At 59.5% G+C, this 115343-nt stretch carries 89 protein-coding genes, 1 tRNA gene and 2 pseudogenes; 59 read left to right on the top strand and 33 right to left on the bottom strand.

Translation table 11 applies throughout. The features are described 5' to 3' along the window. Positions 1 to 342: 342 nt before the first annotated feature. The 3 genes from AC1D2Q_RS05665 to pgm all read left to right on the top strand — a co-directional run bounded on the left by AC1D2Q_RS05665 (position 343) and on the right by pgm (position 5058). The gene (locus AC1D2Q_RS05665) at positions 343 to 1833 is read left to right on the top strand and encodes a hypothetical protein (protein ID WP_477812537.1); all 1491 of its coding nucleotides are present in this window, start codon (positions 343 to 345) and stop codon (positions 1831 to 1833) included. A 67-nt stretch (positions 1834 to 1900) separates the two neighbouring features. Next, entirely contained in the window at positions 1901 to 3301 is a 1401-nt protein-coding gene (locus AC1D2Q_RS05660; RefSeq protein WP_477812536.1) for an aminotransferase-like domain-containing protein, read from the top strand. Positions 3302 to 3411: 110 nt separating this feature from the next. Then, the gene (gene pgm / locus AC1D2Q_RS05655; RefSeq protein WP_477812535.1) at positions 3412 to 5058 is read left to right on the top strand and encodes a phosphoglucomutase (alpha-D-glucose-1,6-bisphosphate-dependent); all 1647 of its coding nucleotides are present in this window, start codon (positions 3412 to 3414) and stop codon (positions 5056 to 5058) included. Between the two features lie 202 nt (positions 5059 to 5260). On the opposite strand, the gene AC1D2Q_RS05650 is transcribed toward pgm, so the two are convergent. Beyond that, positions 5261 to 5956, bottom strand: coding sequence for a pirin family protein (locus AC1D2Q_RS05650; RefSeq protein ID WP_258668486.1), 696 nt, complete (start codon positions 5954 to 5956; stop codon positions 5261 to 5263). Between the two features lie 279 nt (positions 5957 to 6235). On the opposite strand from AC1D2Q_RS05650, the gene AC1D2Q_RS05645 reads away from it, so the two are divergent. From AC1D2Q_RS05645 to AC1D2Q_RS05635, 3 genes are all read left to right on the top strand, one after another. Next, positions 6236 to 8710, top strand: coding sequence for a UvrD-helicase domain-containing protein (locus AC1D2Q_RS05645; protein WP_477812534.1), 2475 nt, complete (start codon positions 6236 to 6238; stop codon positions 8708 to 8710). Positions 8711 to 8888: 178 nt separating this feature from the next. Next, positions 8889 to 10265 carry a pyridoxal-phosphate dependent enzyme gene (locus AC1D2Q_RS05640; protein ID WP_477812533.1) on the top strand — a complete coding sequence of 459 codons (1377 nt, stop codon included), beginning with the start codon at positions 8889 to 8891 and terminating at the stop codon, positions 10263 to 10265. Continuing rightward, positions 10262 to 11458, top strand: coding sequence for a cystathionine gamma-synthase (locus AC1D2Q_RS05635; protein ID WP_477812532.1), 1197 nt, complete (start codon positions 10262 to 10264; stop codon positions 11456 to 11458). Before AC1D2Q_RS05640 ends, AC1D2Q_RS05635 begins: the two co-directional genes overlap by 4 nt. Positions 11459 to 11531: 73 nt before the next feature. On the opposite strand, the gene AC1D2Q_RS05630 is transcribed toward AC1D2Q_RS05635, so the two are convergent. Together AC1D2Q_RS05630 and ahr are read right to left on the bottom strand one after the other, a co-directional pair. Then, a complete protein-coding gene (locus AC1D2Q_RS05630; RefSeq protein WP_018926009.1) occupies positions 11532 to 11807 on the bottom strand; it encodes a DUF1652 domain-containing protein in 276 nt (91 codons plus the stop codon). 461 nt (positions 11808 to 12268) lie between these two features. Beyond that, entirely contained in the window at positions 12269 to 13300 is a 1032-nt protein-coding gene (gene ahr / locus AC1D2Q_RS05625; protein ID WP_477812531.1) for an NADPH-dependent aldehyde reductase Ahr, read from the bottom strand. A gap of 514 nt (positions 13301 to 13814) precedes the next feature. Here ahr and AC1D2Q_RS05620 point away from each other — a divergent pair. The 9 genes from AC1D2Q_RS05620 to AC1D2Q_RS05580 all read left to right on the top strand — a co-directional run bounded on the left by AC1D2Q_RS05620 (position 13815) and on the right by AC1D2Q_RS05580 (position 27849). Further along, complete coding sequence (locus tag AC1D2Q_RS05620; protein ID WP_477812530.1) at positions 13815 to 15263, top strand: serralysin family metalloprotease; 1449 nt, start codon at positions 13815 to 13817, stop codon at positions 15261 to 15263. 67 nt (positions 15264 to 15330) lie between these two features. Beyond that, positions 15331 to 15753, top strand: coding sequence for an AprI/Inh family metalloprotease inhibitor (locus AC1D2Q_RS05615; RefSeq protein ID WP_477812529.1), 423 nt, complete (start codon positions 15331 to 15333; stop codon positions 15751 to 15753). 213 nt (positions 15754 to 15966) lie between these two features. Further along, complete coding sequence (locus AC1D2Q_RS05610; RefSeq protein ID WP_477812528.1) at positions 15967 to 17754, top strand: type I secretion system permease/ATPase; 1788 nt, start codon at positions 15967 to 15969, stop codon at positions 17752 to 17754. Continuing rightward, the gene (locus AC1D2Q_RS05605) at positions 17751 to 19100 is read left to right on the top strand and encodes an HlyD family type I secretion periplasmic adaptor subunit (RefSeq protein ID WP_477812527.1); all 1350 of its coding nucleotides are present in this window, start codon (positions 17751 to 17753) and stop codon (positions 19098 to 19100) included. The genes AC1D2Q_RS05610 and AC1D2Q_RS05605 overlap by 4 nt, the downstream gene beginning before the upstream one ends. A gap of 2 nt (positions 19101 to 19102) precedes the next feature. Further along, positions 19103 to 20467, top strand: a complete 1365-nt coding sequence (locus AC1D2Q_RS05600; protein WP_477812526.1) for a TolC family outer membrane protein — start codon at positions 19103 to 19105, stop codon at positions 20465 to 20467. A 139-nt stretch (positions 20468 to 20606) separates the two neighbouring features. After that, complete coding sequence (eprS, locus tag AC1D2Q_RS05595; RefSeq protein ID WP_477812711.1) at positions 20607 to 23564, top strand: autotransporter serine peptidase EprS; 2958 nt, start codon at positions 20607 to 20609, stop codon at positions 23562 to 23564. Positions 23565 to 23587: 23 nt separating this feature from the next. Beyond that, positions 23588 to 25285: a polyurethane esterase gene (locus AC1D2Q_RS05590; protein WP_477812525.1), complete on the top strand. Its 1698-nt coding sequence runs from the start codon at positions 23588 to 23590 to the stop codon at positions 25283 to 25285. A 97-nt stretch (positions 25286 to 25382) separates the two neighbouring features. After that, positions 25383 to 27236, top strand: a complete 1854-nt coding sequence (locus AC1D2Q_RS05585; RefSeq protein ID WP_477812524.1) for a polyurethane esterase — start codon at positions 25383 to 25385, stop codon at positions 27234 to 27236. A 247-nt stretch (positions 27237 to 27483) separates the two neighbouring features. Next, a complete protein-coding gene (locus AC1D2Q_RS05580) occupies positions 27484 to 27849 on the top strand; it encodes a hypothetical protein (protein WP_477812523.1) in 366 nt (121 codons plus the stop codon). 29 nt (positions 27850 to 27878) lie between these two features. Here the strand turns inward: AC1D2Q_RS05580 and AC1D2Q_RS05575 are convergent, their stop codons facing one another. Continuing rightward, positions 27879 to 28805 (bottom strand): 2-hydroxyacid dehydrogenase, encoded by a 927-nt coding sequence (locus AC1D2Q_RS05575; RefSeq protein WP_477812522.1) that lies wholly within the window; start codon positions 28803 to 28805, stop codon positions 27879 to 27881. 272 nt (positions 28806 to 29077) lie between these two features. On the opposite strand from AC1D2Q_RS05575, the gene gabT reads away from it, so the two are divergent. The 6 genes from gabT (at position 29078) to AC1D2Q_RS05545 (ending at position 34706) form a co-directional block, all read left to right on the top strand. Next, positions 29078 to 30370 carry a 4-aminobutyrate--2-oxoglutarate transaminase gene (gabT, locus tag AC1D2Q_RS05570; RefSeq protein ID WP_477812521.1) on the top strand — a complete coding sequence of 431 codons (1293 nt, stop codon included), beginning with the start codon at positions 29078 to 29080 and terminating at the stop codon, positions 30368 to 30370. 96 nt (positions 30371 to 30466) lie between these two features. Beyond that, on the top strand, positions 30467 to 31123 hold the full coding sequence (locus AC1D2Q_RS05565) for an HAD family hydrolase (RefSeq protein ID WP_477812520.1): 657 nt from the start codon (positions 30467 to 30469) through the stop codon (positions 31121 to 31123). 45 nt (positions 31124 to 31168) lie between these two features. After that, entirely contained in the window at positions 31169 to 31657 is a 489-nt protein-coding gene (locus AC1D2Q_RS05560; protein WP_003174918.1) for an Lrp/AsnC family transcriptional regulator, read from the top strand. Between the two features lie 178 nt (positions 31658 to 31835). After that, a complete protein-coding gene (locus AC1D2Q_RS05555; RefSeq protein ID WP_477812519.1) occupies positions 31836 to 33041 on the top strand; it encodes an acetyltransferase domain-containing protein in 1206 nt (401 codons plus the stop codon). Between the two features lie 78 nt (positions 33042 to 33119). Beyond that, complete coding sequence (locus AC1D2Q_RS05550) at positions 33120 to 33308, top strand: OprD family porin (RefSeq protein WP_258614387.1); 189 nt, start codon at positions 33120 to 33122, stop codon at positions 33306 to 33308. Between the two features lie 87 nt (positions 33309 to 33395). After that, positions 33396 to 34706, top strand: coding sequence for a hypothetical protein (locus AC1D2Q_RS05545; RefSeq protein WP_258614386.1), 1311 nt, complete (start codon positions 33396 to 33398; stop codon positions 34704 to 34706). A gap of 104 nt (positions 34707 to 34810) precedes the next feature. Here AC1D2Q_RS05545 and AC1D2Q_RS05540 read toward each other — a convergent pair whose 3' ends face one another. The 3 genes from AC1D2Q_RS05540 to AC1D2Q_RS05530 all read right to left on the bottom strand — a co-directional run bounded on the left by AC1D2Q_RS05540 (position 34811) and on the right by AC1D2Q_RS05530 (position 38079). Beyond that, positions 34811 to 36325, bottom strand: coding sequence for an amidohydrolase family protein (locus tag AC1D2Q_RS05540; RefSeq protein WP_477812518.1), 1515 nt, complete (start codon positions 36323 to 36325; stop codon positions 34811 to 34813). Positions 36326 to 36438: 113 nt separating this feature from the next. Further along, complete coding sequence (locus tag AC1D2Q_RS05535; RefSeq protein ID WP_477812517.1) at positions 36439 to 37152, bottom strand: cupin domain-containing protein; 714 nt, start codon at positions 37150 to 37152, stop codon at positions 36439 to 36441. Positions 37153 to 37221: 69 nt separating this feature from the next. Beyond that, a complete protein-coding gene (locus tag AC1D2Q_RS05530; protein ID WP_477812516.1) occupies positions 37222 to 38079 on the bottom strand; it encodes a GNAT family N-acetyltransferase in 858 nt (285 codons plus the stop codon). A 241-nt stretch (positions 38080 to 38320) separates the two neighbouring features. Here AC1D2Q_RS05530 and AC1D2Q_RS05525 point away from each other — a divergent pair, with 241 nt between their 5' ends. From AC1D2Q_RS05525 to AC1D2Q_RS05465, 13 genes are all read left to right on the top strand, one after another. Continuing rightward, positions 38321 to 39793: an aldehyde dehydrogenase family protein gene (locus AC1D2Q_RS05525; RefSeq protein ID WP_477812515.1), complete on the top strand. Its 1473-nt coding sequence runs from the start codon at positions 38321 to 38323 to the stop codon at positions 39791 to 39793. Between the two features lie 394 nt (positions 39794 to 40187). Continuing rightward, positions 40188 to 40856, top strand: a complete 669-nt coding sequence (locus AC1D2Q_RS05520) for a haloacid dehalogenase type II (RefSeq protein ID WP_477812514.1) — start codon at positions 40188 to 40190, stop codon at positions 40854 to 40856. Positions 40857 to 40898: 42 nt separating this feature from the next. Then, the gene (locus AC1D2Q_RS05515) at positions 40899 to 42173 is read left to right on the top strand and encodes an NAD(P)/FAD-dependent oxidoreductase (RefSeq protein WP_477812513.1); all 1275 of its coding nucleotides are present in this window, start codon (positions 40899 to 40901) and stop codon (positions 42171 to 42173) included. 94 nt (positions 42174 to 42267) lie between these two features. Then, positions 42268 to 43905, top strand: coding sequence for an ABC transporter substrate-binding protein (locus tag AC1D2Q_RS05510; RefSeq protein WP_477812512.1), 1638 nt, complete (start codon positions 42268 to 42270; stop codon positions 43903 to 43905). A 47-nt stretch (positions 43906 to 43952) separates the two neighbouring features. Beyond that, positions 43953 to 44909 (top strand): ABC transporter permease, encoded by a 957-nt coding sequence (locus AC1D2Q_RS05505; RefSeq protein WP_477812511.1) that lies wholly within the window; start codon positions 43953 to 43955, stop codon positions 44907 to 44909. Further along, positions 44906 to 45781, top strand: coding sequence for an ABC transporter permease (locus AC1D2Q_RS05500; RefSeq protein ID WP_018925983.1), 876 nt, complete (start codon positions 44906 to 44908; stop codon positions 45779 to 45781). Before AC1D2Q_RS05505 ends, AC1D2Q_RS05500 begins: the two co-directional genes overlap by 4 nt. A 1-nt stretch (position 45782) precedes the next feature. Then, on the top strand, positions 45783 to 47624 hold the full coding sequence (locus AC1D2Q_RS05495) for an ABC transporter ATP-binding protein (protein WP_477812510.1): 1842 nt from the start codon (positions 45783 to 45785) through the stop codon (positions 47622 to 47624). After that, positions 47621 to 47929 carry a (2Fe-2S)-binding protein gene (locus AC1D2Q_RS05490; RefSeq protein WP_477812509.1) on the top strand — a complete coding sequence of 103 codons (309 nt, stop codon included), beginning with the start codon at positions 47621 to 47623 and terminating at the stop codon, positions 47927 to 47929. The genes AC1D2Q_RS05495 and AC1D2Q_RS05490 overlap by 4 nt, the downstream gene beginning before the upstream one ends. Beyond that, positions 47911 to 49302 carry an FAD/NAD(P)-dependent oxidoreductase gene (locus AC1D2Q_RS05485; protein WP_477812508.1) on the top strand — a complete coding sequence of 464 codons (1392 nt, stop codon included), beginning with the start codon at positions 47911 to 47913 and terminating at the stop codon, positions 49300 to 49302. The genes AC1D2Q_RS05490 and AC1D2Q_RS05485 overlap by 19 nt, the downstream gene beginning before the upstream one ends. After that, positions 49299 to 50468 carry an NAD(P)/FAD-dependent oxidoreductase gene (locus AC1D2Q_RS05480; RefSeq protein WP_477812507.1) on the top strand — a complete coding sequence of 390 codons (1170 nt, stop codon included), beginning with the start codon at positions 49299 to 49301 and terminating at the stop codon, positions 50466 to 50468. Before AC1D2Q_RS05485 ends, AC1D2Q_RS05480 begins: the two co-directional genes overlap by 4 nt. Next, on the top strand, positions 50465 to 51622 hold the full coding sequence (gene argE, locus AC1D2Q_RS05475) for an acetylornithine deacetylase (RefSeq protein ID WP_477812506.1): 1158 nt from the start codon (positions 50465 to 50467) through the stop codon (positions 51620 to 51622). Before AC1D2Q_RS05480 ends, argE begins: the two co-directional genes overlap by 4 nt. A 241-nt stretch (positions 51623 to 51863) precedes the next feature. Further along, complete coding sequence (locus AC1D2Q_RS05470) at positions 51864 to 53321, top strand: NAD-dependent succinate-semialdehyde dehydrogenase (protein WP_477812505.1); 1458 nt, start codon at positions 51864 to 51866, stop codon at positions 53319 to 53321. Between the two features lie 24 nt (positions 53322 to 53345). Next, entirely contained in the window at positions 53346 to 54425 is a 1080-nt protein-coding gene (locus AC1D2Q_RS05465; RefSeq protein ID WP_477812504.1) for a tartrate dehydrogenase, read from the top strand. Positions 54426 to 54493: 68 nt separating this feature from the next. Here AC1D2Q_RS05465 and AC1D2Q_RS05460 read toward each other — a convergent pair whose 3' ends face one another. Continuing rightward, positions 54494 to 54718 carry a YgdI/YgdR family lipoprotein gene (locus AC1D2Q_RS05460; RefSeq protein ID WP_428631884.1) on the bottom strand — a complete coding sequence of 75 codons (225 nt, stop codon included), beginning with the start codon at positions 54716 to 54718 and terminating at the stop codon, positions 54494 to 54496. Positions 54719 to 54925: 207 nt separating this feature from the next. On the opposite strand from AC1D2Q_RS05460, the gene AC1D2Q_RS05455 reads away from it, so the two are divergent. The 4 genes from AC1D2Q_RS05455 to AC1D2Q_RS05440 all read left to right on the top strand — a co-directional run bounded on the left by AC1D2Q_RS05455 (position 54926) and on the right by AC1D2Q_RS05440 (position 61956). Then, on the top strand, positions 54926 to 56593 hold the full coding sequence (locus AC1D2Q_RS05455; RefSeq protein ID WP_477812503.1) for a VRR-NUC domain-containing protein: 1668 nt from the start codon (positions 54926 to 54928) through the stop codon (positions 56591 to 56593). Continuing rightward, entirely contained in the window at positions 56590 to 58869 is a 2280-nt protein-coding gene (locus tag AC1D2Q_RS05450; RefSeq protein WP_477812502.1) for an ATP-dependent DNA helicase, read from the top strand. The genes AC1D2Q_RS05455 and AC1D2Q_RS05450 overlap by 4 nt, the downstream gene beginning before the upstream one ends. Before the next feature lie 128 nt (positions 58870 to 58997). Further along, the gene (locus tag AC1D2Q_RS05445; protein WP_477812501.1) at positions 58998 to 59900 is read left to right on the top strand and encodes a zeta toxin family protein; all 903 of its coding nucleotides are present in this window, start codon (positions 58998 to 59000) and stop codon (positions 59898 to 59900) included. Positions 59901 to 60036: 136 nt separating this feature from the next. Continuing rightward, the gene (locus AC1D2Q_RS05440) at positions 60037 to 61956 is read left to right on the top strand and encodes a hybrid sensor histidine kinase/response regulator (protein ID WP_477812500.1); all 1920 of its coding nucleotides are present in this window, start codon (positions 60037 to 60039) and stop codon (positions 61954 to 61956) included. Positions 61957 to 62026: 70 nt separating this feature from the next. Here the strand turns inward: AC1D2Q_RS05440 and AC1D2Q_RS05435 are convergent, their stop codons facing one another. The 3 genes from AC1D2Q_RS05435 to AC1D2Q_RS05425 all read right to left on the bottom strand — a co-directional run bounded on the left by AC1D2Q_RS05435 (position 62027) and on the right by AC1D2Q_RS05425 (position 65400). Beyond that, positions 62027 to 62503 carry a hemerythrin domain-containing protein gene (locus AC1D2Q_RS05435; protein ID WP_477812499.1) on the bottom strand — a complete coding sequence of 159 codons (477 nt, stop codon included), beginning with the start codon at positions 62501 to 62503 and terminating at the stop codon, positions 62027 to 62029. 219 nt (positions 62504 to 62722) lie between these two features. Further along, positions 62723 to 64069: a cation:proton antiporter gene (locus AC1D2Q_RS05430; protein WP_477812498.1), complete on the bottom strand. Its 1347-nt coding sequence runs from the start codon at positions 64067 to 64069 to the stop codon at positions 62723 to 62725. A gap of 176 nt (positions 64070 to 64245) precedes the next feature. Beyond that, complete coding sequence (locus tag AC1D2Q_RS05425; RefSeq protein ID WP_477812497.1) at positions 64246 to 65400, bottom strand: MalY/PatB family protein; 1155 nt, start codon at positions 65398 to 65400, stop codon at positions 64246 to 64248. 235 nt (positions 65401 to 65635) lie between these two features. Here AC1D2Q_RS05425 and fdnG point away from each other — a divergent pair, with 235 nt between their 5' ends. The 7 genes from fdnG (at position 65636) to AC1D2Q_RS05390 (ending at position 74766) form a co-directional block, all read left to right on the top strand. Further along, positions 65636 to 68701, top strand: a complete 3066-nt coding sequence (gene fdnG, locus AC1D2Q_RS05420; RefSeq protein ID WP_477812496.1) for a formate dehydrogenase-N subunit alpha — start codon at positions 65636 to 65638, stop codon at positions 68699 to 68701. Beyond that, positions 68702 to 69646, top strand: coding sequence for a formate dehydrogenase subunit beta (gene fdxH, locus AC1D2Q_RS05415; RefSeq protein WP_064617966.1), 945 nt, complete (start codon positions 68702 to 68704; stop codon positions 69644 to 69646). Further along, positions 69643 to 70296 carry a formate dehydrogenase subunit gamma gene (locus AC1D2Q_RS05410; RefSeq protein ID WP_477812495.1) on the top strand — a complete coding sequence of 218 codons (654 nt, stop codon included), beginning with the start codon at positions 69643 to 69645 and terminating at the stop codon, positions 70294 to 70296. Before fdxH ends, AC1D2Q_RS05410 begins: the two co-directional genes overlap by 4 nt. Positions 70297 to 70300: 4 nt before the next feature. Then, positions 70301 to 71239, top strand: a complete 939-nt coding sequence (gene fdhE, locus AC1D2Q_RS05405; protein WP_477812494.1) for a formate dehydrogenase accessory protein FdhE — start codon at positions 70301 to 70303, stop codon at positions 71237 to 71239. A gap of 60 nt (positions 71240 to 71299) precedes the next feature. Next, positions 71300 to 72748, top strand: a complete 1449-nt coding sequence (gene selA, locus AC1D2Q_RS05400) for an L-seryl-tRNA(Sec) selenium transferase (protein WP_477812493.1) — start codon at positions 71300 to 71302, stop codon at positions 72746 to 72748. Further along, entirely contained in the window at positions 72745 to 74664 is a 1920-nt protein-coding gene (gene selB, locus AC1D2Q_RS05395) for a selenocysteine-specific translation elongation factor (protein ID WP_477812492.1), read from the top strand. The genes selA and selB overlap by 4 nt, the downstream gene beginning before the upstream one ends. A 6-nt stretch (positions 74665 to 74670) precedes the next feature. Continuing rightward, a tRNA-Sec gene (locus AC1D2Q_RS05390) sits at positions 74671 to 74766 on the top strand. Positions 74767 to 74784: 18 nt separating this feature from the next. Here AC1D2Q_RS05390 and AC1D2Q_RS05385 read toward each other — a convergent pair. Continuing rightward, a complete protein-coding gene (locus tag AC1D2Q_RS05385) occupies positions 74785 to 76137 on the bottom strand; it encodes an OprD family porin (RefSeq protein ID WP_477812491.1) in 1353 nt (450 codons plus the stop codon). Between the two features lie 49 nt (positions 76138 to 76186). After that, complete coding sequence (locus AC1D2Q_RS05380) at positions 76187 to 76840, bottom strand: hydrolase (RefSeq protein WP_028940578.1); 654 nt, start codon at positions 76838 to 76840, stop codon at positions 76187 to 76189. A 223-nt stretch (positions 76841 to 77063) separates the two neighbouring features. On the opposite strand from AC1D2Q_RS05380, the gene AC1D2Q_RS05375 reads away from it, so the two are divergent. From AC1D2Q_RS05375 to AC1D2Q_RS05365, 3 genes are read left to right on the top strand one after another with little or no spacing between them, the layout of a single operon-like run. Further along, the gene (locus tag AC1D2Q_RS05375; protein ID WP_477812490.1) at positions 77064 to 78029 is read left to right on the top strand and encodes a tripartite tricarboxylate transporter substrate binding protein; all 966 of its coding nucleotides are present in this window, start codon (positions 77064 to 77066) and stop codon (positions 78027 to 78029) included. Between the two features lies 1 nt (position 78030). Then, positions 78031 to 78522, top strand: a complete 492-nt coding sequence (locus AC1D2Q_RS05370) for a tripartite tricarboxylate transporter TctB family protein (RefSeq protein ID WP_111453354.1) — start codon at positions 78031 to 78033, stop codon at positions 78520 to 78522. A 24-nt stretch (positions 78523 to 78546) separates the two neighbouring features. Then, entirely contained in the window at positions 78547 to 80055 is a 1509-nt protein-coding gene (locus AC1D2Q_RS05365; RefSeq protein ID WP_477812489.1) for a tripartite tricarboxylate transporter permease, read from the top strand. A 236-nt stretch (positions 80056 to 80291) separates the two neighbouring features. On the opposite strand, the gene AC1D2Q_RS05360 is transcribed toward AC1D2Q_RS05365, so the two are convergent. Next, positions 80292 to 80723, bottom strand: a complete 432-nt coding sequence (locus tag AC1D2Q_RS05360) for a nuclear transport factor 2 family protein (RefSeq protein WP_253423330.1) — start codon at positions 80721 to 80723, stop codon at positions 80292 to 80294. Between the two features lie 226 nt (positions 80724 to 80949). On the opposite strand from AC1D2Q_RS05360, the gene AC1D2Q_RS05355 reads away from it, so the two are divergent. From AC1D2Q_RS05355 to AC1D2Q_RS05345, 3 genes are all read left to right on the top strand, one after another. Further along, positions 80950 to 82452, top strand: coding sequence for a sensor domain-containing diguanylate cyclase (locus tag AC1D2Q_RS05355; RefSeq protein ID WP_477812488.1), 1503 nt, complete (start codon positions 80950 to 80952; stop codon positions 82450 to 82452). A gap of 153 nt (positions 82453 to 82605) precedes the next feature. Beyond that, positions 82606 to 83250 (top strand): ATPase, encoded by a 645-nt coding sequence (locus tag AC1D2Q_RS05350; RefSeq protein WP_477812487.1) that lies wholly within the window; start codon positions 82606 to 82608, stop codon positions 83248 to 83250. A 74-nt stretch (positions 83251 to 83324) separates the two neighbouring features. Further along, positions 83325 to 83666: a hypothetical protein gene (locus AC1D2Q_RS05345; RefSeq protein ID WP_477812486.1), complete on the top strand. Its 342-nt coding sequence runs from the start codon at positions 83325 to 83327 to the stop codon at positions 83664 to 83666. A 97-nt stretch (positions 83667 to 83763) separates the two neighbouring features. Here AC1D2Q_RS05345 and AC1D2Q_RS05340 read toward each other — a convergent pair. The 6 genes and pseudogenes from AC1D2Q_RS05340 to AC1D2Q_RS05315 form a co-directional block, all read right to left on the bottom strand. After that, positions 83764 to 84969 (bottom strand): annotated as a pseudogene (locus AC1D2Q_RS05340) (ISL3 family transposase). A gap of 170 nt (positions 84970 to 85139) precedes the next feature. After that, a complete protein-coding gene (locus AC1D2Q_RS05335) occupies positions 85140 to 85703 on the bottom strand; it encodes a hypothetical protein (RefSeq protein WP_477812485.1) in 564 nt (187 codons plus the stop codon). A gap of 320 nt (positions 85704 to 86023) precedes the next feature. Beyond that, a complete protein-coding gene (locus tag AC1D2Q_RS05330) occupies positions 86024 to 86674 on the bottom strand; it encodes an MliC family protein (protein ID WP_477812484.1) in 651 nt (216 codons plus the stop codon). A gap of 255 nt (positions 86675 to 86929) precedes the next feature. Then, on the bottom strand, positions 86930 to 88345 hold the full coding sequence (locus AC1D2Q_RS05325) for an amino acid permease (RefSeq protein ID WP_477812483.1): 1416 nt from the start codon (positions 88343 to 88345) through the stop codon (positions 86930 to 86932). Between the two features lie 175 nt (positions 88346 to 88520). Next, positions 88521 to 89573, bottom strand: coding sequence for an ornithine cyclodeaminase (locus tag AC1D2Q_RS05320; RefSeq protein ID WP_477812482.1), 1053 nt, complete (start codon positions 89571 to 89573; stop codon positions 88521 to 88523). A 50-nt stretch (positions 89574 to 89623) separates the two neighbouring features. After that, positions 89624 to 90658 (bottom strand): histone deacetylase family protein, encoded by a 1035-nt coding sequence (locus AC1D2Q_RS05315; RefSeq protein ID WP_477812481.1) that lies wholly within the window; start codon positions 90656 to 90658, stop codon positions 89624 to 89626. Positions 90659 to 90777: 119 nt separating this feature from the next. Between AC1D2Q_RS05315 and AC1D2Q_RS05310 the strand changes: the two genes are divergently transcribed. Then, positions 90778 to 91278: an Lrp/AsnC family transcriptional regulator gene (locus AC1D2Q_RS05310; RefSeq protein ID WP_477812480.1), complete on the top strand. Its 501-nt coding sequence runs from the start codon at positions 90778 to 90780 to the stop codon at positions 91276 to 91278. 112 nt (positions 91279 to 91390) lie between these two features. Here the strand turns inward: AC1D2Q_RS05310 and AC1D2Q_RS05305 are convergent, their stop codons facing one another. Together AC1D2Q_RS05305 and wrbA are read right to left on the bottom strand one after the other, a co-directional pair. After that, positions 91391 to 96217 carry a M10 family metallopeptidase C-terminal domain-containing protein gene (locus tag AC1D2Q_RS05305; RefSeq protein WP_477812479.1) on the bottom strand — a complete coding sequence of 1609 codons (4827 nt, stop codon included), beginning with the start codon at positions 96215 to 96217 and terminating at the stop codon, positions 91391 to 91393. A gap of 373 nt (positions 96218 to 96590) precedes the next feature. Further along, entirely contained in the window at positions 96591 to 97193 is a 603-nt protein-coding gene (gene wrbA, locus AC1D2Q_RS05300) for an NAD(P)H:quinone oxidoreductase (protein ID WP_008010452.1), read from the bottom strand. A 453-nt stretch (positions 97194 to 97646) separates the two neighbouring features. On the opposite strand from wrbA, the gene AC1D2Q_RS05295 reads away from it, so the two are divergent. The 6 genes from AC1D2Q_RS05295 to AC1D2Q_RS05270 all read left to right on the top strand — a co-directional run bounded on the left by AC1D2Q_RS05295 (position 97647) and on the right by AC1D2Q_RS05270 (position 102581). After that, positions 97647 to 98297 (top strand): hypothetical protein, encoded by a 651-nt coding sequence (locus AC1D2Q_RS05295; RefSeq protein ID WP_477812478.1) that lies wholly within the window; start codon positions 97647 to 97649, stop codon positions 98295 to 98297. Then, positions 98297 to 98728: a phage holin family protein gene (locus AC1D2Q_RS05290; RefSeq protein WP_477812477.1), complete on the top strand. Its 432-nt coding sequence runs from the start codon at positions 98297 to 98299 to the stop codon at positions 98726 to 98728. Before AC1D2Q_RS05295 ends, AC1D2Q_RS05290 begins: the two co-directional genes overlap by 1 nt. After that, positions 98725 to 99549, top strand: coding sequence for a DUF3618 domain-containing protein (locus tag AC1D2Q_RS05285; protein WP_477812476.1), 825 nt, complete (start codon positions 98725 to 98727; stop codon positions 99547 to 99549). The genes AC1D2Q_RS05290 and AC1D2Q_RS05285 overlap by 4 nt, the downstream gene beginning before the upstream one ends. A 149-nt stretch (positions 99550 to 99698) precedes the next feature. Beyond that, positions 99699 to 101075 carry a cytochrome ubiquinol oxidase subunit I gene (locus AC1D2Q_RS05280; RefSeq protein ID WP_477812475.1) on the top strand — a complete coding sequence of 459 codons (1377 nt, stop codon included), beginning with the start codon at positions 99699 to 99701 and terminating at the stop codon, positions 101073 to 101075. Positions 101076 to 101087: 12 nt separating this feature from the next. After that, entirely contained in the window at positions 101088 to 102089 is a 1002-nt protein-coding gene (gene cydB / locus AC1D2Q_RS05275; RefSeq protein ID WP_477812474.1) for a cytochrome d ubiquinol oxidase subunit II, read from the top strand. Between the two features lie 255 nt (positions 102090 to 102344). Next, on the top strand, positions 102345 to 102581 hold the full coding sequence (locus tag AC1D2Q_RS05270) for a hypothetical protein (protein WP_477812473.1): 237 nt from the start codon (positions 102345 to 102347) through the stop codon (positions 102579 to 102581). 488 nt (positions 102582 to 103069) lie between these two features. Here AC1D2Q_RS05270 and AC1D2Q_RS05265 read toward each other — a convergent pair whose 3' ends face one another. The 9 genes and pseudogenes from AC1D2Q_RS05265 to AC1D2Q_RS05225 all read right to left on the bottom strand — a co-directional run bounded on the left by AC1D2Q_RS05265 (position 103070) and on the right by AC1D2Q_RS05225 (position 112423). Then, positions 103070 to 103819, bottom strand: a complete 750-nt coding sequence (locus AC1D2Q_RS05265; RefSeq protein WP_477812472.1) for a proteasome-type protease — start codon at positions 103817 to 103819, stop codon at positions 103070 to 103072. Positions 103820 to 103899: 80 nt separating this feature from the next. Beyond that, positions 103900 to 104697: a transglutaminase family protein gene (locus AC1D2Q_RS05260; protein WP_477812471.1), complete on the bottom strand. Its 798-nt coding sequence runs from the start codon at positions 104695 to 104697 to the stop codon at positions 103900 to 103902. Then, the gene (locus AC1D2Q_RS05255; RefSeq protein WP_019578892.1) at positions 104694 to 105644 is read right to left on the bottom strand and encodes an alpha-E domain-containing protein; all 951 of its coding nucleotides are present in this window, start codon (positions 105642 to 105644) and stop codon (positions 104694 to 104696) included. The genes AC1D2Q_RS05260 and AC1D2Q_RS05255 overlap by 4 nt, the downstream gene beginning before the upstream one ends. 3 nt (positions 105645 to 105647) lie before the next feature. Beyond that, entirely contained in the window at positions 105648 to 107057 is a 1410-nt protein-coding gene (locus tag AC1D2Q_RS05250) for a circularly permuted type 2 ATP-grasp protein (protein WP_477812470.1), read from the bottom strand. An 821-nt stretch (positions 107058 to 107878) separates the two neighbouring features. Next, positions 107879 to 109183, bottom strand: coding sequence for an MFS transporter (locus AC1D2Q_RS05245; RefSeq protein ID WP_477812469.1), 1305 nt, complete (start codon positions 109181 to 109183; stop codon positions 107879 to 107881). Between the two features lie 194 nt (positions 109184 to 109377). After that, a complete protein-coding gene (locus AC1D2Q_RS05240) occupies positions 109378 to 110625 on the bottom strand; it encodes an MFS transporter (protein WP_477812468.1) in 1248 nt (415 codons plus the stop codon). A 64-nt stretch (positions 110626 to 110689) separates the two neighbouring features. After that, positions 110690 to 110923: a hypothetical protein gene (locus AC1D2Q_RS05235; protein WP_156043939.1), complete on the bottom strand. Its 234-nt coding sequence runs from the start codon at positions 110921 to 110923 to the stop codon at positions 110690 to 110692. Positions 110924 to 110940: 17 nt separating this feature from the next. Next, positions 110941 to 111177, bottom strand: a pseudogene (locus AC1D2Q_RS05230) (hypothetical protein); the annotation flags it as partial. 34 nt (positions 111178 to 111211) lie between these two features. Next, positions 111212 to 112423 (bottom strand): MFS transporter, encoded by a 1212-nt coding sequence (locus AC1D2Q_RS05225; RefSeq protein ID WP_477812467.1) that lies wholly within the window; start codon positions 112421 to 112423, stop codon positions 111212 to 111214. A gap of 95 nt (positions 112424 to 112518) precedes the next feature. Between AC1D2Q_RS05225 and AC1D2Q_RS05220 the strand changes: the two genes are divergently transcribed. Further along, the gene (locus AC1D2Q_RS05220; protein WP_477812466.1) at positions 112519 to 113418 is read left to right on the top strand and encodes a LysR family transcriptional regulator; all 900 of its coding nucleotides are present in this window, start codon (positions 112519 to 112521) and stop codon (positions 113416 to 113418) included. A 129-nt stretch (positions 113419 to 113547) separates the two neighbouring features. Here AC1D2Q_RS05220 and AC1D2Q_RS05215 read toward each other — a convergent pair whose 3' ends face one another. Beyond that, entirely contained in the window at positions 113548 to 113745 is a 198-nt protein-coding gene (locus AC1D2Q_RS05215) for a YbdD/YjiX family protein (RefSeq protein ID WP_007938220.1), read from the bottom strand. Positions 113746 to 113759: 14 nt separating this feature from the next. Further along, positions 113760 to 115343 (bottom strand): carbon starvation CstA family protein (locus tag AC1D2Q_RS05210; RefSeq protein WP_477812465.1); only part of this gene is annotated, 1584 nt, incomplete at its 5' end.

Here is a 115343-nt window from a genome sequence, read left to right as displayed (position 1 = left end):
GCACTGGCAATACATGCTCAACAAATAATTCGACGCCGCTCGGCGGTCATGCATTTATTGGCAACTTCTTTCTTTATTTCTTGTATTACACGTCTGTGGGATGTTGTCGGAAATTTCCTAGGAAATCGCTCGGGACCGAAAAGCCCCCGTCCTGCCGGGCGTTGCGGCGGTCTTGCCCTGTTTGGGGTTCTCGAGACATGCAACCATTTCAAATAATTACACAATGCTTAAGTGCTAGCATTTGATAACAACCCCGGCACCCCATTCATGACAGGCAATCCGTCGCGCAGTGCATGTAATTGTTTGCGTGGCGTCGAACTTATGAGTAACAGGTAAACAATGATGACCCATACCCATGAACAGGCAATGAATTATGTTTATCAACAAGTACTGCAGCGCTTGCTGAGCTTTTTCTCTCGCGCCGAGCGCACGGCATTGCAACTGATGATTCAGCGCTTGGTGGTGTCGGCCGGAGGTATGGAGCGTATCGGCGATTACAAGGTGTTGGCGGTCCAGTCCGGGTCCCGCGACAGCTGTTACACACTGGCGCTGCTGCGCGCCGCGCAACTGAGTATCGCCGGTCGGGCACCGGCGACGTTTCAGCTGCGAGTGGCCACTTTGCGCTTGAATGGTACGGCTGCGACAGCACTGGAAAACATCCATCGCAGCAGCAGTGCATTGTTTCTCTACGACGATCCCCGGGTCGAAATATTGATGGTCGATAATCGTGAGGTCCTGCCGTTCAATCACTTGGCGCCAATCTCCGACGCCGGCCGCGAGTCGAATCGGCTCAACCTGCTGATGGTCGGGCACCGTCGCGCCTGGAACGGGCCGCTCGAGTTGTGGGACGACGGGTACCTGGCCACAGGGGAGTTTTATGGGCAAATCGCCCGCTGGGACAATGGCGTCGATGTCATGGTCAGCAGCGATTCACCCCGTCGGCAGGCGCAGTTCATCGAGGGTTTGAACCGTGCCGCAGCCAAGGCCGGGCTTGTGCCGACGAGCCGCCATGAAACGGGCTACGAGGGATTGTTTGCGCGGCTCGATGAACTGGGCAGCGACTGCTATCGCGAGTTTTATCCCGACTCTGCTCAGGCTGCGTGGCGTCCTGCCGAGCACTTTGAGGCCTGCCGCCGCACGACCTTCATCGACATTCACGACATGCTGGTCAGCAATCTGGAAGAGCGCTGGCCGCTGCTCACTGACTTCCTCGGTTTTCAACCTGATGAACTGACGGCTCAACTCAGTGATAACGACTATGTCAGCCTGTCGATATCCGCGCACCTTCGCGGCTTGCAAGCGCGCTTTGTACACAGTCGCACCTACGAAGAGGGGGTCAGCGAATACCTGCAGCGCGCGTTGGTGATGATGCGCCGTAAACAATTGCCCGAGCGTTTTTGCGAGCAGGCAGTGGAGACCTTCGGCAATCCGCTGACCATGGCCGATCAGCGCGGATTGGCGACGGCCGAGGCACAAAAAAATCTCGGTTTGAGTGAAGCCCAACTGGTGTGCCTGCTGTTCGCCCCGTTTGTCGATAACGGCGCGGCCCTGGAGCATTTTCTTCGTCAATGCCATCCCGGCATGCTGGTGGCGCTGCCGGAATTGCACCGGGCGATGCAGGGCGGTCCGGCACCCGAGCAGGTTTTGCAGTGGATGGTTGATGTCAGCGGGTTGTCGGTCAGCCTGATCGGTACGCTTTACCGCATGGGGCCGGTGGTTCGGGACGAGGGCAGGGTGCCAGGCACGGAAAGCGGTGACGCGGGCGTGCAAGTCGAAGGCATGGACCCCGAGAATGAAGCAGCAGTGACTGGCGAATGGTCGATGGGCCAGTGAACGTTCCTGGTTTGGCGGATTCATCGAGAGTGCGTCATGACGTTCGTAGCGTGTTCGGTCATCACCCATGAAAGGATCACGAGATTCCGATTTCGCGTACCAGGCGGTGTACCGCTACCTGAACAATCTGATCAATGAGCCGGGCAGTGACGTGCGAGTGCGCCTGCCTTCATTGCGGCAGTTGGCGGATCGTTTGAGTGTGTCGATCTCGACCATTCAATACGCCTATTCGCTGCTGGAGAAGGAAGGACGCATCTATTCGGTTGCCAAGTCAGGCTATTACGCTCTGCCGGTGTCCTCTGTCGGCCTGCCCGGCAACGGTAAAGACCTGCTCGAAACGGTCTATGTCAACGCCAGGCGCCCCGGCATGCTGGTGTTGAGCGCCGATGAACCGGCGTTGTTACAACCCCTGGACAGCCCGTTGTTGTTGCTGGAGAGAGAATTGCTGCGCCAGTATCCGCGCCAGCCGCAACCGTCTTCACAACCCTGCGGCGAGCTGGAACTGCGCACGGCCCTTGCGGCACGCTACACCACTTCACCGACACGCTGCTGGCATGCCGATGATGTCTATATCGGCGCAGATATGCGCGGCGTACTTGAAATATTGATCGCCGTTCTTGACCTCAAAGATTCGGTGGTGGTGGTCGAGTCGCCGTGCGACTGGGTGATTCTGCGTTTGTTCCAGGACGCAGCCGTGCAGGTTGTCGAGCTGCCGCTGCAAGCCTGTGGTGGCCTGGATCTCGAACAGCTTAGAGAGCTGCTCGAGACCGGGCGGGTGCGACTGATGATGCTTTCATCGGGACTGAACATGCCGCGCGGGAGCGTGGCGCCTGACGACAACCGGCAGTCCACTGCGCAACTGCTGGAACGGCATGGCTGTTGGGTATTGGAAAACGATTGTTACGGCGAGCTCGAATTCGAACCGAACGGCTTGCGGTTTCGCGACCTGGTGGACCCTGATCGGCTGATCGTGTTTTCCACTTTCGAGAAAATCATCGGCTCGGAGGCACCCTTTGGTTACCTGCTCTCGCGACAACTGCGTGCCGAACTGCAACGGCACTTTCTGCTGCGGGCATTCCGTTTGTCGCTGATTCGTCAGAAAGCCATCGCGCGGCTGTACAGCAACGGACGCATCGATCAACACCTGCTGGTGTTGCGTCGACTGCTCAAGGAACGCATGGTGCTGATGACCCAACTGCTCCAGGAGCGTCTGCCGGAATCGCTGCATTTCGTCGAGCCCCGGGGCGGGGCGACGGTCTGGATTCGCTCGTTGCGCCAAGTCAATGTACATCGAGTGTTCCAGAGACTGCTCAAGCAACAAGTGGTCATCGCACCGGGGGAGTTGTTCAGTCTGCAGGGCCTGCACACGCAGCACTTGCGCCTGAGTCATACGTTCGGTGGCGACCACGAGCTCGTCGCTGCACTGGGGCTGCTGGGGGATGCCTTGCGTCTGGAGTCGATCGATTGAGCCAAGGCTCCAGAGCTCCTCGGAACCTGACATTCGATAACGTCGCGCAACGGCCAAACTGTCAGTAAACTGCGTTCCTATCCCGAACCACTCTCTCTCAGAGGTTTTGCATGACACTCAGTCCTTTTGCGGGCAAACCGGCACCGGCAGAACTGTTGGTCGACATCCCGCGACTGGTAACGGCCTATTACACCGGCCAGCCCGATGCAGCCATTTCTACCCAGCGCGTCGCCTTCGGCACGTCTGGACACCGAGGTAGCTCGTTCGACTTGAGTTTCAACGAATGGCACGTGCTGGCCATCAGCCAGGCGATCTGCCTGTATCGCGAAGCCCAGGGCATCGATGGCCCGCTGTTCGTCGGGATCGACACTCACGCGCTGTCCACGCCGGCCGGTGCCAGCGCCCTGGAAGTGCTGGCAGCGAACGGTGTGACGGTGATGATCGCCGAAGGCGATGAGTACACTCCGACGCCGGCCATTTCCCATGCGATTCTTTGCTACAACCGCGGGCGCACTTCAGGCCTGGCGGACGGCATCGTCATCACGCCGTCCCACAACCCGCCGCAAAGCGGTGGCTACAAGTACAACCCAACCAACGGCGGCCCGGCCGATACCCACATCACCAAGTGGATCGAAGCCAAGGCCAACGAGTTGCTGGCAGCCAGGCTCGCCGGCGTCAAACGCATCAGCTACGAGCAGGCCCTGAAGGCCAGCACTACCCATCGTCATGATTACCTCAACACCTATGTCGCTGACCTGATCAACGTGATCGACTTCGACGCTATCCGCGATGCGAAGCTGCGTCTGGGTGTCGATCCGCTGGGCGGAGCAGGGGTGCGCTACTGGTCGGCGATTGCCGAGCACTACCGCCTGGACCTGGAAGTGGTGAATAAACAGGTTGATGCAACGTTCCGTTTCATGACCGTCGACTGGGACGGGCAGATCCGCATGGACCCATCGTCCAGCTATGCCATGCAAGGCCTGATCGGCCTGAAAGAGCGTTTCGACGTGGCGTTTGCCTGCGACCCGGACCACGACCGTCATGGCATCGTGACTCCGTCCGGTGGTTTGCTGGCGCCGAACAACTACCTCGCGGTGTCGATCGACTACCTGTTCCAGAACCGTCCACAGTGGCGCGCCGATGCGGCCGTGGGTAAAACCGTGGTCAGCAGCGGCTTGATCGATCGCGTCGCCAAACGTCTGGGCCGTCGTCTGTATGAAGTGCCGGTCGGTTTCAAATGGTTTGCCGACGGTCTGTTCGACGGCTCCCTGGGTTTTGGCGGTGAAGAAAGTGCCGGTGCATCGTTTCTGCGCAAGGACGGCGGTGTCTGGAGTACCGACAAGGACGGTTTGATTCCGGCGCTGCTGGCCGCTGAAATGACCGCTCGCACGGGCCGTGATCCAAGCCAGGCCTATCGCGCGTTGACCGATGAACTGGGTGAGCCGTTCTCGGTACGCGTTGACGCCAAGGCCAACCCTGAACAGAAAGCTCTGCTGAGCAAATTGTCGCCGGAGCAGGTCACCTCGACTCAACTGGCGGGCGAAGCGATCCAGAGCATCCTCAGCCATGCACCGGGCAACGACCAGGCCATCGGCGGTCTGAAAGTCATGACCGAGAACGGCTGGTTCGCGGCGCGGCCGTCGGGCACCGAGGACATCTACAAGATTTACGCAGAAAGCTTTGTCAGTGACGACCACCTGAAACAACTGGTGGCCGAGGCTCAGACACTGGTGGATGGCGCAATTTCTGCGAAGTGATTGAAAGCCCTGTGGCGAGGGAGCTTGCTCCCGCAGGGGCGCGAAGCGGCCCCAAATTGGTTGGCGAGGTGTAACAGGTACACCGCGCCGGCTGGATTACGACTGCTTCGCAGCTGAGCGGGAGCAAGCTCCCTCGCCACAAATGAATAGAAAAGGGGCGACCATCTACGGTCGCCCCTTTTTTTGCCGCGCATTTACCTGATCAAGCCAGGTCCACCAACACGATTTCACTGTCCTCAATCGCAGTCACCCGCAACACTTGCTCATCGGCAACCGCAACCCCGTCTCGAGCTTGTGCGCGCAAGCCATTGACTTCAATCGCTCCTGTCGCTGGCACCAGATAAGCGCGACGGCCACTGTCCAGACGATATTCAGCCGTTTCCCCGGCTTTCAGGTTGGCCGCCACCAGACGCGCATCGGCGCGAATCCGCAGGCTTTGATCGTCGCCGGCCTTGCCGCTGGCCAGGGTCACGAAGCCTTCGCGCTGGCCTTTGGGGAAGGGCTTGGCGCCCCACGACGGTGCCAGACCGGTTTCGTTGGGGATGATCCAGATCTGAAAGATCCGGGTCTCGGTCGCTTCCAGGTTGTATTCACTGTGGGCGATCCCGGTGCCGGCGCTCATGACCTGCACATCACCTGCTTCAGTGCGGCCCTTGTTGCCCAGGTTGTCCTGGTGGGTAATCGCGCCTTCACGAACGTAGGTGATGATTTCCATGTCCCGGTGCGGGTGTTGCGGGAACCCGGTGCCGGGGGCAATCACATCATCGTTCCACACCCGCAGGTTGCCCCAGTTCATGCGTTTGGGGTCATAGTACTCGGCGAACGAAAAGTGGTGATGGGCATCCAGCCAGCCATGGTGCGCGCCGCCCAGGGAGTTGAAAGGTCTGAGTTCAAGCATGATCGTCTCCTGAAAAGGTTCGTCATGGGGCAGAACGTCTGAGCCACAAACGAGAACCGGTGGTTGATGGGGAGCATCATCTATCAGGCACTGATCGATAAAAAGCGTAAAAAATGCCTCAATACAATCGAATTATTTGATATCGAATTATCTCGAATTTTTCTCATCCAGCCTTCACTTCATCGCATAAGYCAATGACCTGTAAGCATTTCACTAGAACTCAACGGCAAATGCAGACACCATAGCCCTCGACAGCCTCACACACTGGAGTCCGCCTGCGTGCCGCAACACACACCCGATCTTCCGCCCGAACTTCGTCCCCTGGCCGAGATGCCTTTGCTCAAACGTCTGGCTGCCCGGTTCTTTGGCCACGGCCTGACCCGCCTGCGCGCGCAACACCGTGCGTCCTGGCTGCACGGGCAAGCTGACGGTTTTCGCAGCGGTCACAGCGCCGGTGTGGAATACGGCTATAAGGAAGGCAAGCTCGAGGGCCTGGAAGAAGGCCGGCAAGTGCTGCTGATCCGTGACTCGCGCTCGACCGAGCATCGACCGCCCAACGTCGATGACAACCTGTTCGACGATTGGCGCCTGCCATTGAGCGCTGAACTGAAGAAGCGCATGAAGGCCGACGTGGCGCGACTGCTGCCTGCGCATGCCCAGCCGAGCGCTGCCCAGTGGAAGATGATTTTCAGCGACACGCCGTCGACCTCGGTGATTGCCGGGGCGGGCGCGGGCAAGTCGACCACCCTGGTGCTGCGAATTCTGCTGCTCAGCCATTACCTGGGGTTTGAGCTGAGTTCGATGACTGTGGTGACCTTCACCCGCGAGTCGCGCAAGGATTTCATCAATAAGCTGATCGAACTGTTTGCCGTGTGGGGCCGGGCACTCAGCTTCAAAGAAGCGCGGGACCTGGTGCGCACTTTTCATTCGCGGATCCTGCCAATGGTGCGCAGCCTGCCGGGTTTCGAACGGCTGCAAGCCTTCGAAAACCTCAGCTTTCGCGTGCAGGGCGCCGATGAGGAGGTCGACAGCAACCCCTTCGACCTGCGAATCAACGACGCCCAGCGCCAGCAGCTCAACGCCTGCTATCACAGCCTGCACACTCGCGATGAGCGTTTCCGCGAATTGATCAAGCCGTTGTCTCGTCACGCCTTGCAGCTCAAGGAACTGGAACGCGACCACCCGGACGTGCAAAAGCGCATGGCGGTGACTGAACTGGCCGCCAAGCGTGATGAAGAGCTGTGCGACACCATCGAGGACCTGTGGTTTCGCGCCGGCGCCTGGCCGATCAAGGGCATCGAGCCGAATCGCCAGACCTTCGACATCAACGGTTCGACCTTCCATTGCCACGGTTACATTCCGGCGCTGGATGCCTGGGTGGTGCTGGGTTTCGACCCTCGGGAAAATCCGCAGGTCAGCCGCCCGAAGGCCAAGCTTACCGTGCGTGCGGAATGGGCTGTAAAGCGCACTCTGTTTCAAGCTTTCTGTCGTAAGCCATTGATATGGCTGGATAGTTACGAATCTTCAAAACGTGTTTTGGCGTCTCTTGCCGGTGACGCCAGCGCCGGGCCGGGCTTCGATTACAGGGTCAAGGGCGAGCTTGCTTCCGCGCCGTTGCTGGACTGTTTTGTCGCGGCAGCCGGGTTTATCGAAAACCTCGGCCTGGATGTGCCCAATGCCGTGGGCCAGATGAGTTTCGCCAAGGATGACCCGGACCGATTCTTTTTCGAGGCCTTGAGCCTGTTCTGGCGAGCGCTGGAAGATCATCTGCTGGATCAATCGCCACCCGTGATGACCTACAACCGGATGTTTGCCCTGTTCAGCGAGCATTCACCGGAGAATCTCAAGTTGCTCAGCGATGAACTGCTCAGGCCAATGTCGCACCTGATGATCGATGAGTTCCAGGACGTGTCGCCGCAGATCGTTTCCTGGATTCGCGCCAGCCTGGCCGAGATCCGCAGTCGTGGCCCGGCCATGCACGTAGGGCGAGGGGCGCAACGTTCGTCATTGCTGTGTGTGGGGGACGACTGGCAATCGATCTACGGCTGGCGTGGCAGCTCGCCGAGCTACTTCATGGAGTTCAACAAGGAGTTCCCGTCGCCGAGCACGACCAAGGTGATGCTCAGCGACAATTACCGCAGCCATCAGCACATCATCGACGCGGCGGAGCACATCGTCCGCGCCGCACCGGCAATCGCCGGCAAGAAGGCCAAGGCCAGCGGAGAACCCAAGGCGTTGCTGCCGGTGAATGTCCTCGATCGGGATGACCAGGGCATGGCCCAGCGACTGATCGAGCACTACAGAAAAGGCGATTCAATCTTGATGCTTTATCGAAAAAGTAGCGATAAGTCATTGATAGAAGAGCATATTCAGTCTGTAGTTAACGTGGATTCTAGCTTGCCGTACGACGCGCGACGGCTCAAGCAACTGACCTATCACAGCGCCAAGGGCCTGCAAGCTGATGCGGTGTTCCTGCTGGGAGATTGCCAGCATCTGACCAGTTCGCCTTACAAGAACCAGGTCTATCGCATGGCCGGGCTAGGCAAGGCCGGCGACAGCGAGCCCTACGACAGCGCACAGAAAGACGAGATCCTGCGTCTGGCCTACGTGGGCATCACCCGGGCGGTGAGTCATTGCTACTGGTATGTCGATGGCCAGGATACCCAGGCGGCGAATATGCCCAAGGCCTCCGACCGGATCGGTAAGGGCAAGGCGTTTTTTGCCGATCATCGTCAGGGAAAAGTTTCTGCCTGAAACCGATAAGCCGTCGGTAGTGGCGTTCAGGCAACGACGCTACCGACGGGCTGCGAAAAGTTGCGAGAGGCGCAATCCCGGCCTAAGGTCCAAGCGAAGGTTTGCTTGCAACTGGCGCATTTGACTGGCCGCCGGTTGCTGTCCATCCAAATGCGGATTACCGCAGCGAGGTGACGACATGCCGAACAATTCCCGTCCCGCCGTGCTCGAACTGATCGGCAATACGCCGCTGGTGCGTATCAGCCGCTTCGATACCGGCCCATGCACGCTGTTTCTCAAACTCGAATCGCAGAACCCCGGCGGTTCGATCAAAGATCGCATCGGCTTGGCGATGATCGACGCCGCCGAGCGCGATGGCCGCCTGCGCCCCGGCGGCACTATCGTCGAGGCCACCGCCGGCAACACCGGTCTGGGGCTGGCACTGGTTGGCCGCGCCAAGGGTTACCGGGTGGTGCTGGTGGTGCCGGACAAAATGTCCACCGAGAAGGTCCTGCACCTCAAGGCGATGGGTGCCGAAGTGCACATCACCCGCTCCGACGTGGGTAAGGGCCATCCTGATTATTACCAGGACGTCGCTGCGCGGCTGGCCAAGGACATTCCCGACGCCTTCTTCGCCGATCAGTTCAACAACCCGGCCAATCCTCTGGCCCACGAGTGCAGCACCGCGCCCGAGATCTGGGCGCAGACTCAGCATGATGTGGATGCCATCGTGGTCGGTGTCGGTTCAGCCGGCACGCTGACCGGGCTGACCCGTTTCTTTCAGCGCGTACAACCGAATCTGGAAATGGTGCTGGCTGATCCGGTCGGCTCGGTGATGGCCGAATACAGCCGCAGCGGCACCCTCGGTACGCCCGGTTCCTGGGCGGTGGAGGGCATCGGCGAGGACTTCATTCCGTCGATTGCCGACCTTTCCAGCGTGCGCAAGGCCTATTCGATCAGCGACGAGGAAAGCTTCGATCATGCCCGCCAACTGCTGCGCGCCGAAGGCATTCTCGGCGGCTCTTCGACTGGCACCTTGCTGGCGGCGGCGCTGCGTTACTGCCGCGAACAAACCCAGCCGAAGCGGGTGGTCAGTTTCGTTTGCGACACCGGCACCCGTTATCTGTCGAAGATCTATAACGACCAGTGGATGAACGATCAGGGCTTGCTTGCGCGCAAACGCTACGGCGATTTGCGTGACCTGATCGCGCGGCGTTTCGAGGATGGCCGTGTGGTCAGCGTCGGCCCGGACGACACCTTGCTCACCGCCTTCCAGCGCATGCGCCTGGCGGATGTGTCGCAACTGCCGGTGTTGGTAGATGGGCAGCGGCTGGTCGGGGTCATCGACGAGTCCGATATTCTGTTTGGCGTGCATGAAGACGCCACGCATTTTCGCATGACCGTGACCAGCGCGATGACTGACAAACTCGAAACCCTGCCTCCCGGCGCCAGTCTTGCTGAACTGGAGGCGGTGCTCGACCGTGGGCTGGTGGCGATCATCGCCGATACCTCGGGCTTCCATGGCCTGATTACCCGCGTCGACATGCTCAATCACTTGCGGAGATCACTGACATGAGTCAGCACGATGAAAGCACCGCGCCACGGGGCTTTGCCACCCGTGTGATCCATGCCGGACAAACACCGGACCCGACCACCGGGGCGCTGATGCCGCCGATTTACGCCAACTCCACCTATGCCCAGCAGAGCCCCGGTGTGCACAAGGGCTTCGATTACGGGCGTTCGCACAACCCGACGCGCTTCGCCCTGGAGCGTTGCGTGGCGGACCTTGAGGGCGGCACCCAGGCGTTCGCCTTCGCTTCAGGGCTGGCGGCGATCGCCACCGTGCTCGAATTGCTCGACGCGGGTGCGCACATCGTTTCTGGCAATGATTTGTACGGTGGGACTTTCCGCTTGTTCGAACGGGTGCGCCGACGCAGCGCGGGGCATCGCTTCAGCTTCGTCGATATGACGAACCTGGCGGCCTTCGAAGCGGCGCTGCAGCATGACACGCGGATGGTCTGGGTCGAGACGCCGAGCAATCCTTTGTTAAGCCTGACTGACCTATCCGCCGTCGCGCGGATCTGTCGCGAGCGAGGCATCATCTGCGTGGCGGACAACACCTTCGCCAGTCCGTGGATCCAGCGTCCTCTGGAATTGGGATTCGATATCGTGCTGCACTCGACCACCAAGTACCTGAACGGTCACTCCGACGTGATCGGCGGCATCGCAGTGGTCGGGCAGAATGCAGAACTGGCCGAGCGACTGGGCTTTCTGCAGAACGCAGTGGGGGCGATCGCCGGGCCGTTCGACGCGTTCCTCACCTTGCGCGGGGTGAAGACCCTGGCGCTACGCATGGAGCGCCATTGCAGCAACGCGCTGGAGCTGGCGCAATGGCTGGAACGTCAGCCGCAAGTGGCACGCGTGTATTATCCGGGCCTGGCATCGCACCCGCAGCACGAATTGGCGCGGCGGCAGATGCGCGGGTTCGGCGGGATGATTTCCGTCGAGCTGAACAGCGACCTGACGGGCGCCAGACGTTTTCTCGAGAGTGTGCGGATCTTTGCCTTGGCCGAGAGCCTGGGCGGGGTGGAAAGCCTGATCGAGCACCCGGCGATCATGACTCACGCCACCATTCCGGCAGCAACACGCGCACAGCTCGGCATTAGCGATGCGCTGGTGCGTTTGTCTGTGGGGGTGGAGGATGTCGAAGACCTGCGCGCCGATCTGGGCCAGGCCCTGATGCAAGTTGCGGCGATGCATTCCTTGTAGCCTCGCGTTACTCGGCAGCTGCTACAAAAAGCCCGCTAAATCGATAAGCGGGCTTTTTGTCGGGTGTTGGCTGTCAGGCATAACTCCTGAGCGTCTGCGGAGGAATGAACGCTTCCAGCTCATCCTCGACCGCTTCGATAATCCGCTCTACATCGGCGGCATTCATGACCGTTGCACAAGGAATACCGGCAATGGCGATCATGGTTTCGCCGCTGGCTCGGTCGAATAGACGAGCAACCATGCTGCCCGGTGCATCCATGGTCGCTTCGAAACCCATGGGATGAAAATGCCAGCGCATCAGCTGGCAGGCATTTGGAAAAGTGACCTTGCTGAATGAACCTTGATTCATGTGTTGCCCGCCTTCTTCATCGAGCGCTTCCTTTAGCTCATGTTAGGAGGGAAGAGCCTTCAATGGCTCAACCGGTGACTGTCTTTAAAAGTAGCACCCGGATGTGAAAATCATGTGGATTTTTTCAGACCGTTCAGCGATTGGTTCAGTTTTTTTTGACCCAGGTCATGAGAGGCCGGCATTTTGGCCAAAGGCCAGCATTGCCGGGCATCCCATTGGTCATTGACGCCCGGACAGAACTTCGATTCTTCAGCGCGATACCGAGTGGGTCCGTCAACCGTGGGTGATGCTCGGGGTGGTCTCGACGCGCTCAAGGCGTGGGAGCCAGAGCCCTACCGCCGACTGGGACATCCTGGAAGCAAGCGATGCTGACCTGGTCGCTTTTGGGGGCGCCAGTTGCCCCTTGTTCTTTCCAAAGAGGCGCAAAAGGCGCGTACGGTGTTACCCGACGCGCCAATCTGTCATTTGCTGACATCCAGCACGACGCGGTAGCGCGCCTTGCCACTGCGCAGGTGATCAATGGCGTCGTTGACCCGACTCATGGGAAAGTGCTCGACCTGCGGCAAGATCTGATGCCGGGCGCAGAACTCCAGCATGGTTGCCGTGGTACTGGGCGAGCCGACCGGCGAGGCGGACAAGCCCTTTTGTTGGGGAAGCAGTTCGAACACATGCACTGGAATAGCGCCGGGCACCGCGCCAACAAAATGCAGGCGCCCCTTGCCGTGCAAGGTTCCAAGCATGGCTGACCAGTCGAGATTGGCGTTGGCGGTGACCAGGAGAAAATCCAGTGTGCCGGCAATGGATTTCAGCGCGTTACTGTCGGTAGAGGCGAGCACGTTGTGTGCCCCCAGGCGCTTGGCTTCGTCCTGCTTGCTCAACGACGAGGTAAAGGCCGTGACTTCGCAGCCCCAGGCATTAAGGAAACGCAGCGCCAGATGACCGAGGCCGCCGATCCCCACGACACCGACCCGGTCAGTAGGTTTGACGTTGAATTCCACGAGCGGGTTGAACACTGTCGAACCGGCGCAGAACAGCGGGCCGGCCATGGCCGGGTCGAGTCCGTCCGGCATCGCAAGTGCCCAGGCCCAGTGCGAACGCAGGCGATCGGCGAAGCCGCCGTTGCTGCCAACAATGGTGGGTTGGACTGTGCTACACAGGTTGTGGGAGCCTCCGATACACGAGGCGCAATGCATGCAACTGCCCTTGTACCAGCCAATGCCCACCCGTTGTCCCACTTCGAGACCGCGTACCTGTGCGCCCACTCGCACGATACTGCCGACCACTTCGTGGCCAGGGATAAACGGGTAGTGGCTCAGACCCCATTCGTTATCGATCATCGACTGGTCGGAGTGGCAGACGCCGCAATACTCCACGGCGACTTCCACCTCCTCGTCCCCCAATGGACCGGGGTCGTAGCTATAGCGCTCCAGTGGAGCGCCTGCCGATGTTGCGGCCCAGCCGGTAAAAGTAGTGAGTTCGGTGCTGTTGCTCATGGGATACCTCCAGATCAGGAGACAGGGACTTTGGCCGTTCGGATGCGGTGGCCTGGCAAGCCAGAGCGTAATCAGTCTAGCAGGCCGCAATCACGAGCATGGTCTGAGGGCGGTGCCGGGATTAACGGGTCGTGGGAGCTCTGCCGTCGTCCACTGCGGCAACTAACTGGATGTTTAATTTAGTTGATATCAATACACTGGTACTGATACTAAAAAGTCCAAAAAAGAGAGCCATCCAACAAAAAGAACAACTTATCAATATTTAATATTTAAATACGAAATTGTCGGACAATCCGGCTGAAACCCTGCACTAAAAACAATCTTTCGACAGCACAAGCAATGTTTGCGGGAATTCTGCGAAACAGTTCAATTTGACGTCAAAAAAAATGTAGACGTTTGATTTCGAATTGTGTCAGTTTTCATACGCCTTCATTGGGCGAGTGATAGGACGATCTCGCCAGAGATTGTCGTATCGGACAAAAACTGTTCCATTGCTAAACAAGGAAGTGTGTTTATGTCGAAAGTAAAAGACAACTCTATTGATCTTGCCGAACAGGCCTTTGCACCATTGGCTGCCGCCAGTTCTGCCTACAACCAGGTCGATAGTTTCAGCCATCAGTATGATCGGGGTGGCAATCTCACGGTCAATGGCAAACCCTCCTTCTCCGTCGACCAGGCCGCTACCCAGCTGCTGCGTGACGGCGCTGCCTACCAGGACAAGGACGGCAGTGGCAAAATCGAACTTACCTACACGTTCCTGACCTCGGCCTCGTCGAGCACCATGAACAAGCACGGCATTACCGGATTCAGCCAGTTCAATACGCAACAGAAAGCCCAGGCCGTGCTCGCCATGCAATCCTGGGCCGACGTGGCCAACGTCACCTTCACCGAGAAGTCCTCCGGCGGTGACGGTCACATGACCTTCGGCAACTACAGCGGCGGTCAGGATGGCGCAGCGGCATTCGCTTATCTGCCTGGCACAGGCGCAGGTTATGACGGTACTTCTTGGTACCTGACCAACAGCAGCTACACGCCGAACAAGACGCCGGACCTGAACAACTACGGCCGTCAGACCCTGACCCACGAAATCGGTCATACCCTGGGCCTGGCCCACCCTGGCGATTACAACGCCGGTGAAGGTGCACCGACCTACGATGACGCGACTTACGGGCAAGACACCCGCGGTTACAGCGTCATGAGTTACTGGAGTGAAAGCAATACCGATCAAAACTTCAGCAAGGGCGGCGTGGAAGCGTATTCTTCCGGCCCGCTGATGGACGATATCGCGGCCATCCAGAAACTCTACGGTGCCAACACCACCACCCGTACCGGTGATACCACCTACGGCTTCAACTCCAACGCCGGTCGCGATTTCCTGAGCGCGTCTTCGTCGTCGGACAAAGTCGTGTTCTCGGTGTGGGATGCGGGCGGCAAGGACACCCTGGATTTTTCCGGTTTTACCCAGAACCAGAAGATCAACCTCAATGAAGCCTCGTTCTCCGACGTTGGTGGCCTGGTGGGCAACGTGTCCATCGCCAAAGGCGTCACGATCGAGAACGCGATTGGCGGTTCGGGTAGCGACCTGTTGATCGGAAACAGTGTGTCCAACGAACTGAAGGGCGGTGCCGGCAACGACATCCTCTTCGGCGCGGGTGGTGCAGATAAACTGTGGGGCGGCTCGGGTTCGGACACCTTCGTGTTCGCGGCCAGCAGCGACTCCAAGCCAGGCGCGGTCGACCAGATCCTCGATTTTGTCAGCGGCCTGGACAAGATCGACCTGACCGGCATCACCAAGGGCACGGGCCTGCATTTCGTGAACTCGTTCACCGGTGCGGCAGGCGATGCAGTGTTGACCACTTCGGGCGGAAACAGCCTGTTGTCGGTGGACTTCTCCGGGCACGGCGTGGCTGATTTCCTGGTCAGCACCGTTGGCCAGGCGGCGTTCTCGGACATCGTGGCCTGATTCAAGGCATAAAGGAGGGCGGCGCTTTACGCGTCGCTCTCTGCATCGATCCAGAGTAAAACGCCCTATGACCCAGAACGCTTTTACCTGCAAAACAACCGCGTGGCTGTTAGCGACGCTGATGATGTTTCTTGGAGAAGTAGCCATGGCAAGCAGTCTGAAATTAGCCGACCCGTCGGAGCTGGCCGGGAAATGGCAGGCCACCCTGAACACTGCGCAAGACTCGCCCGAGTCCCAGGCGCTGCAGGACAAACCGTCGAATGTCTGCACGATAGAGCTTAAGTCGGACCAGACCCTGGGGGAGGGAGCCGATTGCCTCAGTGGCTGGCTGAACAAATCGGCGATGGGCTGGTTTCCGGAGCCGGACGGCATTGCGGTGACTGGTGAAGAAGGCTCAAGAATTATGTTCTTCAGCCGACAGCATGAGGGGCTTTATAAAAGTACCTTGAAGTCGGGGCTGATTATTACGCTCACGCGCGCAGCGCAATAAGCGAAAAGCGTCGGACCGACGGCAGGTACTGAATATAAAGACCGTTAGTGCAGTTATAAGCAGCAGATCAATAACCGGGACTCTTTAAAGTCCACAAAGAGTTGTTATTAATTTGTAAGCGATGACCGGCAAAAAGAATGTCTCGACCTGTGTGCGGACAGTTAATTGGAACTTCGCCAAGTATGGCGAGGAATGACACCTCAGGAAAAACCAATGAAGATGGCGAAGAGCCCAGCCACCGCACCGTTATTCAAGGCACTGGGCGACTATAAGAGCATCTTGATCAGCGTCGGCTGTTTTACCGCATTGATCAACATGCTGATGTTGGTCCCGTCGATATATATGCTCCAGGTTTATGACCGGGTGCTGTCGTCGCAAAACGAAACCACACTGGCGATGTTGTCGCTGATGGTGGTCGGGTTCTTCGCCTTCATCGGGTTGCTGGAGACCGTACGCAGTTTCATCGTCATCCGTATCGGCAGCCAACTGGAGCGCCGTTTCAACCTGCGGGTGTATCAAGCCGCCTTCGAGCGCAACCTGTTCAAGGGCGAGGGCAATGCCGGGCAATCCCTGGGCGACTTGACCCATATTCGCCAGTTCGTCACCGGCCCGGCGCTGTTTGCCTTCTTCGATGCGCCGTGGTTTCCGGTCTATCTGTTTGTGATTTTCCTGTTTAACGTCTGGCTCGGCGTATTGGCCACCGCCGGTGCAGTGCTGTTGATCGGGCTGGCCTGCCTGAACGAGGCCATGACCAAAAAGCCTTTGGGCGAAGCCGCGGGGTTTTCCCAGAAGTCCAGCCAACTGGCCACCAGTCATTTGCATAACGCCGAAACCATTCAGGCCATGGGCATGCTCGGCGCCTTGCGCAAACGCTGGTTTGGGGTGCATTCGCGTTTTCTTGGCTTGCAGAATCAGGCCAGCGATACCGGCGCGGTCATCAGCTCCCTGAGCAAAACCCTGCGCCTGTGCCTGCAATCCCTGGTCCTGGGGTTGGGCGCCTTGCTGGTGATCAAGGGCGACATGACCGCCGGGATGATGATCGCCGGCTCCATTTTGATGGGCCGGGTGCTGAGCCCCATCGATCAGTTGATCGCCGTGTGGAAACAGTGGAGCGGCGCCAAACTCGCTTACCGCCGCCTCGACGCCTTGCTGCAAGCCTTTCCTGCGAGTGACGAGGCCATGGCGCTGCCGGCACCGAAAGGCCAGATCACGTTCGAGCAAGTCAGCGCCGGCCCGCCAGGGCAACGGGCAGCGACCCTGCACATGGTCAATTTCCACCTGGGCGCCGGCGAAGTGCTGGGTGTGCTCGGGGCTTCCGGCTCCGGTAAATCGACCCTGGCCCGGGTGCTGGTCGGCGTCTGGCCGACATTGGGCGGCACGGTGCGCCTCGATGGCGCGGACATTCATCGCTGGAATCGCGACGACCTCGGTCCTTACATTGGTTATCTGCCTCAGGACATCGAACTGTTCAGCGGCAGCATCGCCGAAAACATCGCTCGATTCCGTGAAGCGGATCCGCAAAAAGTCGTCGAAGCCGCGCAACAGGCTGGCGTCCATGAATTGATTCTGCGCATGCCCCAGGGCTACGACACCGTGCTCGGCGAAGACGGCAGCGGTTTGTCCGGCGGCCAGAAGCAACGCGTAGCCCTGGCTCGCGCGTTGTACGGCCATCCGAGCCTGGTGGTGCTGGATGAACCGAACTCCAACCTCGATACCGTCGGCGAAGCGGCGCTGGCCGGCGCCATCGCACACATGAAGGCCCGGGGCACCAGCGTGATTCTGGTTACCCATCGCTCTTCGGCCCTGGCCCAGGCCGACAAGTTACTGGTGCTCAACGAAGGGCGCTTGCAAGTCTTCGGCCCAAGCCAGGACGTGCTCAAGGCACTTGCCGGCAACCCGTCGGCTACCCAGGAACAATCACGTGAAAAAGCCGCGCAGGCACCGGGCGGGCTCAGCATGAGCCGGCAGTATCAGCCCACGACCAGGAATTCGGGTGTATGAGCAGCACACGCATGAACAACGACAGCGAAGCGACGCTGGAACACGACTACATTGCCGAACGCCCTGAGCGCGACGCCCGTTTCTTCGCCCGCATGGGCTGGATTCTGGCGATTGTCGGCGCCGGCAGTTTTTTCACTTGGGCGAGCCTCGCGCCGCTCGATCAAGGCATCCCGGTGCAGGGCACCGTGGTGGTCTCGGGCAAGCGCAAAGCCGTGCAATCGATGAGCAACGGCGTGATCAGCCAGATTCTGGTGCGTGAAGGCCAAGTGGTGAAACAAGGCCAGCCGCTGTTCCGCCTCGACCAGACCCAGGTCGCGGCCGACGTGCAATCGCTGCAAGCGCAATACCGCATGGCGTGGGCCAGCCTGGCGCGCTGGCAGAGTGAACGGGACAACCTCAAACAGGTGAATTTCCCCGCCGAACTGAGTAACGATCCCGACCCGCGCCTGGCGCTGGTGCTCGAAGGTCAACGGCAATTGTTCAGCAGCCGCCGCGAAGCGTTTTCCCGTGAGCAAGCCGCGTTGCGCGCGAACATCGAAGGCGCCGGCGCGCAACTGGCCGGCATGCGCCGAGCGCGCACGGACCTGACGGCCCAGGCCAGTTCCCTGCAACAACAGTTGAGCAATCTGCAGCCCCTGGCAGACAACGGTTACATCCCGCGCAACCGCTTGATGGAGTACCAGCGTCAGCTGTCGCAAGTGCAGCAACAACTGGCAGAGAACACCGGCGAAAGCGGCCGGGTGGAGCAGGGCATCCTCGAATCCCGGCTGAAGCTGCAACAGCACAGCGAGGAATACCAGAAGGAAGTCCGCAGCCAACTGGCCGATGCACAGCTCAAAAGCGTGACCCTGGAAGAGCAGCTGACTTCCGCCGGCTTCGACCTGCAACACAGCGAAATCGTCGCCACCGCCGACGGCATTGCGGTCAACCTTGGGGTTCATACCGAAGGCGCGGTGGTGCGCCAGGGCGAAAACCTGCTGGAGATTGTCCCGCAAGGCACCAGCCTGGAAGTGGAAGGGCACTTGCCGATCAACTTGATCGACAAGGTCGGCACGCACTTGCCGGTGGACATTCTGTTCACCGCGTTCAACCAGAGCCGTACCCCGCGAGTGCCGGGCGAAGTCAGCCTGATCTCCGCCGACCAGATGGTCGATGAGAAAACCGGTGCGCCGTATTACGTGCTGCGCAGCAGCGTCAGTGATCAGGCCATGGAAAAACTCAACGGCCTGGTGATCAAGCCCGGCATGCCGGCAGAAATGTTCGTGCGTACCGGTGAACGTTCACTCCTCAACTATCTGTTTAAACCGCTGCTCGACCGGGCAGGCTCCGCGTTGACCGAGGAATAAGGATGTTCGGTTGTATGAATAAGCTTTCCCTGCTCGCAGCGACCCTGGCGTTGCTGACGTGCAACAGCGCAATGGCCCTGGGGCCGTTTGAAATCTACGAGCAAGCGTTGCGCAATGATCCGGTGTTCCTCGGTGCGATCAAGGAGCGCGATGCCGGCCTTGAAAACCGCGCCATCGGCCGCGCCGGGCTATTGCCGAAGCTGGGTTACAACTACAACAAGGGGCGTAACGCCTCCAAGGTCACGCAACTGAATGACCGCGGTAACAGCCAGAGTGAAGATCGCAACTACAGCAGCTACGGCTCGACCTTGACCCTGCAACAGCCATTGCTCGACTACGAGGCTTACGCGGCGTACCGCAAAGGCGTGGCGCAATCGCTGTTCGCCGATGAAAACTTCCGGGGCAAGAGCCAGGAACTGCTGGTTCGCGTGCTGGAGAATTACACCAAGGCGCTGTTCGCTCAGGACCAGATCGACATCGCGCGCGCGAAGAAAAAAGCCTTCGAGGAGCAGTTTCAACAGAACGAGCAGATGTTCCGCCAAGGGGAAGGCACGCGCACCGACATCCTCGAAGCCGAGTCACGTTACGAGCTGGCGACCGCCGAGGAAATTGAAGCGCGTGACGAACAGGATGCGGCTCTGCGGGAACTGGGCGCGCTGGTGGGTGTAGCCGCCATCGACATTGGCGACCTGACGCCGCTGGATCAGAACTTCCAGACCTTCACCCTGCAACCGGCCAATTACGACACCTGGCACGAGATGGCGGTGGCCAATAACCCGAACCTGGCCTCCCAGCGCCAGGCGGTGGAAGTGGCGCGCTACGAGGTTGAACGCAACCGCGCCGGGCACCTGCCGAAAGTCAGCGCCTACGCCTCGATGCGCCAAAACGAATCGGAAAGCGGCAACACCTACAACCAGCGCTACGACACCAACACCATCGGTATTGAAGTCAATGTGCCGCTGTATGCCGGTGGCGGGGTTTCCGCCTCGACCCGGCAGGCCAGCCGCACCATGGAACAGGCTGAGTACGAGCTGGACGGCAAGACCCGGGAAACCTTGATCCAGCTGCGCCGCCAGTTCAGCGCCTGCCTGTCGGGGGTCAACAAGCTGCGCGCTTATCAGAAGGCCCTGACGTCGGCTGAAGCGCTGGTGGTCTCGACCAAACAAAGCATTCTGGGTGGTGAACGGGTCAACCTCGACGCATTGAATGCCGAACAACAACTATTTACCACCCGCCGGGATCTGGCACAGGCACGCTACGACTATCTGATGGCCTGGACCAAGTTGCACTACTACGCCGGCACCTTGAACGAACAGGACTTGGCCAAGGTGGATGAGGCGTTCGGCCAGGGCCCAAGAACCCAGTAATACCAAGGAAGATGGCATATCCCCTGTAGGAGCTGCCGAAGGCTGCGACCCTTTAACGATCTGCAAGATCGCTGAAAAATCAAAAGATCGCAGCCTGCGGCAGCTCCTACCAAAACAAAAAAAGCGAGATGTCATGCACATGGACGTACAGATCAAGCCGATGTCGGTCGGCACGCTGCTGCTCTTGATTTCATCAGCGCCGGGACCGGCCCAGGCGCAGTACCTGGAAACCGGCACCCTCGGCGACCCGGCCAGTTGGCGTTCGGCGGAGTTCCAGCGCGATTGGGGCCTGGGGCGGATGCAGGCCGATCAAGCCTATGCCGCCGGCATCACCGGCAAAGGCGTGAAAATCGGCGCGCTGGATTCCGGTTTCGATTCCAGCCATCCCGAATTCGCCGCCGACCGCTATCACGCCGTGACGACCAGCGGCAGCTATGTCGATGGTTCAGTGTTCAATGTCGACGGTACGCTCAACGCCAACAACGACTCCCACGGCACCCACGTCACCGGCACCATGGGCGCTTCCCGGGATGGCAGCGGCACGCACGGTGTGGCGTTCAACGCGCAAATCTACGTCGGCAACACCAACAAGAACGACAGTTTCCTGTTCGGTCCCAACCCTGACCCGCACTACTTCAAAGCGGTCTATGACGCCCTGGCGGATGCCGGCGTACGGGTGATCAACAACAGCTGGGGCAGCCAGCCACCGGACGTCAGCTACCGGACCCTCGACGATCTGCACGCTGCTTACGCCCAGCACTGGAACCAAGGCACCTGGCTCGACGCCGCCGCCGACGTTTCGCGCCGCGGTGTGATCAACGTATTCAGCGCTGGCAACAGCGGTTACCCGAATGCCAGCGTCCGCTCGGCCTTGCCGTATTTTCAGCCGGACCTGGAAGGTCACTGGCTGGCGGTGTCGGGGCTGGATCAAGGCAACCAGCAGAAATACAACCAGTGCGGGATCGCCAAGTATTGGTGCATCACCACGCCGGGGGCGAAGATCGACAGCACCATTCCCGGTGGCGGTTACGCGATCAAATCCGGCACCTCCATGGCCGCGCCGCATGCCACAGGAGCGCTGGCGCTGGTGATGGAGCGCTATCCGTACATGAACAACCAGCAGGCGCTGGAGGTGTTGCTGACCACCGCGACCCAGCTCGACGGCTCGATCACCGACGCGCCGTCCACGCGCGTCGGTTGGGGGGTGGCCAACCTCGACCGGGCGATGCGCGGGCCGGGGCAATTGCTCGGGGCGTTCGACGCCAATCTGGGGGCAGGGCAGAGCGATGTCTGGAGCAATGACATTTCGGACAAGGCACTGATTCAGCGCCAGGCCGAAGACGCCGCCGAACACAGCGCCTGGCACCAGACGTTGCAGGACAAAGGCTGGGCAAACGGTATTCCGGCCGGCGCCAGTCAGCAGGATCAGACCGACTATGCAGTAGGTATGGCGAGAGATTCCGCCGCCGCCAGCCGGGTCTACGAAGGCAGCCTGATCAAGTCCGGCGCCGGACGCTTGATGCTCACTGGCAACAACACTTATCGCGGCCCGACCACGGTCAACGGCGGCTTACTGGCGGTGAACGGTTCGCTGACATCGGCGGTGACGGTCAATGCCAGCGGCACCCTCGGCGGTAACGGACGAATCGCTGCCTTGACTACCAATGCCGGCGGCACCGTGGCGCCCGGTAATTCCATCGGTACGTTGCAAGTCAGTGGCGATGTGACGTTTGCGCCGGGGTCGACCTATGCCGTCGAACTCTCGCCGAGCAGCAGCGACCAGATTATTGCCGGTGGCCCGGCCACGGTCAGCGGCGCCACCGTCAGCCTGTCGCTGGAAAACAGCCCGACCTTGCTCAGCACCCATCAAGTGCAAAGCCTGCTGGGGCATCAGTACAACATCTTGCAAGCGGTGGGCGGGATTCAAGGCCAGTTCGGCGCGGTGCTGCCCAACTACCTGTTCATTGGCGGCAGCCTCGATTACGCCGCGACCGGCATTCAACTGAGCGTTCAACGCAATGCCACGACCTTCGCCAGCGTCGGCCAGACCCCGAATCAGCGTTCCGTCGCGACTGCGGTGGAAGGGCTTGGCGCGGGTAATGCGGTGTACGAAAGCCTGCTGCTGTCGCCGACCGCGAGCTCGGCGCAACAGGCATTCCGGCAATTGTCGGGGGAAATCTACCCGGCGCTGGGCTCGGTGTTGATCAATGACAGTCGCTATCTGCGCGATGCGGTGGGTGAGCGTCTCAATGAAGCCAACGGTTCGCGCAGCAATGGCTGGATCAAAGCCTTGGGCGCCTGGGGCAAGACCGATGAACGCCACGACACCGCCGGCTACACCTCGTCGATTGGTGGTTTGCTCGCCGGTGTCGATGGCGCTGTGGATGACGAAACCCGTGTCGGCCTGGTCGCCGGCTATAGCGACAGCTCGGTCAACATGGGCTCCGGAACTCATTCATCGGCGCAGGTCGACAGTTATCACCTGGGCGCCTATGCCGGGCACGAAATGGGTGCCTGGCGCCTGAGCGTCGGCGGTGCTTACAGCTGGCATCGCATCGACGTCAAACGCGACCTGCAATTCGGTGATGTCAGCGGCAAGCAGAAATCCAAACGCGATGCGACCACTGCGCAACTGTTCACCGAAGCGGCCTATCGCCTTGACCTGCAACCGCTGGCACTGGAGCCGTTCGCCAACCTGGCCTACGTGCATTTGAACAGCGACAGCTTCAGCGAAAAAGGTGACGCCGCCGCACTCAAGGGCGGTGAAAACAACCGCGATGCGGTGCTCTCGACCCTCGGCCTGCGGGCGAGCAAAGCCATTGCGTTGTCCGACCAGCAACAGCTGGAACTGTCCGGCACGCTCGGCTGGCAACACAACCTGAGCAACACCCGTTCCGAAGACCACCTGGCCTTCGTCAACGGCAACACCGCGTTCAGCGTGCAAAGCGTGTCGATGGACCGCGATGCCGCGGTGGTCGGTGCCCGTGCCGGACTGGCGCTGGGCCGCGATACCCATTTGAACCTGGATTACAACGGGCTGCTCGGCTCCCGGGAAAAAGACCACGGTGTGGGCCTGACCCTGGACTGGCAGTTCTGATTTGACGCAAAGGAAGCCACAACATGGGACTGTTTGATTACAAAAATGCCGGCAGCGAGGCCGGCAAAGCGTTGTACTCCGACGCGATCGCGCTGACGCTCTACGCGTACACGCCCACCGGCCAGCCACTGCCAGCGACCGCTTGGGCGCCGATTGGCGCGGCAGCCTTGGGCTATCAGGGCAAGGTCGGGCCTCAAGGCACCTTCTATGGCGAGAAGGACGGTTTCACCAGCGCCGAAGCCGAAATCCTCGGTAAATACGACGGGGCAGGGCAGCTGATCGGCCTCGGCATTGCTTTCCGAGGCACCGGCGGCCTGGGCTACAGCGACACCTTCGGCGACATGAAAAACAACCTGCTGGCCGCAGTCGGCCCGGTGGATTACGCGACGAACTACGCAAAAAACGCCTTCGACACCTTGCTCAAAAATGTCGCTGCGTTTGCCATTGCCCACGGCCTGAGCGCCAAGGACGTGCTGGTCAGCGGGCACAGTCTCGGCGGGTTGGGGGTCAACAGCCTGGCGGAGTTGAGCGGCAATAACTGGGGCGGTTTCTTCAAGGACGCCAACTACATCGCCTTCGCCTCGCCGACCCAAAGCGCCACCGGCAACAATGTGCTGAACATCGGTTACGAGAACGACCCGGTGTTTCGTGTGCTCGATGGCACCACTTTCAGCAGTGGCTCGCTGGGCAAGCACGACGGTCATCAGGATTCGGCGACCAACAACATCGTCAACTTCAATGACCAGTACGCGTCCACCGCGCAGAACCTGGTGCCGTTCAGCATCCTCAACCCGCTGAACTGGTCGGCCCATGGCTCGTTGGGCTATGCCGACGGCTTGAACCGGGTGATCGACTCGCGCTTCTACGACCTCACCGACAAGGACTCGACGCTGATCGTGTCCAACCTGTCGGAGTCGTCCCGAGGCAGCACCTGGGTCGAAGACCTGGGCCGCAGCGGCGAGCCACACACCGGCAGCACCTTCATCATCGGCACCGACAGCAATGACTGGCTCAAGGGCGGCGCCGGCAATGACTTCATCGAAGGTCGAGACGGTAACGATCGGTTCCGCGATGACGGCGGCTATAACCTGCTGCTGGGCGGCAAGGGCAGCAACACCTTCGAGCTACAGAAGCCGTTGCAGAACTTCAGCTTTGCCAATGACGGCGACGGCACCCTGTATGTGCGCGATGCCTACGGCGGCATCAGTATGACGCGCGACATCGGCGCGCTGGTGAGCAAGGAGTCGGGTTCATGGTGGGGCAGCAAGGAGGTGACCTACAACGTCACCGCCAATGGCTTGCTCAATGGTTCGGAACTGACCCACTACAACCATTCGCTCAACGGCGACGCCTACGGCAACACGCTGGTGGCCAGCGTCGACGGTGACTGGCTGTTCGGCAATGCCGGCGACGACCTGCTGCGCAGCGATAAAAGCCATGTGACCTTCGTCGGCGGCACGGGCAATGACGTGATGCATGCCTCGGGCGGCGGCAACACCTTCCTGTTCAGCGGTGCCTTCGGCTTTGACGCGATCAATGGCTACCAGGGCAGCGACAAACTGGTGTTCATGGGCGTCCAGGGCGCGGGGCAGGGCTATGACTACACCCAGCACGCGACCCAGGCCGGCAACGACACGGTGCTGAAGATTGGCGATTACGCCGTGACGCTGGTGGGGGTGGGACTGGATAACCTGTCGGCTTCGGGAATTACGTTTGCGTAAAGGCGGCATGCACTAGAGGCTCCGGGGCGCCTCGTGATCGAGGCGTCCTGGCTGTGAGCTATCTCTGACAATTCCAACAAAGAGAGAGGCAATAGCAATGGGTGTGTATGACTACAAGAACTTCGGCGCAGCAGACTCCAAGGCGTTGTTCAGCGATGCCATGGCGATCACGCTGTATTCCTATCACAACCTCGACAACGGTTTCGCCACCGGTTACCAGCAAAACGGCTTCGGCCTGGGCTTGCCGGCTACCCTGGTGACCGCGCTGATCGGCGGCACCGACTCCCAGGGCGTGATTCCCGGCATTCCCTGGAACCCCGATTCGGAAAAGGCCGCGCTCGACGCCGTGCAAAAGGCCGGCTGGACCCCGATCACGGCCACGCAACTGGGCTATGACGGCAAGACCGACGCTCGCGGAACCTTCTTCGGCGAGAAGGCCGGTTACACCAGCGCGCAAGTGGAGATCCTCGGCAAGTACGACGCCCAGGGTCATCTCACGGAAATCGGCATTGCCTTTCGTGGCACCAGCGGCCCAAGGGAAATCCAGATCGGCGATTCCATCGGTGATGTGATCAACGATTTACTGGCGGCGCTCGGCCCCAAGGATTACGCGAAAAACTACGCGGGCGAAGCCTTCGGCAATTTGCTCGGCAAAGTCGCGGCGTTTGCCCAGGCCAACGGGCTGTCAGGCAGCGATGTGTTGGTCAGCGGTCACAGCCTCGGCGGGTTGGCGGTCAACAGCCTGGCGGATTTGAGCAGCGAAAAATGGTCCGGGTTCTATCGGGATTCCAACTACATCGCCTACGCCTCACCGACCCAAAGCAGCAGCGATAAAGTGCTGAACATCGGTTATGAAAACGACCCGGTGTTCCGCGCCCTCGATGGCTCGTCGGCCAACCTGGCCACGGTAGGCGTGCACGACGCTCCCAAGGATTCGGCGACCGATAACATCGTCAGCTTCAACGACCATTACGCTTCGACGGCGTGGAATATGCTGCCGTATTCCATCCTCAACATCCCCACCTGGATCTCGCACTTGCCCACCGGTTACGGCGACGGCATGACCCGGGTGCTGGAGTCCAAGTTCTACGACCTGACCAGCAAAGACTCGACGATCATCGTCGCCAACCTCTCGGACCCGGCGCGAGCCAACACCTGGGTCCAGGACTTGAACCGCAACGCCGAAACCCACAAAGGCAGCACCTTCATCATCGGCAGCGACGGCAATGACCTGATCCAGGGCGGCAAGGGCAACGACTACATCGAAGGCCGCGACGGTAACGACACCTTCCGCGACAGTGGTGGCTACAACATCCTGTTGGGCGGCAAGGGCAGTAACGTGCTGGACTTGCAGCAGTCGGTGAAGAACTTCGTCTTTGCCAATGACGGTGCCGGCAACCTGTATGTGCGCGACGCCAATGGTGGCATCAGCATCACCCGCGACATCGGCAGCATCGTCACCAAGGAGCCGGGGTTTCTCTGGGGCGTGTTCAAGGACGACGTGACCCACAGCGTCACCGCCAATGGCCTCACCGTCGGCAGCAACCTGACTCAGTACGCTTCAAGCGTGAAGGGCACCAGCGGCGCCGATACCCTCAAGGCCCATGCAACGGGCGACTGGTTGTTTGGCCTGGACGGCAACGACCACTTGATCGGCAGCGCCGGCAACGATGTGTTTGTCGGCGGGGCGGGTAATGACCTGATCGAGTCGGGCGGCGGGCTTGATACTTTCCTGTTCAGCGGCGCGTTTGGCCAGGACCGGGTGGTGGGTTATCAGGCCAACGACAAACTGGTGTTCCTCGGGGTTCAGGGTGTTGCGCCAAACGACGACTTCCGCGCCCATGCCACGGCGGTTGGGCAGGATACGCTGCTGACGTTTGGCAGTGATTCGGTGACCCTGGTGGGTGTCGGGTTGGACAGTTTGTCCGGTAGTGCGATTGTGATCGCCTGAGGGTAGCGGGGCGCCTGTCAGGGCCCTATCGCGAGCAGGCTCGCTCCCACACTGGATCTTCATTATTCACAAAATTCCTGTGGGAGCGAGCTTGCTCGCGATGAACGATAACGCGGTAATTCAATGACTCACCGTACACACCCGGACTCCAATACCTGCACCAACAGGAACTGGCACTAAAGCATCAGCCCTCTCATGCGTTACGCTATAGCTGCATGCCACCATTGAGTACAGGAGATTTAGTAACGTGAGTAACAGCAAGAGGTACATCTTCGGTCTGGCGCTGGCCTTGTTATCGGCAGCCGCCGCCGCAGAACTGCCTCAGAGCTCGATTCTGACCCGTTACGGGGTCACCTCCGATCAACTGCCGGAACCGGCAGCCACCGAAACCGCCAAGCCCATCGAAGAAAAAAGCCGCTTCCAGCTCCAGCCGGAACAGCCTTGGGTGACGTTGCGCCTGGGCGATGGCAAACAACCGGAGAAGACCGGCAACATCAGCATTGACCGTTCGATGCAGCAGGAACGGGAGCGCTGCCAGCGGATGCAGGAACAACTGCTCCGGCGTGGCGGGCAATACATTTCCTGCGATAACAGCATTCCGGGCACCCACTAAACACCGAGCGCCCGTTATGGCATGGGTGCTCAATAACCCTGCGCGCGATCGATCTCGCCGAGCATCGGCTCCCCCCGTTGATGCCGGCGGATGTTCTCCAGCAACACCCCGAACGCGCTCTCCGGCTGAGTCATCGCCGCGATGTGCGGTGTCAGCAGAATCTGCGGATGGTGCCAGAACGGATGATCCGCCGGTGCCGGTTCCTGCTGCAGCACATCAAGCACCGCGCCGCTCAAATGCCCGCTGTCCAGCGCCTCCAACAGATCCTCTTCAATCAAATGCCCGCCACGGCCCATGTTGATCAGCGCCGCGCCCTTGGGCAGTTGTTGAAACAGGCTGCGATCAAGAATGCCCTGGGTCTGTTCGGTCAGCGGCAACACACACAACAGAATGTCGCACTGGCTGAGGAACGCCGGCAGTTGCGCGTCTCCTGCATAGCAATCGACACCCGGAATCTGATGGGCACTGCGCGCCCAGCCGGACAAGGCAAAGCCCAGCGGTTGCAAGGTCGCCAGAATCTGCTGCGCCTGGGCGCCGAGCCCCATGACCCCGACCCGACGCCTGGCCGCCGGTTGCAGCAAGTGCGCCTGCCAGCAGCGGGCCATTTGTTGCTGGCGGTAGCGCAGCATGTCCCGGTGCAGGCTGAGTACGGCAAAAGTCGCGTATTCGCACATGCCACGGGTGATGCCGGGGTCCAGCAGGCGCACCACCGGCAAGCTCGCCGGCAGGCGTCCGAGGTCGAGTTGATCGACGCCGGCGGACAGGGCAAACAGCACTTGCAGATTAGGCAGCACAACGTCGAGATCGTCAGGTGCCTGCCACGCGGCCAGGTATTGAATGTCCTTCGGGTCGCCGATGTCCGGCCAGGCACGCCATTCGATATCCGGGGCGTGTTCGGCAAACAGCGCTTGCCACTGTTTGCCGCGCACAGGGTCAGCTTTATACAGCAGGGCCATGGGCATTTCCTGAAAGGTGAAGGGGCTGCCCATCATCGCGCAATACCAGCGCAGGATCTGTCGAAAGCAGCGGCTTTAACGGGTTGTGTGATCTTGTATCGACCCGGCATCGGCAGATTCGGCGGGCTGAAGGAATCTGCCGTTTGGCGGGGTGAAAACAGTCGATCCGAATTTCTCAGGGGGCAAGTTCGGCGTAGTTCGTTTCGCGCAAGCCTTAACCTGAACACCATCGCAACCACTTCCCGGTTGCCGGACTCACGATGGGAAATGCCATGAATAGCAAAGTCGACGAAACCCCTCATTTGCTCCGTCAGCGCGATCAATTCGTGCCACGTGGCCTGGTTACCGCGCATCCGTTGGTGATCGATCGGGCCCAGGGTTCAGAATTGTGGGACGTGGACGGCAAGCGCTACCTGGACTTTGTCGGCGGTATCGGTGTGCTTAACATCGGTCACAATCACCCGAAGGTGGTCGCGGCGGTGCAGGCGCAGTTGCAGAAAGTCTCCCACGCCTGCTTCCAGGTGGTGGCTTACAAGCCTTATCTCGACCTGGCCCAGCGCCTGTGCGAAATGATCGGCGGGCAGGCGGCGTATAAAGCGGCGTTCTTCACCTCCGGCGCCGAAGCGGTGGAAAACGCGGTGAAGATCGCCCGCGCCCACACCAACCGCTCAGCGGTGATCGCCTTTCGTGGCGGGTTCCATGGCCGGACCTTGCTCGGCACCACGCTGACCGGCATGAGCCAGCCGTATAAACAGAACTTCGGGCCGTTCGCGCCGGAGGTCTTCCACACCCCGTATCCGAATGCCTATCGCGGCGTCACCAGCGACATGGCGCTCAAGGCGCTGGACGAATTGTTGGCCACCCAAGTGGCGCCTGAGCGGGTCGCGGCGATCATCATCGAACCGGTGCAGGGCGATGGCGGTTTCCTTGCGGCACCGGCGGAGTTTCTTCAGGCCCTGCGTGCCCTGACTGAAAAGCACGGCATCGTGCTGATCCTCGATGAGATCCAGACCGGTTTCGGGCGTACCGGCAAATGGTTCGGTTTCCAGCACGCCGGGATTCAGCCGGACCTGGTCACCGTGGCCAAGAGCCTGGCCGGAGGTTTGCCGCTGTCCGGTGTGGTCGGCAAAGCCGAGATCATGGACGCGCCATTGCCCGGCGGCCTCGGCGGCACTTACGGCGGTAACGCACTGTCGTGCGCGGCGGCGCTGGCGGTGATCGAGGCCTACGAGCAAGAGCAGTTGCTGGCCCGTGGCGAAGCGTTGGGCGAGCGTCTGCGTCAGGGACTGTTGCGCTTGCAGGCCCGTTACCCGCGGATCGGCGACGTGCGCGGCAGCGGCTTCATGCTGGCGATCGAGCTGATCAAGGATGACGAGGCGCGCACCCCGGATGCCGACCTCAACCAACGACTGATCGATGAAGCCCGGGCCGGTGGCCTGTTGGTAATCAAGTGCGGCGTGCAACGCAATGTGTTGCGCTTCCTCGCGCCACTGGTGACCAGCGAAGCACAGATCGATGAAGCGTTGCAGATTCTCGACGCGGCACTGGCACGAGTCTTGAACTGAGCTCACGCCAGCTCACGGGCGCTGCCACACGGCATCGCCCGTGAGCATTTATGGAGCATGGATTGATGGAATGCATCATCGGAGGCTTTACACACCATGGGGCTGACTGATTATCGAGCGTTGCTGATCGATTGCGATGAAGTGCTGGTGGATCGCGATTCCGGAGTCTGGGCGGCGTTGCAGCCGCTGCTCGACAGCCGTGGCGGTCACCCGGACAAGGCACAGGTGCTGGCCGAATTCAGCGAGGTGGTGCAGGCGCTGTACCCGCGTTTCGGCGAGTTGGGCTTCAGTGGTTTGCTGTGTTTCGCCCACCGTCAATTGGCCGAGCGCTGGGTGTTGAAAGCCAGTTGGGAGGAGGGCATGAGCTTCGCCCGGTCCGTCGTCGGCTGGTCGTTGTTCGAGGATGCACCCGGCGCCATGCTGTACTTGCGCAAGTTCTATCGCCTGCTGGTGCATGGCGACCGTGACGCCGAAGATCGCGGTCTGCTGTGCGAACGCCTGGGGATCCTGCCCGACGATTTTATTTCCCTGGCCAGCGACCCATTGCAGGATCATGACTGGCTGGCGGCCAATGACCTTGATGCCAACACCATCCTTCAGGTAACCCGACCTGGCGCCCGGCAACCGGGGGCGGGCGCGGTCTGCCTGATCTGTCGCGGCCGGGGCAGACACCCGACGCCGTGCGCGGCGGACTACTGCATCAACAGCATGGCGGATCTGGTGGCTCAGCATCAGCTGTCATTACGGCGCTGATTTTGCTAGAAGATTGTCTTACAAACGGCAGTCAAGAGGTACGCAATGGAAGGTTTAGTAAAACTGGACCGAATCGACATCAGCATCCTGGTTGAGCTGCAAAAGGACGGGCGCATGACCAACGTCAGCCTGGCCGATGCCGTCGGCCTGTCGGCTAGCCCCTGCCTGCAACGGGTCAAGCGGCTGGAGTCGGCCGGCTATATTTCCAGCTACAAGGCTCACCTGAACCTGGCCAAGATCACCGACTCGGTCACGGTGTTCACCGAGATCACCTTGAGCGACCACAAGCGCGAAGACTTCGCCAAGTTCGAGTCCAATATCCGTTTGGTCGATGAAGTGCTCGAATGCCACCTGATCAGCGGTGGCTACGATTACCTGGTGCGCTTCATGACCCGCAGCATCCAGCATTATCAGGAAGTGGTCGAAAGCCTGCTGGACAAGAACATTGGCATCTCCAAGTACTTCAGCTACATCGTCATCAAGTCACCCGTACTGAAGGACGGCGTGCCGCTGCGCAAATTGTTGCGGCACTGAAGGGGCAGGTCGGGGCAGGTCGTTGCACGGCTTCAGCTCAACACTGTCGCTTTATCGAAAGGAAGGTCAGGTACCCTTGCCGAGGGCGCCGTCGCAGCTGCCGGCATCGGAAGTTGCCAGGCTGAAGAAACAGGGCTGAGCCAGCGGTAGTCCACAGACCAAGACATGAGTGACTGATATGACCCTATCCACAAGCGTGGCAGGGCAGGCGGGAAGTGTTTCCCCTGCGCTTGCCACCAGCGTTGCCAAAACCAACACCCGGATGCTCGCCATCGATGCCCTGCGCGGCTTCGTCATGCTGCTGATGCTGATCGACCATGTGCGGGAAACCTTTCTGCTGCACCGCCAGGTCAGCGACCCGATCGATGCGCTGAGCGTGACCCCGGACCTGTTCTTCACCCGCCTGCTGAGCACCCTGTGCGCCCCGGTGTTCATCTTCCTCACCGGGTTGTCGGCCTGGCTCTACAGCCAGAAACACACGGCCAATGAAACGTCGGTGTTCCTGCTCAAGCGCGGGCTGTTCCTGGTGTTTCTGGAACTGACGTTCGTGTGCTTTGCCTGGAACGCCGAGTTCCCGCCCAAGACGCTGTGGCTGCAAGTGATCTGGTGCATCGGCATCTGCATGATCGTGCTCGCCGGGTTGCTGCACTTCAAGCGCGGCTGGCTGATCGTACTCGGGGTAGCGATTGTCGCCGGGCACAACCTGCTCGATGGCGTGACCGTGGGGCCGGAGTCGCCGGTCTTCGTGCCGTGGTCGATCCTGCATCAGCGGGTATTCATCGACATCACCGAGTTCACTCGGGCTCGCACCACGTACCCGGTGTTGCCGTGGATCGGCGTAATCCTGCTGGGTTGGGCCATCGGACCATGGTTCGGCAAGGACATGGAACCGGCCGCGCGGATTTCCCGCTTGCTCAAGGTTGGCGTCGGCCTGCTGCTGGCGTTCGTATTCATTCGATACCTGAACGTTTACGGCGAGAAACCCTGGGTGCAGACCGGTGATTCGCTGCGCACCTTCATGAGCTTCATGAGCGCGAAGAAGTACCCGCCGTCACTGATGTTCCTGATGCCGACCCTCGGCCTGGGGCTGATCCTTCTGGCGCTGTTCGAGAAGGCCCAGGATCGCTGGTCCACCGCGACCCTGGCGGTCTACGGCGGTGCGCCGATGTTCTTCTATTTGCTGCACCTGTATGTGCTGAAGGCCATGTACCTGGTGGCCGTCGCCATCTGGGGCACCAATCAGGGCACCTATTACGGCTTCGATAACCTGCCCATGGTCTGGCTGTGGAGCGCGATTCTCGGGGTGCTGCTGTTCTTCCCGACGCGCTGGTTCGCCAACCTCAAGCAGCGCCGTCGCGACATCGCGATTCTCAAATACCTCTGAGCCGCTCTTCGGTGTCCCCCCATTGGGCGGGACGCCTTACAGACCCGCTACGCACGACCGATTTTCCAGGAGAAAACTGTGAAGACGTTAACCACGCACGCCCTGCTTTTGGCCTTGGGAGGGGAAACCCTGCTCGCTCAGGCATCGGAACAAGACAACGCCAACGGTTTTTTGCAGGACAGCCAATGGAGCCTGCTCAATCGCAGCCTCTATGACCGCCGCGACTATGAACACGGCGCGCTCAGCAACGGTGCGCGCATCGCCTGATGCACCCGGCGCTGCTGCGCTCTATACCTCCGCATGACTGAACATCTTGTATGATTGGTCTTTGGAATAAGCTAGCAGAGGCTTGTAGTGCGAACGGATTTTAAACGACCTAAGGATAAGGCCAAGGATATCTACTGGGCGCTAGACTTTGCTAAAGAGCATTATGGCTGGATCACTGCACTGTGTGCCTTCTTGGCATCTTTTGCCGGAGTTGCAAGCTTAAGTTCATATTCGTTGTACATAGGCCGCCCGGATGTTTTCTTGCGATCGCTGGAGTTCGGTCCCTCTTTGGCCATTCTGTTTGTTGCGTGTTTTCTTTTGTTTGTCGGTCTAGTAGGCAGCATGCTGGTGACTTCTTATGTTTTTTCGTCGACAATCTCCTTCCTAAAGCCAGAGATTGAGCAGGCAAAAACGGTCGTTCGCTGGTTGTTTGGAATGACGGCAGCCGCCATGGCGGTCCTTATATTGGTCGTGCTGGCGGGTACGCTACTTGACTATTCGACTGCCCATTTAGGATGGGCATTTCTTTCATTAATCCCACTGGTCGGCACCGCCTGGAAATTTTTTAAGGTTAACGCCGGCAAGCTAGGTTGTTTACCTCTAGAGGCTGGTACGTCAAGGAAAATCTTGGCGTGTGCATTACTGGTCGCGGCGTTGGAGTTGATTGCTTTTCTGGGTATTTTCCCGGCATCGGTGGTCGCCAAGTCGTTCGTCGGCCCCGATACAATTCTCGGACTATCCCAAGCGCTTATATTCAGTTTTATAACGATGCTGGGGTCATTGTTTCCAGCAGTCGTTTTTCACATGAGCATGGCTGAAAGCAGACTGATTCGCTTTAGGTTAGTGCTGGCCAGTGTATTCGGTTTTATCGGTGTCTTGACGATTACCGCGCCGGCAATGTTTGGCTTCGTTTCTGTGGGCGGCGCTCATACCATCGGTCTGAGCGATCTGGAACAACGGCACTATCTTATTTCAAGTGACAAGTACCCGATCGGAAAATTTGACAAGACACGTTGGAATACGGTGGAGGATCAAGAGAAAAAGTTCATCATTGATGCTATCTCCCTGTACTCATTTGGCTCGGTCGAATTGCTTTGCCCGGCTAACCTTAGACTGGTCAAAGCACCTGAACGGCGCAAGTACACCCAGCGCTGTGTTCGCTTTACGCGAAGCGCCATTACCGTGCTGGATGCCGTTGACGAGGCCGACAGGCTCAACCAGGGACAAAAGGCGTGTCTGGCGTCTATCCCGTTTTACCCGGTGAGCGCCGCTGCATGGCTGAACGCAATCGCCAGCGAGTTTGCCCACCGCACCAGGATCGTCATTCCCTTGCGCCTGAACGATGGGCAAAAGTATCTGCTTAATGTCAGAAAACCTTTGTTTCGACGGTGTAATTAAAGGCAATTGATCTGATTGCTGGTGTGTTTCAGGTGCTGGTCAGATGTCCGGAGCGATTGCTCCGGACATGAGGTTGGCCGAGGTACGGGGGGCTTCGTACGCAATTATGTTCGGCCGAGGAATTCATAACCCGTTTCTGAAAAGAATCGCTCCCTGTAGGGCGCGTACTCAGGCTTGTTGAAAATGCTCAGGAAGACTTCAAGGTACGGTAACGTGTGATCCACCATGGACGGCATGTCCCAGTCTGAGCCATAGGCTATTTTCTTCATCAGGTCATATTGCCCGTTATTCTTTCTTGCTGTTTCCAGGTTAGCTATAAAACAATTAACCCAGTCTTCCCCCAGAAGTAATTCCGTAATGTAAGCAACTTCGCAGTAAACGTTTTTGTATTGGGTGCACAGTTTTGCAATGATCCTTGCAAAATTATCTGGGTCATCCCATTGCTCGGCTGTTTTGGCGGTCCATCCGTAGTATTTCTTTTTCCCTGCTCCGTCATCTCTTTCGGCTTGACCTCCCCCCGCATGCCCAAAGCACAGGCGCAGACCAGGGAATTTTAAAAGTACATTGGCCCAATGTTTCGGGTGGGTATTCAGACCATAATGCTCCTTGGTTTCAAAACCGATGGGGGTGCAGTGGACGAATATTGGCCTGTCGCGTTCTACGCAATATGCAAAAAATTGATCGATTCGGTCGCGTACAGTTAAATCACTATCTTCAAAAGGTAAGTAACCCATGGCCGGGTAGAATTTATATCCTGAGAATGATTTTATGGAGGCGTCTGCAATTTCCTTCCAGTTATCTCGACGAGGATCGAATGCCGAGAACCCAATGATTTTTTTTGGGTATTTTAGCTGTAGCTCCTCCATGTTATTAAGCTGCTTAGGGAAGAACGGATAGTAGACGTCGGCGGGTTGTTTGTAAGCTTTTTCCATGTCCATCATGAAGTGTACGAAAAGCATTTTATCTTTGTATATTCCATAGCTGTCGTTCAGTTTTTCAACCAAAACCTCTTCAGCGTGAAGCATGGTCCATAAAAATTCGATAAAGTCGCCTCCGTCCTCAACATTTTTACAGAGCCTTGAAACTGCACGAAGCGCTTTTTTAACTGCCTTTTCCCATGTGTAGAATTTGATGCCCATGGTACTGGGGGAAAGGTTTATCGGCGCTAATGAATTGTCATGGATGAGTATCAGCGCGTCTGTGCCGAGGCCTTCATCTTCATAGACGATATCATTTAACTGGTCGATGATTTTGGCCAGGTCTGAATCAAGAATTACTTTTGAGCGCCCATCCTCTAGTGAGAAATTTTTGGTGTGCTGCGGTTCGATGGACTCTATAGGAATCGCAGTCAGTTCAAAATCCGCCACGGCCCAAATCAAATCGACAAACGGTTCATTACTTTTAATAGTCAATGGGTTGATGTCGACATCTTTGGCAAGAAGGCTGCTTTCTGATCCCGTCAAACGCCATAACAGTTCAGCAGTTACGTCCGCTAATTTGCTTTTATTTTTTCCCATCTTGTCGGCAATGACCCGCCCCAAAGGCATATAGCGCGCATTGAACAGATGGGTGTGCAAATCTAATATTTTCGCCGGAATCGCATTATTCTCTTCACTCATGGTTCGGCTCCTTATTTGTTTAAATAAGGTTGCCGAGACTATGAATGTGAGTTCTCTGCCACCTTAACGTCTTCTGACGTATTCGCAGCTTAGTCAACATTTAAAAGATTAGGTTATTTAACTGCGTAAACCTTGCGCACATACCGCGCACTGTTCCAGGCACAAGGTGCCCCTTGCGGCACGAACACGGTGTCACCGGGGGTGACCGTTACGCTGGTTCCATCCGGCGCCTGCAAAGTCACGCTGCCTTCGAGCAGGTGCATCAGCTCGTTGAGTTTGTGCGCTCGGCCATGGCGGGTGTAAGGCGTCGAATCCCACACGCCGACGCGCAGATCAGTGGCGTCATCTTCGAAGGCATTGCGCGAGCGACACTGCGGCGTAGGTCCGATCAGTATTTGCGGTTCCGGTGCCGCCGAAGGGGACAGCATCGCCAGCGGGTCGAGCGCTATCAGCCCCGGTTTCTTTTCGGCGCTGGGGCTGGTGACGGCGCAGAAGGCCCAGCACGTATCGGGTTGTGCCTGAAGCCTGAGCGCTGTGCCGCGACCGATCACCGCGCTGGCACCGATGCCCAGTTCCAGCACCTGTTCTCCAGATTGCAGTACGACGTGCCCCGCATGGATCACGATCACTTCGGTGTGCGGGAAGTCATCGACATTGAGGGTTTGGCTCGTGTGAACGATGCCCGCCGAGACGCCGTCGGGCCCGGTGTAGGCAACCTGACGACCGTCCATGAACGGATCGATGGAACTCAAGGGCGCTGCTTTGAAGGACGTAGAAACGCGGCTGCCGTCGGCGCGAGCCAACAGCAGAACGGTAGGTTGAGACATACGGGTGACGCTCCCTGCAAATGGGGGATAGAAGGTGTTGGAGGGCGCTTGTTTCATCGCGCGCCGGGATCAGCCGATGGCTTGGGTGACGAGGGCAAATTGGCGGACGCCGTTGGCCGCTTGCGGCGGTGTGCCCCGTGCCATTTGCGCCACGGTGTCGACCTGTTTGAGACCGGCCAGCTCCAGCCACTCGCTCAAACCACTGTCCGCTGGAATGTCGATTCGCACGAAAGCGTCCGGCACCTGGGCCAGCAGCACGGCGATCAAGTGTTTGGCCTGTTCAAGATTTTCGGCGATGACCGGGCCGAGGCAACGACCGCGACCGAACGGGCGCAGCAGGGCGAAGGCACGCAATTGACCGTCGCGCTCGATGCCCACCGAATGCTCGGCCACCGCAAACAGATCCGTGAGCACCGATTGCCGGTCCAGCCCGCTGCCGGCGTTGGCCAATGTCAGTTGACGAGCCTGATCGGCCACATGCAGCGGACGACATTCCTCACCGTCCGCCAGTGGTTCAAGCGCGGGCGCCTGGGCCAGGCCTTGATGCTGCTGAATCCGTCCGAACTCGACAAACCCCTGGCTGGCGTAAAGCGGCGCACCGGCGAGGGTGGCATTGAGCATCGGCGTGCGCGACTGGCAGGCCTCCAGTGCGTGCTCCATCAATCGACGACCGATGCCCTTGCCCTGATAGTCGTCACTGACAATCACCAGGCCGATGGTGGCGAAGTCGCCTTGCCGGCAGGCGAATGCGGTGCCGACTAAACGCTGACCATCGAGCACCACGAACCCTTCGCTGACCCGCTGCAGCATCGCCCAGTCTTCCAGGCGATGAGGCCACTTCAACTCAACAGACAAGGCGTGGGCCGAAGGCAGGTCGGCGGCGGTCATCGCCCGATAGGTATAGGCGGAAGGGTGCGAGGCGGACATGGCGAGTCTCCGTTTTACAGTGTGCGCGATCAACCGGTTTTCCGGCGCGAGGATGCCTGTATCCCATCTGCGTGAAGGCCTGACAAGGGGGGCGGAAAGATTCGGCAGATTCCTCACATCAAAGGCCCATAGACCACACTTACTACTTAATTGCCCCATAAGGTCGGCAGCAAATGCTTGGGCTTTTTTTCTACGATGGAGGCCTGAGTAAACGCCTCGCCGTCCCTTTTTGGAGTGCTCCATGGATAGCTTCGATCCTCGCCTTATCGCTGTGCGCAGCGCTCACTTTATTGCCGGCAAATACCGCGACGCCCAACCGGGGCTGGAAGTGGTTCGCCCTTCAGACGGTCAGGCCTATGCCCAGTTGCCGATCGCCGATGCCGATCTGGTGGATGAGGCGGTCAACGATGCCTGGCAGGCGTTTAACCGCAGCGATTGGGCCAGTCGTCCGCCCCGGGAACGGGCGCGGGTCATGCGTCGCTGGGCCGATCTGATCGAAGCCGATGTCGCCGTGCTGGCGCCGTTGGAAGCAGTGGGTTCGACCCGTCCGCATAAAGATGTGATCGCCTGGGACATTCCTTATGTCGCCGAGGGCATTCGCTTCTTTGCCGAGCTGGCGGACAAACACGGCGGCCATGTTGCCGCGACCCAGACCGATCGCCTGGGCATGCAGATCGCCGAACCCTACGGCGTGATTGCTGCCATCGCGCCGTGGAATTTCCCCTTGAGCATGGCGTCGTGGAAAGTCGCGCCGGCGCTGGCTGCCGGCAATGCCGTGGTGCTCAAACCGTCGGAGCTGACGCCGTTTTCCAGCCTGCGCTTTGCCGAACTGGCGCTGCAGGCGGGCATTCCTGCCGGGATTTTCAACGTGGTTCAGGGCGATGGCCGGGTCACTGGCGACGCCTTGTGCCGTCATCCACGGGTGGGCAAGGTAACCTTTACCGGCTCCACGGCGACCGGCTCGAGCATCATGTCCACTTGTGCATTGGTGGGGCCGAAACCGGTAACGCTGGAGCTGGGCGGCAAGAGCCCGCAACTGGTGTTCGCCGACGTGCCGGACATCGCGAAAACCGCGCGCACCGTGGCGCTGGCCATCACCGGCAATGCCGGGCAGGTGTGCGTGTCTGGTTCGCGGTTGTTGATCGAGCGCTCGATCATGGAACCGTTCGTTGCGCACTTGCAGGCGTATTTCGAGGAATTGCGCCCGGGGCCGACCTGGTCGTCCGAGAGCACGCTGTCGCCGATTATTTCCCGGTTGCAGGCCAGCCGTATCGACGGCATCGTCCAGCGTTCGCGCCAGGCCGGGGCCGAAGTGCTGACTGGCGGTGGTTTGTTCGAAGGGCTGGGCGGTGCCTATTACCAGCCGACCTTGCTGGCCGGCCTGGACAATCAGAACCCGGCGATCTGTGAAGAAATCTTCGGCCCGGTGCTGACGGTGCAGGCGTTCGATGACGAAGAGCAGGCGTTGAACCTGGCCGCACACGCCACCTACGGCCTGGCGGCGGGCGTGCACACCGCCGACATCAACCGCGCCCTGCGACTGGTCCGGCGCCTGGAGGCGGGCACGGTGTGGGTCAACCGCTACGGACGCAGCAACGACTACATTCTGCCGACCGGCGGCTACAAGCGCTCCGGCATCGGCAAGGACCTGGGCCGCGAAGCCTTCGAAGCCAACTTGCGCTTCAAGAGCGTGCTGATCGATATCGCTGGCTAATGTCCGACCCCTCGCCACAGGTGATCCGTTAACCGCAGATCGTCGACAGGTTTCAAACCGCACCCAAACGGGCGCTTCCTCACCGAAGCGCCCGTTTTGCGTTCAGCCCGGCGCAGGTTCTGCCGTGAATGGGGGCGTTCGTCAGCCTCGCATAGTCATGAAGGTCCATAAGAGCGCATAAATACGGGGTTTGCCCAAGGCTGGAGCGAGCCGCAAAGTCTGCTGAGGGGGCAGGCTAAAACGGTGGTTTGTATCAAGCAGAGGTCGCTTTTAACGCCATCTGCTGATTTCACGGTGTTGTAATGACGGTGTGCTGCAGCGTTGCATCGCCGCTCCCGAAACGCAGCGAATACCTGTCGCGCCATGACCTCAACGAACTTCAGGACCGCACTCAATGAGCTTTCTACGCCCCAAATTCATTACGTTCGACTGCTACGGTACGCTGACCAATTTCCACATGGGCACGATGACTCGCGAACTGTTCGCCGACCGCGTGGCGCCCGAGCAGATGGATCAGTTCGTCAAGGACTTCTCGGCCTATCGCCTGGACCAGGTCATGGGTGACTGGAGGCCGTATGACGAAATCCTCAAGACCTCCCTGGCGCGAGTCTGCAAGCGTTGGGGCATCGAGTACCGTGGCGAAGGTCAGCTGTATTACGACGCCGTGCCGACCTGGGGCCCGCACCCGGACGTACCGGCCGGCCTGTCGAAAATTGCCGACAAAATCCCCCTGGTGATTTTCTCCAACGCCAGCGACAGCCAGATCATGTCCAACGTCGACAAGCTCGGCGCACCGTTTCACAAAGTCTTCACCGCCGAACAGGCCCAGGCCTACAAGCCGCGTCTGGCCGCGTTCGAGTACATGCTCGACAACCTCAACTGTGGCCCGGAAGACATCTTGCATGTGTCTTCCAGTTTCCGTTACGACCTGATGCCGGCCCACGACATGAAGATCAAGAACAAGGCCTTCGTCGCCCGCGGTCACGAGGTTCCGGGCAATGCGTTCTACGGCTACCAGCAGATCACCGACATCGGTGGGTTGGCGGCGTTGGTCGGTCTCTGAGTCGAACGGTAACGGCGCTCTTCACGGAATAAGGGGTTGGATATGGGCAGTGAATCCTACTGGCTCGACACCGCACCGGCGTTTACCGGTGCTCAGCTCGGTGCTTTGCCCGGGCAGGTCGACGTGGCCATCGTCGGTGGCGGTTTCACCGGCCTGGCGGCGGCTCGCGCGCTGGCCCTCAAGGGCGCCAGTGTGGTGGTGCTGGAAGCCGGGAGGGTGATCGGCGAAGCCTCCGGGCGCAACGGCGGCCAATGCAACACCGGCGTTGCCCAGGACTACGCCGGGCTGAGCGCCAGCCTCGGTGCCGACAAGGCGCGGGCTTATTACCAAGCGTATGAAAGCGCGGTGCAGAGCGTTGTGTCGCTGGTGGAGCAGGAGCAGATCGCCTGCGACCTCAAGCGCAACGGCAAGCTCAAACTGGCGGCCAAACCGTTGCACTACGAAGGCCTGGCGCGCACCTGCGAATTGATTCGCAAGGAGGTCGATGCCGAGGTCGAGTTGCTGAACGCCGAACAGACCCGCGCCGAAGTGAATTCGGCCCAGTTCCATGGCGGCTTGTTGCAGCGCAACGGCGTGCAGATGCACGTCGGACGCTTCGGCGTCGGTTTGGCCGAGGCCGCTGCTCGTCATGGCGCGCTGATCTATCAAGGTACGTCGGTGACAGACTGGAAGGCCCAGGCCGGCGGTTATCGGGTCAACACCGCCAAGGGTTCTTTGCACGCCGGGCAAGTATTGCTGGCGACCGGCGCTTGTCAGCACGGTGGCCTGGGTTGGTATCGGCGGCGGATCGTGCCGGTCGGCAGTTTCGTGATCGCTACTGAGGTGCTGCCGCAGTGGCTGATCGATCAACTGCTGCCCGGTCGGCGTGCCTATGTCACCAGCCGCATGATCGGTAACTACTTTCGCCTGACCCCGGACAACCGCTTGCTGTTCGGCGGCCGTGCGCGGTTTGCGATGTCCGACAGCGTGAACGACGCCAAGAGCGGCAAGGTGCTGCAAGCGGCGATGGTGCAGATGTTCCCGCAGTTGGCCAAGGTGAAAATCGATTACTGCTGGGGCGGGCTGGTGGACATGACCTCCGACCGTTTGCCTCGCGCCGGTCAGCATGGCGGGGTTTATCACTCCATGGGCTACAGCGGCCATGGGGTGCAGATGTCGGTGCACATGGGCCAGGTGATGGCCGAGGTGATGGCCGGCAAAGTCGAGGCCAATCCCTGGCGCGAACTCGACTGGCCGGCAATTCCCGGGCATTTCGGCAAGCCGTGGTTCTTGCCGTTCGTTGGCGCTTACTACCGCCTCCAGGACTATTTGCATTGAGTTGATGTTGTGGCGTCACCGTCGTTTGCGTTTCCAGGACGCTCCGGTTAACCGCGAGCACTCGAGCCTCATTTTTTCGACAGGTACAACTGATATGACTGACAACAAGATCGACTCGAAACTGATTTCCGGCCAGGACAGCCTGCGGGTATTCGAAGGCCTCAATCGTGGCATGTCACGCCGTCACGCCTTGCAGATGCTCGGCGTGGCGGGTGTTGCCGCAGCGGGTGCCGGTAGCCTGTTCGGCGCCGCCGGCAAACTGTTCGCCGAAGAAGCGGCGACCCCGGGCAAAGGCAAACCGGGCGGGCGGATTCGCGTCGCCGGCATGTCCAGCTCCACCGCCGACACCCTGGACCCGGCCAAGGGCGCGTTGTCTACCGACTACGTGCGCCACTTCATGTTCTATAACGGCCTGACCCGTTTCGACAGCCATCTGGTGCCGCAACTGGAACTGGCCGAGCGCATCGATAACACCGACGCGACGCTGTGGATCATCACCCTGCGCAAGGATGTGACCTTCCACAATGGCAAGACCCTGAGCGCCGCCGACGTGGTGTTCTCGCTGTCGCGCCACAAGGACCCGCTGACCGGTTCCAAGGTCATGCCGCTGATGGCGCAGTTCGAAGAGGTCAAGGCCACCGGCACCCACGAAGTGCAGATCCGCCTCAGCGCGCCGAACGCCGAGCTGCCGTCGATCCTCGCCGTGTCGCACTTGCTGATCGTTCCCGAGGGCACCACCGACTTCAACCAGGGCATCGGCACCGGGCCGTTCACGGTCAAGGAATTCAAACCGGGGGTGCGCTCGATTGCCGCGCGCAACACCGGCTACTGGAAACCGGGCCTGCCGTACCTCGACGAGATCGAATTCATCGCGATTGCCGACGAGCCGTCACGGGTCAACGCGCTGCTGTCGGGCGACGTGCACATGATCAACGAGGTCAACCCGCGCTCGACCACACGGATCAAGGCCAGTGCCAAACACCGGGTCGTCGATGCGCCGTCGGGCAACTACACCGACTTGATCATCCGTCAGGACCAAATGCCGGGTAAAAGCGCTGAATTCACTCAGGCGATGAAGTACCTGCTGGACCGTGAACAGGTCAAATCCGCGGTGTTCCGTGGCTTTGCCGTGGTCGGTAACGACCATCCGATTTCCCCGGGTTCGCGCTACTACAACGCCGACCTGCCACAGCGGGTCTACGACCCGGAAAAAGCCAAATTCCTGCTCAAGAAAGCCGGCATGGAAAGCATCAGCATGCCGCTGGTGGCATCGCCTGCCGCGACCGGTTCGGTGGACATCGCCGTGCTGTTGCAACAATCGGCGAAACAGGCGGGGCTCAAACTCGACGTCAACCGCCTGCCCAGCGATGGCTACTGGTCCAACCACTGGATGAAGCACCCACTGAGCTTCGGCAACATCAACCCACGGCCGAACGCCGACGTGATGTTCTCGCAGTTCTTCCAGTCCAGCGCGCCCTGGAACGAATCGGGCTGGAAGAACGATCAGTTCGACCAGTTGTTGATGCTCGCCCGTGGTGAAACCGACGACGCCAAACGCAGCAAGATGTACGCCGACATGCAGGCCCTGGTGCATGAACACAGCGGCATCGGCGTGCCGGTGTTCATCAGCAACATCGACGGTGTCGACCAGCGTATCAAGGGCTACGGCAGCAACCCCCTCGGCGGCTTCATGGGCTACATGTTCGCCGAGCAGGTCTGGCTCGATGCCTGATCGGCCGCACACGGGTGTCAGCGGGGCTATTGCATGAGGGTAGGGCGATGAATAGCAACACACTGTGGTTGATCGGCCGGCGCCTGGGCGCGGCGATCGTGACTTTGTTGATCGTGTCCATGGTCGTGTTTGCGATCACGGCGGTATTGCCGGGGGACGCGGCGCAACAGGCACTCGGGCAATTCGCCACGCCGGAACAGGTGGCGGCCTTGCGCCTGAAACTGGGGCTGGATCAACCCGGTGTGGTGCGTTACCTGCATTGGTTGATGAACCTGCTGAGCGGCGACATGGGGCAATCGGTGTCCAATGCCTTGCCGGTCAGCGAGCTGATGGCCGGGCGGGTGCCCAACACACTGATGCTGGCGGCCGTCACGGCGCTGGTGTCGGTGCCGGTGGCGCTGATCATCGGCATCGGCTCGGCCATGGGCCGGGGCGGGCGCATCGACAGCTTCCTCAGCTTCATCACCCTGGCCCTGGTTGCCGTGCCGGAGTTTCTGGTGGCGACCCTGGCGGTGCTGATTTTTGCGGTGAACCTGGGCTGGCTGTCGGCGTTGTCCTATGCCAGCGACATCACCTCACCGCTGCAATTTCTGCGTACCTACGCCTTGCCGGTGATGACGTTGTGCTGCGTGATCGTCGCGCAGATGGCGCGCATGACCCGGGCGGCGGTGATCGATCAACTCGACAGCGCCTATGTGGAAATGGCCCGGCTCAAGGGCGTGAGCCCGGTGCGGATTGTCCTGCGCCATGCCTTGCCCAACGCCATCGGGCCGATTGCCAATGCCATCGCCCTGAGCCTGTCGTACCTGCTGGGCGGGGTGGTGATCGTCGAGACGATCTTCAACTACCCCGGTATTGCCAGCCTGATGGTCGATGCGGTGACCAACCGCGACATGGCGCTGGTTCAGGCCTGCACCATGCTGTTTTGTACGGCGTACCTGGGGTTGGTGCTGATTGCCGACCTGTGCGCGATTCTTTCCAATCCGAGGCTGAGAAACCAATGAACGATCTCATGGCGAAATCAGCGCCTGCCGGACCGGAGCTGGCATTGGGCAAGGTCGCCCATGGGCCGTCGTGGCTCGGCCTGGTCGGGGCGGCGATGTGTGTGATCTGGCTGCTGGTGGCCATCTTCGGCCCTTGGCTGGCGCCGCACCCGGTGGGTGAAGTGGTCTCCGACAATGTGTTCGACAGCCTCAGCGCCGCTTACCCGTTGGGCACCGACTACCTGGGCCGCGACATGCTCAGCCGCATTCTCGTCGGCGCGCGGTTCACCGTGGGGCTGGCGCTGATTTCAGCGGTGTTGGCCAGCACGCTGGGGACCGGATGTGCGCTGCTGTCGGTGGTGTCGCCGAAATGGCTGGACGAAGTGATCAGCCGTTTGATGGATGCCTTTATATCCATCCCGAGCAAGATGCTGGCGTTGATCATGGTCTCGGCGTTCGGCTCTTCGGTGCTGTTGCTGATCTGCACCGCAGTCTTGAGTTTCACCCCAGGCGCGTTCCGCATCGCCCGCAGCATGGCGGTGAACATCGAAGCGTTGGAATACGTGCAAGTGGCCCGCACCCGTGGCGAGCGCCGGTTGTACATCGCCTGCGTGGAAATCCTGCCGAACATGCTCAACCCGGTGCTGACCGATCTGGGGCTGCGCTTCGGCTTCATCGTGCTGCTGCTCAGTGGCATGAGCTTCCTTGGTCTCGGCGTGCAGCCACCGGACGCCGACCTGGGCTCCCTGGTGCGCGAGAACATCGGCGGCCTCAATCAGGGCGCGCCAGCCATCGTGATTCCGGCGCTGGCCATCGGCACCCTGACCATTGGCGTGAATCTGTTCATCGACCGACTGTCGTCACGGCGTAGTCGACGTACGGGAGGTCATTGAAATGAGTGATTTGATTCGAGTCGAAGACCTGCGCGTGGTCGCTTGCGGCGAGCGTGGCGAGGTGGAGATCGTCAAAGGCGTGAGCTTCTCCCTGGCCAAAGGTGAAGTGCTGGCGTTGATCGGTGAGTCCGGCTCCGGCAAGACCACCATAGCGCTGGCGTTGCTCGGCTATGCCCGACGCGGTTGTCGATTGGCGTCCGGCGTGGTGCAAGTCGGCGAACACGACATGCTGGCGTTGAGCGAAAGCGAACTGCAAGGCCTGCGCGGCAATCAGGTGTCGTACATCGCCCAGAGCGCCGCCGCTGCGTTCAACCCGGCGAAAAAACTGATCGATCAAGTGGTGGAGGGCGCATTGATTCATGGCCTGGGCAGCCGGGCCGTGCTGGAAGCCAAGGCCATCGAGTTGTTCCGTGACCTGGCCCTGCCGGATCCCGATCACATTGGCCAGCGTTACCCGCACCAAGTATCCGGCGGGCAGTTGCAACGGGTGATGGCGGCCATGGCGCTGATCAGCGATCCGCTGCTGGTGGTGCTCGACGAGCCGACCACCGCCCTCGACGTGACGACGCAGATCGACGTGCTGCGCGCCTTTAAGCGGGTGGTCCGCGAACGTGGGGCGACGGCGGTCTATGTGTCCCATGATTTGGCGGTCGTCGCGCAAATGGCCGATCAGATCGTCGTGCTCAACGGCGGACAGATTTTCGAGCAGAGCGCCACCGCGCCGCTGCTCAAGGCCCCGGCCCACGAATACACCCGCAGCCTGCTGCTGGCGGCCCGCCCGGACACGACGATCCGCCCACCTTGCGGCATCGCTGAAGAAACACCGCTGCTGACCATCCAGGGGCTGACCGCCGGTTACGGCAACAAGAACCTGCAAGGCATGCCGTCGATTCGCGTGCTGGAAGATATCGACCTGACCGTGCGCCGGGGCCAGGCCATTGGCGTGATCGGTGAGTCGGGTTCCGGCAAGTCGACCCTGGCGAGGGTGGTGGCCGGGTTGCTGACGCCGGCCTTGGGCGGCCTGACCTTCGATGGCCAGCCACTGGGCGGCAGCCTGTCCGAGCGCACCGATGAGCAGTTCCGCCGGATTCAGATGGTGTTCCAGAATGCCGACACCGCGCTCAACCCGATGCACAGCGTCGGCACCATCCTGAGCCGTCCGCTGAAAATGTACTTCGGCCTCAAGGGCGCCGCGCTGCGCGAGCGCATCGGCGAACTGCTGGACCTGGTGCGTTTGCCGCGCGCCATGGCCGAACGTCGCCCGAATGAACTCTCCGGCGGGCAAAAACAGCGGGTCAACCTGGCCCGTGCCCTGGCGGCCAAACCGGACCTGATCCTCTGCGACGAGGTGACCTCGGCGCTGGACACCGTGGTCGGCGCGGCGATTCTCGAACTGCTGCGCGACCTGCGTCAGCAACTGGGCGTGTCATATCTGTTCATCAGCCATGACATTTCCACGGTACGCGCGCTGTGCGACGACATTGTGGTGATGTACAGCGGCCACAAGGTTCAGGCCGGCAGCCGGCAGGCGTTTGCCCAGGCACCGTTCCATCCCTACACCGACCTGTTGATCCATTCGGTGCCGGAACTGCGTCAGGGCTGGCTGGAAAACTGCGGCACTACCTGCGGCACGCTGCCCCCAATAGGCGCCAAGGCCAATGTGCCAGAGCTGTGCACCTTTCTCAGTCGCTGCCCGGTGCGGGTCGACGGCCTGTGCAATCGCACCGCGCCGAACCGACGGATCATCGACGGCGGTAGCGAAATTCTTTGTCATCACGACAGTGCCGAGTTGCTGAAAACACAGCAGGGGTTATCCACCATGAGCCTGGGAGCTTATGCATGAAAGGGCGTTTTGTGAGGATGGCCGAGCAGGGCCGGCCGACCGTCAAGCTGACGGTGGACGGTTCGCCCATTGAGGCGTTGCAGGGCGACACATTAATGGTCGCGTTGCTGACCCAGGGCTCGGCGCTGCGCCAATCGGAATTCGACTCGGGCCGCCGCGCCGGTTTCTGCCTGATGGGCGCTTGCCAGGATTGCTGGGTCTGGACCCGCAACGGCGAGCGCCTGCGCGCCTGTTCCAACGAAGTCCGCGAAGGGCTGGACATCGTCACCACACAACCGGAGGCAATATGGCCACTGCACGGCTGAGCGCTCAACGAGTGGTTATTGTCGGCGCCGGACCGGCCGGCATCCGCTGTGCCGAAACGCTGCTGGCGGCTGGCTTGAAACCGATCCTGATCGATGAGAATCGCCGGGATGGCGGGCAGATCTACCGGCGCCAGCCCGAAGGTTTTACCCGGGACTACGCCACCCTGTATGGCACCGAAGCGGCCAAGGCCAAGAATCTGCACCAGAGTTTCGACCGATTGCGCGGGCAAATCGACTACCGCCCCGACACGCTGGTGTGGAACCTGACGCCGGGGCAATTGTGCTGCGTCAGCCAGGGCAAGCACTCGACAGTGGATTACGACGCGCTGATCCTATGCACTGGCGCCACCGACCGCTTGATGCCGATCGAAGGCTGGCAGTTGGCAGGCACCTACAGCCTTGGCGGGGCGCAAATCGCGCTCAAGTCCCAGGCGGTTTCCATCGGCCACCGCGTGGTGTTCATGGGCAGCGGGCCGTTGCTGTATCTGGTCGCCAGCCAATACGTCAAAGCAGGCGCGAATGTGGCGGCGGTGCTCGACACTTCGCCCCTCAGCAAGCGTATCGCGGCAGTGCCGAAGCTGATGGCGCGTCCGGGATTGCTGTTCACCGGAATGAAGTTACTGGCGCAGTTGTATCGGGCGAAAATCCCGGTGCATCTGGGGATTTCGCCGCTTCAGGTGCAAGGCGACGCGGCCAGTGGCGTCAGCGGTGTGCGGGTGCGTACCGCTCGCGGTGAGACGTTAACGGTGGATTGTGATGCTGTGGCGTTGGGTTATCACTTGCGCCCGGAAACCCAATTGGCCGATCTGGCCGGTTGCCGCATGCGTTTTGACGAAGCGTCCAGCCAGTGGTGGCTGGCCGTCGATGAAGAGGGCCGCACCTCGGTCAACGGTGTGTATGCCGCCGGGGACGGTTCGAAGATTCGCGGCGCCGATGCCGCCGAGCACGCCGGGCGCCTGGTGGCGATGGCGTTGCTGGAAGATCTGCAGCAACCGGTGAACGCCGGTTTGCGTGACGAACAACGCCACGCGCTGGCGGTGATGGATGAGTTTCGCCTCGGCCTGGCCCAGGCGTTTCCCTGGCCGGCGGCGCAAGCCAAAGCCTTGCCGGACTCAGCCATCGTCTGTCGCTGCGAGATGATCAGCGCCGGCGAGTTGCGCCGCACCGTCAGTGAGAAGGGTGCCTGTGAAGTCAATCGGGCCAAGGCCTTCAGCCGGGTCGGCATGGGCCGCTGCCAGGGGCGTTATTGCTCCCAGGCCGGGGCCGAAGTGATTGCCGCGGCGGCGGGCGTCAGTGTGCAACAGGTCGGCCGGCAGCGTGGACAGGCGCCGGTCAAACCCCTTTCGATGCTCACCGAGGAGGTGTCGCCATGACGCTACACAAAGCCGATGTGGTGATTGTCGGCGGCGGCCTGATGGGCTCGGCGGCGGCGTTTTTCCTGCGCCAGCGCGGGCAGTCGGTGATTCTGCTGGAGCGCGACCAGATTGGTCAGTACGCCAGCGGCGTCAATTTCGGCAACGTCCGGCGTCAGGGACGCTTCCTCGGTCAACTGGAGTTGGCCAACCGTTCCTGGGCGCTGTGGAAACGCTTGCCTGAGCTGATCGACGACGACCTCGAATTCATCGCCAGCGGGCACATGCGCGTGTGTTACCGCGAGGATGAAATCCCTGAACTGGAAGCCTATGCGGCAGCGCCCGAGGCGGCGCAGCTGGATTTGAAAATCTATCGTGGCGCCGAGCTGCACCAGCGCTTTCCGTTCCTCGGGCCGGACGTGAAGGGCGGTTCTTACGCGCCCCACGATGGCCACGCCAACCCGCGTCTGGCAGCCCCGGCATTTGCCCGGGCTGCCCGCCGCCTCGGGGCGCGGATCGAGGAACAGACTGAAGTCGCTGAAGTGCAGAAAATTGCCGGCGAGTTCACGGTGACCACCACCGACGGTCGCCAGTTCGGCGCCGAGCGCTTGCTGATCACCGCCGGCGCCTGGGGCCAGAAACTCTCGGCGCAGTTCGGCGAACCGGTGCCGCTGGATACCAACGGCCCACAAATGGCCGTGACCGAACCGGTGCCGTACGCCTTGCCGACAGTGATCGGCGTGTACACCAAGATCCCCGAAGAAGTGATCTACTTCCGCCAGATCCCGCGCGGCAACATCATCATCGGTGGCGGTTACCGCAGCAAACCGGACATGCTCAACCGCCGCGCCTATGTCGAGCCGCGCAGCATTCTCAATCAGATGGACCAGATGCGTCGCCTGCTGCCGGGTGTCGGCAACCTGAACATCATCCGCGTGTGGAGCGGCATCGAAGGCTATCTGCCGGATTCCCTGCCGGTGATGGGACCGAGCGGCAACGTTGACGGCTTGTACTATGCGTTCGGCTTCTGCGGTCATGGCTTCCAGCTCGGTCCCGGTGTCGGCGACGTCATGGCTGAATTGATCAGCACCGGCAGCACCAGCACTTCGATTGAACCGTTCTCCATCCGCCGGTTCGCCCCTTCAGCCGAACAACGGACAACTGAGCAAAGGAGCAGAGCCTCATGAAACCCCGCGTACTGGATATTCTCAAACGCTTGATGGCCTTCGACACCGTGTCTTCGGAGTCGAACATGGCCCTGATCGAGTACGTACGCGACTTGCTGCTGACCAAGGGCATCGAGTCACTGATCGTCAAGGACGAAACGGGTAAAAAGGCCAACCTGTTCGCCAGCACCGGCCCTAAAGAGTTACCAGGCATTCTGTTGTCCGGCCACACCGACGTAGTGCCGGCGGCAGGCCAGGTCTGGACCTTGCCGGCGTTTCAGGCAACGATTCAGGACGGGCGGATTTACGGCCGGGGCAGTTGCGACATGAAGGGGTTTATTGCGTTGGCCATCGACGCCATGCTCGATGCCGCCGACCATTCGTTGAGCCGACCGCTGCAAATCGCCTTGTCCCATGACGAAGAAACCGGCTGCGTCGGTGTACGACGTTTACTCGACGTGCTGCACCTGGCGCCAGTGCGGCCGTTTTTGTGCCTGATTGGTGAGCCGACCAACATGCAGTTCGTGCTGGGGCACAAGGGCAAGGGGTCTTACCGCACTTACTGCCGTGGCCTGGAAGCGCATTCCTCGTTGGCGCCGCGTTCGGTCAATGCAATTCACGTGGCCTGCGATTTCATCGCGGCTCTGCGTCAGAGCCAGCAGCAACTGCAAGAGCAGGGCGCACAGGATGCCGATTACGACGTGCCTTACAGCACCGTGCACGTCGGGCAGATTGTCGGCGGCAAGGCGCTGAACATCGTGCCGAACCTGTGCACCCTGGATTTCGAGGTACGTAACTTGCCGGCGGACGATCTGGATCAGTTCCTGGAGCAGATGCGCGAGCGTGCCGAAGTGATCGTGCGCGAGGCGAAAAAGCTGTCCAGCGTGGCAGACATCGAGATCGAAACCCTCAACGTCTATCCGGGCCTCGATACCCACCCGAGCGTTGAAGCGGTGCGCTTCCTGAAAAACTTCGCCGCCCCGGACACCGGCACCGCCAAAGTCTCGTTCGGCACCGAGGGCGGGCTGTTCAAGCAGCGTCTGGATGTACCGGTGGTGGTCTGCGGCCCGGGCTCGATCGAACAGGCGCACAAGCCGGACGAGTTCATCGAGATCAGCCAGATGCAGGCTGGGGAGCGGTTTTTGGATGGCCTGCTCGGTTCTCTGAAGCTGTGAAAGATCGTTCCCACGCTCTGCGTGGGAATGCAGCCCGGGACGCACCGCGTCCCTTTCGAAGCGGACGCAGAGCGGCCATTGAGGCATTTCCACGCAGAGCGTGGGAACGATCATTGGGCCCTCGGTAGAGCCTGCCGTCCCACCGCGAATTTCAGCATCCAACACTGCCCATCAAACGCTTTCAGCATCCTTATCCGTGGCACCTCCCTAGACTGGAAATGTCTCGGATCAGGACTCGACCATGCTCAAGAATCGTTTGAAAGACCCCAGCCTTCTGGCAGAACTCGCTTATGTGGACGGGCAGTGGATCGGCGCCGATAACGCCGCGACCCTGGACGTCATCGACCCGGCCACCGGCCAGTTGCTTGCCCGGGTGCCGGCCATGCAGGGCGCAGAAACCCGACGCGCCATCGAAGCCGCCGAGCGGGCCTGGCCCGCGTGGCGCACACGCCCGGCAGCAGAACGGGCGGCGCTGCTGGAGCGCTGGTATCAGGCGATGATCGATAACCTCGACGACCTCGCCTTGATCATGACCTGCGAGCAGGGCAAACCTCTGAACGAAGCCAAGGGTGAAATCCGCTACGGTGCCGGGTTCGTCAAATGGTTCGCCGAAGAGGCCCGCCGGGTTTATGGCGAAACCATGCCGGCCCCCAGCGGCGACCGCCGCCTGTTGACCCTCAAGCAACCGGTCGGCGTGTGTGCCGCGATCACCCCATGGAATTTCCCCAACGCGATGATCACCCGCAAGTGCGCGCCGGCCCTGGCCGCCGGGTGCCCGATCATCGTCAAACCCTCGGACTTGACCCCGCTGTCGGCCCTGGCCCTGGCAGTACTCGCCGAACGCGTCGGCATTCCGGCCGGGGTGTTCAACGTGCTGACCGGGATGCCCGCCGGCATCGGCGAAGAACTGACCGGCAATCCGACGGTGCGCAAGATCTCCTTCACCGGCTCCACTGCGGTCGGTCGGCTGCTGATGCGTCAGAGCGCTGAGCACATCAAGCGCTTGAGCCTGGAACTGGGCGGCAACGCGCCGTTCATTGTGTTCGACGACGCCGACCTGGAGCAGGCGGTAACCGGGATCATGCTCAGCAAATTTCGCAACGCCGGGCAGACCTGCGTCTGTGCCAACCGCATTCTGGTGCAGGATGGCATCTACGAACGTTTCGCCCAGCGACTGGTGGAGGAGGTGGGCAAACTCAAGGTCGGCAATGGCCTGGACGCCGACGTGACCATTGGCCCGCTGATCAACCCGGCGGCGGTGAGCAAGGTCGCCCGGCATATCGACGATGCCCTGAGCCAGGGCGCGCGTTTGCTCTGCGGCGGCATTCCTGAAGGCGACAACCAGTTCGTTCAGCCGACCGTCCTTGGCGACACCCACGCCGGCATGTTGCTGGCCAACGAAGAAACCTTCGGCCCGGTGGCGCCGTTGATGCGGTTTACCTCTGAGGCCGAAGCGCTTGCGTTGGCCAATGCCACGCCTTTTGGTCTGGGGGCCTACTATTTCACTCAGGATTTACGCCGTTCCTGGCGGTTCGGCGAGGCGCTGGAGTTCGGCATGGTCGGCCTCAACACCGGGATCATCTCCATGGAAGTCGCGCCGTTCGGCGGCATCAAGCAATCAGGCCTGGGCCGTGAAGGCAGCAAGTACGGCCTGGATGAATACCTTGAAGTCAAAGCCTTTCATATTGGCGGGCTGTAATTCACAGACACGGGGGCACGATTGATGAGTAAGGCATTCAGAATCGCCGCGATTGCTGGCGATGGCATCGGCAAGGAAGTCCTGCCGGAAGGGTTGCGGGTACTGGAGCAAGCCGCGAAGAAGTGGCAGTTGGAGCTGAGCATCGAAGTGCTCGACTGGGCTCACTGCGATTACTACCTGGAACACGGGCAAATGATGCCCGACGATTGGTTCGACCAGCTCAAGGGGTTCGATGCGATCTACTTTGGCGCCGTCGGCTGGCCAGACAAGGTGCCGGACCACATTTCCTTGTGGGGCTCGCTGCTGAAGTTTCGTCGCGACTTCGACCAATACGTGAACATTCGGCCGGTGCGCCTGTTTCCCGGCGTGCCGTGCCCGCTGGCCGGGCGCAAACCGGGGGACATCGATTTCGTGGTGATTCGCGAGAACACCGAGGGCGAGTATTCCTCGGTCGGCGGCAAGATGTTCGAAGGCACCGAACATGAGTTCGTGCTGCAAGAGTCGGTGTTCACCCGGCGCGGCGTAGACCGGATTCTCAAGTTCGCCTTCGATCTGGCCCAGACCCGACCGCGCAAACGCCTGACGGCGGCGACCAAGTCCAACGGGATTTCCATCAGCATGCCGTACTGGGATGAACGCACGGCATTGATGGCCGCGCAGTACCCGGACATCACTTGGGACAAACAGCACATCGACATCCTGTGTGCGCGTTTTGTACTGCAACCGGACCGGTTCGACGTGGTGGTGGCGTCGAACCTGTTCGGCGACATCCTGTCCGACCTGGGACCTGCCTGCGCCGGCACCATCGGCATTGCGCCATCAGCCAACCTCGATCCCGAGCGGCGTTTTCCGTCGTTGTTCGAACCGGTGCACGGCTCGGCCCCGGACATCTACGGGCGCAACATCGCCAACCCGATCGCGATGATCTGGTCTGGTGCGTTGATGCTGGATTTTCTGGGCAATGGCGATGAGCGCTATCGCGCCGCACACGACGGGATTCTGCGGGCGATTGAACGGGTGATTGCAGAAGGGCCAATCACCCCGGATCTGGGCGGACAGGGCTCGACTCAGGAGGTCGGCAAGGCGATTGCGCAAGCGCTTTAAAGCCTGCGACGCACTCCTTGTGTAGCAGCTGTCGAGCTTGCGAGGCTGCTACGGCCGAACGCAGGGGATCAGTCCTCCTTGCGAATCGTGGCCACGTCATCGGCGCGGACTTTCACTTTCGCCCCGGAAATATCTTCGAACTCGAAGAAGCCATCCTTGCCCTTGGTGTTCGGCATGTCCTTGGTCAAATACTGGGTACCGTTCTGCAGGGTCACGACCGTTGGCGTCGAGCATCCGGTCAGGGCCAGAAGGGCCGCTACCATCAGGGGCAAACCCAGAGTCTTGATATTCATACACACCTCCATCACTCAATAAAAACAGCGCGAACGCCTCATTCGAGATCAATCCTCACTGCGCTTCTAACGCGGTTTGTGCGATGGAATTGCAGAAAGTTCGATGGTCACCCGAAAATTGCCCGATAGCGTCGCCACTTATCCTTTTCCGTTTGCACCGGGTGGGGCATAGCTGGTATCTGTACGCATAACCAGTATTCGCTTGCCATGGCCCGATTGCCCGTGATTGTAAATCCGCTCGATGATCCGTTCTATTACTTGAACAACTTCATGCAAGTGCTTGATTGGCTTGAGCATCGTTATGCCGATGTACTCAGCATCGAAGAGCAGGACTTCATCCGCGACTTCAATCGCCTGCCCCGCGAGTCCCAGGCTTTGTTGGTCAGATTGGTGATGCGCAAGGGCGTGCATTTCAGGTCCGGCAAACTGAGTTACGTCGAAATCGGCGACATCGCCAGTGCCGCGGCCCCGCTCCTGGCCCTGGGCTGGATCGACGAGCAGTTGCCGCTGCCTGTCGAGGAGGTATTCGAGGTGCTGCTCAAGGCCGAGATTCTCCAGTGTTTTGGCGACGCCATCGATCAACCGAAAGGCAAAAAGAGCGATTGGTTGCCGGCCCTGAGCGAGCAGTTTCCTGAAGAGCAAAGTTTTGCCCAGTGGTGCCCGGCACTGGAAGACCGGCTGTTCAGCCTGACCGTCATGGGCCTGTGCGATCGGTTGCGCCTGATGTTCTTCGGCAATCTTTACCAGGACTGGTCGGAGTTCGTTCTGGCTGACCTGGGCATCTACACCTACGAAAAAGTCGAGTTCTGTGCCGAATCCCGAGGTTTGCGCAGTCGCGACGACGTCGACGCCTGCCTGTTCCTGCACAGATGTCAACAGCGTTTCGAGGCGGGTGAAGAGGTGGCGACGGTTGTCGAACAGATCAATGGGCTGGAACTCGCCAATCCCTGGCTGCAAAGACGTCGGGCCAAGCTGCTGTTCCAGATCGCTCAGCACTGCGAACGCATGGCGGATTTTTCCACCGCCCTAGGCCTCTACCGCGATTGCGCCTACCCCGGCGCACGCCTGCGGCTGATTCGCGTGCTGGAGCGCTGTGGTGAATTTCAACTGGCCATGGATTTGGCGAGCCATGCCGAGCAAACCCCGGAAAGCGCCACCGAACATCAGCATTTATTGCGTGTGCTACCCAGGCTGCGGCGCAAACTGGGCGGGCCGCCGATCAAGCGGCCAGCCCCTCGGGCCATGCAGCGTCTGGACCTGCAATTGCCCAGGCACGACCCGGCGTTATCGGTGGAGTATTACGTTCAGGCGCATCTGGCGGACGAGTCGGCACCGGTGCATTACGTCGAGAACAGCCTGATCAACTCGCTGTTCGGGTTGCTGTGCTGGCCGGCGATCTTCGCCCCGTTGCCGGGGGCGTTTTTTCACCCATTCCAGCGCGGGCCGGTGGACCTGCACAACGAAGACTTTCATGCGCGACGCGCGGATCTGTTCCAGGCCTGCCTCGCCGAACTCGATGACGGGCGTTACGCCCAGACCATCCGTGAGCGTTACACCGCCAAGTGGGGCGTGCAGTCGCCGTTCGTATTCTGGGGCGCGCTGAGTGAGGAACTGCTGGAGCAGGCGCTCGACTGTCTGCCCGCCGAACACCTCAAGCACTGGTTCAATCGACTGCTGCTCGACATCAAGGCCAACCGCGCCGGCATGCCGGACTTGATCCAGTTCTGGCCGCAACACAAAACCTACCGAATGATCGAAGTCAAAGGCCCCGGCGATCGCCTGCAGGACAACCAATTGCGCTGGCTGGAGTTCTGTCACGAGCACCAGATGCCCATTGCCGTTTGCTACGTGCAATGGGTGGAGCAGGGCGCTTGAGCTACAGCATCGCGGTGCGGGCGTTGTGTGAATTCACCGCCAAGGTCGGCGACCTCGACCTGCGTTTCACCCCGTCGCCAACCGCGCTGGAAGGCATTGTCGGCCATCGCACCGTGGCGTCACGACGCAGCGAGGGTTACCAGAACGAGGTCGCACTTGAGGGCCAGTATCGAACCTTGAGCGTGAAAGGCCGGGCGGACGGCTACGATCCGGGGCAAAACTGCCTCGAAGAAATCAAAACCTACCGGGGCGACCTGAGCAAGCAACCGGCCAATCACCGGCAACTGCACTGGGCGCAGGCGAAAGTCTATGGCTGGTTGATGTGTCAGAAACTGGATTTGGCGCAGATCGACCTGGCCCTGGTGTACTTCGACATCATCAGCGAGAAGGAAACCCGTCTGGTCGAGACCTTCAGCGCCGCCGACTTGCAGCTGTTCTTCGAGCACCACTGCGGGTTGTTCCTGCACTGGGCCGAGCAGGAAATGGCCCATCGCGAAGCGCGCAATCTGGCGGCTCGACAGCTGGGCTTTCCCCATGCCGATTTTCGCCCCGGCCAACGGCATCTGGCCGAATCGGTGTTCAAGGCGGTCAGCACCGGCCGCTGCCTGATGGCCCAGGCGCCGACCGGTATCGGCAAGACGATTGGCACGCTGTTCCCGATGCTCAAGGCCCTGGCGCCGCAGCAATTGGACAAGGTGTTTTTCCTCACGGCGAAAACCCCGGGGCGCAAATTGGCGCTGGACGCGGCTCAGGTCATCCTCGACAGCGCCGATGCGCAGCCGTTGCGAGTCCTCGAAATGATCGCCCGGGACAAGGCTTGCGAGCACCCGGACAAGGCCTGTCATGGCGAATCCTGCCCGTTGGCCCAGGGTTTTTATGATCGTCTGCCGGACGCGCGTCAGGCCGCCAGTCAATTGAGCCTGTTGAACCAGAGTGCCTTGCGCGAGGTGGCCCTGCAGCATGAGGTTTGCCCCTACTACCTGAGCCAGGAAATGGCCCGCTGGGCGGACGTGGTGGTCGCTGACTACAACTACTATTTCGACTTCAGCGCGTTGTTGTTCGGGCTGGCCCAGGCCAATAACTGGAACGTCGCGGTGCTGGTGGATGAGGCCCACAACCTGGTGGAGCGCGGCCGGCAGATGTACAGCGCCAGCCTCGATCAGGCGACCTTGAACGGCGTGCGAAAAACCGCGCCCGAGGCGCTGAAGAAATCCTTGCAGCGGGTCAACCGTGAATGGAATGCCCTGCATGATCAGCAATTCGCTCCGTATCAGGCCTATGACAAAGCCCCGGAAAAACTGTTTCAGGCGCTGTCTTCGTGCTGTGGGAGCATCGGCGATTACCTGAATGATCACCCCCAGGGGCTGGACAGCGGCTTGCAGAACTTTTACTTCGACATGCTGCAATTCGGCCGCGTGGCTGAACTGTTCGATGAGCATTTTCTGTTCGACATCAGCAAACGCGACCTCGAGCGCAAGCGCAACCTGTCGCAGCTGTGCCTGCGCAATTTGGTGCCCGCCGGTTTCATCCGCCCACGCCTGACCGCGGCACGCAGTACGGTGCTGTTTTCCGCGACCCTGAGCCCCCGGCATTACTACGCCGACTTGCTGGGGACCCCGGCGAACACGGTATGGATTGATGTGGAATCGCCATTTCACGCCGCTCAGCTGCAAGTGCATATCGTCAGCCAGATATCCACGCGGTTCGTCCACCGTCAGGCCTCCCTTGCGCCCATCGTCGAGCTGATGGCCAAACAGTTCAGCCAACGCCCCGGCAACTACCTGGCGTTTTTCAGCAGCTTTGATTATTTGCAACAAGTGGCGCAGTTGCTGGCCGAGCGCTATCCGCACATCACGCTGTGGTCGCAGTCCCGTGGGATGGGAGAAGCGCAGCGTCAGGACTTTCTCGATCAATTCACCGCCGACAGCCAAGGCATCGGTTTTGCGGTGTTGGGTGGCGCTTTCGGCGAAGGTATCGATTTGCCCGGCGCACGCTTGATTGGCGCCTTCATTGCCACCCTGGGGCTGGCGCAACTCAATCCGGTCAACGAACAGCTGAAACAGCGCATGGCGGCGATTTTCGGTGCCGGTTACGACTACACCTACCTGTTTCCAGGTGTGCAGAAAGTGGTGCAGGCGGCGGGGCGGGTGATCCGTACACGGGAGGATCAAGGGGTGGTGATGCTGATCGACGACCGGTTTGGGGAGAGTAAGGTCAAGCAATTGCTGCCGCGTTGGTGGTCCGTTGAGCTGACGCAATTTCCTTCTGGTTTGTAGGAGTTTTTACCTTGTAAAACAGTGACATATCTTGAAAGACACGCTCATTTGAACAAACAACGAAACACCGCTTTATTCAAAGGGCAGGCAATCACTTTCAAGCGAATCTTTGATAAGGAAATCAAGGTATGTCAGTAGCACCGAAATACCCGCACACCACTCAGGATGTCACCGCGGCGTTCGAGGAAATAAAAAAGAAGCTATTTTGCGGTATCACCGCCGAGGCCATCCCAAAAATGCTGGTCGTTGCCGGGCTGCAAGGATCAGGTAAAACCTACCTACTGGAAAACACTCTTCTACCCACCAAACGCTATGACAACTACGTTCGTCTGTACCTGCCCGAATACCGAAAAAAACACCCTGAATACGCAGAAATGATCAAACAAGGTGTTTTATATGCGTATGAACATACCGAGGGATTTGTCCGAGAGGTCAGCGAAAAGATCTTCACCGAAGCCTTCAAGCTCAAGTACAACATCATCATGGAGTGTGCATTCGACAGTATCAAGTTTGCTGCCTTTCCACCGTCGGCAACCGCCCTCGGATATCAGTTCGAGACCCACATCGTGGGTTGCGCTCAAGTATTTGCACACCTGTCCAGCATCAAGAGAGCGTTGAAAAGCCTGACTCAAAAGGAAATGGAAAGGTTCCTGACGGTACCCGATCTGAATGCCAGCATGGGTAATGCACAAGCGATACTCGGGGCCTTCGAGACGGCTGCAAAGGCGATCAGCGGCTCGCAAATCACCTTGTACGAGCGCGGATTCGGCGCGTTGAAAGAGCGTGTCTTGCGCGCTCAAAGCACCTACACACTAGCTGACGACGGCTCTGTCACCGTTGCGACATCCAAGACAGTTTTTGCCTACAGCGTCTATGCCAGCATTATTAATAACGTCATCGCGGTGAACGACCGGGAGCAAATGATCAAAGAGTGCCATATGACGTTGCACAAGGCCCGGACTCACGCCAAGTATGTGCCGAACTTCGTCTACAACGATTTGTACGCCTATATCTCCAAAAACCTGCATTGATAATAATTCACACCCATTCGGCGGCGAAGTACCACGAGGCTGAGACCGGGGCGCTTCGCCGCGCATCCATTTTTTGAATTTCCCAATGAGCGGTTTGTCGCATACTCCAGAAGAACAACAATAAGGGCAGGGTTCCATGAACGATGACCGGACCAAGAATGCCATTGAAGAGATGCGCTTTCGGCTGCTGATAGATGCGGTGGTCGATTACGCGATCTACATGATTGACCCCGATGGCATCATTACCAGCTGGAACGCTGGCGCCAAGCGATTCAAAGGGTATGAAGAAGCGGAGATTCTCGGCCAGCACTTCTCGCGTTTTTATACCCCGGAAGATCGCAAGGCCGGCTTGCCTCAGCGCGCCCTTGATACCGCCATTAACGAAGGGCGTTTCGAGGGCGAAGGCTGGCGGGTTCGCAAGGACGGCACGCATTTCTGGTCCCACGTCGTGATCGATCCCATTTTCGATCCGGCGGGCAAGTTGCTGGGTTTTGCCAAGATCACCCGGGATTTGACCGATCGCAAGATGGCCGAGGAAACCCTCAAGCAAAGCGAGCAGCAGTTCCGGCTGCTGGTTCAAAGCGTTACGGACTATGCCATCTACATGCTCGCCCCCGATGGACGCCTGACCAACTGGAATCCGGGGGCGCAGCGCATCAAGGGTTACCGGCCAGAAGAAGTCATCGGTCAACATTTTTCGATTTTCTACACGCCTGAAGACCGTGAAGCCGGCGAACCGCAGCGGACGCTGGACATTGCGACTCGCGAGGGCCGATTCGAAAACAAGGCCTGGCGCGTTCGCAAGGACGGTACGCGCTTTTTCGCGCATGTCGTGGTCGATCCGATCTGGGGCGACACCGGTACATTGCTGGGATTTGCCAAGATCACCCGGGACATCACCGAGGTGACACAAGCCCAGCAGGCGCTTGAACAAACCCGCGAAGCGTTGTTTCAGGCGCAGAAAATGCAGGCCATCGGCCAACTCACCGGGGGCATTGCCCACGATTTCAATAATTTGCTGACCGTTATTCTCGGCAATCTGGAAATCGTGCGCAAACGCGCAGCGGACGATCCGAGAATTACCCGCCTGCTCGACAACGCGACCCAGGGTGCCTTGCGTGGCGTTTCCCTGACCCAGCGCATGCTGGCGTTTGCCCGGCGCCAGGAGCTCAAGACCGAACCGGTCGAGATACCGACGCTGGTGCAGGGAATTACCGGGTTGCTGCGCAGCTCCCTAGGGCCTTCGGTGAGCATAGAAACCCGCTTTGCGCCCGAACTCGAACCCGTGATGGCCGACGTCAATCAGCTCGAACTGGCGGTACTGAACCTGGCGACCAACGCCCGCGATGCAATGCCCGACGGTGGAAAACTTCTCATCAGTGCCCGGATGGAGGAGGTCTGCGATCAGACGAAGTTATCCCTTGCGGCCGGTCGTTACGTCTGCCTGAGTGTCACGGACACGGGGGAGGGTATGGATGACGCTACCCTGGCGTTGGCCATGGACCCGTTCTTCACCACTAAAGGCGTCGGCAAAGGCACAGGCCTGGGACTGTCGATGGTTCATGGGTTTACCGAACAACTGGGCGGGCGCTTCATCCTGAAAAGCCAGCAGGATGCCGGCACCACTGCCGAACTCTGGCTGCCCGTCGCAGTCGCAGGCTCAACCACCGAACCCGCTACCGAGCAGACCGCTGCGTCGCGGGTGCCCAGTTTGTGTGTGTTGGTCGTTGACGATGACAGCCTGGTGTTGACCAGTACCAGTTTGTTGCTTGAGGACCTTGGCCATCGGGTGATCAGTGCCGCGTCCGGTGCCCAGGCACTGGAGCTGTTCGACAACGGACATGACATTGACCTGGTGATTACGGACATGGTCATGCCCAGAATGAGTGGCGCGCAACTGGCGCAGGCGATCCGGACCTTGAAGCCACACCTGCCGATCATCCTCGCCACCGGTTACGCCGAGCGACTGGAAGGCTTCGCGGCCAGACTGCCGCGCCTGTCCAAGCCTTTTACCCAACTCAACCTGGTGGAAGTCATTGCTCTGGTCATGAAGTGACAGCCACCGCATTCAGTGGAAAAGCCAAAGGCCCGCATTCACCGGGCCTCTGCTGGTTACTCAACCGCTATCAAGCGGCGAGGTTGGATGCGCCAAGTTCTTTTTTGTACCGGGCCTTCAGGCTTTCCATCTCTGCGCCCAACTCCTCAAGCGTCGTTTTGCTCAGCAGTTTTTTGGCCTGAGGAAACATTTCCTTTTCCTCTTCTTCGATGTGATGTTCCAGCAACTCCTTGACCACTTTTACTCGGCCGGCGAATTGCGGAGTAGAGGGATCGGTGGTTTTCAGGTCGGGAAGCACCAGCGAATCGACAGTGCGATGTTCTTCCTTGGCTTCGTAATACATCACATCCTGCTCCTTGCCCCCGGCCTTTTTATAGGCCGGGTACAAGACTTCTTCTTCCAGGCGGGTATGGATCGAGATCTCCATTTCCAGTTTGGCCAGTAGCTCGGTGCGTTTTTTCACGCCACGCTCGGTGGATTCGCTCAATTGGCTCAGGATGTCTTTTACACGTTCATGGTCGGCTTTCAACAGGTCAATGGCGTTCATGGTCGAACCTCTTGTTTAGTCACGGGTCAAGCGCAAAACGGTGTTCTCCCCGTCAGTCGCTCCTATGGTTGGAGCATTTCCCGTGCCTGTTTTTGTACTAAAGATAAACTCATTGAAAACAGTCGGTTACGGTTAACCGCGGGTGGCCGTCGTCGTGCAGCCTGCATGAATCGGCGTAGCTGTTCAGTGCAGGTTGACCGAAGCCATGACGAGACCGCCTCAGACATCCGGCCGGTTGCGCCGCTCATAACGGGCAAGCATCGGTTGAGTGCTGACGCCATGGGCGAGAATGCTGAGCGCCACCACCGACAACGTCAGGTCGGTGCACAGCGTCGCTGCCGATGGACCCAGGTCATGATTCAAGGCGTAGAACAGATAGTAAAAGCTACCGATGCCGCGAATCCCGAACCAGCCGATCAACAGGCGTTGTCGGCCATCCAGCAAACGCCCCCACGGCATAAGCCATACGCTCAAGGGACGAATGGCACAGAACAGTACCAGCGCAATGACCAAGGCGCGCCAGTCCCAGTGGCCCACCAGCACCACGCCCAGCAGCGTCACCAGAAACACCTCCATGGCGCGCTCCACCAGACCGCCGAACGCCAGCATGTCGCCCATCATGATGCCGGCTGCGACCTGGGTGTCCGCCAAGTTCGTCACATCGCCATGCACGGCGGCCTCGGGTTCGACGTTCTGGTGACCGACCACCGGTTGCACTAGATGCTCGGCGGGCATCTGGGCGTCTCCGGTGGATTTGACTTCGGCTTGCCGCAAACCGAGGCCAGCGGCGAATACCGACAGAAAGCCATAGCCATGGATCTGTTCGGCGACGACGTAAGCCAGGGCGATCAAAGCCAGGGTCAGGTAATCGTTGGGGGAAAGGGTGCTATCGGCATTGCGGATGCGCATCGACAAGGTCAGGCGCCCGATGCCGTGGCCCATCCAGTAGCCGATGAGTAAGCCCGCCGGTACGGCCCACAACACGCGTTTCAAGGCCCATTCACCGAGCCAGGCATCGCTGGCGCCGTTCTGCTGCACAAACAACAAACCAAGGATCACGAAAGGAAAAGCGATGCCGTCGTTGAAGCCCGCCTCACCGGAGAGCCCGAAACGCACCGAATCGTCATCCCTGGCGTCGTTGACTTGTACCAGCGAGGCCAGCACCGGATCTGTGGGTGCCAGAATCGCTCCGATCAGCAGCGACGGCCCCCAGGCCAGATCAAATCCATAGTGGAGCAACAGGCAGACGCCAATGATGGTCAAGACCATCACCGGTCCCGCCAGGCCGAACGCCACCCGCCATTGGCGATCCTTGAGCGGCAGGCGCAATTTGAGTCCGCAGACAAACAGCGAAAAGAGCACCGCGACTTCCGTCAGGTGCTCCATCCAGACCGCAGCGTCCTTGATGTCCAGTTTCAGCAAGCCCAGGCCCGCCGGGCCGATCGCCACGCCCAGCGCAAGGCACACCGCCGAGGTGGTCACCGGCATCCAGCGCAGATAGGAAGAGGTCAGCGCCAGGGTCAGCAGCACCGCCCCCAACACCGCCATCCAAACGATGAAACTCATGCCTGGTTCCCGGATACGTGCGGCCGACCGCCGAGGGATGGCTGGCCCAAGGCACTTAACCTTGGGCTCCTAAGGTATCGAGGTGCTTCAATCGTCAGGGTTCATTTTTTTTGCCGGGACAGCATCACGCGAGCAGTGCGGGAGCGAGCAAGCCCTACATTGGATCTTCGTTGCTATCAGGCCTTGCGGCTACGTAAACCATGCTCCATCCGCGCAATTCCGTCTTCCAGCAACGCCCGTGGGCAGCCGAAGTTCAGGCGCACGAATTGCTGGGCGTGATCGCCGAAATCCAGCCCGGCGCTCAGCCCGACTTTGGCCTGTTCGAGGAAGAATTGCTGCGGGTTGTCCAGCCCCAGTGCCGTGCAATCGAGCCACGCCAGATAAGTGCCCTGAGGAACGTTCATGGTCACGCCCGGCAACCGCGTGCGAACGGCCTCCACCAGATAGTCCCGATTGCTTTGCAGGTAGGCCATGAGTTCGGTCAGCCATGGGCGGCCTTCGCTGTAGGCGACGCGGGTGGCTTCCAGGCCCAGCGGGTTGACGCTGTCGACCATGCCGCAGCGGGCATGGTTGACGCGATGGAGCAGCGCTGCATCCTGAATGATCATGAACGCAGTCTTCAGGCCAGCGATGTTGTAGGCCTTGCTGGCCGACATCAAGGTGATGGTGCGCTTGGCGATCTGCGGGCTGAGCGAGGCGGTCGGAATATGCACGCGCCCATCGAAGCACAGCTCGGAATGGATCTCGTCGGAGATGATCCAGGCATCCTGTTCCAGGCAGATGTCGGCAACCGCTTGCAGTTCTTCCCGAGGGAAGACCTTGCCCAGCGGGTTATGCGGGTTGCTCAGCAACAGCGCACCGCCCCCTTGCAGTGCCTGGCGCAAGGCATCGAGTGGCGTGGCGTACGTGCCATCGGCCAGCACGTTGAAGTCCAGTTCGACCTTGTTCAGCTGCCAGTGGCCCGGCGCATGGCGCAGTGGTGGGTAGTTGGGCGTCTGCACGACCACGTTCTGTTGCGGCTGAACCAGTGCATGCAGGGCCATGTTGAAGCCTGATTCGATACCCGGCAGGAACACCAGTTCCTGGGGCTGCACACGCCAGGCGTACTTGTCCCACAGGTCGGCGACGATGGCGTCACGCAAGTCATCCTGGGCCACGCTGTAACCGAGCATCGGGTGTTCCAGGCGTTTTTGCAGGGCCTGAATGATCGCCGGCGGTGCGGCGAAGTCCATGTCGGCGACCCACATCGGCAACACGTCGGCCGGGTAACGGCTCCACTTGGTGCTGCCGGTGCCATGGCGGTCGAACACCTGATCAAAATCGAAAGTCATGCTCAGTCTCATAAAAGGCAGAGGGGGTAATCCGGCGGCCATGATAAGCGCCAACCTTCACCGCTGGCGAGTTGTGCAACAGGGCATGACCGGCAAGCCGCCGACGGTCGGTTTTCAGACCGCGCACAGCAACATTGTCTAAAGTTCTAATTGGCGGTAGTTCCGTTGCCGTCACCGTGATCGTCCAGAAAAACCCGGCCAACGCACCGGGTTTCCACCTGATCAGGAGTGCACGATGGACCTCAACCGTCGTCAGTTCTTCAAGGTCGCTGGTCTCGGCCTTGCAGGATCCACCCTTGGCGCGCTGGGCATGGCCCCGACGCCAGCCTTCGCCGAACAAGTGCGTCATTTCAAGCTCGCCCATACCCATGAAACCCGCAACACCTGCCCGTACTGCTCGGTCGGCTGCGGCTTGATCATGTACAGCCAGGGCGACAATGCGAAGAATGTCGCCCAGAGCATCATTCACATCGAAGGCGATGCCGACCACCCGGTCAATCGCGGCACCCTCTGCCCCAAAGGCGCAGGCCTGCTCGACTTCATTCACAGCCCCAGCCGTCTGCAATACCCGCAGGTGCGCAAGCCCGGCACCAAGGAGTGGACACGCATCTCCTGGGATGAAGCGCTGGACCGTATCGCCGACCTGATGAAGGCCGACCGTGACGCCAACTTCATCGAGAAGAACGCCCAGGGGCAAACGGTGAACCGCTGGCTGACCACCGGTTTCCTCGCGGCCTCGGCCTCGTCCAACGAAGCGGGTTACATCACCCACAAGGTCATTCGCAGTCTGGGCATGCTGGGGTTCGATAACCAGGCACGTGTCTGACATGGCCCGACGGTGGCAAGTCTTGCCCCGACGTATGGCCGTGGTGCCATGACCAACCACTGGACCGATATCGCCAACGCGAATCTGGTTCTGGTGATGGGCGGCAACGCAGCAGAAGCACACCCTTGCGGTTTCAAATGGGTGACCGAAGCCAAAGCCCACAACAAGGCGCGGCTGATTGTGGTCGACCCGCGTTTCACCCGTACGGCCTCGGTAGCGGACTATTACGCACCAATCCGCACCGGCACCGACATCGCCTTCATGGGCGGGCTGATCAATTACCTGTTGACCGAAGACAAGATCCAGCACGAATACGTGCGGGCCTATACGGACGTGTCGTTCATCGTCAAGGCCGGCTACGGTTTCGAGGACGGCTTGTTCAGCGGTTACGACGCGAGCAAGCGCAGCTACACCGACAAATCCGGCTGGGGGTATGAGATCGGCGAGGACGGCTTTGCCAAAGTCGACCCGACCTTGCAGGACCCACACTGCGTCTATCAATTGATGAAGCAGCATTACAGCCGCTACACACTGGAGCTGGCCAGTCAGGTCTGTGGCATGCCCACCGACGCGATGAAGAAAATCTGGGAAGAGATTGCCACGTGTGCGCAACCGGGCAAGACCATGACGATTCTCTATGCCCTGGGCTGGACCCAGCACTCGATCGGCTCGCAGATGATCCGCAGCGCGGCCATGGTGCAACTGCTGCTGGGCAACATCGGCATGCCGGGCGGAGGTGTCAACGCCCTGCGCGGGCACTCCAACATCCAGGGCCTGACCGACCTCGGCTTGCTGTCCAACCTGCTGCCCGGTTACCTGACCCTGCCGGCCGAAGCCGAACAGGACTACAACGCCTACATCGCCAAGCGCGCACTCAAACCGCTGCGTCCCGGGCAGATGTCCTACTGGCAGAACTACGGCAAGTTCCACGTCAGCCTGATGAAAGCCTGGTACGGCGCCAATGCCACCGCCGAGAATAACTGGGGCTACGACTGGCTGCCGAAACTGGACATTCCCGGCTACGACATCCTGAAAATGTTCGACATGATGGGCAAGGGCCAGGTCAACGGCTACATGTGCCAGGGCTTCAACCCGATTGCCGCCTTGCCGGACAAGAACCGGGTGATGAAGGCTCTGGCCAAACTCAAGTGGCTGGTGGTGATGGACCCGCTGGCCACCGAAACCTCGGAGTTCTGGCGCAACGTCGGGCCTTACAACGATGTGCAGACGGCCGACATCCAGACCGAAGTCATCCGTCTGCCCACCACCTGTTTCGCCGAAGAAAACGGCTCGCTGGTCAACAGCGGTCGCTGGCTGCAATGGCACTGGAAGGGCGCCGATGGCCCTGGGCAGGCGCGCACTGACGTGAAAATCATGGCCGAGCTGTTCATGCGCCTGCGCCAGCGCTATCAGGCCAATGCTGGCGCCTGGGCCGAGCCGATCCTCAAACTCGACTGGCCCTACAAAGTGCCGGATGACCCGACGCCAGAAGAACTGGCCCGGGAATTCAACGGCTACGCCATCGCCGATGTCACCGACGCCTCGGGTGCGGTGGTCAAGGCCGGTCAGCAACTGTCCGGCTTCGGCCAGCTCAAGGACGATGGCAGCACGGCGTCCGGGTGCTGGATCTTCTGCGGCAGCTGGACCGAGCAGGGCAACAACATGGCCCGGCGTGACAACAGCGATCCTTTCGGCATGAAGCAGAACCTGGGCTGGGCCTGGGCCTGGCCGGCGAACCGACGGATTCTCTACAACCGCGCCTCGTGCGACCCTCAGGGCAAACCGTGGGATGCGAAAAAACGGCTGGTGTGGTGGAACGGCAAGGTCTGGACCGGCACCGACGTGCCCGACTACAAGGTCGATGTGCCGCCGGAAGCCGGGATGAACCCGTTCATCATGAACCCCGAAGGCGTGGCGCGGTTCTTCGCCCTCGACAAGATGAACGAAGGGCCATTCCCCGAACACTATGAACCGTTCGAGACGCCCATCGGCATCAACCCGATGCACCCCAACAACAAACAGGCGACCAGCAACCCGGCCGGGCGGATCTTCGATTCGGTCTGGGACACCCTGGGCCAGGCCAAGGACTTCCCTTATGCGGCGACCAGCTACCGGCTGACCGAACACTTCCACTTTTGGACCAAGCATTGCCCGATCAACGCCGTGACCCAGCCCGAGCAGTTCGTCGAAATCGGCGAGGCGCTGGCCAAGGAGAAGGGGATTGCCGCTGGCGACCGGGTTAGGGTCAGTTCCAAGCGCGGACATATCGAAGCGGTGGCGGTGGTGACCAAGCGGATTCGTCCGCTGCAGGTCAACAATCAGGTGGTGCACCAGATCGGTATCCCGTTGCACTGGGGTTTCACCGGCGCCACCCGCCACGGTTACCTGACCAACACCCTGGTGCCGTTCCTCGGCGATGGCAACACTCAGACCCCGGAATCCAAGTCATTCCTGGTCAACGTGGAGAAAGTCTAAATGGCCAGCCAAGACATCATCGCCCGTTCGGCCACCACCACCGTGCCGCCCTCGGTGCGCACCCAGGAGGAAGTGGCCAAGCTGATCGACACCACCAAGTGCATCGGCTGCAAGGCTTGCCAAGTCGCCTGCTCGGAATGGAACGAGCTGCGCGACGACGTCGGTCACAACCTCGGCACCTACGATAACCCCCACGACCTCAGCGCAGACACCTGGACCCTGATGCGCTTCACCGAGCATGAAACCGACGCCGGCAACCTCGAATGGCTGATCCGCAAGGACGGCTGCATGCACTGCGCCGAGCCCGGCTGCCTGGCGGCGTGCCCGAGCCCCGGCGCGATCATCAAGCACGCCAACGGTATCGTCGACTTCGATCAGGACCACTGCATCGGCTGCGGTTATTGCATCACCGGTTGCCCGTTCAACATTCCGCGCATCTCGCAAAAGGACCACAAGGCCTACAAATGCACGCTGTGTTCGGACCGGGTGGCGGTGGGGCTGGAGCCGGCCTGTGTGAAAACCTGCCCGACCGGGGCCATCGTGTTCGGCAGCAAGGAAGACATGAAGGAACACGCCGCCGAACGCATCGTCGACCTCAAGAGCCGCGGCTTCGACAACGCCGGTTTGTACGACCCCGCGGGCGTCGGCGGCACCCACGTCATGTACGTGCTGCACCATGCCGACACGCCGAGGTTGTACGCCGGACTGCCGGATCACCCGGCGATCAGTCCGCTGGTGGACCTGTGGAAAGGCCTGAGCAAACCCTTGGCGCTATTGGCCATGGGCGCGGCGGTGCTGGCCGGATTCTTCCACTACGTGCGCGTCGGGCCACAACTGGTCGAGGAGGACGAACATCCGACCACCGTCGACCCCGCCGTGCATGAGTTCGATCCGTCGGTGCACACCTTCGATCCGAGCAAACCGGGCGGGGAGGACAGGCCATGAACGACAAACCGATCCTGCGCTACACCGTCAACCAGCGCACCAATCACTGGCTGGTGGCAATTCTGTTTCTCATGGCGGCGCTGTCGGGGCTGGCCTTGTTCCATCCGGGGCTGTTCTGGCTCAGCAACCTGTTTGGCGGCGGTTCCTGGACGCGCATTCTGCATCCGTACCTGGGCGTGACGATGTTTGTGCTGTTCCTTGGTCTGGTGTGCAGTTTCTGGCGGGCGAACTACTTCATCACCAACGACCGGCTGTGGCTCAGGCGTGTCGGGCGTGTGATCCGTAACGAAGAGGAGGGCGTACCGCCAATCGGCAAATACAATCCGGGGCAGAAGCTGCTGTTCTGGGTGTTGCTGATCTGCATGCTGGTGCTGCTGTTCAGCGGGCTGGTGATCTGGCGTGCCTGGTTCAGCGCGTACTTCGGCATTACCAGCATTCGCTGGGCGATGCTGTTGCATGCGTTGGCGGGGTTCATCCTGGTGCTGAGCATCATTGTCCACGTCTACGCGGGTATCTGGATTCGCGGTTCGGTCCACGCCATGGTGCGTGGCCGGGTCAGCCGCGCCTGGGCGAGAAAACACCATGAGCTCTGGTACCGGGAAGTGACCGGTGACGAAACGCCTGAGCGACCGATCAGCAAAAAAGGATGACCCCTTGGCCACGATCCTCGAGCCCGGGCAGATAGAAGCGGCGGCGAGCTCACCGCCGTTTCTGTACCTGCCGCCGAACAACCTGTTCACCTTGCGCGCGTTGCGCCTGGAACGTTTGGTGGACGGCCATCCCATGGCGGACTATCTGCGTTTGATCGCGGGGTTGTGTCATGTCCAGCAGCACCTGATGGACAATCCACCCGTGGCCGCCATGCCCGACCCCGAACGCCTGCGGTTGTGCATAGAACATGGCTTACCGCCGTTCGCCGCCGACAGCCTGGTGCGCGAAAACGTTTGGCTGCCATACCTCGAGGCCTTGTTGCAGCGCTATCAGCCATTGCCACACTCGGCGGTAGAAAACGCCGTGGCGACGTTGCGCAGCGCGAACCCTGGGTTGCTCAAGGCGTGGGCGATTGCCCTGGTCAGCGGTCAGTACTCGATGCTGCCGGCAGCGCTGGTGCCGTTTCTCGGTGCAGCGCTGCAAGCGGCCTGGAGTTATTGGCTGCTGAACACGCCCAACCTTGAACTCCATCTACAGCAACAGCATGGCGACAGCCTCAGCCAATGCCCGGCCTGCGGTTCGCCAGCGATGGCCGGGGTGATTCGTCATCGCGGCAAATACAACGGTTTGCGTTATCTGGTGTGCTCGCTGTGCGCCTGTGAATGGCATGTGGTGCGGGTCAAATGCGTGTATTGCGAACAGAGCAAGGGCTTGGAATACGTCAGCTTCGAGGATGATCGCCACGCCGCCAATCAGGCGCCGTTGCGGGCGGAGGTCTGTCCCGGCTGCAACAGCTACCTGAAACTGATCTACCTGGAAAACGACGCCGAAGCCGAAGCCCTGTCGGCGGACCTGTCCAGCCTGATGCTGGACATGCGTCTGGAGCAGGAAGGTTACCAGCGGCCAGCGCCCAATCTGCTGCTGGCGCCCGGAGGCGACTGAGCTTATCGATCCCAGAGGCTACACTCAGACGCGACGGTCACTCGCTTCCGGGAGCCTCTGATGCCCGCAACACTCGCCGGCCAAACCTTGCGGCTGCCTTCCATCGACAGCCTGCTACGCCATCCCGCCTGCCAACCGTTGGCCGAACGTTACGGACACGACGCACTGTTGGCCGGCCTGCGGCAATTGCTCGATGACTTACGCGAGCCGGTGCACAACGGTGAACTGGCTGCCATTGAAATTGCCCCCGACGTATTGGCGGGCAGGGCAGGTGAGCGTCTGGCGATTCAGCATCGCAGCCAGATCCGCCGGGTGTTCAACCTCACCGGCACCGTGTTGCATACCAACCTCGGCCGCGCACTGTTGCCGGAACAAGCCATTGAAGCGGTGCAACGGGCTGCGCGCTATCCGCTCAATCTGGAATTCGACCTGCACAGCGGCAAGCGCGGCGACCGGGACGACTTGATCGAGGGCTTGATCCGCGAACTGACCGGCGCCGAAGCCGTCACCGTGGTCAACAACAACGCCGCTGCCGTGTTGCTGACGCTCAACAGCCTGGGCGCGCGCAAGGAAGGGATCATCTCCCGAGGGGAGCTGATCGAAATCGGCGGCGCGTTTCGCATTCCCGACATCATGGCCCGCGCCGGGGTCAAGCTGCACGAAGTGGGCACCACCAACCGCACCCATGCCCACGATTACGAGGCCGCCATCGGCCCGCGCAGTGGTTTGCTGATGCGCGTACACGCGAGCAATTACAGCATCGAAGGCTTCACCGCCCGGGTGCCGACGGTGGAGTTGGCGCAGCTGGCTCACCGCCATGGACTGCCGTTGCTCGAAGACCTCGGCAGCGGCAGCCTGCTGGACCTGACCCGCTGGGGCCTGCCCGCCGAACCGACGGTGCGCCAGGCGCTGCTCGATGGCGCAGACATCGTCACCTTCAGCGGCGACAAATTGCTTGGCGGGCCTCAGGCCGGATTGATCGTCGGCCGCAAAGAGCTGATCGCCAGGATCAAGAAAAATCCGCTCAAGCGTGCCTTGCGAGTCGACAAACTGACCATGGCCGCTCTCGAAGCAGTGTTGGCGCTGTACCGCGATCCCGATCGTCTGGCCGAACGCTTGCCGAGTTTGCGCCTGCTGACCCGGCCCCAAATCGACATCCTCGCCCAGGCCGAACGCCTGCAACCGTCACTGGCGCAGGTGTTGGGCGATGGCTGGAGCGTCAGCGCGGGGCCGGCACTGGGCATGATCGGCAGTGGCAGCCAACCGGTGGCGCGTCTACCCAGCGCGGCGTTATGCCTGCGGCCCAACGTTTCGAAACGGCTACGAGGGCGACGATTGCTAGGGCTGGAGGTGGCGTTTCGGCGGTTGCCGATTCCGGTGCTCGGGCGTATCGACGATGACGCCTTGTGGCTCGACGTGCGCCAACTCGACGACGAAGCCGCGTGGCTGGCGCAGCTCAATCAGCTGGCGCAAGTCGATCAACTGCAGGAGGAGGGCCGGGACGGGTGATTGTCGGCACGGCGGGGCATATCGATCACGGCAAGACTTCCTTGCTCCAGGCACTGACCGGGCAGGCCGGTGATCGTCGCCGCGAAGAACGCGAACGTGGCATGACCATCGACCTGGGCTATATCTATGCGGCGCTGGAACCGGGCGCCGCCCTGACCGGTTTTATCGACGTGCCCGGCCATGAGCGCTTCACCCACAACATGTTGGCCGGCGCTCAGGGCATTGATCTGGTGTTGCTGGTGGTGGCGGCCGATGACGGCGTCATGCCGCAAACCCGTGAACACTTGGCGATTGTCGAGTTGCTGGGCATTCCTCGGGCATTGATTGCAATCAGCAAGTGCGACCGGGTCGATCCGGCTCGGGTGCAGGCTGTTCGTGAGCAGATCGAAACATTACTGGCGCCCGGACCGTATGCCGGCGCGCCGCAAATCCCGCTGTCGAGTGTCACTGGCGAGGGCATCGAGACTCTGCGTCAGGCTTTGCTGGATGCGCAGCATGAGGTTGTTCAACGCAGCGCCTGCGGCGGTTTTCGCCTGGCGATTGATCGGGCCTTCAGCGTAGCCGGCGCCGGCATCGTGGTGACCGGTACGGCGTTGTCCGGCCAGGTGGCGGTGGGCGATACGCTGATGTTGAGCCCGCTGGGCAAACCGGTGCGGGTGCGTGGCCTGCATGCACAAAATCAGACCGCTGACAGTGCAACAGCCGGGCAGCGGGTCGCGCTGAACCTGAGTGCTGAGCGTTTGGCCCTGGAGCAGATCCACCGTGGCCACTGGCTGGTGGCCGAATGGCTGCATGCGCCAACTCAGCGGCTGGATGTCCAGATGAGCGTGTTGGCCAGCGAAGCGCGAAGCTTCGAACACTTTCAACCGGTGCATGTGCATCTTGGAACTCAGGACGTAACGGGGCGGGTGGCCTTGCTGGAAGGTTCCAGCCTGGCCCCGGGGGAGCAGATGTTCGCGCAACTGCTGGTCAATGTGCCGGTGTTGGCAGTGAAGGGCGACCGCTTGATCCTGCGCGACCAAAGCGCCCAACGCACCCTTGGCGGCGGACAGGTGCTGGACCCGTTCGCCCCGGCCCGACATCGTCGCAGCCCTGAGCGATTGGCGCAGCTACAAGCGCTGGCCACCACCAACAGCCTGGAAGAAGCACTGCCGGCGCTGCTGGCCAATAGCGACACCGGGCTCGATCCGCAGCGACTGGAGCGCCAGGTCAACCGTCCACGCCAGACTTGGGAATTGCCCGATGACGTGCGCCTCATCGATACGCGACAGGGGCCGTTGCTGTTCAGCGCGGTGCGTTGGGAAGCGCTGAAAGCGCCGCTGCTGGAACACCTCGCACGCTTTCATCAACTCGAACCGGACCAGATGGGACCGGACCGGGATCGCCTGCGTCGTTTCGCCGGCAGCGTGCTGGAACGGTCGACCTTTATCAGCCTGCTCGACGAATTACTGGCCAGTGGTGCAATGGCGGCCAGCGGCCCGTGGCTGCATTTACCCGATCACCAAGTGCGCTTGAGCGAGGACGACGAAACCCTGTGGCAACAATTGCAGCCGTTGTTCGAACAGGCGGGTTTCGATCCGCCGTGGGTGCGTGATCTGGCTAAAGCCACCGGCCATGACGAGGCTGCCGTGCGCCTGCTGCTGCGCAAGATGGCCCGGTTGGGACTGCTGCATCAAATCGTCCGTGACCTGTTTTACACCGAAACACTGCTGCGCCGATTGGCGGCTATGCTGGTGCAACTGGCCAGCGATAACCCGGTGATTCAGGTCGCCGCATTTCGCGATGCGGTGGGCCTGGGGCGCAAGCGCAGTATTCAGATTCTTGAATACTTCGACCGGCTCGGCCTGACCCGCCGCTTTGGCGATCGACGCCATATCCGGCTCGACAATGCACTGGCCCAACAAGCCGCAGTCTGACTTCAAGGAAGGCAATCGCGCCCGGTGGCGCGGCCGGGCTTCAAACCCGGTTGGGGACGGCATCCGTTCCCGGGCAGGTTCGACTCCGGCTGCCTTCCGCCATTTCCACGGTGACCTCGATCATAGGTGCCCGAAGGTCAGCGGGTACTGGATGACGACGTAAACCCTGTCGATGTCATCGCCCGCCTGAGCGGTGTTGGCCCGATGAGACACATGGGACAGTTGCAGTGACAACCCCTTGGCGGCGCCTGACTGCACGACGTAGCGCAGGTCGATGTCGCGCTCCCAATGCCGCCCACCATCGCCCTGTTGAGGTACGTACTCGCCGATGGTCGGGTCGAACGGGTTGTAGGCTCCACCCTTGGGCGCACGGGTGCCGTCGATATCGCTGCCCCGGACATAACGCGTCATGAAACTCAGGCCGGGGATGCCATAAGCGCCGAGGTCGAGGTCGTAGCGTGCCTGCCAGGAGCGTTCATGGGCGCCGTTGAAATCGGCGTACTTGATCGAGTTGGCCAGGTAAATCGAGTCGCCACCGACGAAGTCGAACGGTGTGTCGCCGTTGATGCGTTGCCAGGCCAGGGTGAAGGCATGAGCATCCAGGGTGTATTTGCCCGAGAGGCTATAAGCGGTGTTGTCGATGGCACCGGCCAGTGCCTTGCCGGTGTCCTGCGTGCGGTACAGGTTGGCGTCGAGGAACACGGCGGACTGTTTCAGGTGCAGGTTGGCGTAATACTGGCGCCAGGTGTCGCTCAGCTCGGAGGCGTACAAGGCGCCGCCGACAGGACTGTGGGTGAACAGGTCGGTGCCCAGAAACGTGATGCCACCGGCCTCGGTGTTGGCACCATAGCCGTAAAAGTTGCCCTTGCTTGTTGTGTTGTCCTGATTCTTGAACGCCGTGAAATGACCGGCCACCAGTTTCATGTCGTCGATTTCGTTGCTGTTCAACAGAAAGCCCGTGGCGTATTCCGGCTGCAGGCGTTTGTCGGCAGTGTCGAACACCGGGGTTTCCACGGTCATTTCACCGAAGGCCAGGGTGGTTCGGGAGGCCCTGATTTTCAGCGCGCCACCGGCACTGGAGTAGTTGTCTTCGCTGCGACCGTCGCTGTCCAGCGGCAGTAACCCGGTTCCCGAATGCCCTTTGCCGCCGTCGAGCTTCAGCCCCATAAACGCGTGGCTGTCGACGCCGAAACCTAGCGTGCCGGGGGTGAATCCAGATTCAAATGAGCCGATAAAGCCTTGAGCCCACTCTTGTTTGTAGTTCTTGCCCGAAGGCTGGGGTGAGCGGTAGTCGCTGTTGAGGAAGAAGTTTCGACTGAGCTCCTCAAGCTTCCCGCCCTCGAGAAATCCTTGCGCGGAATCCGGTGCCTCATCCGCCAGGGCTGTTCCGGCAAAAAACACGTAGAGCCAGAAGGACGCCCTGGGTACGTCCTTCCGACCGGAAATGCGCGGGAGGGTTTGTAAAGAAAACATGACGGATCTCCCGCTTGAAACAGCGACTCCGCAGAGTCGCTATTTATTCTCAATGGCCTTCAGAGGCATGGAACATGGTCTTGGCGTAGATCAGGCCCAGACCATAGGCACCACCGTTGGCGATGGAGGTTTTCACCGTCTCGTCGTAAGTCTCGGTGCGTGCCCAGTCGCGCTGCAGTTCAAGCAGGTATTGCAGCGAAGTCATGGGGCGGGCACCGAGCTGGATCATGCGTTGCACGGCCATTTCATGGGCTTCGATGGAGACATCGCCACAGGCATCGGCGATGAAGTACACCTCGAAGCCTTGGTCGAGGGCCGACAGTGCCGGGCCAACGATACACACGGAGGTCCACAGACCGGCCAGGACGATTTTTTGTTTGCCGATGGCGTTGACTTCAACGGCAATGCGCTCGTCTTCCCAGGTGTTCATGCTGGTACGGTCGATCACTTTGTGTTCCGGGAACACCGATTTGATTTCGTCGAAAATCGGGCCGGAGAAGCTTTTCTCGGCAACGGTGGTGAGGATGGTCGACACCTTGAAGCCCCGGGCTGCCTTGGCCACCAGTGCGGCGTTATTGCGCAGGGTGACGGCATCGATCGACTTGGTCGCAAAGGACATTTGCGACTGGTGATCGATCATGATCAGGGTGTGGTCGGTTGGGTTCAGCAGGGTTTTGCCAGGTGCTGCTTTTGCGATGGCCATGATGATGTCCTTGCAAGTGGATTGTGGGTGGGTTCACAAGGCCTATGGTTGCGTAGATTTCGATGCGGATATTGAGTCGATGTGCTGTCTTTGATTAACGGCGCATCAGCACAAAGGCCGTCAACAAACACATCTATGACCTACGCTTGTTTCCAGACGCATGCTCACCGAACAGGGGCTTCCCTGATCGAAAACTACAAGAACGGCTATCCGGAGACGTCTCATGTTTGCACTGGCCCGTCGATTCAGCAGCAACCTCGCCGCTTTCATTACCGCCGCCGCACTCGCATCACCCGTTTTTGCCCTGGACACCGTCAAGTTCATGGCCCCAGGTTCCGTGGGCGGCGGTTATGACCAGACCGCGCGAGTCCTGGGCAAAGCCATGGTCGAGGCCCAAACGGCCAAAGCCGCCACCTTCGAGAACAAGGGTGGCGCCGGCGGGACCCTGGGGTTGGCGCAATTTGCCAACGCCACCAAGGGCGACCCCGATGCCCTGATCGTGGTCGGCGCGATCATGGTCGCGTCCATCGAGCAGAACAAACCGCAAATCACCTTGAAGGACGTAACCCCGATCGCCCGGCTGTTTACCGAATACAACGTGATCGCCGTACGCGACGACTCGCCGTACAAAACCCTGCAGGACTTGCTCAAGGACTTCAAAGCCAACCCGTCCAGCATCAAATGGGGCGGTGGCTCCAAGGGTTCGATCGACCACATCGGCATCGCCGAACTGGCGAGCAAAATGGACATCCCCGTCAACAAGGTCAATTACGTTGCCTTCGCCGGTGGCGGCGAAGTCGTTGCCGCGGTGTTGGGAGGCCACATCACGGTGATCACCGGCGGCTACGCCGAACTGGCCAAATACGTGCAGTCCAAGCAGTTCCGCTTACTGGCCGTCGGCGCGCCCAACCGCGTTGAAGGCATCGACGCACCGACCCTCAAAGAGTCTGGCTACGACGTGACGATCGGCAACTGGCGGGGTGTTTACGGCGCCGCGGGCCTGACGCCTGAACAGCGCAAGGCACTGACCGAAGCCGTGCTGACCGCCACCAAAAGCGCCGTCTGGCAGGAAAACGTAAAAACCAATGCGTGGTCGCCGAGCATTCTGACCGGGGATGATTTCGGCAAATTCGTCGATGAGGAGCACGGACGCCTGCGCGCGATGCTGGTCAAGGTCGGGCTGCTTTGAGATGGCCGGGCGCTGGAGCGTAAGGCCGGCCCAACTGGCGATTGGCGTCGGTATTGTCGTGATCAGTGCGGTATTGGCGGTCGGCGCCTCGCGGTTTCCCGCCGAGATGGGGTTCGTCATCATGCCGGCCTACGTCTACCCCTATGCCGTGGCGGCATTTCTGGGCGCCGTCGGTCTGTTGATGGGCTATCAGGCGCTCACCGGTGGTTTTCGCAACCTCGCCGATGATCATGAGACTTCCGGGGCCGAGCCCGGCGGCAAGTCCGGGGCGACCTGGGTTACGGCAGGGCTGCTGGGCGTGGCGTTGCTCATTTCCTACATCGGCTTCGTATTGGCTGCTGCATTGCTGTTTGCCTGTTCGGCGCGAGGCTTCGGCAGCCGCAGCCCGGTGCGGGACCTGGCCATCGGCATCGCTCTGGCACTGCCGATCTACTGGCTTTTCACCGCCGGGCTAGGGGTTTCCCTTCCGCCCTTGATCAACGCCTGGATCTGATCCAGGCCGAAGGAGGTCGACAAGGTGGATATTCTCTCGAATCTGGCCGTCGGCTTCGCTGGCGCGCTGACGCCGATCAATCTGATGTGGGGTTTTATCGGTTGTCTGCTGGGCACTGCAATCGGAGTATTGCCGGGGATCGGCCCGGCGCTGACCGTCGCCTTGCTGCTGCCGATTACCGCCAAGGTCGATCCGACCGGGGCACTGATCATGTTCGCCGGCATCTATTACGGCGCTCAGTTTGGCGGCTCCACCACCTCGATCCTGCTCAACACCCCGGGGGAATCGTCCTCCATGGTCACGGCCCTGGAAGGCAACCTCATGGCCCGCAACGGACGGGCAGGCCCGGCGCTGGCAACGGCCGCCATCGGTTCATTCGTGGCTGGCACCATCGCAACCATCTTGCTGACGTTGTTCGCGCCCCTGGTGGCCACGCTGGCGCTGAAATTCGGGCCGGCGGAGTATTTCGCGATTCTGGTGCTGGCCTTCACCACCGTGTCGGCAGTGCTCGGCGCGTCGATGCTGCGCGGCTTTGCTTCATTGGGCATCGGGCTGACCATCGGATTGATCGGTCTCGACTCGACGTCAGGCATTGCCCGCTACACCTTGGGAGTTCCCGAACTGGTCGATGGCATCGAAGTGGTGCTGGTCGCGGTGGGGTTGTTTGCCGTCGGTGAGGCCTTGTACGGCGTGCTTTACCAAAAGGAAGAAACGGCCGGCCGACACCGCCTGACCTCGTTATGGATGACTCGCGCCGACTGGAAACGCTCGGTCCCGGCGTGGTTACGGGGCACCTTGATCGGTTTTCCCTTCGGATCGATTCCGGCCGGTGGCGCGGAAATCCCGACGTTCCTATCCTATTCCACTGAACGCAAACTCAGCAAGTACCCGAAAGAATTCGCCGCCAGCAAGGGCGTAGGCGCCATCGAAGGCGTCGCAGGTCCCGAGGCGGCGAACAACGCGAGCGCCACCGGCTCACTGGTGCCGCTGCTGACCCTGGGCATACCGACCTCCGCCACGGCGGCGATTCTGTTGGCGGCGTTCCAGAACTACAACCTGCAACCGGGGCCGCTGCTGTTCCAGACCTCGGGCGAGTTGGTCTGGACCCTGGTGGCCTCTTTGTACATCGGCAACGTCATCCTGCTGGTGCTGAACCTGCCGCTGGTGGGGCTGTGGGTCAAACTCTTGCAAATCCCTCGGCCGTACCTGAACGCCGGGATCCTGGTGTTCGCCACCATCGGCGTGTACGGCATGCGCCACTCATCCTTCGACTTGTTCCTGATGCTGGGCATCGGCTGGGCCGGGGTGTTGATGCGCCGCTTCGACTTCCCCGTCGCCCCGGTGATCGTCGGCATGCTGCTGGGGCCGATGGCGGAAAAACAACTGCGTAACGCCTTGTCCATCAGCCAGGGCGACTGGATGATATTTGTAACGCAACCGATTGCGGCGTCGGTTTTGGTGCTGACGTTGTTGGTGCTGTTGGTGCCGTATCTGCTGCATAAACGCGGGATCAAATTGCATGAGGATGATTGAGTCGGGTTTGTATGCAGATCGTTCCCATGCGCAGCAAAGGAATGCCTCAACGGACGCTCCGCGTTCGGCTCCGGAAGGGACGCGGAGCGTCCCGGGCTGCATTCCCACGCAGAGCGTGGGAACGATCAATGCCTTCGGCAGCTCCTACACCGACCGGGTACACCTGAGAAGTCAAAGTCGTATGCCAATCCGTAGGAGCTGCCGCAGGCTGCGATCTTTTGGGGCCGCCGCAGATATCAGAGACGGAACGCTTGTCGTCCTACCAGTAACCATTTGCCTTGCTGCTTTTGCCAGATCTGAAAGTTCTCGATTTCCGTGGGAACAATCTCGGTGCCCTTGATGGCTTGCGCCGAAAAATGATGGCGGACCAACGCCACATCACCCGAGACGGTGATTTTCTGGTTCTGCATCTCCAGCGTCTTGAAAGCGCTTTTTCCGGTTTCGATGTCGGCGATGAATTCTTTCTTGTCCTGTATTTTCCCGCTGGAATGCCCGTAGGTCAGGTTTTCAGCGGTAAGCGCATTCAGTTGTGGGACATTTTTGGTCAGCATCGCTTGAGTCAGATGATCTACCGCAGCGGCAACATCCTTCTCGCTCGATGCGGGGGAGGCCGCCACGTAGCCACTGAACAGGCATAAAAATCCGATAATCAGTTTCACTTTTTTCATGGGTAATTCCTTGTTGTTATAGGTGCGAGGACGACAGATGAATTACGCCAACTCATCTGTCGTCGTACAACATATCAGGTTTTTACCAAGTGATGCAGATATGGCTTGTCGGCCTGGAAGCATTCCCGGCGCAGGGCTGACCTCCAAATGCATCAGCAGTGATGGCCAAAAGCCTTCTATAATGCACAGCCTTTGACGCCAGTGTATTCAACAGCCCGGTACTTCCTTGAAACGCGATCTTCGACTTGCCACTTTTCTGATCTTTCTGGTGTGTGTCTCCGTGGTGCTGCTGACGGCCTGGCAGACATGGACAGCCCGACAGAACACCTTGAGCGACATCAATACCGACACCTTGAACCTGACCCACGCGCTCAACACTTACACCGAGGGCACCTTCAAGCAAAGTGAAGTGCTGTTGCTGGGCCTGACAGAAAGGATCGAGAAAGACGGCACCGGCCCGCAGCAACTCGAGCGGTTAAGCAAGTTGGTTGCCCAGCAGATGGATGCGCTCCCGCAATTAAATAGTGTGGTGCTGTATGACGCCCAAGGGGACTGGCTATTCTCGACCAATACGCCACTCTCATCCAATAGCAACAACGCAGATCGTGCGTTTTTCCAGTATCACCGCGACACTCCGGATCGCGGCGTCCATATCGGCCCGGCGATTCTCAGCCGTGTCACGTGCGCCTGGGTGATTTCGGTCAGCCGACGCATCGATCACCCCGATGGAAGTTTCGCCGGGGTAATCGCCGCGACCATCAGCCTTGAACACTTCCTCAAACTTTATCGAAGCATACACGTGGGGCAATTCGGCGCGATCAGCCTGACCTCATCCGAAGGGCGCCTGCTGGTGAGGTATCCCTTTCAGGTGGAAGACATCGGCCGTGATCTGTCTCACGCGCCGATATTCTCAGAATACTTGCGCAACACCTCATCAGGCACCGTGGACTTTGCCTCAAAAGTCGATGGCGTCCATCGCCTCTACGGGTTCAAGAGAAGCGATCAATATCCTTTCGTGACGACGGTTGCGGTGGGGCAGGCCGAGGCGATGCAAGCGTGGCTGAGCCAGACAAAGCAATCCGTCGCTGTCGTGCTGCTGTTGTTGGGGCTCCTGGTCGCACTGGGACGCAGGTTGATATCCCACATCAGTCGGCGTATCCGGGCGGAGGAAAAATTGCTCGCCACCCAAACCGCACTGATCGAGCTTAACCAGACACTGGAAGTTCTCGCCAGCGAGGACAAACTCACCAGCCTCGCCAACCGCCGGCATTTCGATCAATTTCTGGATGTCGAATTCAAACGCGCCAAGCGACTTGCAAGCCCGTTGTCACTGATCCTGATCGATGTGGATTTTTTCAAACGCTACAACGATCACTACGGCCATCTCGCTGGAGACGAATGTCTGCGGATCATCGGTCAGGCGATCAAGCACTGTGTACGTCGCCCGGGTGACATGGCAGCTCGCTATGGCGGGGAAGAAATCGCCGTGGTGATGCCCGATACGGACGAATCAGGAGCGCGCAAGGTTGCCGAGGCGATCCTGTCGGGTATTGCGGCCGAACAGCTTGCGCATTTGTCGAGCCCGTTAGGTATCGTGACCGTCAGCCTGGGGGTGGCGACTTATGTCGCCGACGGCAGCGACCCTGATGAAAAGGCACTGATCGGTCGTGCAGACCGCGCACTTTATGCAGCAAAGTCGCAGGGGAGAAATCAGCTGAGCGTCGCGTGATCGAGCAGGTACTTGGAGGAAAGAGCGAACAATCGGCACGCGGCGCAACTATCGGTTCAAGTGATAGTGACAATCAAGAAACGCAAGTTCTGCTGGGTCGGGTAAAGGCGGAAAATCGCCTCCATCGAAGACGCAGCTCAAGGAATTTGCGCGATGAAGACATTGACCCGACTGGCAATTGTCGCCCTGTTGATGGGCGGGGTTGCTACTGCTGCAACCGCCTACGCGGACGACGCCCAATCGTGCCATTTTCTGCCCATCGCCGGCGCCAGTACCGGGTTGCAGCATTCGCAAACCGTCGGTGTGCTGTACAGCGAAAACACCCTGGACAACCTGCAATACCTCGAGCGTTACCACGATGTGGCGGTGAACGGTGCGCGCGATGCGCTGGATGCGCGGATTCGCGACGCGTTCATCAACAGTTCCGACCCAGAGTTGGCAATCGACTGGCTGATGAGTTCGTTACAGCAGCAGTTCCTGTCGGTGACCGTCTACAACAACCTCGATGCGTTGTTGCAGGCCCATCCGGATGTGGTGGTGATGCTCGATACCCATAACCGTCTGCTGACCCAACGCAACAGTCAGGTCGAAGCGCGTTTCGCCGCACGGTTCTACGACGCCAACCTGCAATACATCGGCAAGGCCGAAGGCGCCGTCGAGAAACAAATGCCTTCGGTCTGGGTACACCGTAAAGCTGCAGCCGAGATTGCCGCCCAGATCGATCAGCAACGCGACCTGCAACTCAGCGCCTTGAAGCAGTTCGATGACTCGCTCAAAACCCTGGTGACTGCTGGCTGAACACCCGGACCATAACCGCAACGACAGCGACCCGTTGCGCAACGAAACAGATTTTTTACTTCAGGACTGCACCGATGCGCCCTTTATTTGTTCCTGCCATGGCTTTCGCCACCTTGCTGCTGGCCGGTTGTGCCTCTGCGCCGAACGACCCGACGCTGACCCTGCAGACGAAAAAAACGCCTGCCGAGTACGCCGATTGCGTGGTGCCGAAGTTGCAGGGCAGCGCACTGAACCCGACGGTCTCGCAAACCCAGCGCAGCTACCGGATCGTGGTGCCGAGCAAAGTCGCCGCGGACAACGTTCTGGAAGCCTACAAAGCGCCAAACGGCGGCAAGGTGTTTTTGTATGAGCGCCACTTGCTGGCGTCGAACTTCATGCCTTCGAGTTTCGAACGTGCCGCGCAGGATTGCCTGTAACCCGTAACCGCTTTGAAAAATGCTCCTTTGGTTGGCCGCAACCAACCAATTTTTTGCCCCGTACCTTATTCGGTTTCGGGGCTTTTTTTTTGGTTCTTCACGGATTACCGGGAAAGACGCTCTTGATCTTCATGAAAAAGAACTCGCTATCCCGGTAGCCGTATGCCATCCGCTTGATGACCTTTATTCGATTGTTTATTCCTTCCAATTGGCCCGTATGCATCGGCCAGCGAACGCGACTGACGATGCCCCGCCAGTAACCCTTTAGCCGTTTGGCGAACTGGATCAGAGCCGGTATTTCACTTTCATTGGCATGGCGCAGCCATTGTTTCCAGGCTGATCTCCAGTCCTAGGCGGTACTCGGCGTCCAGAGCGTTTTGAGTTCAGCCTTCATCAAATAGACCGTCATCAACGATTGGTTAGCCGCCAGCAAATCCTGCAAGTGAACCTGCTGTTCCGGCGTTTTCAGGTTCTGCGGATTGCGCAGCAACAGCCATCGCGCTTGTTTGATGATCTTTCGAGCAGGCTTGTCATGGCGTAGCCGGTTAGCTTCGTCGATGCGGACCCGATCAATCGCCGCTCGGCCATATTTAGCCACCACATGGAAGAGGTCATAGACCACTCGCGCGTTCGGTCAGTGTTGACGAACCTCCGGGTCAAACGCGGTGTTCATGTCCATCGCCACCGCTTCGATTCGAACGCAACCCTCCGGCCCCAGTTCTTCAAAAAAGGGCCTGACCGCCGCCCGGCTACGGCCTTCGCCAATCCACAGACCCCATCGTGTATCGGCATCCAGCACCACGCTGGCGTAACGGTGACCTTTGAACAGCGCGAACTCATCCATCACCAGGCGTCGCGGCGGCGCCTTCGGCAGAAGGCTCAACGCCGCCTGCAAGGCTCGACGCTCCAGCAACCGAACGGTGTCCCAATGCAGCCCAAACATCTGAGCCACGTGTAGGGTGGGAAGGCGCTCGCAGGCTTGAATGACGGCATCGGCCAAGCGGCGCGTCATGCGGGCATAGCGATCCAGCCAACTGACGGCCTCCATGCGCTTGCCGCAATCGCGGCAGCCCACACGCCTGAGCAAAACACTGAGGCGCACCGCGCGACCGAGAATGGCCAAATCACGAACGGTTCGTTCGCAATACTCGTGCGTGGTTGAACAAGATTTTTGGCAGCCACCACAGGCAGGGAATCGGGTGGTGTGGGGAATCAGGTCGATCTGTAGCGCGTCACCATCAGGCTTGATCGTGACGACAGAAAAGCCCTCCCAAAAAGGAAGGAAAGTATTAATATCGCGCATAAGAACGCCGGTTTGTTAGATGTGTTTGCTCGCACGAACATCATCAATCAAATCGGCGTCCTTGTTTCTGTGTTTCCCGGGATTCCGTGAAAAACCAAAAAAAAAGCCCTAGCATTTAAGGCTAGGGCTTTCTTGCCCGGCGTCGGGCTGTTTACTTCTGGTCGACTACATCACGCCGGCTGGAAAAAGCCGGTTCCACTGCCGGAGAACTGCCCAGTAATGTTCCCGCCATATTGCGATGGATGGACCAGTGCGGCCAGCAGCCGCGGCCCTTCAAAAAGGTACAGAGTGAGCGAACCTGGACTAATCGACAATTGCAGCGACAACGGGACGCCGATGAGGTTCTCAGCATCAGGCACGGTGCCCTGCAGGTAGATAGTGGGAATGTTGATATTGGTACCCGTACCTGTCGCCTGGCCGACGAACCGCACTCTGGTTCCTTGTTGAGGAGCATATGGTCCGATATCGGCGGGTGACGCACTAATCTGGATGGTTTCGGTCTGAGGATAGCAACCGCAACCGCAACCTTCGAAAGAGAAGTAGCCGCAAATGTTCTGCTGGCATCCGCATCCACACAACGATTGTGGGTGCACCTTCTGATGGAGGACCTCTTCTAGCGCCGGCTTCGCACTGGCAACCTCTTGCTGGCGCTTGATTTGTGCGTCAAAGGCAGCCTGCGATTGCTTTTTGAGCGCATCGACCTGCTCAGGTTTTATATCTTGAAAAGACGTCATAATCTAAATCCTTTTATTTTTTTCGAAAAGACCTGGAGACAGCCTCACTCGAACAGCGCACCTTCCAGGAGCACGCCACAAACCCTTCGGCTCGCGGTCATCCCTTAAAACACAATCTGAAAACGCTCGCAACTACTTTTTTGCGACACGCATGCCTTGGAAAACATGTAAGGCTCTATGTCGGTGCAGGGTCGCGGGCCGGTGGTTGCTTGAAGATCAAGAACGACTTTCCCGGCAATCCGTGAAGAACCTTTTTTTTTGCGTGCAGGTTTAGCGGGGCAGAATTGCGGAGGAGGGCAGCCGTACTTGCGCCAGAGAAATCAACCGACCGGCTCGGCCTTGCAACTCATTGGCCCTGAGCCTGGCTTCTGGAAAAGCACCACGTCGCCGTCTTGCCAGAAACTGTAGTTCCCCTGGCTATCCTTGCCTGTGTATCGGGTTCCCGAATCACTCGGCTCCTGGTTCAGGACAATCGAGGTGTTCGCCCATTTCAGGTACACGACACCCGGCTGCGTGGTGAAGAAGGTGGCGGCAATCAGCGGGTCAAGCCCTGTACAACGAAAAGCCAGGGGGCCCTCGGTGAGTCTGTATGGGTCCTTGGTTCTCACGATGGCCGAGCCTTGGCGCAGCTGGTACGCGCGTTCGGCATAACTGCGGACTGTGCACGTCTTGGGTACAGGTGTGGAGGCGCACTGATTGCGGGCATCGATCCAGAACTGCTGGTCGATCATGATTTTGTCCGGACGCGGCACTGAATGTTCATCCGTGAGCGCCAGGCGATAAAGACGCATCAGTTCGATATCCATCTGCGCCAGTTGCGGATCACGACAGATCAGCTTTTCGACGGAGGCCTTTGCCTCGGCACAGTCGAAGCTGGTCTTGAAGGTTGGTGCAGCATTAACGCAAGTGCTCGCCGCCGCGCATACGCTGGCAGCGAGTAGACAGGTGAAAAGGGTCGTGACCGTTTTCATGTTGGCTTCACCCAGATCATTACGTGATGCCCGGATTGCCGTGGGATTGATCGATGCGTTGAATAGTTATTCGTTCGCATTGGTGTATCGCAGTGTAAGTCAGTGCTCAGAACTTGCCATACCGCTCGGCGGTGGTTGGGTTGTAGAAGGGGGCTATAACGCTAAGCGCAGATGCTCTTCCCAGAGCATCCTTTTGCGCTCTCGCTCCTATGCCACGTCACTCAAGGGCGTTGCCCCCAAAGGCTCCAGGTAAAATCAGTTGTACTGACTTATCGATCCAGCTGCGGGTTTGGGCCTCCAGGTGTGGGTCAGCTGATAGGCAATTGCCAACCATATAAACCACCCCGGCATGACCATTAACGCAATACGGGTGTCAGGTCTTAATGCCAGCAAACAGAGAACAAAGCCCAGGAACGCCAAGGAGAACCAGGCCATCGGCACGCCGCCAGGCATCTTGTAGGCCGATTGCGCATGCAGGTCGGGCCGGCTTCTGCGATAGGCAATGTACGACGCGAGGATGGTCGACCAAGTGAAAATCACCAGGATCGCCGACACGGTCGAGACGATGGTGAACGCTGTCATGACTTCCGGAACGATGAACAGCAACAGCACTCCCACCAGCGTCAAAAGTGTGGTGAACGCGAGGCTCAGCAGAGGCACGCTATTGCCCGACAAACGCCGAAAAATCCCTGGAGCATTGTCATGACTGGCCAGTCCAAACAGCATGCGGCTGGATGAAAATACGCCGCTGTTGGCCGATGACGCGGCAGATGTCAGCACCACAAAGTTGACGATACCGGCTGCTGCGGGAAACCCTGCAACCAGAAACAGTTCGACGAAAGGGCTCTTGTTGGGTGAAACCTGTTGCCATGAAGTCACTGCAATAATGCAGGCCAGTGCCAACACATAAAACAGGATGATTCTCAGCGGAATCGAGTTGATGGCTTTAGGCAGGGTCTTCTCGGGGGAGCGAGTTTCGGCGGCTGCAGTGCCGATCAGCTCGGTGCCGGCAAAGGAAAAGATTGCCATCTGGAAACCGGCAAAGAAACCGAACAGGCCGTTGGGGAAGGCTGCCTGTTTATCCAGCAGGTGGTTCAGGGATGCAGTGACGCCATTGGGTGAGACGAAGGAGCTGGCAATCAGCACCATGCTGACGCCAATCAAGGTGACGACGGCAATGATCTTGATGATCGCGAACCAGAACTCCACCTCGCCGAAAAGCCTGACGGTCAGCACGTTCAAGGCAAACAGCGTCAGTAGCATGCCGATGGCCGGTATCCAGGCGGGTACATGGGGAAACCAGTACTGAAAGAATCCGCCGACCACTACCGCATCGCCCACCACCGCGACGCTCCAGCTTAGCCAGTACGACCAGCCGAGAAAAAATGCCGCTCGCGGGCCAAGGTAGGCACCGGCAAAATCCGCGAAGCTTTTGAAGTTTAAGTTGGAGAGCAACAGTTCGCCCATGGCGCGCATGACGAAGTAGACGAACAGGCCGATGATCATATAGATGAGGATGATCGACGTGCCGGAAAGGGCGATGATCTTCCCGGAGCCCATGAACAGGCCTGTACCAATGGCACCTCCCATGGCCATTAGCTGAATGTGACGATTGCTGAGGGTGCGCTGCAGCGCGGGCTGTTCAGGCTGCCCGGACGGAGTCGTTTTCATTACAAAACCTCTTGATTTTATGTTTTTGAGTTTTGGCAGAAAGTGGGTGTCTAGCGTTCTTGTTAGAGATGCAACGGCTACTGACGGTGGTGGTTGGCGTGTGGCAGGGTTTCTCGTCCGGTCACACGGTGAGTAGCCCCTTGGCACTTTGCTCAGGAGGCCTCACCTATGGCGATCAGCTGACTGTGCGCAGACGCGAGGGCACTGCTGGCTGCTGATCAAGCAGTTGATAGAGGTTTTTTATATTGGCCGGCGTCGGCACCAGGTGAATGCGCTCACCGATGGCATGTTCGCGTGCCAGGTCGTGCACGTAGCGCAGTGACGAAAAGTCTTCGAGGGCAAAACCCACGGAATCGAAAACCGTGACCTGTGCGTCGTTCTCACGGCCCGCTACTTCACCTTGAACAATCCGGAAGAATTCGACGACGGGAAAGTCGGCCTCCAGTTGTTGAATATCGCCTTCAATCCGGGTTTGAGGTTCAAACTCAACGATGACCCGGGCATTGCGCAGGATGTCGGCGTGCAGTTCGGTTTTCCCAGGGCAATCACCGCCGACGGCATTGATATGCATACCGGGCTCGATCATCTCGGGCGTCAGAATCGTTGCATAGGCCTTGTCTGCGGTAACCGTGGTGACGATGTGCGCACCCTTGACCGCTTCCTGTACCGAGTTGGCCAGAATCACCTTGATATCCGGGAATGCGGACAGGTTGTGCTTTAACTTAAGCGAGGCGTCGCGATCGATATCAAAAATGCGTAGTTCCTTGATGGACAGCATTTCATGGAAGGCGAGGGCCTGAAATTCGCTCTGGGCGCCATTGCCGATGATTGCCATGATGCTTGCACCCGGGCGCGCCAGGGACTGCGCGACCAGGGCGGAGGTCGCGGCAGTGCGCACGGCTGTAGTCAGCGTCAGTTCGCTGAGCAAGGTTGGATAGCCACTGTGGACATCCGCCAGGACACCGAAGGCCATCACCGTCAGCAAGTCGCTTTGACCGTTGTCCGGGTGACCATTCACGTATTTGAACGAGTACTGTTGGCCGTCGTCCGTCGGCATCAACTCGATCACACCGTCGGCCGAATGACTGGCGGTGCGCGGCGACTTATCAAACTGCGCCCAGCGTGAGTAGTCAGCTTCGATGTAAGTCGCCATTTCGCGGATTGCCCGGCGGACTCCCACCTTGGCGAACAGGCGTGCTGCATGATCGACGTCTATAAAAAGAGTCATGTTTTTATTCTCCGATTCAGTAGTTGAAACGTTGCGATTCAGGGGGTGACTCAGGCGCGTTTGCTCTCGTAACCATGCAGTACGTTGACTGCATTGATCCCGATTTCATCGACCATGTAGCCACCTTCCATCACGAACAGGGTGGGGCAGCCCACGCCCGCTATCAGCTCGCCGATGCCGATGAAGTCTTCGCTTTCCAGCAGGAAGTGGCTGATGGGGTCGTCCTTGAACGTGTCGACGCCGAGTGAAATAACCAGCACTTCAGGGGCGAATTGCTGAAGTTTCTTGCAGGCGTGGAGCAGGGCGTTGCGATAGCTTTCCCAGGTGGTGTTCTTCGGCAACGGGTAGTTGAGGTTGTACCCTTCGCCGTGGCCGGCGCCGACTTCGTGGCTGAAGCCTGAGTAATACGGATAAGACACCGTCGGCTCGCCGTGCAGCGAGACAAACATGACGTCACTGCGCCCGTAGAAAATGTTCTGGGTGCCGTTGCCATGATGGAAGTCGACGTCCAGTACCGCGACACGTTTGGCGCCTTGTGTAATAGCCTGTTGTGCGGCAATGGCGGCGTTGTTGAGATAGCAATAGCCGCCCATGTATTCACGTGCTGCGTGATGGCCGGGCGGACGGCACAGGGCAAAAGCACTGTCGTGGCCTTCATCGATCAGTGCCAGGCCGGTCAGCGCGATATCGGCGCTGGTTTTTACCGCTTGCCATGTGGTGGCGGTAATCGGGGAGCCAGCGTCCATGGCGTAGAAACCCAACTTGCCGTCGATGTAAGTCGGCACTTGCTCGTTGCCCAGATCACGCACTGGCCATACCAGCGGCAAGGCATCGTGGGTGCGTCCGGTTGCGCTCCATTCAGACCAGGCGGATTCAAGAAAGGTTACGTAGCGCTCGCTGTGCGCGTTGACATAGCACGACCGGTCAAATACTCGCGGTTCGATGACCTGACCAAGCCCGACCTGCTTGACCCGATGATGGACGGTATCGGCCCGACTGGGCTGTTCGAAGGACGGCTTGAGCACGCCGTCTTTCAATTCGGTGCCGTGGTGCAAACGGTGGGAATCACTGAAAACTGTAAACATTGTGCGCATCCGTTGATGTGAGCCAGTGCAAATATTTTGTTCTGGTACGGATGCGATTTCTTTGCTTTGTTTTCAGTGTCTGGTAGATATTGCGGGAGGTTTTACTCAGGAATGGCGCAATGCAGAAAAAAACATCCAGGCGCATCAGTCTCGACGACACCGACCTGGCGATTCTCGCATTGCTGCAGGAGGATGCGAGTATCTCCAACGCCGAGCTCAGTGAGCGTCTGTCGTTAAGCCTGACGCCTTGCTGGCGGCGGCGTAAGAGAATGGAGGAGGCGGGAGTGATCAAGGGCTATCAGGCTAACCTTGATCGACGAATGCTGGGGCTGGATATCATGGCGTTCGTGCACATCCGTTTTTCCACTCACGCCGATCACGCCCCCGACGACTTCGAGGCGGTGATCGCGCAATTGCCCGAAGTGTTGTCCTGCCACAAGATCACTGGGGATGCCGACTACGTGCTGCAAGTGTTGGCGGAGGATCTTGATAGCTACAGTGACTTTATCGAGCAGGTGCTCAGGCGCCAGGTGGGTATTGCCTCCATCCAGTCCAGCCTGGCATTACGCGAGGTCAAGACCAGTAGCCGTATTGCGATACCCAAATCGAGTAAGAACTGAAGGGCAGGGGTTGGATCACCTTTCTAAAACCCACCTTGACCGAGTTTTTTCTCGCTGGCGAAATTGACGCCTGCCCCCCGTACCAGAACTGCACATCCCCTTTCGGCTTGACTCAGGCTGTGAAATCGCTGGCGTGCAAATCCGTGACGCCCACCAGTGAGATTTCGAACTCGGGGGCGGCGTCGGCATCGACACTGCCGTAGAGAATGCCATCGGCAAAGCGTAGTTGGCCGGTGGCGTCGGCAGGGTCGAAGGCGTTGCTGCCGATGAAGGTGAACGCATCGATAGCAGTGGTCAGCGGGTTGGCGTCCAGGCCGGTGAAGTCCAGATGATCACCCTCGGTGCTCTTGAAACCGTTGATCACATCGCGTAAAGCGCCGGCGCCCATGTCCGACAGCGCATCAAACACGTAGGTATCCGCGCCAGTGCCTCCGGTGAGGTTGTCGGTGCCGGCGCCGCCGATCAGCCGGTCATCGCCCGAACCGCCCACCAACGTATCGTTGCCCGCACCACCGTTCAGAACGTTCGCCCCGCTGTTACCCGACAGAGTGTCGGCGTAGGCGCTTCCCGTGAGGTTTTCGAAGAGCTTCACGGTGTCGAGCCCGGAACCCACGGTGTTTTGCTGCGCTGACGTCGAGAGGTTGACGGTAACGCCGGACTGGGCGCGTTCAAAAGACACCGTGTCATTGCCCTCGCGTCCGTCCAGCACGTTGTTGCCGGCTCCGGCGAACAGCGTGTTGTCCAACGCGTTGCCCGTGCCATTGGCGGCGCCAGCGCTATCGATATACAGATGCTCGACGTTGTTGCCGAGGGTATAGGCCGCCAGGCTGCTGTGCACACTGTCGATCCCTCCAGACGCCGCATTGCTGTTGGTCTCGATCACGGCGTCGTCAGCATTGTCGACATAGTAGGTGTCGTTGCCATCGCCACCGCTCATGCTGTCGCCCCCTGCGGCACCATTGAGCAGGTTATTGCCGGCATTGCCGGTGATGAAGTTGTGCTGCTCATTGCCGGTGCCGTTGATGCCCGACACGCCGGTGAGCACCAGGTTCTCGAGATTGGCGCCCAAGGTCCAACTGACGGAGGCCTGTACCGTATCGATCTGCGAGATCGAGGTGTTGCTTTCCACCACGCGGTCGAGCACGTTGTTGATCACATAAATGTCATTGCCATCGCCACCGGTCATTGTGTCGGCGCCCAGGCCGCCATCCAGCGTGTCGTTACCCGAGCTGCCCACCAGGGTATCCGCTTGGTCGGTACCGGAAATCATCGTCCGGTTGCTGTCGAAAATGTCCTGCACGCTGTTGTTGTCGTTGGGGTTGCCCTGGAAACCAAGGTCATTGGCGATGTAGTCGGCCAGGCGCTGGCCGACGATTTCCGCCGATTCCTCGTGCAGGTGCCAGACGTCGTCGGGATACGTCAGCGGATCGACTTCGTGTCGCAAGGGGAGGTCGTTGTAGTCCACCGCCAGCTTGACGTCGGCGCGCTCGGCGGCAATGGCTTCCTGGGCGGCGTGAACATAGCCAACCCCCTCGACGATGGAGGCAATCTTCTCTTCCGAATAGCCACGGGCGCGCGCCGCGTCCTGCTCGTAGTGACCGGTTTCCATCATGTACACGTCGAAGTTGCCGAACTGGGCATGCAGGTAGTCAAACACCTTTAGGGTCGCAGCCTTGTAGGCCGCTGCTGCCGCTGCTTTGTCCGTGGCTTGGGCGATCTCCTGGGCGGCTTCCTCACCCTGGCCCCAAATGATGCCCATGGTGACGTTATTGATCGATTGCAGTTCGGAGCGCTGGTCGCTCAGCAGCGTCACGGCGCGCAACAGCGCAGCCCCGGGTTGGTTGGTGTCGGTCAGCCACCAGCACAATTTGAGTTCCTCGGCGCTGAGCGTCGACAGGCCGGTGACCGTGCTGCCGCCCACCGCGATGTCGATGCCGTTGCCATCGGCATCGGTGAACTGACTACGCACGTCATAGGGGGTGTAGCGGTCCAGGTCGTTGACCAGCATCGAGGTGCCGGACTGATTGTCGTCCTCCGTCATGCGCAGCAGGCGCGCATTGGATTGGCCGAGGGTGGGCAGGTAGAGGATGTCCTGTTGGGCGCGTGTGCCGAACACGAAGTCGCTGGCGGTCAGGGTGTTGAGGTAGTTGCCGCTGAGGGCGATTTCAAAGCGATTGCCATCGGCATCCGCTTCGGCGGACTTGATGTAGGTCTTGTCGCCGGCCGCGTTGAGGGTGATGTACAAGGTGCCATTGTGGCCATCGCCGAGACCGACAATGCCCAGGCCTGAAACATCGATCTTGTCGACGCCCGCAGTGAAGTCATAAATCGTGTCGGTGGCTGTGACACCACCCGTGTCGTAGTCGCGGTAGCTGTCGAGCAGGTTGGTATAGCGGAAGGTGTCGGGGCCGTCGCCACCATACAGCGAGTCGCGTCCGGCACCGCCGTCGACGATGTCGGCGCCAGCGCCGGCCTTGATCGTGTCGTTGCCACCGAGGCCGAGGATCAGGTCTGCACCCGCCGTGCCATTGAGGGTTTCGGCATTGTTGGTGCCGGTGATCGTGTTGGCGGGCACATCGGCCACTCCCAGGGCGAAGCTATCGCTGGCCGATGCACCGGCCGGGTCCGTGGCCTTGACCAGCACGTTGTAATTRCCGGACGCGGTGCTGGTCGGTGTGCCGGTGAAGGTGAGGTTGGAGGCATTGAAGCTCAGCCACGCGGGCAGGGCGCTGCCATCGGCCAGGGTGGCGGTGTAGCTGAGGTTGTCATTATCCGGATCGGTGAAGCTGGTGGCTGGCACCACGTAGCTGAACGGGGCGTTTTCGGTTGCGTTCTGATCCAGCAGCGGCGTGGCCAGAACCGGCGCGTGGTTGGTCGGTGACGACGTGGCGAAGACAAAGTTGGCGCTGGTCAGCTTGTCGAGGTAGTTACCGTTCAGTGCCACTTCGAAGCGGTTGCCATCGACGTCGGCGGTCAGGGACTTGATGTACGTCTTGGTGCCGGTACTGTTGAGCGCCACGTACACGGTGTTGTTTTTGCCATCCCCCAGGCCGGTGAACCCCATGGCCGAGAGGTCGATCTTGTCGGCGGTGATATCGAAATCGGTGATCAGGTCGCCAAGGTTGGCACCGCCGGTGTTGTAATTGCGGTAACTGTCCAGGCGATTGGAAAACACAAAGGAGTCCGCTCCGGCGCCACCGGTGAGAGTGTCCATACCGGCACCGCCGTCGAGCTTGTCGTCGCCCGCGCCGCCATTGAGGCTGTCGTTACCCGCCAGGCCGAGCAGGGTGTCGGCCGAATCACTGCCCAGCAGCGAGTCGTTGCCGCTGGTGCCGGTGAGCAYACGATTGAAGATGAAATTGCTGGCGGTCAGAGTGCTGGCGAGGTTGCCCGAGAGGATCAATTCGAAGCGATTGCCACTGGCGTCGGCATCGTAGTCCTTGATGTAGGTGCGGTTACTGCTGGCGCTGTAGCTGACTTGCAGGGTACTGCCATGGCCATTGCCCAGGCCGGTGAAACCGAGGCCGGCGAGGTCGATCTTGTCCTGGGTGACATCGAAGTCGGTGATGGTGTCATCGAAGCTTGCGGTTGCGTTGCGGTAACTGTCGGACTGAGTGGTGAAACGGAACGTATCGGCGCCGGTACCGCCGGTGAGTTTATCGATGCCTGCACCGCCTACCAGAATGTCGTCACCGGCCCTGCCATTGATGGTGTCGTTGCCGGCACCGCCATAGAAAATCTCGCTGCCGGCGCTGCCCAGCAGGGTGTCGTTGCCAGCTGTGCCTTGCACGGTGGTCATCGGTACCGTGTCGCTGACGTAGCTGCCGTCGCCATAGACCAGCGTCGCACCGTTGCTGGTGTGGCTGATGGAGTTGCCGATGATGGCGTTGCGATCGGTGCCGTCTTCATTGCGCTCCGCAACGCCGTAGGTCGACAGGTTGCTGCCGGTGATGATGTTGCTCTGGATGATGTTATCGCTGCCGTTGTAGTACTTGCCGGACACACCCAGGGTGTCGTTGTAGGACTGGATGATGATCTCCGGTACGGGGTTGCCCAGGGAATTGCTGTTGAGCGTGTTGTCGATAAGCTCGACGTGGTTGCTGCCGTAGATGCGGATCCCGGCGCTGGTGTTGTCGTGAATGTCGACGCCGCTGACCGTCACCTCGCTGGACATTTTGATCAGCACCCCTTCGGCGCCGTTGCCATACACCTCGCCACCGGTGATGGTGATGTTGCTGGGGGAGGGGATGTTCTCGCTGCCGCGCTGGATCACGATGCCATTGCCGCCGTTGTTGTAGGCAACGTTATTGGTGAGCGTGAAGTCGTGGGTGCTGGTCACGACGTTGAAACCGTGCCGGTCGTTGTCGTAGGCGACGTTGTTTTCGAAGGTGCTGTTGCTCAGGAAGTCAGCTACGAAACCGTCCAGGCCGTTGCCGTGGGACACGCTGTTCTTGATGACCATGTTGACGGTCTGCTCGTGGGGGTCGAAACCGTACCCGGAGCAATCCTTGATCTCGACGCTGTCGAGGGTGACGTTGGAGTCGTAGCCAGCTTGCCCGGGAATGTAGCCGTTGAACCAACCGTCGATCTTGCCCGTGGTGTTGTCACGGTTGCCGTCGATGGTGAGGTTGCTGACGCCGAAGTCGTGGGTTTCCTCGCCATAGGCGGAGCGGATGACTCCGGTGATCTTGGTGTCGGAACCGTCAGCCACCTTGACGGTGGTTGCGCCCATGCCGTCGCCGTACAGATAGACGTTGCTCTTGAGCATCAGGCAACCGTCGGAAGGTTCCACACCGCCCGAAACGATGTAAGTTCCGGTCGGCATATACACCTGCCCCCCGCCTGCGGCGGCCGCCGCATCAATTGCACTTTGTATCGCCGCTGTGTCGTCAGTGATGCCATCTCCTTTGGCGCCAAAATTTTGTGCATTGAAAATCATGAGCTTATCTCCGTATCAGGCTAAGACCTCGGAAGATGCCAATATTCCATCGACAGCCACCGTGGTTTGACCCAGCGGAGTGCAAAAGTTATGACCACATATCGGGGATGTGTCAAAAAATCGGACTAACTGATCAGCGGTTGGAGAGGTGTATCAAAAAAGTAACAGTTTGTTGACGCTTGCTGCGGTAGCGAGCGAGGCTCTGTGAGGGCGGGTTTTCATCAAGTACGGTGTTTTACGAGGGCTATTGATAGCCCGCAGGTGCGCTACAACAATGTTGTCTGCGCGATACTTGGGCTGGAGGTGTATGAGCGGTAGCGGTGATGAGGAACGACCTCACTAGAACGTCGCTCCTCTGATTTAGGTGCTTGCGTTAACCCGCGATCTTGATTGCAAGCTCAGCGACGTGTTTACCCTGGAAACGCGCAATATCCAGTTCATTCTGTGACGGTTGCCGTTTACCGTCAGCGCCTGCCAGTGTGGTCGCGCCATAGGGCGTACCGCCGGTGATCTCGCTCATGTTGGTCAGCCCTGCGCAGGTGTAAGGCACACCCACGATGACCATCCCTTGATGCAGGAGTGTGCTGTGAAACGACGTAATCGTGGTTTCCTGGCCACCGTGCTGGGTGCCGGTCGACGCAAAGACACTGCCGATTTTCCCGACCAGCGCGCCGCTCATCCACAGTCCGCCGGTCTGGTCGAGAAACGTGCGCATCTGTCCCGCCATATTGCCGAAGCGCGTTGGTGTACCAAAGATGATTGCATCGTAATTGCCCAGCTCGTCAGGTGTCGCCACCGGTGCCTTCTGGTCAAGTTTGACGCCGATGGCTGCTGCCTGTTCGGCCGGGATGGTTTCAGCAACGCGCTTGAGCGTCACGTCGGTGCCAGGTACGGATCGTGCGCCTTCGGCCACTGCGCCAGCCATCGTTTCGAGGTGACCGTACATTGAGTAATAGAGAACCAGTACCTTCGCCATGATTTTTCTCCTGGATTAAGCGCCATTCGATGGATTAGGAAGATCTTGGGTTACACCACTGCCAACGAACAGCAGCGGCAGGCGTAGCACTCGGTCACGAACAAAACGGCGGCTCACACCCACCCAACTGCAGGGACTTTGACGGCATGCGGATTAACACTAGCAGCTCCGTATGCTGCCTGCCGGGCAGTCAGAGAAGCTATTCGATTGATGGCAGATGGCAGCACGTGTAGCGGGGAAGGGCGCGGTCTCGGATCAAGCTAGACGCTTACGTGAAACCGGCAATCAGGACTCCGGATCAGCTTCGCCAATGGGCGCCACCGCAGTTTTCATCGCTCATCATTCCATTGGAACTCCCCATAACGCTGCTCTGTCGACTGGAATGAGGGGGCTGCGGGTATTTCGTGGCGAACCTTAATAACGCTTTTTTTCACCCAGAAGGCGAGGGACGACATGAATACTTCAGACACCACGCCCGGGAGTCAGCCAGACAAACCGAACTCCGAAGGGCCAGAGCAAGACTTTCAACACCTGAAGGAAAACGTAACAGAGGCGCTTGGCGACGCAAGACAGCAGGCGGATGCGCAGTTTGGCCAATACCGTGACACCGCGGCAGACCAGATTGAGGCGTTGGCCCAAGGGACGAAATCTTTCGTTTCAGAATTGGAAGACAAGGACACGCTTGGCATGTCCGACTACCTCGCAGACATGGCAGAGTCCATGAGCGGTCTCGCGGGAAATCTTCGAGGAAAAAGTGCTGAACAGTTGCTCCATGACGCAGCCGATCTGGCGCGTAACAATCCTACATTGTTCATTGCCGGCAGCATTGCGCTTGGCTTTGGCCTGTCGCGCTTTCTAAAAGCCGGCAGCGTCCCTGCCGCGACATTCACCGATGCCAGCGACCCGGCAGCAGGCAACTCAATACCTCCGTCAGGCGGTTTCGGCGCGCAAAGACCCTATGAAACTTCCGGGCCGTCACGCACCGATCAGAGCCCTGGCCTGGCCACTGGTATCACTCCGGCCTCGCCGAATGAGCAAGATCAGCCTCCGGACTTCAGGACGAATTCGATACCTGGTTCTACATCCTTCAAAGGAGCGCTGTGATGAACAGAGAAGATCCAAATCTGCCGGGAGTAAGACCAGTACCCGCGCCTGATCCTGACGTTTCGGTCGTCGGGCTGTTACGTCAGCTATCCCGGGAAGTGCCTGCGCTGTTCACCAAGGAACTCGCTTTGGCCAAGGCTGAGTTTCAAGCCAGTCTGACGACGCTCAAGGCAGGCATTGCCGGTGTCGCGGGTGGTGCGATTGTGCTGCTGGCGGGGTTCATCATTTTGTTGATGTCCGCCGTCTATGGCCTGAGCACTGTTATGGCGCCGTGGTTGGCAGCGCTGATTGTCGGTGCCCTGGTGATGATCGTAGGATTCGCCATGCTGCAGTCTGGGAAAAAACAGTTCGAGTCGTCCCACCTTAAGCCTGATCGCACGCTGGATGCCTTGAACAAAGACCAGGAAGCGCTGCGGAGGAAAGTCTCATGAACAATGAATTCGAAACCGAGTCGCAGAAAAGCCCCGAGGCCATCGAGCGTGACATCGATGCCCAGCGTGCAAGCATTGGAAATATCGTCGATGCGCTAGAAAGCAAATTCACGCCAGGGCAGGTGTTCGATCAGGCGCTGTCTTTCATGCAGAGCAACGGCACGATGTTCCTGACCAACCTGGGTACCAGCGTTCGTAATAACCCTGTTCCCGCTGTACTGACATCGGTCGGGTTGCTGTGGTTGATGATGAGTCAGAATCGTCCGTCGACCCCACGCCCTAGCTATCGCGTCGACCCCGATCAGAACAGGGTTGGTGAGTGGACCGATGGCCTGGCGGACGGCATCGACAGTATGCGCGACCATTTGCACCACACCACTGATACGCTCAAGGAGGGTTACCAGACCGTCAAAGACAAGGCTGCCACCCTGACGGATAATTTGGGCGCCGCCACCGATAACATAAGTCACACCGTTCATGATGCCAGTGACCGTTTGGTGCGCAGCACACAAGTGATGAGTAATCAATTCAGTCAGTTGCTGAGGGAGCAACCCCTGATGGTAGCTGCTGCGGGTATCGCTTTAGGGGCCATGTTGGGCGCGGCATTACCTTCGACAGCGACTGAGCAACGCTATATGGGTAAGACCAGCGCGGGCCTGGCTGACAAGGTAAAACAACAGGCGCGGGAGGGCTTTGAGGCTGTGCGTGATACGGTGACGAAAACGACTGATCATTCGGACATGGAAGGGAAATCGGGCGAAGAGCACCATACAGCGTCCAACAGTTCAGCCGATCTATCGCGAGGATTGGGGACTTCCTGAAGGGAGGTGTGACGGCAGGAGACCGGCAAGCGGTCTCCCGCTTCTAACCATGTCTATTTACGCCATAACCTTCGGCTCTTTTACTCGCCGTCGCTCGCTGCTTCCAACAGCCGATTCCTATGAGGGTCGCCTATCTGTGAGTGGAAAGCATGGACGCTATTGATTCCGCGCTAATGGCAGCGCGCGCTCAGTTTGCGATCACCATCAGCTTTCATATTGTCCTGGCGGCATTCACCATTGGTTTAGCCAATTTTTTAATGGTACTTGAAGCGCTTTGGCTATGGCGTGGGCGAAGGATCTACCTGGACGTCTACTGTTACTGGTCAAAAATATTTGCCCTTAACGTGGCGGTGGGCACGGCTTCGGGTCTGATATTGGAGTACCAATTCGGGCTCAATTGGTCGCGTCTGTCGACGCAAGCGGGAGATATCCTCGGCCCATTGATGTTTTATGAAGTGCTTGCTGCATTTTTTCTTGAGGCTGGCTTCCTTGGCATCATGTTGTTCGGATTGAAGAAGGTGGGCCCGCGTCTGCATTTTTTTGCCACCTGCGCCGTAGCTATTGGATCGCTCATCAGCGCCTTCTGGATCCTGTCAGCCAATTCCTGGATGCAGACCCCCGCCGGTTACTCCATTGGCCCAGATGGCCGCTTCATCGCCGAGGATTGGTGGTCAATCATCTTCAATCCGTCCTTCCCTTACCGGCTTGTTCACATGACATTGGCTGCGTTGATCGGCAGCGCCACGCTGGTAGCCGGTATCAGCGCCTCGCAGCTGTTACGTGCACCTGAGAATCCGCGAGCTCGGCTTACATACTCCATGGCGCTTTGGGCGATTGTCGTGCTTACACCTGGACAAATCCTCGTAGGAGATCTTCATGGTGAGCACAGCCTTAAAGTTCAACCTCAGAAGGTGGCCGCCATCGAAGGTTCATGGACTCGCCCGGCTGAAGGAGCGGGCGAACCATTACGCTTGTTTGCCATTCCTGACATGACCGAGCGGCTCAACCATTGGGAAGTAGCTATTCCGCGCATAGCGTCGCTGTACTTGCGGCATGACCTGAGTGGCACCATCGCCGCGCTGGACGAATTTCCGCCTGAGGATATCCCACCGGTGCCTGCGGTGTTCTTTGCATTTCGCGTCATGGTCGGTCTGGGCCTTTTGATGCTGGGGCAGGGGATGACCAGCTTGATACTGCGATGGCGACAACGGTTGTACGCGGCACGTTGGATGCTCCGAGTGTGTGTGTTGATGGCGCCGGCTGGCTTCCTCGCGATGCTGAGTGGCTGGGTGGTAACAGAGGTGGGCCGCCAGCCATTCACCGTCTATGGACTGCTGCGCACGGCTGACAGTCTTTCTTCGGTATCCCGACAGCAGGTGGTAGGAGCGACATGGACAATCCTGTTGTTCTACTTTGTGATCTTTGGCGTGGGCCTATGGGTGCTGCTGCGATTATTGCGTGAGCCGCCTCACGAGGGCGAGCCTGGGCCGCAACCAACTTTGGCTGACGAGACAGGTAAATCCTGAGGGCATACATCCATGTTGGACACTGACTGGCTAACACTGTTGTCCGCTGCAGCCTTAGGGTTCTCAGTGTTGAGCTATGTGCTACTGGACGGCACTGATCTTGGCGTAGGCGTCCTGATGGGCTTTACCCGTTCTAGTAAGCATCGTCGTGCCATGGCAGTGACAATCTTGCCGATATGGGATGCTAATGAAACCTGGCTCGTGCTCGGGGGCGGCGGCTTGCTAGCCTTGTTTCCACTGGCCTACGCCATTCTGCTGCCGGCGCTTTACATGCCGTTTGTACTGATGTTTTTGGCGTTGATTCTTCGTGCGGTCGCGCTAGAGTTTCGTGACCACGCGCCCAGCGATCGCATCAAGCGTGCGGTTGACGGCTTGCTGCTGGTCGGCTCAGTCTTCGCTGGCGGATGTCAGGGGGTAGTGTTGGGGACGCTGGTACAAGGTGTACCAAATGATGGCGGGCAATATAGCGGCGACGGATGGGAATGGTTGAGGATGTTCCCGTTGTACTGTGGCGCAGTGCTCGTAGTGGGCTATACGTGGTTGGGCGCCTGCTGGTTGTATTGGCGCACAGTAGACGATCTGCATCGACGATCTCTTCGGCAAGCGAGGTTGCTGGGCTTTGTCACCGTTGTACTGTTGGTTGTGTTGGTTGCTTGGACAACGACACTGGATACTCGATATGTGCAACGGCTTGCAGATCGTCTGGTCTGGCTGCCGGCGACAACACTCCTCATTGCACTGCTGACCGGCTTTACTCTCGGATTTCGAAGTCGCCGTCAGTATTTACCACTCTTCGCTGCGTTGGGAATCTTCATTTTGGCGTTTGCATTAATGATGGTGTCGCTATATCCACTGATTGTTCCGCCGAATCTGACCTTGCAAGCTGCCGCCTCCAGTCCAACGAGTCAGCTTTTCATGCTGGTCGGTTTCGCCGTTTTGATACCGGTTACTCTCATTTACAACACCTACGGCTTCAGCGTCTTTAGCGGAAAGGTTCGCGCTGCTCGTGATTGACTGCAGCATCTCAACATTGGCCAGCCCAATACCGGTGTACGACGCTTCGTGAGCCGTGAGCCTTGCACCGGATCCAGGTCGGGAAACGACCGCGTGTCGATGCTCGTCAGTTGGGCCGGCCGATATCTGCATATTGCCCCGGCGGATAAGCACCGACGACCAGAAAGGTCTTCGCTTGAATCTAAATTGCAGTGGYCGGTACCGGCAGGCAGTAGCAACATCAGCTGCACTTATCCCATTACGAGAATTTCCACCATGCGCAACTACACCCTGGAATACCTGTTTAACGGCGAGCCCCGTACCCACATGTTCGAACTCAAACAGCCTCAGTTGCCCGTCCATGAGGCGGCGATGCATCTTCTGCAGCTGCATTTGGGGGACGGAGAGAACAGCCTGATCATGCCCACTGCGGACGCGACGCCGGAAGAGATTTTAGAGCAGGCTGAACTGGTAGGGCTGACGCAGATTAATGTCGTCAATAAACCCAGTTGATGCCAGGGGCAGCGCACCTCTGCAAGTGCTGTCGATCTCTTTCTAGAGCTTGGATTGGAAGCAGCGGCAGGGGTTCGACAGCCATTGGAGCGATTTGCAAGGTCAGTTCCAGGTGTAAGAGTGCTGGCAAACAATTTCACGGAAATTCGCCAGGCAATGGCTGTTCCGAGGGCACGGAACATCGCAGCTCAATACATCCAGGACTTTATCAGTCGTCACGTGAGAGATGGCTTCGTGGCCAAGGCGTTAGCTGAGGGCGGTCAAAGTGACACGCGTATCGTACTGCCAAAGTGGCATCGGACAGCTTATGGAAAAGTTCCACCCAGACACATCATTTAACATAATATACATTACACGCAACATTATGTTTCAGGATTGGCCTGGCTGTGCGCAGCTTTGGATTCTATGGAAAGCACTCTGAATGCCCCCCCAGCGATCAGCCTGCCGCTGGGGGTTTCTTGGAACAATGAATTTTCTCGAGTAACAAGCTAGTTTTTGTTGGCGGCCCCCGACATGTAAGCGTCAGGCGGCTCCGGCAGTGCGGCAAGCATGTCCTGCAGTCCGGCAGCCCATTGCATGCGGATACGCATGAAATACGGGTCGTCGGCCGTGATGCGATAACTTTTTGCACCGCCAAAACTGTCTTTTCTGAACACCAGCAGGTCCAGCGGCATACCCACCGACAGGTTGCTGCGCATGGTCGAGTCGAACGAGATCAGCCCGCAGCGCAGGCCCTCTTCGAGTGATGTGCGGTACGTGAGGTTGCGATCCAGTATCGGCCTGCCGTACTTGCTTTCACCCAATTGCAGGAAAGGCGTGTCCTCCGTCGCCTGAATGAAGTTGCCTTGCGGGTAAATGCTGTACACATCCATCGGTCCCTCCGCAATCTGCCCGCCCACCAGAAAAGAGCAGCTCAAGTCGGTCTTGCCGGCCAACTTGGTACGGTCCCGGGCGACGACTTCGCGAACGGTTTCGGCCACCAGCACAGTGGCGTCATAGAGTGTGCGGACATTCAACAGGTGCGGGCCAGGCCCGCTGCAACGCTGCTTGAGCAAGTTCACCACCGATTGCGAGGTGGCCAGGTTGCCCGCGGTCTGCAACACAATCAGCCGCTCGCCCGGCGTGCTGAAAATAAACAACTTACGAAACGTTGAAATCTGGTCGATACCGGCATTGGTCCGTGAGTCGGAGATGAACACCATCCCGTCGGCCAGGTGCATAGCGACGCAATAAGTCATTTGCGCTTACTCGTGAATTCTGGATGAAAGGCCATACCGTCTCCCTGACGGCATGGCCAATTACGGTGAACGTTTCAGGCTTATTGGTGCTGAACCTGAAACAGCGACGTTACCTGTACCCGCGCCAGCATCGACTCGGCCCCGCCACCACGACGCATGCCACGTACCGGGCAGGCGTCGAGGTAGTCCAGGCCCACCGCCAGTTTCAGATGGCGTTCGGGCCGGGCCAGCCGGTTAGTGACATCGAAGCTGTACCAACCATCGTCGAGCCAGGCTTCGGCCCAGGCATGACTGGCCAAGTGGTTTTCATCTTCGGTGCACAAGTAACCGGAGACATAACGCGCAGGAATCCCCAGGCTACGGGCGCAGGCCAGGAACGCGTGGGTATGGTCCTGACAGACCCCGCCTCCGCCCGCAAACGCCTCGGCGGCCGTGGTGTCCACGGTGGTCGCGCCCGGGTTGTAGACCATATGGTCGGCCAGGCCGTGCATCAGGTCGGTCAACGCCGTTCGATCACGCCGTATACCGCAGCGCTGCACGGCGAAGGCATTCAGGGCATCGTCCGCAATCGTCAGCTTACTGGTGCGCAAAAACGGCAAAGGCGATTGGCTGTCGCGCTCCAGTTCGCGGTCCGAGTCGATATCCACCTGACCATAAGCCGTCAGTACCAAGGCTCCATGGGGTTCGTCCATCGTTAATACATGCAGGATGTTGCCGTACGGATCGAACTGGCTGCGCACCAGGCGCGGCAGTTCCAGGTGCCATTCCAGGATGCGCTGGCGTTCGCTGTTCTGCGGCGTCAGACGCAGGAACTGGATGCTGGTGCAGACTTCATCGGCGTAGCTGTAGGTGGTGTCGTGACGTATGGACAGTTTCATACGGCCTCCAGATAGGACTCGTGAACGGTCTGGCCAAGATGGCGAACCTGGGAGATGAAGTCAGTCAGCCAAAGGTGCAGACCGAAGCCGAGAATCTCGTCGATACCGGTGTAGCGCAGCCGAGCATTCAACTCGGCGGCCAACCGCTGGGCGGCCCGCCCGTTGCTGCCCGGCAGGCTGGCGAGGATATGGTCCAGTTCCTCGATACAGGCGTGCAACGAACGCGGGACGTCGCTACGCAACAACAGCATCTCGGAGACCTGCTCGGCGCCCGGCGCATTGCGGTAGATCTCGTTGAACGCCTCGAAGGACGACAAGGCCCGCAGCAAGGCACTCCACTGGTAGTAGCCGCGCGCGGAGTTGTCACTCACCTCCTCCGACTCCTCGCCGAACATTTCGTAGCGTGCATCCAGCAGGCGCAGCGTGTTGTCCGCCCGCTCAAGGAAAGTCCCCAAGCGAATGAAGCAGTAAGCATCGTTGCGCATGATGGTGCCCGAGGTCGCACCACGGAACAGGTGCGAACGCTCCTTGACCCACTCGCAGAAATGGCTGATGCCATAACGCGCCAGGCCATTGCTGGCGATGTTGCGCATCTCCAGCCAGGTGGCGTTGATGTTCTCCCACATGTCGGCGGTGATGCGTCCGCGCACGGCATGAGCATTGGCTCGCGCGGCTTGCAAACAGCAATAGATACTCCCGGGGTTGGTTTCATCCAGCGCGAAGAAGTGCAACATGCGTTCGGTGTTGAGCTCTCCATAACGCTCGTTGTAATCGTCCAGCGTACCGGCGGCGAGCAGCGACATTGCCAGTTCGGCGCGGCCATCGGTACGCCCCGCCTGAGGCATCAACGACAACGAGTAACTGACTTCGAGCATGCGCGCCAGGTTTTCGGCGCGCTCCAGGTAACGGGACATCCAGTAGAGGTCCGAAGCGGTTCTTGAAAGCATGTCTTAGTCCTCCACTACCCAAGTGTCTTTGGTGCCGCCGCCCTGAGACGAGTTCACCACCAGCGAGCCTTCGCGCAATGCCACGCGGGTCAGGCCACCGGGCACCAGACGGGTTTCTCTGCCCGACAGCACAAACGGGCGCAGGTCAATGTGGCGTGGGGCGATGCCGTTTTCGACAAAGGTCGGGCACGTCGACAGGCACAGGGTCGGTTGGGCGATATAAGCTTCGGGGCGTGCCTTGAGGCGCGCGCGGAAGTCTTCGATTTCCGCCGCCGTAGCCGCCGGGCCCACCAGCATGCCGTAGCCACCGGAACCCTGGGTTTCCTTGACCACCAACTCAGGCAGATTCGCCAACACATGGGACAATTCTTCCGGTTTGCGGCATTGCCAGGTCGGCACGTTCATGAGGATCGGTTCCTCGGCGAGGTAGAAGCGGATCATGTCGCCGACGTAGGGATAGATCGACTTGTCATCGGCCACGCCGGTGCCGACGGCGTTCGCCAGCACCACATTGCCCGAGCGGTAGGCGGCAATCAGGCCGGGCACGCCGAGCATGGAATCCGGGTTGAACGACAGAGGATCGAGATACGCATCATCGAGGCGGCGATAAATGACATCCACCTGCCTGGGGCCTGCAGTGGTACGCATATAGACGTGATCATCGCGGACAAACAGATCAGCGCCCTCCACCAGTTCCACGCCCATTTCACGGGCCAGGAACGCATGCTCAAAGTAAGCGCTGTTGAAGCGACCCGGGGTCAGCACCACGGTTGTGGGATTGTCCAGCGGGCTGGAGCTCCTCAGGGTGTCCAGCAACAGGTTCGGGTAGTGATCGATGGGCGCCACACGCTGGGCGGCGAAGAGCTCGGGGAACAAACGCATCATCATCTTGCGGTCTTCAAGCATGTAGCTGACGCCGCTGGGGGTGCGCAGATTGTCTTCCAGTACGTAGTAGCTGCCATCGCCGTCGCGGACCAGATCGACCCCGGCGATGTGGGCGTAGATGCCCCGGTGCAGATTCAGGCCCTGCATGGCGACCTGATAACCCTCGTTGGCCAACACCTGTTCGGCCGGAATGATGCCCTCCTTGAGAATACGTTGCCCGTGGTAGATGTCGTCCAGGAACATGTTCAATGCCTGGACCCGCTGAATGCAGCCCTTCTCGACCATTTGCCATTCGCTGGCCTTGATGCTGCGCGGAATGATGTCGAACGGAATCAACCGTTCGGTGCCCTGCTCGTCCCCGTATAAAGTGAAGGTGATGCCGGCTCGATGGAACAACAGGTCTGCTTCACGACGACGTTGATCCAGCAACTCCAGAGGTGTGTCCGCCAACCAACGCGCGAACTCCTGGTAATGTGGGCGGCAGCCACCACTCGCATCATACATTTCGTTAAAAAAAGCTCGGGACATACCCTACTCCTTGCCGCGATACAGACGGCATTTTCTTATAACTTCGCTATTTCTATAAAATCAGGCCTTACGTTGTTTTAGTGAGTACTGTTTCTGTTGAGCACCTCAGTGTGCGTCGTTAACTTCCTGTCACATTTGGAAATAATTTCCTTATGACTCCGGCAATCTCTTGACGCGTTCCGACGCCAGAGACTTGGCCTTTGCGGATTGATTTCTGGCGCCCCATTTATAACGTTCCCCCATTATTTCTTTCGTTGAAAACCACACTTGCGGTGGTTTGAAAGTACTTTTGCAAGGGCTGTGCCCAAGTATTGCTATAGTTAATAAAAAACTGAAAAAGCCTTTGAAAATACGATATAGCGACGTTTTGTTTTATTTTTGAGACAGTTATTGATGGAATTGCTGAAACGCTTTCCCCAGGTGTAACTTGCACAACTGTGGATCGTGCGAAAATGGTGCAAATGGCAACTCAAGTGAGTTTTATGCCCTGTAAGCGGGAAATTTCTACTCACTGTTTTTATTGCCCTTGTAATATAGGGTGTCCAGCGCGGAGCGCTAATTAATAGCAGCGCACTACTAACACTCATAAAAATGCACCAAGAAATGACACTCGAAACGAAAATGCCAAGTACTAATGCAAAAAAGGAATGCAAGAGAGGACGGCCAGCCCATGAGATCTTGCCGTCCGTGTAGAGGAATAGACAAACTGCGGATTACTCGAGGAATTTCTGGGTCAGGGTTACTGACAGCATTGTCGGGGCATTAGTGCAATGTTGTCCGGCGTTCGCTCGGCATGGTCTTTACATCGTCATGGAACTGTTTCATCTGGCCACCTCGCGGCCATCGGCCAAGGATGATGACGATAACGAAGTGACTTCTTCCCTATTCGCCTGTACGGCTTCGTTATCCTTGGGGACGAGCAGCACAATCGCCCCCACGATCACTTCGAAAATCCCGGCACCGACAATAATCAGACCCGTTTCAAAGTGGGCATACAGCGCAGCGCCGCAGGCACCGGCGATCAGAATCGACGCCCCCAGCGCGGCAAAGCGCAGTCTTGCCAGCCCCGCGATCTCGCTGTGCTTGAACTTGGTTTGAATGAGCAAAATGAATGAGATGTCGATCAGTGGCCCACCGAGTGCCGCAAGACCTGCGCCAATTATCATCCCCGCCAGAACATGCTCCGGCGGCAGATACATCACGGCTGTACCGATGGTCGCGATGCCCAGGCCGTTGACCACGGAGCCGAAGGTAAATCCGTGATACAAACGGCGGATTTGCAGATTGCCCACGACAAAAATAGAGATCAGGTTCCCTGCCCCATAGGCGCCCATGATCAGGCCGTAGGCAGCAAAACCCTGTACGCCGAAACCCTGGATGTCGTACTTGACGACGGCCAGCGCCATACCGATCGAAATACCCACGCTCCAGGCAATATTGCCCAGTCCCGCACACACATACACCGCCTGCATTTGCCTGCGCCCCACAAGGCTTCGCCAGCCGGCAGTAAAACCGGCACGTCGACTGGTCGCCTTAACAGGTTGACGCGGCAACGCTTTACCCAACTTCATGACCGCATACGCGGAGATCAGGAATGTGATGCTATTCAGGGTAAAAAGATGCTCGATCGGAATCAGCAACGTAATCGCCGCTGCCAGCATCGGCCCGATCACCCTGGCAACCCGGATGATGGCATCAAACAGCGCGTTGACCGATTGCAGCTGGTCCGGCGCCGTGACAATGCGCGGCAGACTAGCGCGTAGCGCCGGCTCGAAGAGCGAGTTGACGATCATCATGAGCATGAGTGTCACCGCCAGCATCCAGAGATTCATGATGCCAAGCCCCCAGGCGATCACAGGAATCAAGGCAAGCCCGGCCCGCGTCAGATCGGCGCCGATCATCGTGCGACGGTGGTCCCAACGCTCCGCCCAAATTCCACCCAGTAATGCGCCTGCCAACGCAGCAGCACCGCGTAAAGCACTGAGCCAGCTCGCATCGGTACCGGCGATCTGCACTGCCATCCAGGCGATGGCAATCGCGAAGAGTTCGTCACCAATGGAAGATAGCGCCAACCCTCCCCACAGCAACGCAATGGGCTGCTGAAGTAACGGCCTGAACAATTTCATATCATCAACTCCGCACAGTCACTCAACAGGTCTGAAAAAGCCCCTGTCGTCTTGTTACTCGTTGAACGATTTCGCGCCCCTTCTATTGCTGCGATAGCGCCCGCCTTCATCTCCTGGCAGGGCAGGCGTCGAACGATAACTCGCCGGCTGCAAAGTTAATCACTTTGATACCGCTTTCTTTCAAGGCATTCGCTTTACTGCGCATGCTCGATGTTCCTGGCGCGCTGAGAATCAGCGTCCAGGCCTCGTTGCACATACCAGGACACGGGCAGTGTCAACAACAGTGTGGCGGCCAACATGATCACAGCAGCAGGAATACCTGTGATGTCGCCCAGGCTGCCAAACAATACCGGTGCCAGCGCCCCGCCACCGATGGTGCCGGTGTAGAACACAGCGAAGGCGTGCTCTCGTTTGCCTGGGCCAGCCAGGTCCGGCACGGCGCCATACAGCACCGACGATGTTCCGTTCAATGCCAGCCCCAGCAGCGGCAACACCGCCATCAGGCCGAACAGCGGCAGGTACACCGACAGGATGATCAACACCGCGGTGGTGAACTCGGTTAGCCATACGGTTTTCATCATGCCAATGCGCGCGCCCAGATAGCCGCACAGCAACTTGCCGAATGCCCCACCCACAAACAACATTGTCAGCGCCAGACCTATGCCTGCCGTCCCGGCCCCCTTCTCTTTCAGCAGGAACGGCAAGAAGGTGAGAAACCCCATCCGTACCGCACTGTCCAGTGTGCCGGTCACAATGAGCGCCCGCAGCCCGCTGGCGGAGCCGTTTCCCATGATTGCCCTGGAGGCCTTGCCCTGACCGGATGAAGTCATCGCGCGCGCCGGAATCAGCCACCACAGCAGACCGGCGGCGGCCAGACCGAGCAGGCCTATCAGCGTGACGCTCGCGCGCCAGCTGATGACCGTCAGTAACAGGCCGACCAACCCCGGTATCAACGTTTTGCCGATGTCTCCAGAGAAGTTGTACTGCGACAATGCTTGTTTGACGCCCCCGCCCTCCTCGTGCGTATCGGTGATCAACGAAGATGCCAGTGGGTGTTGGGTGCTAGCGCCCAATCCGCCCAACACCAGCGCCAACAACAACACCGTCAGGCCGCCAGCCTGCCCTGCCAGCAAGTAAGCCAACCCCGCGAGCGCGGTCCCCCCCACCAGCAAACGCTCTCGCCCCCATCGCCTGGCGGCCCGGCTTGCCAACAGCTGGAAACCGGCCATCATCCCGGAGTAAGCGCCACGCATCAGGCCAATTTGGGCGTAGCTCAAGGCAAACTGCGCCTGCCATATCGGCAACAGCACATAGATGACGTCGGTCAGGCCGTCATGCACGGCGTGTGCGCCGCAGCCAGCCAGCAGAGATCGTCGACGTACAGAGGCATCGGTCGATTGCGGCCCCTGCAAAGAAGATACTTCGTCTTTCAAATCGTTCATGGTTCCGCCATTACTGCAACAGTTGCGCACAATCTTTCATCCGCCGGATTTGTGATGCAGATACTCAGCGAAAATCTCCCAGACGATTTCCAGCACCAGGTGATTTCAGGATTACACCTGAAGGTTTTAACGTACGACTTGCACGCTGACGCTTTACTTCACCGTCAGACAAAGAGCGCAAAAAAATTCGCATCACGCTACTAACAAGGTCGTCAACATCCAGAAACTCAGAGTTAATCCCGCTAGTTAGCTCCCGCTGCACGTCAACACGCAGTTTTAAATAGTCAGTCCGTTCCATTAGTACTCCATCTACTCGACAGTAGAAGTCGAGTTGTTGGTCTTGGACCAACTGGCGAAAAACTTACGCAAGGCTGCTGGCGGATGGCGGCGCGAAGTCAGTGTCTCAAAGGCATTTTCGATGTCCACAAGCGCACCCTCTTCATTCCAGAACGCTTCGAACAGCGCATGCTTCAAGACACTGGCAGGCATGTCGTTCAACACTGGTTCGACGATCTTCAACAACTGGCTCTGGCGGGTCAGTACGTTACTCATGGTCACCTCTTATATTCCTTTATTGGATGATGATTCAGGCAGGTTCACCGATTCGTTCGGAACCGTTACGGTCGTGCGCGACCGGCGCATCGGGTTCAAGGGGTTTCCAGCCGGTCAAGGCGATCAGCAGCGACAACAACTGGACGCCGATGATCAGCGCCACACACCCCTGCCAACCCCAGCGATTCCAGATCATCGCGGGGCCGACGGCGCCGAAACTGCCTCCCAGGTAATAACCCGTCAGGTACAGCCCCACCGCCCCGGCTTTGTTATGTCGGGCCGTGGCTGTAATAAAGGCATTGGCGCAGGCCTGGGCCAGAAACACGCCGGTTGAGCTCAGGGCCAGGCCCAGCACGATCAGCCACAGCGAGGGCAGCAGCGTCAGGAGCGAGCCACAGACGCCCAGTAACACCGCGGCCACCAGCAACTCGGATTGCGGTCGCGATTTGCTCAAGCGTCCGACGATGGGGATCACCACCAGTGCCAGCAGGAACACTGCATAGATCGTCCCGAGGGCCGCAGCGCCGAGATTGAAAGGCGTCTGGCTGAGGTACAGTCCGGCGTAAGTGAAGGTCGCGACTTGCGAAAACAACACACAAAAGCCCACGCCATACGCCGCCAGCAAGGGTTTGCGGCACAGATCGCGAAGGGCTTGCAGACGCAGTGGCGAATTCTTGGTAGCCAACACCGGATTGGCCGGCAGCAGAAAGTGGATGGTCACGCCGACGAACACGCTCATTGCTGGCAGCAGTTCAAAGGCCTCACGCCAGCCCACATATTCGGTCATGAGCCCGGTCACGAAGCGCCCGGCAAACCCACCCAGTACGGTACCGGCCACGTAGAGGCTGGTGACCACCGTGACAGTGCCACCACTCCAGCGGTCGCCGATGTAGGCTACGCTGGTGGCGAACACCACCGGAATCAACATGCCTTCGACAAAGCGCCAGACCAACAGCTCGCTAAAGCTGTCGGCATGGGCTGTCAGCAGTGCCGGCACCGCCAATAGCGTTGCCGCGCCGACAATCACCGAGCGTTGTTCAAAGCGACGGGTAAGACGGCTGACAAAGGGGGCGGTGATGGCGACCGCCAGGGTGGTCACCGTGATGCTCCATCCCGCCTGCCGGGCGCTCACCTGAAAACTCAGGGCAAATTCCTGAAGGATACTCTGGGTTGAATACAGGTTGAGGAAGGCCGCGCAACCACACAGAAACAAGGCGATGCGAGCACTCTGCAGACGCGAATTCATGAGGCCTCTCGTTTTATGACAGGAGGCCTTTATAGAATACGCGGGCTGCCGAAGACCAATACCGAATTCGGACCGATCAATACCCAAGGAACAGGATGCTGGATCTACGCAAGTTACGTTACTTTTTGACGGTCGCCGAAGAGCTGCACTTTGGTCGCGCGGCACTGCGTCTGAACCTCGCCCAGCCGCCGTTGACCCGGCAGATTTCCGCTCTGGAAGCCGAGCTGGGTTTTCGTCTGTTTGACCGCACCAGCCGCACGGTGTCGCTCACGGCCCAAGGCCGGCATTTTCTGCCTTATGCGCGCGCCATGCTGGAGCAAGCCGACCTGACCGAAATCATCGCCGGCAAGCTGGCCGCGGGCTCGACCGGGCAACTCGTGTTGGGCTACGCCAGCTCGATTGCCCTGTCAGACCTATTCAGCCAGGCCATTCAAGCTTTTGCCCAACGCTTTCCAGAGGTTCAACTGACTCTGGTGGAAGGTGCGTCCAGCAGTCTATGGTCACAGGTCGCCGATGGTCGTATCGATATTGGTATGAGCCGGTTGCTGCCTCAAAACGGGCAAGCCGAGGTCCGGGTACTATCCCTGGGTGAAGAACCCTTAGTGGCAGCCCTTTCCAGTGACAACCCGTTGGCCGGCCAGGCCGAGGTCAACCTCGCCCAGCTCAGCGCGTACCCCTTGATTTTATTTCCGGTCGATTACGGCTCGGGGCTCAACGAATCCATTCAACAACTGTACCGACGCAACGGGTTGCCCCTGCGCCCAGGTCCATCCGGACGGCAAATTACCTCGATCATCGCGCTGGTGGCCGCCGGGCAAGGCGTTGCGCTGGTTCCCCAGTGCACCCAGACGTTGGTAAAAAAGGGGGTGACCTACCGCCCGCTGGCTGACTCCGAAGCTCGCGCGCAACTGCTGATACTGACGCGAGCCCAAGGGCGCAGCCTGCTGGTCGAGGCCTTCATGGGGGTGATCGACGAACTGATGCCAGTCAGTTAAAGCACAATCCATGTGGAAGCGAGCCTGCTCGCGATGACGGCATAACATTCAACGTTGCAGTTGACTGTCAGACCGCTATCGCGAGCAGGCTCGCTCCCACGAAAACCACTTCAACATTACATCAGCGGGTCAACAGCACTTCGGCCCTGCCTTACCGCCGTAACGAGCCTCCTGACGTTCGCGAAAGAACATCTCATAGCTCATCACCGGCTTGTCCGGGTGTTCGGTTTGCATATGCTCGACGTAGTTGTCGTAGTCGGGCATGCCGACCATCAGGCGCGCGGCCTGACCGAGGTATTTACCGAGGCGACTCAGGTCATTGAACATGCTGCCCTCCTCGATCAAGCATCTGGCAGCGCCTGGAATGGCGCTTCTTTATCCGTACGCTCTTTGGTGCCCCAGGCGGCAATGCCGACTTTGAGCGCAAAGAACAGGATGCTGAATACCACGAGCAGGAACAACACCGTCAGCGTTGCGTTGGTGTAGGCGTTGTAAATCACGTGCTGCATCTGCTCGATGCTCTTGGCCGGCGCCAGCACCTGACCGTTGGCCAGGGCATCGCTGTATTTCTTCGCCAGCGCGAGGAAACCGATCGCCGGGTTGGCGTCGAACAGCTTGATGAAGCCTGCAGTGGTGGTGCAGATCAGCAGCCATACCGCTGGCAGCATGGTCACCCACACATAGCGTTGGCGTTTCATTTTGATCAGCACAACGGTTGCCAACATCAGCGCGATACCGGCCAGCATCTGGTTGGAGATACCGAACAGTGGCCACAAGGTGTTGATCCCGCCCAACGGGTCGATCACGCCTTGGTACAGCAGGTAACCCCACATCGCCACGCAACCGGCCGTGGCGATCAGGTTGGCGGTCCAGGATTCGGTGCGTTTCAGCGCCGGCACAAAGGAACCAAGCAAGTCCTGCAGCATGAAACGTCCGGCACGGGTACCGGCATCGACCGCAGTCAGGATGAACAGCGCTTCAAACAGGATCGCGAAGTGGTACCAGAACGCCATGGTGTTTTCACCCGGCAGCACGTGGTGCAGGATCTGCGCGATACCGACCGCGAGGGTCGGCGCACCGCCGGCACGGGCCAGGACGGTGGTTTCACCGATGTCCTTGGCCACCGCTTGCAACGCTTCCGGCGTGATGGCAAAGCCCCAGCTGCTGACTGTCTGCGCAACCGAAACAGCATCGGCGCCGACAAGGGCCGCCGGGCTGTTCATCGCGAAGTACACGCCTGGCTCGATCACCGAAGCGGCCACCATCGCCATGATCGCCACGAAGGATTCCATCAGCATGCCGCCGTAACCGATGTAACGGGCATGGCCTTCACTGGCAAGCAGCTTCGGCGTGGTGCCGGAAGCAATCAGTGCGTGGAAACCGGACACCGCACCACAAGCGATGGTGATGAACAGGAACGGGAACAGCCCACCCTTCCACACCGGCCCGGTGCCGTCGATGAACTGGGTCAATGCCGGCATTTTCAGCTCGGGCATGGTGATCAGAATGCCGATCGCCAGTGCGACGATGGTGCCGATCTTCAGGAAGGTCGACAGGTAATCGCGAGGCGCGAGGATCAGCCACACCGGCAACACGGCTGCCACGAAACCGTAGCCGATCAGCATCCAGGTAATCTGCAGTCCGGTGAAGGTAAAGGCCTTGGCCCACACCGGGTCAGCGGCGATCTGCCCGCCCAGCCAGATCGAGCCCAGCAACAATGCCACGCCGATCACCGAGATTTCACCGATGCGGCCCGGGCGGATGTAGCGCATGTAGACGCCCATGAACATCGCGATCGGGATGGTCGCCATCACCGTGAAAATGCCCCACGGGCTTTCGGCCAGGGCCTTGACCACGATCAGCGCCAGCACCGCGAGGATGATGATCATGATCAGGAAGCAGCCGAACAACGCGATGGTGCCGGG

Source organism: Pseudomonas sp. P1_A1 (genome assembly GCF_056406935.1).
Note: the sequence above shows the minus strand (reverse complement) of the source record. Positions and strands in the feature narration are given on the sequence as shown.

Excerpts from the sequence above, each read along its gene's own strand:
- AC1D2Q_RS05665 (WP_477812537.1), top strand. The coding sequence starts at position 343 with ATGACCCATACCCATGAACAGGCAATGAATTATGTTTATCAACAAGTA.
- AC1D2Q_RS05660 (WP_477812536.1), top strand. The coding sequence starts at position 1,901 with ATGAAAGGATCACGAGATTCCGATTTCGCGTACCAGGCGGTGTACCGC.
- pgm (WP_477812535.1), top strand. The coding sequence starts at position 3,412 with ATGACACTCAGTCCTTTTGCGGGCAAACCGGCACCGGCAGAACTGTTG.
- AC1D2Q_RS05650 (WP_258668486.1), bottom strand. The coding sequence starts at position 5,956 with ATGCTTGAACTCAGACCTTTCAACTCCCTGGGCGGCGCGCACCATGGC.
- AC1D2Q_RS05640 (WP_477812533.1), top strand. The coding sequence starts at position 8,889 with ATGCCGAACAATTCCCGTCCCGCCGTGCTCGAACTGATCGGCAATACG.
- AC1D2Q_RS05635 (WP_477812532.1), top strand. The coding sequence starts at position 10,262 with ATGAGTCAGCACGATGAAAGCACCGCGCCACGGGGCTTTGCCACCCGT.
- AC1D2Q_RS05630 (WP_018926009.1), bottom strand. The coding sequence starts at position 11,807 with ATGAATCAAGGTTCATTCAGCAAGGTCACTTTTCCAAATGCCTGCCAG.
- ahr (WP_477812531.1), bottom strand. The coding sequence starts at position 13,300 with ATGAGCAACAGCACCGAACTCACTACTTTTACCGGCTGGGCCGCAACA.
- AC1D2Q_RS05620 (WP_477812530.1), top strand. The coding sequence starts at position 13,815 with ATGTCGAAAGTAAAAGACAACTCTATTGATCTTGCCGAACAGGCCTTT.
- AC1D2Q_RS05615 (WP_477812529.1), top strand. The coding sequence starts at position 15,331 with ATGACCCAGAACGCTTTTACCTGCAAAACAACCGCGTGGCTGTTAGCG.
- AC1D2Q_RS05610 (WP_477812528.1), top strand. The coding sequence starts at position 15,967 with ATGAAGATGGCGAAGAGCCCAGCCACCGCACCGTTATTCAAGGCACTG.
- AC1D2Q_RS05605 (WP_477812527.1), top strand. The coding sequence starts at position 17,751 with ATGAGCAGCACACGCATGAACAACGACAGCGAAGCGACGCTGGAACAC.
- AC1D2Q_RS05600 (WP_477812526.1), top strand. The coding sequence starts at position 19,103 with ATGTTCGGTTGTATGAATAAGCTTTCCCTGCTCGCAGCGACCCTGGCG.
- eprS (WP_477812711.1), top strand. The coding sequence starts at position 20,607 with ATGGACGTACAGATCAAGCCGATGTCGGTCGGCACGCTGCTGCTCTTG.
- AC1D2Q_RS05590 (WP_477812525.1), top strand. The coding sequence starts at position 23,588 with ATGGGACTGTTTGATTACAAAAATGCCGGCAGCGAGGCCGGCAAAGCG.
- AC1D2Q_RS05585 (WP_477812524.1), top strand. The coding sequence starts at position 25,383 with ATGGGTGTGTATGACTACAAGAACTTCGGCGCAGCAGACTCCAAGGCG.
- AC1D2Q_RS05575 (WP_477812522.1), bottom strand. The coding sequence starts at position 28,805 with ATGGCCCTGCTGTATAAAGCTGACCCTGTGCGCGGCAAACAGTGGCAA.
- gabT (WP_477812521.1), top strand. The coding sequence starts at position 29,078 with ATGAATAGCAAAGTCGACGAAACCCCTCATTTGCTCCGTCAGCGCGAT.
- AC1D2Q_RS05565 (WP_477812520.1), top strand. The coding sequence starts at position 30,467 with ATGGGGCTGACTGATTATCGAGCGTTGCTGATCGATTGCGATGAAGTG.
- AC1D2Q_RS05560 (WP_003174918.1), top strand. The coding sequence starts at position 31,169 with ATGGAAGGTTTAGTAAAACTGGACCGAATCGACATCAGCATCCTGGTT.
- AC1D2Q_RS05555 (WP_477812519.1), top strand. The coding sequence starts at position 31,836 with ATGACCCTATCCACAAGCGTGGCAGGGCAGGCGGGAAGTGTTTCCCCT.
- AC1D2Q_RS05540 (WP_477812518.1), bottom strand. The coding sequence starts at position 36,325 with ATGAGTGAAGAGAATAATGCGATTCCGGCGAAAATATTAGATTTGCAC.
- AC1D2Q_RS05535 (WP_477812517.1), bottom strand. The coding sequence starts at position 37,152 with ATGTCTCAACCTACCGTTCTGCTGTTGGCTCGCGCCGACGGCAGCCGC.
- AC1D2Q_RS05530 (WP_477812516.1), bottom strand. The coding sequence starts at position 38,079 with ATGTCCGCCTCGCACCCTTCCGCCTATACCTATCGGGCGATGACCGCC.
- AC1D2Q_RS05525 (WP_477812515.1), top strand. The coding sequence starts at position 38,321 with ATGGATAGCTTCGATCCTCGCCTTATCGCTGTGCGCAGCGCTCACTTT.
- AC1D2Q_RS05520 (WP_477812514.1), top strand. The coding sequence starts at position 40,188 with ATGAGCTTTCTACGCCCCAAATTCATTACGTTCGACTGCTACGGTACG.
- AC1D2Q_RS05515 (WP_477812513.1), top strand. The coding sequence starts at position 40,899 with ATGGGCAGTGAATCCTACTGGCTCGACACCGCACCGGCGTTTACCGGT.
- AC1D2Q_RS05510 (WP_477812512.1), top strand. The coding sequence starts at position 42,268 with ATGACTGACAACAAGATCGACTCGAAACTGATTTCCGGCCAGGACAGC.
- AC1D2Q_RS05505 (WP_477812511.1), top strand. The coding sequence starts at position 43,953 with ATGAATAGCAACACACTGTGGTTGATCGGCCGGCGCCTGGGCGCGGCG.
- AC1D2Q_RS05500 (WP_018925983.1), top strand. The coding sequence starts at position 44,906 with ATGAACGATCTCATGGCGAAATCAGCGCCTGCCGGACCGGAGCTGGCA.
- AC1D2Q_RS05495 (WP_477812510.1), top strand. The coding sequence starts at position 45,783 with ATGAGTGATTTGATTCGAGTCGAAGACCTGCGCGTGGTCGCTTGCGGC.
- AC1D2Q_RS05490 (WP_477812509.1), top strand. The coding sequence starts at position 47,621 with ATGAAAGGGCGTTTTGTGAGGATGGCCGAGCAGGGCCGGCCGACCGTC.
- AC1D2Q_RS05485 (WP_477812508.1), top strand. The coding sequence starts at position 47,911 with ATGGCCACTGCACGGCTGAGCGCTCAACGAGTGGTTATTGTCGGCGCC.
- AC1D2Q_RS05480 (WP_477812507.1), top strand. The coding sequence starts at position 49,299 with ATGACGCTACACAAAGCCGATGTGGTGATTGTCGGCGGCGGCCTGATG.
- argE (WP_477812506.1), top strand. The coding sequence starts at position 50,465 with ATGAAACCCCGCGTACTGGATATTCTCAAACGCTTGATGGCCTTCGAC.
- AC1D2Q_RS05470 (WP_477812505.1), top strand. The coding sequence starts at position 51,864 with ATGCTCAAGAATCGTTTGAAAGACCCCAGCCTTCTGGCAGAACTCGCT.
- AC1D2Q_RS05465 (WP_477812504.1), top strand. The coding sequence starts at position 53,346 with ATGAGTAAGGCATTCAGAATCGCCGCGATTGCTGGCGATGGCATCGGC.
- AC1D2Q_RS05460 (WP_428631884.1), bottom strand. The coding sequence starts at position 54,718 with ATGAATATCAAGACTCTGGGTTTGCCCCTGATGGTAGCGGCCCTTCTG.
- AC1D2Q_RS05455 (WP_477812503.1), top strand. The coding sequence starts at position 54,926 with ATGGCCCGATTGCCCGTGATTGTAAATCCGCTCGATGATCCGTTCTAT.
- AC1D2Q_RS05445 (WP_477812501.1), top strand. The coding sequence starts at position 58,998 with ATGTCAGTAGCACCGAAATACCCGCACACCACTCAGGATGTCACCGCG.
- AC1D2Q_RS05440 (WP_477812500.1), top strand. The coding sequence starts at position 60,037 with ATGAACGATGACCGGACCAAGAATGCCATTGAAGAGATGCGCTTTCGG.
- AC1D2Q_RS05435 (WP_477812499.1), bottom strand. The coding sequence starts at position 62,503 with ATGAACGCCATTGACCTGTTGAAAGCCGACCATGAACGTGTAAAAGAC.
- AC1D2Q_RS05430 (WP_477812498.1), bottom strand. The coding sequence starts at position 64,069 with ATGAGTTTCATCGTTTGGATGGCGGTGTTGGGGGCGGTGCTGCTGACC.
- AC1D2Q_RS05425 (WP_477812497.1), bottom strand. The coding sequence starts at position 65,400 with ATGACTTTCGATTTTGATCAGGTGTTCGACCGCCATGGCACCGGCAGC.
- fdxH (WP_064617966.1), top strand. The coding sequence starts at position 68,702 with ATGGCCAGCCAAGACATCATCGCCCGTTCGGCCACCACCACCGTGCCG.
- AC1D2Q_RS05410 (WP_477812495.1), top strand. The coding sequence starts at position 69,643 with ATGAACGACAAACCGATCCTGCGCTACACCGTCAACCAGCGCACCAAT.
- selA (WP_477812493.1), top strand. The coding sequence starts at position 71,300 with ATGCCCGCAACACTCGCCGGCCAAACCTTGCGGCTGCCTTCCATCGAC.
- AC1D2Q_RS05385 (WP_477812491.1), bottom strand. The coding sequence starts at position 76,137 with ATGTTTTCTTTACAAACCCTCCCGCGCATTTCCGGTCGGAAGGACGTA.
- AC1D2Q_RS05380 (WP_028940578.1), bottom strand. The coding sequence starts at position 76,840 with ATGGCCATCGCAAAAGCAGCACCTGGCAAAACCCTGCTGAACCCAACC.
- AC1D2Q_RS05375 (WP_477812490.1), top strand. The coding sequence starts at position 77,064 with ATGTTTGCACTGGCCCGTCGATTCAGCAGCAACCTCGCCGCTTTCATT.
- AC1D2Q_RS05370 (WP_111453354.1), top strand. The coding sequence starts at position 78,031 with ATGGCCGGGCGCTGGAGCGTAAGGCCGGCCCAACTGGCGATTGGCGTC.
- AC1D2Q_RS05360 (WP_253423330.1), bottom strand. The coding sequence starts at position 80,723 with ATGAAAAAAGTGAAACTGATTATCGGATTTTTATGCCTGTTCAGTGGC.
- AC1D2Q_RS05350 (WP_477812487.1), top strand. The coding sequence starts at position 82,606 with ATGAAGACATTGACCCGACTGGCAATTGTCGCCCTGTTGATGGGCGGG.
- AC1D2Q_RS05345 (WP_477812486.1), top strand. The coding sequence starts at position 83,325 with ATGCGCCCTTTATTTGTTCCTGCCATGGCTTTCGCCACCTTGCTGCTG.
- AC1D2Q_RS05335 (WP_477812485.1), bottom strand. The coding sequence starts at position 85,703 with ATGACGTCTTTTCAAGATATAAAACCTGAGCAGGTCGATGCGCTCAAA.
- AC1D2Q_RS05330 (WP_477812484.1), bottom strand. The coding sequence starts at position 86,674 with ATGAAAACGGTCACGACCCTTTTCACCTGTCTACTCGCTGCCAGCGTA.
- AC1D2Q_RS05325 (WP_477812483.1), bottom strand. The coding sequence starts at position 88,345 with ATGAAAACGACTCCGTCCGGGCAGCCTGAACAGCCCGCGCTGCAGCGC.
- AC1D2Q_RS05320 (WP_477812482.1), bottom strand. The coding sequence starts at position 89,573 with ATGACTCTTTTTATAGACGTCGATCATGCAGCACGCCTGTTCGCCAAG.
- AC1D2Q_RS05315 (WP_477812481.1), bottom strand. The coding sequence starts at position 90,658 with ATGTTTACAGTTTTCAGTGATTCCCACCGTTTGCACCACGGCACCGAA.
- AC1D2Q_RS05310 (WP_477812480.1), top strand. The coding sequence starts at position 90,778 with ATGCAGAAAAAAACATCCAGGCGCATCAGTCTCGACGACACCGACCTG.
- wrbA (WP_008010452.1), bottom strand. The coding sequence starts at position 97,193 with ATGGCGAAGGTACTGGTTCTCTATTACTCAATGTACGGTCACCTCGAA.
- AC1D2Q_RS05295 (WP_477812478.1), top strand. The coding sequence starts at position 97,647 with ATGAATACTTCAGACACCACGCCCGGGAGTCAGCCAGACAAACCGAAC.
- AC1D2Q_RS05290 (WP_477812477.1), top strand. The coding sequence starts at position 98,297 with ATGAACAGAGAAGATCCAAATCTGCCGGGAGTAAGACCAGTACCCGCG.
- AC1D2Q_RS05285 (WP_477812476.1), top strand. The coding sequence starts at position 98,725 with ATGAACAATGAATTCGAAACCGAGTCGCAGAAAAGCCCCGAGGCCATC.
- AC1D2Q_RS05280 (WP_477812475.1), top strand. The coding sequence starts at position 99,699 with ATGGACGCTATTGATTCCGCGCTAATGGCAGCGCGCGCTCAGTTTGCG.
- cydB (WP_477812474.1), top strand. The coding sequence starts at position 101,088 with ATGTTGGACACTGACTGGCTAACACTGTTGTCCGCTGCAGCCTTAGGG.
- AC1D2Q_RS05270 (WP_477812473.1), top strand. The coding sequence starts at position 102,345 with ATGCGCAACTACACCCTGGAATACCTGTTTAACGGCGAGCCCCGTACC.
- AC1D2Q_RS05265 (WP_477812472.1), bottom strand. The coding sequence starts at position 103,819 with ATGACTTATTGCGTCGCTATGCACCTGGCCGACGGGATGGTGTTCATC.
- AC1D2Q_RS05260 (WP_477812471.1), bottom strand. The coding sequence starts at position 104,697 with ATGAAACTGTCCATACGTCACGACACCACCTACAGCTACGCCGATGAA.
- AC1D2Q_RS05255 (WP_019578892.1), bottom strand. The coding sequence starts at position 105,644 with ATGCTTTCAAGAACCGCTTCGGACCTCTACTGGATGTCCCGTTACCTG.
- AC1D2Q_RS05250 (WP_477812470.1), bottom strand. The coding sequence starts at position 107,057 with ATGTCCCGAGCTTTTTTTAACGAAATGTATGATGCGAGTGGTGGCTGC.
- AC1D2Q_RS05245 (WP_477812469.1), bottom strand. The coding sequence starts at position 109,183 with ATGAAATTGTTCAGGCCGTTACTTCAGCAGCCCATTGCGTTGCTGTGG.
- AC1D2Q_RS05240 (WP_477812468.1), bottom strand. The coding sequence starts at position 110,625 with ATGAACGATTTGAAAGACGAAGTATCTTCTTTGCAGGGGCCGCAATCG.
- AC1D2Q_RS05235 (WP_156043939.1), bottom strand. The coding sequence starts at position 110,923 with ATGGAACGGACTGACTATTTAAAACTGCGTGTTGACGTGCAGCGGGAG.
- AC1D2Q_RS05225 (WP_477812467.1), bottom strand. The coding sequence starts at position 112,423 with ATGAATTCGCGTCTGCAGAGTGCTCGCATCGCCTTGTTTCTGTGTGGT.
- AC1D2Q_RS05220 (WP_477812466.1), top strand. The coding sequence starts at position 112,519 with ATGCTGGATCTACGCAAGTTACGTTACTTTTTGACGGTCGCCGAAGAG.
- AC1D2Q_RS05215 (WP_007938220.1), bottom strand. The coding sequence starts at position 113,745 with ATGTTCAATGACCTGAGTCGCCTCGGTAAATACCTCGGTCAGGCCGCG.